The sequence below is a fragment of the Rhodopirellula sp. SH410 genome (genome assembly GCF_055811895.1).
The window spans coordinates 5,417,056-5,532,398 of record NZ_CM147949.1; the positions used below are offsets into that span (position 1 = coordinate 5,417,056).

Genomic DNA, 115,343 nt, shown 5'->3' on the forward strand with positions numbered 1-115,343 from the left:
CCCATCGAGCGATTCAACGCTACCGATCCAGTGCAGGCAGGGGGCACACAGAATCAAACTGATCGCCATCAACCACAACCGTGCCGCCTTGGTACGCAAAAACAGTTTGTCCGCCAAAACGCCGCCACCGAGCAGCCCAATCAACGTGGTGCTCTGCAGATAGGCGGTCGCGGTGAACGCGGCATCGCCAAGATCCAGAGCATACTTTTCATAGAGGAAGTTAGGCAGCCAACTGTACAGCATCCAAAGCCCAAAGACGAATGTCGGAAAGACAACGCAGAGCATTAAGAACGTCGGTATCTTTACTAACTCGTGAATCGACCAGGACCGATCAGTACGCTTGGTTTCAAGCTCCGCGTCCTCGTCGACCGTGCGCAGAAAGAGGGTATACGGCAGACAATACAGCAACCCGACCGCACCGAGAATAAAGAAGGCTTCACGCCAATAACCTTGATGCGCCATCCAACCGCCGAACCAAGCGCCGACGACCGTACCCACGATCTGAGCGGTCGTCAGCGTCGCTACCGCGCGGGAGCGTTTCTCGGGGGGGTGAGCGTTGGAGGTCAAAGCGATTGCCGCGGGCATATACATCGATTCGGAAACGCCCATCGCGGCGCGAAACGCCAGTAGGATAAAAGCGGATGTGGCCAATCCGGTCCCTACGGTCACTAAACTCCAGATCGCGAGACTCAATACAACCAACACGCGTTTGGAATACTTATCGGCGATCTGACCCGCCAACGGGCACCCGATGCCGTATACCCACAGAAAGATGGAACCGGTTAAGCCGAGTTCGCGGTCGGTGAGCCCCAAATCGGACTGCAGAACGGGGAACATCGCGAACACCGCTTGCCGGTCGCAATAGTTCAAGAAGTAGGCAAACCACATGAACGCGACGAGATAGGTCGTTTGGTGTCCGCGCTGCTTGGTCTCGGGAAGTGTCACGCTGAGTGTCATCCCTTGCCGGAACCCGAAAACGTCGCAATCACATCTGCGGGGACATCATGGGCAAGACAGACAGCAATATCGCCTTGCTGCGTCACGGCGGGACCTCGATGGGCAATCACGACTCCCGACGAGGGGGCTTCGATGATCGTGGGCTCACGGTCGGGACGCTCGATAAAGTGAATGGCCCCGAGCGGTTGACCGGCACTGACATCGTCACCCACCTCCACCAGGCTTTCATACAAGCCCGATTCCGCCGCAAAAATGTAATCCCCTGAATCAAGTGCCTGTACCCAACGCGTCGGCGGTAGGTTCAAGCTGCTACGCGTCTGCTCGTGTCCCTCCAGTACACCGACGTGAATCAACACGTTGCGAAGTCCAGCTTGGGAAAGTTGATGGATCGCTCGCGTGGTGACCTCCCCGCCTCCCATTTCGGTCGTCACCACCGTCTTACCCTGGCTCTCCGCTTCGACCGGTAGCAGCCCGGTGCCGGCAATATCGCTATACAGAAAAGCCAAATCGGTGTTGTAGGCCAACGTTGCCCCCGCCATCCGTTGACGTTGGGGCAGGTCTTCAACCAAATGCATATGGGCACAGGGAAAGAAGTAGATACCGCGCCCACCTGTGTGCAGGTCAATCACCACATCGCTCAAGGGAAACAGAACCGTGGTCAAATAGTGGGCGATGATTTGTGAGACCGTGCCTCCCGGGTCACCCGGAAAGCAGCGATTGAGATTCATCCCGTCAACGGGCGACAATCGCGTGGACGCCTTGGCTGCAGGGATGTTCAGCGACGGGATCAGGATCACACGACCGGTGATCTCTTCGACGTTCAGCTCACGTAGCAGTCGCATGATCGCGATCTGGCCCGGATACTCATCGCCATGGTTGCCTGCCATCAGCAAAACGGTTGGGCCTTCACCTCGCGCGATCGTTGCGATCGGAATCTGCAGTTGGGCCCAACCGCTCAGGTTGTAAGAATATGGAACCGTTAGGATTCCCACTTGTCGACCCGGCGCCGAGAAATCGAGTTCCGTTCGAATGGGTGAATTCGTCATCGAGTTACTTGTCTTTCGGCGGGAGTGAGGTGGGTTCGGAGACGGGAGGTGGGGACGCGTTATTCTGACTGGGCGACCACATGTGCGGCCACGAAGTCTTCATTCAGAGTGACGCCCAGCCCCGGTCGATCGGGCACTTCGATCCAGCCATCTTCGGCCTGGATTTTTTCAATCGCTAACTCGTGCCGCATCGGTTCATCCTCGACGCAATCCTCAAATAGAAACGCATCGCGACAGGTACTTAACCAATGCAAACTGGCGGCTTCGGTCAGTGGACTGGTGTAACAGTGGTTGCAGGGGCGTGCCCCAATCTCCTCAATGCGTTGACGCAGATAGGCAGCGTCGGTGAAACCGTTTCGAGCGATATCGATCTGGTAAACATCCAATGCCCGAGCATCAATCAAGGGGCGAAACGCTGTCCGCCCGCACTCTTCTTCGCCCGCTGCGATGGGGATCGGCGAGCGATCGCGAAGCCACCGATAGCCTTCGACGTCATCGGGACGTAGGGGTTCTTCGAGCCATTCCACCTGGAAGGGCTCGAATGCGTGAGCACGCCGCAATGCCGTCCTCGCATCCCACACACATCCGGCATCAACCAATAACGTTGCATCCTTGATCCCTTCGCGGGCCCCGGCGACCAGATCCAAATCGACGCGTTCGGATTCCCCCATGGGCTCCCAGCCAAACTTGACCGCCGAATAGCCATTTTCGATCCAGCGTCGTCCGATCTCAGCGGTCTCGGCACCATCTTTGCCAAACAAGATCGATGCATACGCCCGGAATCGATCGTGCTGTTTGCCACCGAGTAGGCGGTGGATCGGTTCACCGAAATATTTGCCTTTCAAATCCCACAGCGCCATGTCGATGGCGCTCATTGCCGAAAGCGTCACGCTCGAACGACCGAAATACATCGTTTGGCGATACATCTTTTGCCACAGTCGATCCGTTTCGAGCGGATTCTCGCCAATTAAAATCTCACGCAGCCCGCAAGCGATGTTGTGTGAAAACGGGGCATCGATGATCGCTTTGACCACCTCGGGGGATGAGTCTGCCTCGCCGATTCCTTCGAGCCCATCGTCCGTCCGCACTCGCACGAGCACTAAATCCTGGCAACTGGCGGTCTTGCTGACAACGGATTTGGAACGCAACACTTGACAAATAATTTGATCAATTTTCATTCGGCTTTGCTTTGTTGTTGATCCAGATGGTGGAAATGAAGTTGAACTGGGTTGCGCCGTCGCAAGGTTTGGGAGCGATGCACCCGCGTCCTCATCATCGAGCAATCAATCGTTGCGACTGCGTGCCTACCGGCCCGCCATCGTAACCGAGCAATCGCGGGAGGATGGCCTACGCGATGAAAGGAAAACGTCCGCGTGCGTGCCTAGCTGAGCATGGCATGGGCAACATTTCCGTGCACGTCGGTCAAACGGAAATCACGCCCGGCGTATCGATAGGTTAATTTCTCATGATCCAATCCCATCAAATGCAACATGGTCGCGTGCAGATCGTGAACATGAACCCGGTCCTCGATCGCCGCGAATCCGAGTTCATCGGTCGCGCCGTGGACGTGCCCGCCTTTGACACCTCCACCGGCCATCCACATGCTGTATCCCCAATGGTTGTGGTCGCGACCGTCGAGCGATGGCAGTTCGGCAACGGGAGTTCGCCCGAATTCGCCGCCCCACAAGACAAGCGTCGAATCGAGTAGCCCGCGTTGTTTCAAGTCCGCTAGGAATGCAGCCAATGGCTTGTCCCACTGGCCACACAGGGTTCGTAATCCCTTCTCGATTCCCGAGTGGTGATCCCACTCCTGTCCACCGGCGTGCCATACCTGAGTGAAGCGAACGCCGCGTTCGACCAATCGCCGCGTCAACATCAACTGGCGTCCCTGCAACGAGTCACCATACATCTCATGAATGTAGGCTGGCTCCTGGCTCAGATCGAACGCATCGGACGCTTCGAATTGCATTCGATAGGCCAATTCATAGGACTCAATCCGGGCCTCCAACTGTGGATCGACACCCCGGTTGAGGAGATGGCGTTGGTTCATCGACTGCAACAAATCGAGCTGGCGGCGTTGAACGCCGGGGTCCTGTGGATTGTTGATGTTTTCGATCAACTGCGAATAGTCCGCTTTGCCGGTATCCACATGCGTGCCCTGCATGGCGCCGGGCAGGAACCCGGAGTGCCAATTCTGAGAACCGACGACAGGGACCCCGTTGGGACACAAGACCACGAATCCCGGCAGATTGTCGTTTAACGATCCAAGCCCGTAGTTGACCCAAGACCCCATGCTCGGACGCGGCTGATTGTTATCACCACAATTCATCAGCAGCAGTGACGGTTCGTGGTTCGGGATGTCCGAATACATTGATCGAATCACGCACATGTCGTCGATGTGCTGGGCCGTTTGCTGGAATAATTCACTGACTTCGATCCCCGATTCCCCATAACGAGAAAATTTGAATGGGGACGCCAACGCGCCGCCTGTTTTACGTTCAGTCGGCAAGGCGGGGTTCGGCAGCGGTTTGCCATGGTACTTTTCGAGTGCCGGCTTGGGGTCAAATGTATCGACGTGGGACGGGCCACCATTCATGAACAAATGAACGACTTGTTTCGCCTTGGCAGGGTGGTGGAGTCCCGATGATCCTGCGGCTGCCTCATGCGCGGCCACCCCCGCCAGACCGAGCATGCCGATGCCCATCCCAGACTGCAACAACATCTCGCGGCGATTGCAAACCGGGTTGCCAATCGAGACGTTGGACGCGCCGAAGTCGGCCCCATGGGCTTGGTCGAGTTTGGATTTGTTCATGGGGTTCTCAATCGATAAAGTGAAATTCATTCGACATCAACAGCACTTGAGCCACACTCTGCAACGGCGTGATCCGTACCGGTTCGGCGGGACGGAACTGGTCGCTGTAGTTCCAACTCGGCTGCGCTGCGGGGGCGGCGTTGGATGTCGACGACTGGGACACAAGCTCGACGATGGTGGGTGACCAGGCAAACGAATCGTGACCGAGCGCCCCATGAACATCGACGACAAAGTCGAGTGTTTCGCCCCTCGCCAGCGAGACCGACTCAACGGGGGTCGCAGTCGAGTCTTGATGCAGGATGAAGGGGCCAGCGATCCGCTGCCCGGCTGCAAAGATTTGACCGCGTATGCCATCACCGGGTTCCCTTTCATGAGACAACGTACCGGCGACCGAGACTGTCATCGCCGTGGGAGCGGTCCAACGAATCACCGCAGCGCGTTGCGGCGTGTTGCCGGGATGTCCTCCCGTGGCATTCAGGAACACCCAGCCGAGTTTGGCATCGGGCAATTTGGGGCCACCTTGAAATTGCGTGCCGTCGAAAAATGGCAGTGCCGCAAACTTGCCCAAGGTGTTAGGATCCGTCGCAACGTCGCCGTAGCCGTATGACCAGTACGAAGGGGGCAGCACGGGTTCCGCTTCGCCAACGCTGGCGTGCTGCAGGAACGCAAGGGTCTCTGCCCGTTCCTGAGCCGTGGGGAGGCGATGAAGGATTTCTCGAAACAATCGCTCGACACGCTCCACGGGGGTGGACGCCTCGGCGGCGCGCTTGGAGACCTCCTCCGCGGTCGACAACATCAAGGGATGATTCATGAGGAACAAGGCTTGTCCCGGCACAGAGGTCTTGTCGCGACGACCGTTGCTAATATCGGGCGACGGAAAATCGAACAATCGCATCGTCCCCGAAACGTCCAAACGGTCGTTGTGAGCATACAGCGAACGACGGTGGTTGGAGAGTTCCAGCGGATCTCCCACCGAAGGGCCCCCGACCGTCAGATCCAAATCGCCTCGAATGGACAATAGCGTGTCACGCATCGTTTCAAAGTCGAGACGCCGACGGTTCATCCGACTGCACCACTGGTTGTCAGGATCGACCGTGTGGGCCTGGGCATCAAGATGACTTTGCTGCTGATAGGTCGCCGACTGCATGATCAGACGCCGGAGCGACTTGATGGACCAGCCATGTTCGATGAACCAATTCGCTAGATAATCGAGTAATTCGGGATGCGACGGTGGCGGACTCTGCATGCCGAAGTTACTCGGTGTGACCACCAAACCACGACCGAAATGCTGAGACCAAATTCGATTGACGATCACTCGCGCCGTCAACGGGTTCTGGGGAGAGGCGATCGCGTTGGCCAACTCCAATCGACCGCTGCCATGCTCAAATGGTTGATCGCTGACCGATGCGAAGAAGCTCGGGAACCGGCGTGGTACCACATGCATGGGACTCGACGAATTGCCTCGCCGGAATACACGTGCATCCATCAACGGATCTGCGTCCTCGAGTACCAACATTTGTGCCAAGTCGACCGAGGCTTTGGCACGTGCTGAATCCAACGCGTTATTAAGTGTCTTGATCGGGCCTTGGGAGGGGCGGTCGGGAAACAATCGCAAGATTCGGAAGGCATGGAAAGGCGTTTGCAGCGGTGAGTTACCGCCCAGAAGAGTGTCTCGCAGTGCCTGCCAAGCTTGGTCGGACCCTGCCGTTTTGAGGGTCTCGGACTCGGCTTCGTCTAACAACTGGGTGTAGATTTTGGCGACATCTGATAGCGATTGGGGAGCGTCGGTCAACAACCGCTTGACGATGATCGGGTTCGCCATGGGGTCCTGATTCGCCATGGGGTCCTGATTCGCCACGGGGTCCTGGTTCGCCACGGGTTCGGAGCCCGCTGTGGTCAACGACCTCAGTACGTTGGAGGCTTCCGCCGTAAAGGACTCCGGCGTTAAGCCGGCCAACCGGTGCCAGGGTAGAAAGACCGGGTCGTTGCTCAGTTCGGTATCATCGAGAAACTGTTTCCAGATCAGCATGAGTTCCGGGTTCAGGTCGTCGCCATCGGTGACGGTATCGAAGGCTGCGGTGTTGACGCCACCACGCTGCGATTGGGCGGCCAACAAATACTCGGCCAAACGCTGACGGCTACCCGCCATCACCTTCTCGTATTGCGCGTGATAGTGTTCCTCAAGTTCTGTGGCTGCCTGGCGGATCGCGCGAGCTTGAGGATCCTGCAAAGCCTTCGCGTCACCGCTGCGAAATGGCAACGAGAGCGGCTCGAGCGAATTTCGAAACACGCCGTAGAGCGAGTAGTAGTCATCGATCGTGATCGGATCAAACTTGTGGTCATGGCAGCGAGCGCACGCGATAGTGATCCCCATCAGTCCCCGTGAGACAACGTCGATGCGATCAGCAATGATTTCATGTTCGTCGTTCTTAAACCGCGGCCCCACCACGATAAAGCCGAGTGCGGCCAGCGATTCATGGGCCACATCGGTCATGAGATCCGCAGCCAATTGCTCACGAATGAATTGATCAAAGGGCTTGTCCGCGTTGAAGCTGTCGATGACGTAGTCACGATAGGTGTAGGCGGCACGAAATTCATTTTTCTCAAAAAACACATACCCCTTGGTATCCGAGTACCGCGCCACATCCAACCAATGACGAGCCGTGCGTTCGCCGTAGTGAGGCGAAGCGAGCCATCGATCGGTCCACCCCGCAATGGCAGTGGCAGCATCGGTTTGTTCGAGCTCGGCGAGCTCCTGGAACGTTGTCGGTAATCCGACGAGATCCCATTTGATTCGTCGCGCCAAGTCTGACTGCGTCGCGGGTTGGGATGGGGCCAGCCCCTGCTGTTCGAGTCGATTGAGAATGAAAACATCGATTTCGTTGTGGGCCCACGCTGGGTTGCCGACCGGGGGCAACTCGGGACGTTGAATGGGTTGGAAGGCCCAGTGATTGGCAAAGTCGGGGGTGCTGCGATCGGGCGTCAACTCGCCCGGCCAAGGGGCCCCCATTTCTACCCAACGCGTGAGAATTTCGACCTGGTCGTCGTCGAGAGACTCCTCCGGTGGCATTTCAAACGATTCACGTTTGACAGCCTCGATCAACAGGCTTTCGTCGGGTTTCTCCGGTACGAAGCTGGGCCCACTGTCGCCGCCCGTCAGCATCGCGTGGCGTGAATCGAGTCGCAATCCCGCATGCTGTTTCTTCGCCCCATGGCACGAGATGCACTTCTCAACCAACAGGGGACGAACCTTCTGCTCGAAAAAGGCTTCGGTCTCGAACTGCTGCTCGGCAGAGACCGCCTCGTCGGCACGCAGCGCAGGGCAGTGAAGAGAGGCGACGATCGCGGTAATGATCAACGCATGGAGCGAAGCAAAACGACTCGATCGCATTGGCAGAGCGGGTTGTGGGATCATTGAATGTGCTCCTCCAGGGCTAAAACGGTGCCCTCCAAGTCGCCATCTTTTAACCGCTGGAGGATCGGTAAGTGCTCGCGGTAGATATCCATCGGGTCGGTGTACGATTGATGGCTTTCCAGAAAGTGACGCCGCACACGGGCTACCATCACCGACCAAATGGCAAGTAAATCGGGCGAGTTGGATCGCTGGACCCAATAGCGATGAAAGGCGACGTCCTGTTCCGAGACGACGGTGAGATCACCGCTCGCACAGGCGTGCTTCATCCGCTCCAAGATGGCTTCCCATTGGGTGAAATCGGCATCCTGCAACGTGCCAAAGAACAGCCGCAGTGCGTGCGTTTCAACCGTTCGCCGCAATGGGATGATCAACGTCTGGATCTCGTCAGGGGCCGAGCGTGCCACCTGCGAACCGCGATTGCGGTCGGTCTCCACGACCCCTTCCCATGTCAGTTGCTTCAGTGCGTCACGGACTGGGCTGCGACTGACCTCGAAGCGCGTCGCCAACTCGGTCTCACGCAATCGCTCCCCTTCGCCGACTCGCCCCGAGAAGATGTCGTTGCGCAGTCGATCGACAATCTGCTCTCCCAGACCTCTGACCAGTGGTGGATTCATGCGGATTTCCAATGGATTGGGTGAATTGCGGACGCGGCGGCACTTTGTGTATTGTATACAATCACCACGGGTTGCCAAGCGGATACGAATGACAGGGCGGTTGTCACCGTATTCTTACGTGACAACCGCCCGCGTCCGCTGGACTTGTCGCGTCCGCTGGACTTATCGGGGAGTGGGGTGCTCGGGGCTGGCCGTGAGGGTGGACAGGTATTCGATCAAATCACGGATCTCTCGCTTCGTTAGCACCTCAGACATTTCAGGCATGGTGGATCGCGTCGCCGACTGAGCTTCGATCAGGTCACGATCGATGCGAATGGTTTCATGATTCGCGGTCACCAGGGTGAGTGTATTTTCAGCTGTGTCTTGGCCCTCGCTCTGAATCGTTCCGGCAACGACCTGGCCGTCGTCGAGGAGCACCGTGACGGTGCCAAATCCGCTGGCGACCTGTGCGTTGGGATTGATGATGGATTCGAGCAGGTAGCGGCGGCTGAGCTTGCGAGCTGGATGGGCGATCGACGACAAATCTGGCCCCGCCGTTCCGCCTTGACCGCTGACGCGATGGCAGCGGATGCACTGCGCGGCGGTGTTACTGACAAAAATTTCGCGTCCGCTCTCCGCGTCACCTCCGAACATCGCAACACGGTAAACATCCAGGGGGTCGGCTGCATTGCCAGCGTTCTCGAAGTCGCGGATCGCCTGCTGGTGCGATTCGCTCGATGTGCTGCCCAACGCCTCGACCAAGTCGAGTTGCAATGCGGCGGGAACGGCTTGTTCGCGAAGCCGATTGGCCCACACGTCGAGCGTTTGCATGGCGCGGGCCGACTTCATTCTCGCCAGCGCGGCGAGGGCTCGCTGGCGCTCCGACACAGCGGCGTGTTCCTCATCAAGTAGTTGCGAAAAGAGCTCTAACGCACGGACTTCGTCGATGGTCGCCCACTGGTCACGAGCTTCGCTGCGCAGTTTGACATCATCCGCCCCGAGCAATGTTTCCAACAGTTCCGGCAGGCCACTGAATTTCCGGCTATGCAACAGACGAAGCGCGGCGACACGAACTTCCGTTGCCCGGTTTGCGTCGACGACCCAACGGGCAAACTCGTCATCATCGGTGTCAACCTTTAGGGTCGTCAGCAGTGAGGTTACGTCCGCTTGAAGTTCAGCGGGTGCCGAGGCAAGCAACTTCGCGGCGACAGCTTGGACAGCCTCACGGGCGGTGGTTCCCTCACGAACGTCGATCGGCCGCCAGACCCCTGTCACGCGGTCGAGTTGGGTTCCGCCTTGCCAAGCAGCCAACGCGGCGATGGCTTCACGGCGGACAACCAGCGGTTGCGCCGGGCTGGTCGCAATCCCAATGACGGCGTCGACATTTGCACGCTGTCCGATTTGCAGGTTGGCACTGATGATCCGTCGCATCAGCGGCACCACGGCGTCGCCGGAGGCATGCCGGTAACGCAGGGCCAAATGGGCGAGTGCATCATGCTGAGCGGGCATTGGTATATCATGGATCGCCCGCGCCGCTTCGCTGACAATTTTCAGTTCCGCATCGTCGAGGAACTGTGCGATTTCAGGGCTGGCCCAGCGACGCTGCACCAGCAGCATGGCCATCCTGACGGCGGCCGACGAGTCCTGAGCATGCTGTTGAACGATTTCGCGATCACCGATTCGTTCGAGTGCGACGACGCCGGCATGCCTGAGTTGCCGATCCTGGCCATCGTTTTCACGGAGCATCGTGATGATCGCAGGAGCTGCCTGCGGAAACGGTAGTTCGCCGAGCGCTAACGCGGCGAAGAACCGCACGCGTGGCGAGGCGGAGGCGAGCAAAGACACGATCGCGGGTCCGGCGGGCGCGTAGTGCGCCTCGCCAAAGACGCGGGTGGCCTGGGCGCGGACTTCGCTGTCACCATCACTGAGTAGGCCGACGAGTGACGCGAGACACTGCGGATCGCGACGTGCGATTTGCCCGAGTCCCCAGATTGCGTGCAAGCGTGCCAAGGGGTTGTCGAGGTTGTGGGCCCGTTCCACCAATGCATCGACGGACTCACTACCGCGGGCCGCTAATGCAAATTGGGCTCTGAGTCGAACTCGCATGTCATCATGAACTAGCAACGACAATAGTTCTTGGGAGGAGCGCTGTTGAAATCCTTCACGAAATAATTTCGCTGTGTTTTGCACCAACGGTTGTTCGATCAATGACTTGTCAAAGACGGTAAATACGCGACCACCGGACGTATTTCGGTCAAAGGGATTGGTGGGGTAATCGGACAGGTACATTTTTCCGTCGTACCCAAAGTCGACATCGCTGGCCATCACGGGTTTGCAGAAATCGCGTTGGTCGACGATCTCAAAACCAGCGCCTTGAGGCTGAACCGCGAAGGACTCGACACCACCGTTGCCGCTGAAGTTGCAATAGAAGAAATGGTTTCGGTAGCGTGGTGGTAAGCTGCTGCCCGAAGAAAACACAAAACCGGATGGCCCCGCCCCGAGCTTGCCGACAGGCGGGACAATGTGCGCGGGTTGCAAATCGTGGTCGAGATGCCAGATTCCTTCAGCATGCCAGGGGCCGGTCAGGTAGGGCGAGGCAATATGTTGGTAGGCCATGTTCCAGCCACTATCGCCGCCGGGAACGATGTAGACCAGACGCGAGTGATCGCCCTTGTCACAATTATTGTCATCGGCGAACACATTGCCATGCTGGTCGATGGCCAGTTCCTGAGGGTTTCGCAAACCGTGGTGCACCCGTTCCAATTCGGTGCCATCGGGGTAGCAACGGAACACCGCACCGTTGCGTGGATTGGAAATGGTGGTGCCTTCTTTGGTTTCCACATGGGCGCCGCGGTCGCCGACGGAGAAGTACAATTTGCCATCGACGCCCCACACCAATCCATGAAGGTCGTGCCCGTAAAATGCCGCGTTGACTCCGAATCCGGTCAGTAGCGGCGTTTTCTGCTCGGCGGTGCCGTCGTCGTCGGCATCTTCGAGCAACCAAAGATTCGGGATGCAGGTGAACCAAACCTTTCCCTCGCGAGCGATCAAACCGGCGCCCAAGCCGTCGAGCGGCCCATCAAATCCGTTGGCGAAAACAGTCGACAGGTCGGCTTGGCCGTCACCGTTACTGTCCTCAAGACGACGTACGATATCAGAGGTCTGAGTGAACCAGTCGCTACCGTTCTCAAAGTGCTGTGCCCATTTCGCCTGCATGGCCCGGCGTTCGTCGAGCGTGTTGATCTGCAGATCGTCTTCCAGCAAGAAACTGTGCGAACGATTTTCGGGCGTGCCTTCCAGAAATCGGTGGTCCTCGGCGATGTAAACACGCCCGACATCGTCCAGGCACAATGCGATCGGGTTTCGTAGCATCGGCTCGGCCGCGTACAGTTCCACCGTCAGGCCGTCTGGAACACCGAAGGTTGCCATTGCCGCCCTGGCAGCGTGAGCTCCCTCGGGCGTGGGTTCCTCGGGCGTGGGTTCCTCGCAATGCGCCAGCGTGGTTAAGGTGAAAATCAAAACAAGCAAGCTAAAAAATCGCATCGATGGAATCAATCGTTTGGGAGTGGAAGCGTACTGGGTGGGCCAGGGGGACAAATCGCAGGCATCCAATGAGGTTAAAAATAACTGGCCGCTCAGGGATAGAGTGGCCGTTTTGATCGCGTTGAATAATGTTACTATCGCGAGTCGACTCGAACCTTGCTCCGGGAGGCCGGTCGTTCCGGTTGAACGATCGAAACAGCAAAATCAACCGTAGCGAAATCGTAGCAAGTCGTTCGCTGACATTGGGCGACCGTCGCGTTCAAACCACTTTTCTAAGCACCCTCGCCGCAGAGGTTGCTTCCGTTTCTCCCGGCGTTGTGAGCCTACCACAATCACATCAGTGTGACATAATCCCCCAACGCCACCGCAATGTTGGGCCCATCCCCGCACAGTGAGCTCACCACCTTGAAACCCACGACACAACCGGATGGATCATTCGTCTCAGGTGGGTCCCCTCTTTCCACGTCCAGAGGAACTTGCCCCCAGCCCCATTCCATGGCCCATTCTCGGCGCTAGCAAAACGGACTGACGCCTTCTCCCACTGCTTCCCCGCGAACCCCAGTAGAAGAGGCAACCTCCGATCAATCATTTTCGATTCGTCAAACGGCCCCTGGAAGCCGTTTTTCTGACGGTCGCTAGCCTGCCACCCCTGCGGCGGAGACGGCGGATGTCGTAGTTTACGGCGACTTCCCCCAGATGATCACCGCAGCGATCGAACTGGCGGAAACCGGGGCGGATGTGTTGCTGGCTTCCCCGGTGGAGCACTTCGGCGGGATCATCGTCGATGAAGAGGATGCGCAGAGGCGACGAACTGGTCTCGATTTATCCCCCTATCAGGATGCCCGCACCGATGTCAGAAACATCGAGCAATGTACTTGCTCCAGACAATCAACCGTTTCGTTTTTTGAGACAATTCAACGCCGCCGAATTCTCGAAAAAGGCATCCTGCCGAGATCGACTTCGCCAATCCGATACGCGTTGGTTTCCCGGCGACTATCTGTCGTCCGTATTCGCTCGGGAATTATGCGAACGTCGCGCGTTGCCGTTCAAAGAGGTCTTGGAGAGTTTCGAGTTTTTCGCTTGCGTTCGAGACCAGGTGCGGTGCCGATCCGTCGCCGACCTGTGTTGTGGCCATGGGTTGGTCGGGATTCTGTTTGCCATGTTCGAGCGTAACATTGAACACGTTTGCCTGCTCGACAAAGTTCGTCCCAAGAGCTTCGATCTCGTTCTCAAAGCGGCCCAGACAGTGGCTCCCTGGACTGCCGCAAAGATCACCTACGTCGAAGCTCCATTGCACCAGACCCTCCAACATGTCGAACCCGGAGTGGCAATCCTAGGAGTTCATGCCTGCGGCGACCGGACGGACAAGTGCATCGAGCATGCAATCTCACTTCGCAGCACGGTCGCACTCTTACCATGCTGCCGACGACATCGGCTGCACCCGTCTCCCGAGTGCTTGAAGAAATTTCTGGGCGCGGACATCGCCATCGACGTCGACCGCACGTACCGCTTACACGCGGCAGGGTATCGCGTTCGCTGGGATCAGATATCGCCATCGATTACCGAGATGAATCGAGTCCTGGTCGGTCGGCCTCTCTCCCCGGTCGATGACACGCCCAACGCGTCCGTCGCCGCCGGGGGCAAAAGCGGACATCCCCTGCTATCGAAGAGTGAGTCCGGTTTCCACGGACCCAAACACGCTGGTTAGGGCCCATTGGAATCGTCACGACGGGAATTCAGCTAGTGATTTTGACAACAGCGTCTTTCAACAGCTCCTTAAGCCGCTCCGGGTCCGTCACGGTGACTTTTGCGACAAAGCCACGTTTGTGTGCAAACCGAACATCGTCGTGGGATTCAATTTGCGAGAAATCCAGTCGCTGGCTGTCGTTGTAACGCGTCAATCCGTACCCGTCGCCCCGCCGGTCAGGGCATACCAATGCCTGAATCTCATCGGCTTTTCCTTCGCTGTCGATGAACGCGTAGACCCCAAAGGAAGGGTCTTCCGAAATCGTGTCACATTTCTCCAAGAACAGAGCTTGGATCGGCTCCCCGTCTGTTTCAATCGACCAGTACTGGACATGGTCCTTCAGGTAGTCCAGTCGTTCGCGCAACGACGTCAAGTAGTTCACAATATCTTCACCTACCATGCTCATGACGTGGTAGATCGGATGTTCAGGATTCAGCTCTGTCCGGTTCGCGAATCGGTTGAGCAAAGTAATGTCGAGCGGAGAATTGAGTTCCCCCAAGGCCGTGCGCGGAATTCCCATCAACTTTGCGGCTTCATTCGGACCTAACGTATCGAGCCATTCCGCGGGCCGAAGCCAGGCACAGAACGACAGCGCGTCTTCGTAGAGCCCCATGCTTTGAAGCACAAGCGATAAGGCGCAAAGTGGCGGGGCATCGCGAGGGAACTGGTGATGGTCGAAGTTGTTTCGTCCGGGATCGTGCACCCCACCAACGTCGACGACGCAGATCGATGGATTGGCCAAGTCGTCGTCCGTTGGCTCGCGTCGCTGGATCGGAACACCATGCAAATGCGCGAGCAGACTGCAGGCCAGGAAATCGTCTTTGTGGGCGCCGCCCGGATGGGTCACTATCAGCTGCATGGTCATGAAGTGGCGATATTCAGAGTGAGGAGCAAGTTGGAAATCAACGAGCACAGAACATACCGACCGAGCCGATCGACGGAAGCCTGAAGGGAGAGCACACGACTGAGGAACACAGAGCACGACTGAGGGACAGCACGACTGAGGGACACCAGCACGACTGAGGGACGACTGAGGGACACAGCATTTCTTCGAGGGTTTCGGGTCCCCCCGCCGAAGCGAATAAGCTGACGGCAATGCTCGCTGGAATGTGCTTGTGAAGGTGCTCTGTCCCTCTGATCTCTGTCCCCCTGATCTCGATGCCAACGAAAAACGGACGACCGTGGTGGTCGCCCGTATTGATTGACTGCTGGTTACGTCGGAACTAGGCCGTGGCCTTCGGGGCCTTTACACGACGATGGCGACGAGCAGCTCCCACGCCAGCGACACAGGCTCCGATGCAGAGTAGGGCAAGCGAGGAAGGTTCCGGTACGGATGAGGTGGTGATTGTCAGCGAAGCCTCGTAGAAGCTCAAACCATCGGCCCCTACGTCATCTTCGATGAACAGTGTCCAAGTTCCGAGGGCAAGCTCCCCATTGAAAATATCCAGACTGTTCAGCGTGGCATCATCTGGCCGGAACGTGCCTGCAGATATGACATTGGGATTGGCGTTTACGGCAGTTGGCGCCGACTGATCAAACAAGATCGTTCCCTTGAAACCGTTGGAACCGGAATTGAACGACGAAAAATTGTCGGCGGGAACAAGCTCAATGCCGTTGGGATTGGAGATCAGGGTGTAGACCGTTCCCGAGGGACTCGTTAAGGCAAATTCGATCTCACCGAAGTACCCTGTTCCCGGGGTAATGGGCGACCCTTCGGGCACTTCGCTATTGTCGTTGCTTTTGGCAAAGTAAATCGACAGATTGACATCGGTAACGACTGTTGACTCACCTCCGAAATCACCAATGACGAAGTCGAAATCACGAGTGCCACTCGTGTTATCAAAGAAACCAACGCTCGAGTTTATCTCTGTGACGATCGCTGCCTGCAGTTGACCGGCCATCGCAACCGCCACCGCCACGCACGCTATCGCTATTTGAATTCTTCGCACCACTCTTTGACTTTCGTTTAGGCAATCAACCCGCTCGCTAATGGGCGACCGGGACCTACGCAACACGTCTAGCTTAACCCTAGTGAAGAGGCATGCAAGCGATTAGCGGAAAACTCGACAGAAAACACCCAATATTCCCAAACCCCCATTCTGCTCAATAAGGCAAGGAAAGCGGGACAGGACACACCCAATGAGCTAGCGACCTACCCCAGGCAGAGGTAGCTCCAGGGCTAGGTGAGTTTGCCGGTTCTGTTCACTTCAGAAGTGGCGACATGGAGCGATGAACGCGTCTTTGTTCTGGTGAGCTTTCAAGCAGGCCTAGTCCTGGACCGCTAAATCTTTGGGGTTGACGGTATTATCCTGCCTTGCATTTTTATTGCAAGCGAAGCAAGAACGTCCCAGTCTCCCCTCTGCGCTTCGGGGGAGACGGGAGGCTGGACAATTGGGTCTGGTCTTCAGGAGGCGGAGATGCAGAAGAAAACTTGCGCAATGCAAAAGCACTGCAACCCCAAAGGTTTAGCGGTCCAGCCTAGTCCACAGTCTCGAGTTCCACGATGAAGTGAAGGTTCGAGTGAGCAGGGATCGAGCCTGGGGACCCGCGTTCGCCGTAACCGAGTTTAGAAGGCACCCATAGTTCGATCATTCCGCCTTCACCCACGAGCTGCATTCCTTCGGTCCAACCGGCGATGACATTTTTCAAGGGAAACGTTGTCGGCTCACCACGTTCATAGGAGCTGTCGAACACTTTTCCACTGTTGAGCCAGCCCCGATAGTTGACGGTCACCGTGCTGGCGGCCGTCGGCTTCTCGCCTTCGGAGTTCCGCAGAACCCGATACTTCAGTCCTGAATCGGTCGTCAAGAACTCGGGGACTTCACCCGCGTCCATCGCCCCCGTTCCGACTTGAAGTTCAGGCTTGTCAACAAATGTGAGCGGTTTCCATGTCGCTGCGGTAGCATCTGAGGCTGCCAGCTCTGACAAAATGTCTGGACGGGATTTCGTGGCGCTGCGACACGCCGGAACCGTGAATACGACGCTCAGCAGGCACCATGGCAACCAATGATTCATTTCCGTTCCAACGCTCCAGTCTCGCATCCGGGGTCAATCCAATACCGCCATCGGAAGCCAACCGTGCCTCCATTGCTTGGGGAGGGTAGCGAGTACACGCATTTTTTGAAAGTCCATCATTGCGTTTCGCATTTCTGCGGTTTGTTGACATCAGCGATGTCGCGTCTGCGGATTCTGCTCTGCCACTCGGACGTGGGCGATTCTGACCAACCCGTGGTTCCTCGCGTCGTGACGGGTAAGTTGGTGGTGGGGCTCGCTGCGTCGGGTTCTAGCGGACACCTGCTAGGCTATGATGCAATGGCGAGGTGCCGCCCACACCGTTCTATTGGATCGGAGACACAGGCAGATCGATGCACTGCCTGTCTGAATTTCGGCCAGCGTGAGAGTTTTGCAATCATCATCATTCCTTTGGAAAAGCAACATGGATTATGTGCTACTTTTCACCTATCTCTTCATTGCGATTGGATTCTCCTTTCTCTGTTCGATCGCCGAAGCGGTCCTGCTTTCGATCACGCCGAGTTACATTGTCGAACGTCGGAAAGACCCGACGAAATCCGCAGCGCGAATCATTGCGCTGAAGGAGAACATTGATCGGCCGCTCGCTGCGATCCTGAGTCTGAACACGATCGCACACACCGTCGGGGCGGCGGGGGTGGGGGCGCAAGCGGCATACATGTTCGGCGATAAGTATGTCGGGGTGATCAGTGCCATTTTGACACTACTGATTTTGGTACTCAGCGAAATCATTCCCAAAACGATGGGTGCTTTGCATTGGCGGCAGCTCGCCGGCGTCGTGTCGGTATTCGTTCGCGGCCTGATTGTTTTGATGTTCCCATTGGTTTGGCTCTCTGAGATTCTGACACGGTGGCTGGCCGGTAGTAAAAAACAAAAATTAGTGACGCGTGCCGAAATCGAGGCCGTCGCTGAACTGGGGACGAACGAGGGTCTGCTGAAGACGAGTGAGTCTCGAATCTTGCGAAACTTGCTCAGGCTGGAGTCGATCACAGTCGAGGACGTCATGACCCCGGCAACGGTCGTGATTTCAATGGAGCGATCGCGACGGGTCTCCGAAGTGGTTGAAGAGGTTACTGCACTGCCGGTCTCGCGCATCCCGATTTATGAGGAACGTCGCGATGCCGTGACGGGATTTGTGCTCCGTAGCGATCTGTTAACAGCGATCGCGGCCGGTGATCTCGATCGGACTCTGGAATCATTCTCCCGCAATATTTTGTCCGTGCACGAAGACGATAGTCTGACGAGCGTTTTCGACACACTTTTGGACGACCGCGCCCACATCGCGATCGTGATGGATCGATATGGTGGCGTCGAGGGGATTGTCACATTGGAAGACGTGCTCGAGACGTTGTTGGGTTTGGAGATCGTCGACGAGCATGATGAAACCATCGACATGCAGAAACTCGCCCGCGATCGTTGGAAAGATCGTATGGAGAAGCAGGGAATCAAGAAGGCGGCTGCCGTCGATTCTTGAGGAACCAAGGTCCCAGGGCTCGGATTCCGATTGGAGCCCGAGCGTCGAGCCGTTTTAAACGCACAAGAGCCCAAAGAAGGGGCATCGTTTGTTTTGCCGGATACAAGAACGAGAGCGATGGGAGCGGCAGAAGAATGGAAGGCCTGCGTCACCCAGGAGGACTCGTCCACTACGTCCCGAGCACACGGACCGTCAACGACCCGTCATCGTTTTGGGTCGGGTGAATCTGGATGTCCAAGAAACGCTGCAGCACGTCGATGTGTGTCAGGCTGTGCTGTGACAACGGCCCCGTACGAAATTCGCTCGCGTGTCCGTTCGCCGCAGCCAGTCCCATCGGCAACAGCAATTGGTCGGCCAGATATTCCCCGACGGGAACGTCGAGGGCTAAGTAGGCGCGAGCTTCCCGCAAGACGCAGCGGGCAACGTGCTCGGCTTTGACACCGACCTTGCCGAACCCAGTGAAGAGTTCGGTCACGTTATCGAAGCCGCACTGGATCATCACCACATTGCCCGGCCCTCCCGATCGCTCAATCACGCGAGTCTCAAACGAGCCGTGACTCCAGTTGGTCTTTCGCTCAATGACGTCGCACTCGCGATTCCCAATCGATACGGGAACGTTGGCAACCAATGACTGCACCCGCGGCTTTAGCTCTCCCTCGCGATGGATCAACGAAATACCTCGCAGTCCCGATGTAGGCTCGACGTGCATCACGATGCGGCCTCCGCCTGCCGGGTAAAACCCGTGTGACTCGATCGACACGCTCACACTGACATTCATTCGCGAGAGCAGAGGCAGATAACAGCGTTCGAAATAGTCAAACGGCGGTGCCCAGGACGCATGCGTGCCACCATCGATCGTTACCGTCGACGCTTCGGGAGCATACAAAAGAGCTGGCAAAATTGTTTGAGCCACCAAGATCGCACTGCCCGCCGATCCGACTTCGAGTTTGAATGGACCACCGCGCAGGGCGTTTGGCGTGAGCGTGAGTGTGTGTGAGCCCAGTTCGGCTCCGTCGACGACGGCGCCGCTGACCTGGGCGATCGCTTTGACGCCCGCGAGATGCTGGCGCAACAAGCCCGGCTTCTTCCGCCGGCCGCGTATGTTCGTGATTCGCACCGGGATGCCCGTGACGGCCGCGAGCGCGAGCGAGCTCCGGACCACTTGTCCGCCTCCCTCGCCCTCGCTGCCATCGATTTGAATCGCCGTCACGTCAGTCATCCGCTTTACTCGCGTCCTTGATTACAAACCGGGCCTTCAGTCGTGCCACTTCGCTGGCCAATCCTGCTGTCTTCACGCTTCGCAACACTTCGTTAAAATCCTTGTATGCGGCCGGAGCCTCGTCGATCGGATAGCGACGACAATTACTCAGGATATCTCCCGCATCGAACTCGCTGTCCACGGTCGCTTGGTCGAGCACCCGTGCCGCGTGCCGACGTCCGAGCGCTCGGCCCGCACCGTGGTTGACGCTGTAGCACGACGCAGCAGCCCCCTCGTCGGCTACCATCACCGCCGAACCATCGCGTGGATTCCCTGGTAACAAGATCGGATGCCCCGTTTTCGCAAACGGGGTTCCAGCGAGTGCAAAATGTCCGCCCGGTACCGCGCGCGTGGCACCTTTGCGATGTACCCACGTGGGACGGTTATCGACAATCTCTTTACGAGCAATGTTGTGGCTGATGAAGTACACAAGGTTCCCCTTCGTTCCAGGAATGATCTCTTGGAACGCTTCCAATATGAGTGCGTTGATCAACAGATGGTTCACGGTCGCAAAATTCGCTCCGAGCGCCATGTCGTCCAAGTAGTCATTCGCTTCGTCGGTTCCGAGCGGTGCGTAAACGAGCTGCCGATCGCCCGCAGGCAGAGGGATCCCCCATTGATTGAACTTCGATTGCAGGTGTTTGAATTGCCCCGATGCCAGGTTATGGCCAAAACCACGTGAACCACAGTGTGATAGGAACGCGACCTTGCCGTCATGCAAACCGAAGCTCTCCGCGACTGCCCGTGCGCGATCATCGCCGCCCACCTCCACGACTTCGCATTCACCGAAATGGTTTCCGCCGCCATAGGACCCAAGCTGCTTCATCTTTTCGCTGAAATTGTTCATGTCGTGACGCTCCAGCTGAATCGCCAGCCTCGCGTCGAGCGAATCACGGGTGTCGTCGTGCCCGTGATGGAACGAATCCTCACAGCGGTACGTCCACGACGTCGGAATCCCCAGCGATTGACAAACGTCTTCGCTGGCGCCTTCGACGACCAACTGGCGGCCGAGTGACCGGTTGACGTGCCGTGACTTCGCGGCATGACGCTGCCCCTTGCCGGCACCGGTCGGCGTGCGTTGACAGATGGCGGAAATCAATTGGCGACGCACGCGACGATCCTCGATCGCTTCGGCGGGTAGGTCCAACTGCAGCAAGCTCATCGAACACTTGATATCCACGCCGACCGGACCAGGGTAAATGTGCGTTGGCGAAACCATCACGCATCCCACCGGGGCTCCATAGCCACAGTGGGCGTCCGGGTTGAGGATCAAATCGGTCACGCCAGGAGCCAAGCGAGAATTCACGGCTTGCTGCATGCATAAATCGTCAAACGTGTCACGGATCGCCTCGGTTCCAAACACCTTGATCGGCGATGTCGTTCCCGTCGGCAGAATCGCGGTTGCCTCGCCCGTCGCAATCATCCCGGGGCCAGTGTAAGCGCGGCGGTCGGCTTGGTTGCGTCGGGTGGCCAAGGTTTTCGTCGTCATGGGAGCCTCGAGTTAGCAAAGGTTTCGGTGAAATCGTAACGGTTTCTCTAAGCAGAGATCGTGCCAAACCTGAGGAACTAACGTTAAGTCATTCCTGACAAAGGATTTGCAGAGAAATTGCGATCCAGGACTTTCCTGGATGATTCGCGAAAGGCTATCCTGTCGGATGCTCGTTTATATCACAGGATAGCAAATGAAAACGATTGTCATCGGCCTGTTAGGTGTTCAGCTCGACCAGCCACGGAAATCGCGTGATCGATGGGCGGCTTGGCGGCCGACGGTCGCGATCTGCCAGCAAGATGATTTGATCGTGGATCGGTTCGAGCTCTTAGTAGAGCGTCGTTACCAAAAGCTCGCCTCTCAGGTTGTCTCGGACATTGAAACGGTCTCACCGGAAACGACGGTCCGCACGCATTCAATCAGCCTGCAGGATCCGTGGGATTTCGAAGAGGTTTATGCGGCCCTGCATCAATTCTGCCGTGACTATTCCTTCGATCTGGATCGCGAAAAATATCTGGTTCATATCACCACGGGAACGCACGTCGAGCAGATTTGCTTGTTTCTCCTGACCGAATCCCGGCACCTGCCGGGGCGGTTGCTGCAGACCACACCGCCAGCGGGACGAGGACGGTCACACGTTCTGGAAGCGGAAGCGGTTCAGGGTAGCTACCAAATTGTTGACCTCGATCTGTCTCGCTACGATCAACTCGCCACCCGGTTCAGCCAGGAGCACGATGAAGCGACGTCGATTCTCAAATTCGGGATTGAAACCAAGGACGCCGCGTTCAATAAACTGATCGATCGGATAGAGCGGGTTTCGCTCGCCACGACTGCCCCGATCCTCATGACCGGGCCGACTGGAGCGGGCAAGACACAGCTCGCCAAAAGGATCTATGAACTCAAGCGGAGTCGGCGACAGATCGACGGACCGCTTGTGGAAGTCAACTGCGCAACAATCCGGGGCGAGCAAGCGATGTCTGCTCTGTTTGGGCATACGAAAGGAGCCTTCACCGGAGCCAGTGGGGTGCGTTCTGGGCTGCTCAAGTCCGCTGATGGTGGCGTGCTGTTTCTCGATGAGATTGGCGAGCTCGGCTTGGACGAGCAAGCGATGTTGCTCCGTGCGATTGAAGAAAAACACTTCATGGCAGTCGGGTCGGATGAGGCAACGCAGAGTGACTTTCAATTGATCGCAGGTACCAATCGCGACTTGGTCACCGAAGTCGAGTCAGGGCAATTTCGAGACGACTTGCTGGCCCGGATCAATCTCTGGACCTTCGCTCTGCCGGGCTTGTCCCAGCGGCGCGCCGACATTGACCCCAACATCGATTTTGAACTTCAGCAGTACACACGAGCCACGGGCGACAAGATCACCATCAACCAAGAGGCACGCAAGAGATTTTTGCAATTCGCAATCGACCCCAGCACACCGTGGAAAGCCAACTTCCGCGACCTCAACGCGGCCATCGTACGAATGGCAACGCTCGCCGAAGGTGGACGGATTACCGCCGCGCTCGTCGATGAAGAGATTCAACGGTTGAGGGCAAACTGGAGCAATCCCTCGGTCCGTTGCAGTGATGAAGCCCTGTTAGTCGAGTACCTCGGAGCCGAGGCCGTCGCGGCGATCGATCTCTTTGACCGCACCCAAGTTGCCGAGGTGATCCGCGTGTGTCGCCAGAGTCAATCGTTGTCTGCGGCGGGGCGAAGTCTCTTCCAGGCATCCCGGCTAGCGAAAGCCCGCCCCAACGACGCCGATCGTCTCCGTAAATATCTGCAACGATTCGGACTGTCCTGGGACGACCTTGTTTGACCGTCCATTGTCAACGTCGACACGTTGCGTCAGAAATGACGATTGCTCGGAGATCGCGACAGGGACGAACACATGCCACGGCTGTGATTCCTCGTTTAGCGGCGGGGCGATTTTTAAGCTGGGGCGCGTGAGCGGTCGGGTGGCTCGCGTTACCCGATGCCTGCCAGCATTCGGTTCACGATTGCCGCTCGAGTTCCGCCTAAATCAGCAACCTGTTTGCGGACGGTTGATCCGTGGTGGGGTCACGTTACGATCGGGTGATCGCGGACGTTTGCTAGGTTATGATGGCGTAGCCTCGTCCGCCAGGGCGATTTCATCAATCTACTCCATTCACAGACATTGACATGACGGACATTTACACTGCGATCGCCGTCATGTCAGTCGTCTGTTTGATCGCGGGAGTGATTGCGGGCGCTTACCTTTATTCGCCCAAGGGCCAACGGGTGATGCTGTGCTTGGCGTGCAGTACTGTCGCCGCCGTCTATTTTCTCTTTTATGCGTCTGGCCAGTTGTACTGGGCAAAGTGGGTGCCGCTATCGGCTTGCATTGTCTATACAAACTTCGCCGCGATTTTGGCAGCACTGGCCGCAGGCTGGTCCTGGAGGTTACCCAACACACCGCGATGGCGTCGGGCCGTCATGGTTTGTCTTCTCGGAACAATGTCATTTGTCGCAATCGTGTGGAGTCTTCTGTCGATTGCTGTGCGGCCTGCACCAACGGGCGGGGATACGTGGGAGAATGGCGTCGCGATGCAGACCTCATGGGCAACGTGCAGCCCCGCGGCCGCCGCAACACTGCTGAAGGCCGCAGGCATCGACGTCAGCGAGGCGGAACTGATACCCCTGTGTTTGACGGATTCGAGCGGCACACCGACTCTCGGTTTGTACCGGGGCATCAAGTTAGTCGCCGAAAGAAACGATCGCGATGTGGAAGTGCTCGATGAAACGCTGACTCAGTTGCTGGAGCGAAATGATTGGCCGGTTTTGCTCGCAGTGGAATTGCCATACGGCGTGGAAGATCGACGCTACGCCGACCAGTGGGGCTGGATTCCTGGAATGGGCCATTCGGTCGTCGCGTTGGGGCGAGCCGACGACGGTCGAATCATCGTCGGGGACCCTTCCACCGGGCTGGAGCGATGGTCCGAAGCGGACTTGAAAACTCTCTGGCATGGGAACGCGATTCGTTTGCGATGATCCACCTTCACGGCAGTCATTTCTGAAGTGAAGCGTTGGATGATTCGCGGCCAAAGCTGTTTTGAAGTGCAGGCGTCCGATGCATAACATCCAATCCAAACAGACATTCTAAACCGGCCGTTCCTTCCAGCAGATACCCGTCCTCGATGGCGGTGTTGCCTGTGATGCGGCACTTGTTCGCCGTGACCTGTCCTTCATGGGAACCGTCGCCGGGAATGCCTGCGTCATCTGAGGGCGTGTTGATTTCATGAGCCGAGTCGTGTGAGCGGCTAGGGTGCCCGCGTTACCCGATGCCTTACGGCATTCGGCTCACGAATACCGGTCGAGCCTCGACTCAATCAACAGCCTGCTGACCGCTGGGACCCAAAAGAAGAGTGCATCCTGCCCTCGGCAGGGGATCCTTTCCTGCAGGGAATCTCAATGGCGTCGTCATCACGACAGAGATTCACGGAATCGACATAGGCGTGCCACACGTTCCTCACATTGGGTTTGTACCATTCCGCTGTCGTTCGAACCTTCATGGCTACAACCATTCACGGGCCCCATTAATGAAACCCCTCGCTGCGTTGCTGATCCTAACATCATCCCTGCTCGTCGCCGGCTGCGATTCGGAACCTTCCCTCCATCAGATTGGCGGCCAGATAACACTTGGCGGCAAGCCCTATGAGCGTCTGATCGTCTACTTTCGCCCACTCGACGGGAAGGTAACGAAGTACAACCTCGGCGTTGGCGAAACCGATGCCAGCGGAAAACTGTTCCTTCGCTCGACCGCCGGCGAAGGTCTGGCAACGGGGAAGTATCGAGTCAGTTTCACCTGCATTGTCAGTGGTAAAGGTCAAACGGTCGGATCCAGCGACAAAAAAATGGATGACGACCGGCGTCTCGTTACCAAAGAACTTGTCCCTCCTGCCTACGGCGACGGAGGTGAATCGACCCTCGAATTCGAGGTCGTCTCCGGGCCCGACAATCGCTTGGAATTCGATATCCCCGCGAAACAATCCTAAATCGCTTTTCCTCCTCTCCTACACGTTCTTCCACCTACGAGACCGAACTGATGAAACATGGATTCCGAAGCGACCGACATGGCTTCACTCTTGTAGAACTGCTGGTGGTTATTGCAATCATCGGCGTTCTTGTCGGCTTACTACTCCCTGCAGTCCAAGCGGCCCGAGAGGCCGCGCGACGGATGCAGTGCAGCAACAATCTCAAACAACTCGGCTTGGCGACGCACGGCTTTGCCGCCGCGTACACCGGAGACCTGCCAATGCTGGGCGAAGCTCAGGAAGGTGGGCACTGGAGTGCGTTCGTGATGCCCTACTGTGAACAGACCAGCCTCTACGAATCGCTTTCGTTTGGGTCGATGGACTGGGCGGCAGGCACCGCGCTTAGCGACGCCGACATCTCGTCTGCCAATCCGCGAGATCGACAAGTGGCTGCATGTGAAATGCCGGTCAGCGTCATGCGATGCCCCTCCTCAATTGCTCACCAACCCATTTTTGATGCCTCGGTCTACTCGCCGCCATGGTTTGTCGCGGCCCGTGCTCCAGCCAACTACTTAGCCGTCGTCACCGGTATCCAGCCAAACGACTGGAAACCTTCTTGGGGGTGGGGACGTCCCAATCAACCGACCTGGGGCGACGGGCAAACGACAAAACACCACTCTGAATTGGACGGCATGATCCAAACACGTGATCCCGAGCATGCCCGAATTAGCCAAGGTGGCATGGGAGGGGCCACGGCGTTCCGAGACGTACTCGATGGACTCTCCAATACCCTCATGTTTGGCGAAGCCGTACCGGATCCCGAATTGCCCTCGATCGCGTCGACTGCCGAAGAAGCCAATTCCGGCCGGAAAGACCACTGGGCGATTGGTGGCGACGACTTCGACAACTGGGAAGGGACTGACTGGTCTGAAATGGGTGGATCGACCGCGGTCCAAATCAACTACCCCAAACCCATCGCAATCCCCCCTGCGGACGACTCGCCTGAATGGGGCGCGTATGAAGTCAGCTTCGGCAGCGAACATCCCGGTGGCGCTCAGTTCTGCTACGGGGATGGATCGGTTCGGTTCATTACGGAATCGATCGACATGAACATCTTTTCCGCTCTGGGTACCCGAAATGGCGGGGAAGTGGTGCAGCAACCGTAATCGAATGACTACCCTATGACTTCTGTGATTCCGACTTCCTTCTTTGAGATTCCCAGTGCATTTCATCCAACGATCGTTCCTCCGACCTGTCCTCTGTTTCCTTCTCGTCGCCACGACATGGTCGACAACCCTCGGACACGATGGTCCGGACCCTCGGGCGCATTGGGTTTTCGGAGCTCCGTTCTTTCAAGAAGGGAATTTGGAAAGCCAACTGGGTCCCAGCCTCACGGGGCATGGATCTCCTGCGTTGGAAGACTCCGACGGGTTGAATGCCATCCGCTTCGAGGGGACTCGTTCGTTTTTTGTTGCGGACCAACCTTGGCCTGAACTGCAAGGCAAGCTTCCTCAAGAAGCGATCACGATTGCAGCTTGGGTCTCTCTTGACGAACTGACTCGCTATGGCGGCATTGTCTCTGCCCTTCAAGACAATGGCGACGCCGAACAAGGATGGGTTCTCGGCTACAACAACAAGACGTTTTCGTTTGGACTTTCCAGCGAGGAAGCTGATGACGGGGACGGAATGATGACGTATCTGGAAGGGACCACCGAAGTGATACCGGGAAAGTGGTATCACGTTGCCGGTGTGTACGATGGTGAAACCATGCAGCTATGGGTTAACGGGAGACTGGATGCGGAAAGTGATGCCCAAGGAGGACCGATCCTATATCCGGAGAAAGCCGCCCTGGCAGTGGGTGCCTATCTGGACCAAAACGAGACGATTCCCATGAGTGGACGACTCGCTAAGATTGCCGTCTACGATTTAGCAGCCAAACCGGCATGGATTGAACATGACTTTGAGCATCAAAAAGCATGGGCAGAACTTCCTCCGACCCCGAAGGCGAAAGAACCCTTGGCCTTTCTGGTCGCCCCGTTCCTTCAATATGCGACTACCGACAGCATCCGAGTCGTTTGCGAGACCAACGCCGACTGCGAAGTCTCAGTACGGTTTGGGGAAACTGCTGACTTTGATCGCGAAGCCATCGCCGCGACCGATGACCAAAAGATCCACTCGACATTGCTCGATGGACTCAAGCCTGAAACCGGACACTACTATCAAGTCACGGCCACTGACCTGGAAACAAAAGCCTCGGTGCGAAGTGAGGTCCTCTCCTTCCAGACCGCTTCACAACCTGAAACACCGTATGCGTTTGCGGTCATCTCCGATACGCAGGGAAATCCCGCCGTCAGTGGCAAAGTGGGCGAATTGGCTTGGGGGCTGCGGCCAAACTTTTTGGTTGTTCCCGGCGACCTGGTCAGCACCGGAACCGAAAAAAATCAATGGGTCTATCAATTCTTCTCGAGTATGAATCCACTGATCTCACGGGTTCCGTTCTACCCTGTCCTGGGGAATCACGAGCGAAATGCGGATCACTATTACCGATACATGGACCTTCCTGATCCAGAATATTACTACTCGTTTCGATATGGGAACGCAGCGTTCTTCATGCTCGATTCCAACAAGGAAATGGGCCCTGATAGCGAACAATATCAATGGTTAGAAAAGCAGCTCGCTGCACTGGAAACCGAGAAAGAAGAAGGCCAAGTCGTATGGACGTTTGTCAGTTTTCATCACCCAGCGTATTCATCCGATGAAAACGATTATGGGAACCTATGGAAAGGCAAAAGCAGTTGGGGGGACCTAAGAATCCGCCCAATGACCCAATTGTTCGATCGATTCGGTGTGGACATCGTCTGGAATGGTCATATCCACTCCTACGAACGAACGTGGAAAATGCACAATGAAAAGCCTCAGAATGATCGAGGAACGATCTACATGATCACTGGCGGTGGTGGTGGAGGGCTGGAGCAAGCGGGCCCCATTCGGCCTCCGTTCCAGCAAACCGTTCGTCGCGGCCACCACTTTGTTTACGTCGCGGTAAATGGCAGGGAACTGCAACTCAAATCGTACGACTTGGATGGCCAACTGTTTGATACGGTGTCGATTACCAAATCGTCCAACGCATCGAAAAAGTAGCGACCGGGAATGAATAGACCGAGTAACGACGTTCGCCAGAACATGGATCCCACGCCCTGGCGAGCGTGGCGACCTTAAATTCGACGCGTTCTACTGCCTCGCCTGTCGCTTCGCAGGCTGTTGATTTAGGAACGAGCGGGAAATGACTGTCTGAAATTGTGGTCGAACGCGCCGCGGTCGATTATTCCGACCGCGGAGCGTTCGGCCACTTATTTTCCGCTCGTTGCTTAGCCGAGGCTCGACCGGCAATCGTCAGCCGAATGCCGTAAGGCATCCGGTAGCGTGAGTCACCCGGTCGCTCACGCGACTCCGCTTATCCATTCGCGATGTTTAGCACGTCCGGGATTACCTGTCCGTGGACATTGGTTAGCCGCCGTTCGATACCATTGTGGTAGTAGGTGAGTTGCTCGTGATTGAGCCCCATCAGGTGGAGGAGCGTTGCGTTGAAATCGTAGACGCTCGTTTCGTTCACTGTCGCTTTGAATCCGAATTCATCACTTTCGCCGTAGCTGAACCCCTTCTTCACGCCAGCACCTGCCAGGAAACAAGTGAACGCGCTGGGGTTGTGGTCGCGGCCTGTCCCATTGGCTTGCAAAAACGGCATGCGTCCAAATTCGGTACACCATACGACCAGTGTGTGCTCAAGCATCCCACGTTGTTTCAGGTCGGCGATCAGTGCCGCGGTCGGCTGGTCCATGATTTCCGCCTGCATCGCATGTGTTTTCAGAATGTCGCTATGCGAATCCCAGTTCGTGATGCCGTTTCCGCCCGATGGGTCGCTGCCGTTGAAGAGTTGTACGACGCGAACTCCTTTTTCAAGCAGTCTCCGTGCGAGAATACAGTTGTTCGCGTAGGCTTGCTTCAATTCCGTCCCGGTATCCGTGCCGTAGGCTTTGTGGACGTGGCCCGGTTCACCAGCAATGTTCATTACATCGGGAACCGACGATTGCATTCGCCCTGCCAGTTCGTAGCTGGCAATTCGAGCTGCCAAGTCCGCGTCACCGGGGAAACGTTCCATGTGTCCGGCGTTGAGTCGCTGTAAGAATGACACGCTGGCTCGATCGGCCTGTCGACTGAAGGCACCCGGCCGAACCAGGTTTGCCGGTGGATTCGCGGCGGTGAAATCGGTTCCCTGAAAAGCGGCGGGCAGGAATCCGCTACCAAAATTGTTCTTGCCGCTGCGAGCAAGACCACGTGGGTCATTGATGGCAACGAAGGCGGGCAGTTCTTCCGTTTCACAACCCAACGCATACGTCACCCACGCGCCGAAAGAAGGGAATCCTTCCATCGTGAATCCAGTGTTCATGAAGTTCTCGCCTTGCGGATGAGCACTGGTTTGAGTTGTCAAGGAATGAATGAAACAAAAGTCATCGACCAACTCAGCGAGATTCGGCAGCAGATCGGAAACCATTTTGCCCGATTGGCCGCGCGGTTTGAAATCCCAAAACGGTTTGGCGATATTGCCCGTCGGCCCCTCAAAGGTGACCGCAGGCATTCCTGGTGGCTTTCGACCGTCCATCTTATACAGATCAGGTTTATAGTCGAATGTGTCAATATGACTGACGGCACCAGGACAATAGATAACCAACACCTGCTTGGCTGGCGTTTCGAAATGCGGCGGACGGGGAGCGTAAGGTTTCTCGTCGTTGATGTTTGGCCGGATGGGGCCGCCCGAATCCGACGCCAGCAGATGATCACGGGCGAGCATTTGGGAGAGCGCAATCGCGCCCATGGACATTCCCGACTGACCCAGGAAGCCGCGACGATCTAGCAGTGATCGACCGATCGGTGAGATATTTTCGGAGCTCATACGATGAAACCTTAGGGCAAGAAGACGAATTCGTTGGTATTGATCAGGGTTCGGCAAAGTAGCGTGAGGCTTTGACTTTCGACAAACTCGACTGCCGCGACAAGTTCGCCATCGCTCGGCGCGCGTTGGAGCAGTAGCTCAAAACACCGCGTCACGCGGTCGGACAATCGATCGTCCGTTTCCTCACGTGCGCGCTCGGCGATCAATTGTGATTGTTCGACGACGAACTCACTGTTCAACAGATTCAACGCTTGCAGTGGCGTGGTTGAAATGGGGCGTTTAGCACGGATTTGCCCACAATCAGGAAAATCAAACGCCGTAAAGATTCGATCATCGACACGCCGCATCCGTTCTTGATAGAGCATTCTTCGCCAGGTCTGTTTGCCGTGGTTGTCGACGACTTCCCACTGCGCATAACGCTGTTTGACGTTGTGAATCCGATAGCTCGGACCACCGATGGAATGGTCCAGTCGCCCGGATGCTTGCAAGACGTCGTCGCGAATGACCTCGGCTTCGACACGCCGCGGTGGGAATCGCCACAGCAATTGCGCCGCTGCGTCGATTTCCAGACCGTCTTCACGCGGTTGACTCGCTTGCCGAAACGCTTGCGACAATACAATCATGCGCACGATGCTTTTGAGCGACCACTGGGAGTCAACCACTTCGGAGGCCAACCAGTCGAGTAATTCGGGATGAGACGGCGGCGCCCCTGCGCGACCAAAGTCGCTCGGGGTTGTCACGATGCCGACGCCGAAAATTTGATGCCACATGCGATTGGCCGCGACGCGGGCGGTCAACGGATTGCTGGGATCGGTCAACCAATCCGCGAACGCGGCTCGCCGTTTCGGCCCTGGGCTTCCCGGTGGGAGCTGTAATTGACCATCGAGCATTTTCGGCGCGGCGGCGGCGACTTCGTCACGCGGACTCTCGGGGCTCCCCCGAGCGAGCACGAAGGTGGGGGCGGGCTCAACGAATTCCGCAAGGAACGCGGGCTGTGGGCCTTGGATCAGAAGTTCTTCGATCACCGTTTGGATCTGATCCTGCAATGCCTGTTGATCTTCAACGTTCTTGGATCGCTGCCGCATCGAGGCTGTCGATGCAAACGCTTTCCATTGACCATCCTGATCACGCAGTTGAATCCGGAAGTCGCCATAGGTCCGCTTGTTCATGCCCTCCAGGTAATCAGTCTGCAAAAAGTCTTCGCGATTGGAACTGATTCGGATCGTGCCAATGGCAGCACTCTCGGGAAACTTGAATTGCAGCCAGGGATTCTCATGGTTCCCTTTCGGACTGACACCTCTCCATCCCTTGGTGCCAAAGACGCCATCGTTCAAACGATCCGTTGGCTGAGCTTTGTCATGGGTGACGGGGTTGTCGGTCACGACGGTGCCAACGCTCGCCGCCAACAGGTTTCTCTGCGGTGGTGTGGTTTCCAAAAGCTCCAGTTCATCGATCTGTACCCAACGCTTATCAAATTCGATGCGAAGTTCATCGGTTTGCTTCGGCGGGAAATGAATTTCTTCGTATCCGGTCCAGTCCTCGACCCAAGCCCATCCCTTGGAACGCATCTCACTTCGCAGTCGTTGCAAAGTCTCGCGAAGTTCACGGTCGCGCACGACACGCGGATGATCACCGTTCAACTCCGGATAGCGGCTGCCGAATTCGACATCTTGGAATACCGCCGACATCGAATAGTAGTCTTGAATGGAAATTGGGTCGAATTTGTGGTTGTGACAGCGGGCGCAACCAATGGTCATGCCCATCACGGAAGCCCCGACCGTTTGCAGGATCTCGTCCATCCGGTCGGCTCGCGCCTGGCGGATCGCACTCGGTTCCTGACCCACGGTCGCCGCCGGCACATGGGGCCCAGCCACCAGGAATCCAGTGGCATCACCCTGGCCGAGTAGGTCACCGGCGATTTGCTCGCGAACGAATTCGTCATAGGGTTTGTCTTCGTTGAACGCTCGGACGACATAGTCGCGATACATCCATGCGTTCTTGCGATACATATTGCTTTCGCTGCCGTTGGTTTCCGCCCAGCGGATGACGTCCAACCAATGCTGCGCCCAGCGTTCTCCGTAATGGGGTGAGGCGAGTAGCTCGTCGACGAGCGTCTCGTAGGCAAGTTCTGAATCCTGTTGGAAGGCCTGTACGAATTGCTCCGTGCGTTCGGGGGAGGGTGCCAGCCCCGTCAATACAATGGAGACGCGTCGAGCTAGCGACCGAGGATCCGCTGGATCCGAATAATCGAGGCCGCTGTCGGCCAAGCGTGATTTTAGAAATCCATCGATCGAATCATGATCGAACTGTGAACGAACGGGTTGGAATGCCCAGTGGTCGCTCTCTTCCTCAACGATGTCATCCATCTGCCCTGGCCAGAGAGCGCCCTGCTCAATCCATCGTGTGAGCATCTCGATATCGTCTGCTGACAGCTTGTCTTCATCGGGAGGCATCGCCATCTCGGGATCAACATGGTTGATGGCATCCAAGAGATAGCTCTTGTCACTCTTTCCGGGCACGATTGCTGGCAGTCCAGAATCCCCCCCTTTGAGCATGCCGACACGACGGTCAAGTCTCAAGCCCGACTCCTGCTCGTCTTCACCGTGGCAGAAGATGCAATTGTCTTCGAGTATCGGCAGAATCTCATTCTCAAAGTCGATCTCCGCCGCCCAAAGTGGATTGCTAACCGCGATCCACATTGCCGCCATCAAGAGACACAATCGGGCGAGTACTTTCGATAGTTTCATAGCGCTGCCTCCCATCCGGCATTCCACTGGTCGATCAATTTCTCTGTCAATTCAGGGTCCTTCGATGCAATGTTCTCTGTTTCGTTCGGATCCAACTGATGGTCATACAACTCGACGAACAACGGATCTGCATCTGGAACACGATGGTCCTTCCACAGGACGAGGCGATAGCGATCGGTTCTCATCGTGTAGCCCATCAAATACTGTTCGAACAGTTCGCGGTCCCAAAGCGGTCCTTGCTGCTTTTCAATCCGTTCTTCGACCTGTTGAATCAGCGGTCCGAACCAGGTCTCACGCATTGCTGGGGATAGCGGGTTGGCGGCCCATTCTCGGAGTGCCGGATTGGGATACTGACTGAAGGCTGCCCGCTTCCATGATGCATGTGGCGTGTCGAGCAACGGGGCAAAACTGTGCCCCTCCAAATGGTCGGGTAGGGAGATTCCCGCCAGGTCGCATAGCGTTGGATAGATATCGACCAATTCAACCAAGGCCTCGGACTTTTCCCCGCGAGTCTTCATGTCTGGAGTCCAGATCAACAGGGGGACACGGGTCGCGATCTCATAGTTGGTCGCTTTGCCCCAAACGCCCATGTCACCAAGGTGCCAACCATGGTCGCCCCAGACCACAATGATTGTGTTTTCGCGAACCCCGGCCTCGTCCAAGGCAGCGATCATCTTACCGACTTGTGCGTCGACGTAGCTAACACAGGCTAGATAGGCGTGTTTGAGTGTGCGAGAGAGTTCCGGTCCCAACGGTCCGGCCTTGGGAATCCCCGCACGCGTTCGCAGTTCAAATGAGGCGTGTAACCCCATCGCCGCCCCATTGTGCGGCGCATGGGTGTTGCCTGCCATCGGAATCTGTTCCGGATCGTAGAGATCCCAATACTTCTTCGGTGCGATCCAGTTCAGGTGCGGTTTGGTAAATCCTAACGCCAGAAAGAACGGCTTGTCATCCTGTGCAACCATCTCACGCATGGTCTCGATCGCAAGGAGTGTGTTGTAACCATCGAGGTAGGCATGGTCGGGCACGTCAGCACTCTCGTATGCAGGGCCGCTGGCCAACCCACGTCGCGCCGCTTCGCCGTACTTGGCTATCATTCGCTGAGAGTCCGCCTTCTGATCCTTGATGTTCTGTGGCAACGCGAATTGGCCTTTCGGTTTGTCGACACCCTTGATCCTTCTGACCGGCGTGCGACTCCAAGAGTTGGCTTCGTCCTCATCTCCATGGTGAAAGATTTTGCCGCAGTACGCTGTCTCGTAGCCGTTGGCGATGAAATGCTGTGGCAGCGTAATGATTTCGGGTTGAAGTTCACGAAGCGAGACGTAGTTGTGGAACAGTCCGGTGGTTTCGGGGCGCCCCCCCGTCATCAAGCTGGCGCGGGATGGTCGGCAAATTGCTTGCTGGCAGTAGGCGCGGTTGAATAGCAGGCCGGTCTTGGCAAGCTCGTCCAGGTGTGGCGACACGGCGATTTCAGAACCATAGCACCCCAGTTCCGGACGCAAGTCGTCAATCGCAATGAACACAATATTCATAGGCTCAGCGGCCTGGACGGAACCGATGCATAGCAAAAGGAGCAGCGGGTACAGCGAAAGTCGTTTCATGTTGTCTTGTTTGATTTAGGATGCCATGAACAATAAGTGACGGGTTTACCGTAGTGGATCTTGTTAAAGATCCTGTTCTGGATGGATCTTTAACAAGATCCACTACGCCAGTTATTGATCCCGCGTTCCTTAGCGGGGCGAATAATACGGGACGTCGATCGAAAACGTGTGAAGGTTGTTCTCGAGACCTACGCGCTCGAGGGGGTTGTCAAAAGGCTAAGGTGCAAGATGAAACCACGCGGCCATCAATGCTCTAACTCGCCACGTCCTTTGTTCTTCAATATCCAAGCGGTTTGCCTCGTTCAAAAAGGTTCCGGATTTCGTCCGCGTCAAGGGCGGCGTTGAAGATGCCTATCTCGTCAAGGGTTCCATTCAGGTTGCGGACCGCGAACCAAGGAGAATCGCGAAAGGGTTGCCCCCAATTTCCAATCTCTGCGGGTCCGATTCGCAACTCGGAAACGTAGTACTCGTCTACAATTTCTTCGCTACTAACCTGCTCACCGTTGACATACTGCTCGACGCGTCGGTGCACTGGGTCGTAGACCGCCGCCAGTTGCAGCCACTGCCCACTTTGGGAGACATCCCAGATCGGCTGGGTCTGGTAAACCCGATGGTGTCCCGCATCGCGGACGATCTTCTGGTCGAAACGATTAGCGACTCGAACATCCTGCTTGTCGTCGACCATTACCGAGAACATCAGTCGTCCGTCATTGCGGATCTGCCAATGGGGTTCACCATTCTCATAGCCATCGGCCATGAACAGCGAGTTATAGATATGATCGAGACTATTGATCTTGACCCATGTGAAAAACGTGAATGCCTGGAAGGTCCCGTCGATGCGAGTCCGAACGCGAGAGCCAGGTCGATCGAAATCCAGCCCGGTCGATTGGGGGCCGAACCGACCGGCAACGTGTTCAACGGGCCCTACCAGGTGGCCATTGCGACTAGCGCTCGTGGGTGCCGTATTGCGAATGATTCGCTGGGGCGCTGACCCTGCGACCGGATAATACGCGATCAGTCGCTCGTCACTGCTGATTTGCTCAGAAAAACTTTTCCACTCGGTGAAACGTTTGGTTTCGGCCTGCTGCAATCGCCTTTGCAAGTCGCCCCCGGTGCTCATGCCCGTCAACGCGATCGTTTCAGCCCCCGATCCCTTCAGCCATTCGCCCTGTCCGGTCACCAGATGATCGCCATCATGTGCACCTCCACGCAGTTCGATTTCTCCATCGAGAACTTCAACCCGGGCACGATCATCCCCCACTTCGAGGGCAAACTCAGTCCCCAGATCAATGATTTCGGAATCGGCGGCGTGCACCACGAAGCCACGTGCGACGGGCGGGACATTGGCTCGCAGACGCCCGTTGACCAGGCTGACTTCCCAATCGGACTCGAACCGCAGGGCTGCCGGGCCCTCGACAATCAGGGATGCGCCGCAGAACACGTCGATTTCCATGATGCCACTTTCGAACTGCAGCATTCCACTCGGCAGGACGTCGCCTTCATGGAATGAGAGGGCATCGTCGGACCATTGGACATCGACCGATCGCCGGAGCGTCGCATGCCCGGCAATCAGCGATTCTGTTGTCCGCCTTTTTGTGAAATCATATGCTGCAACTTGCTCTGATTTCCCTGTCACGCTTGTTCGTCCAACCCAGATCGCCAGACCGCTGATGATCGCGATGACTGATGCGGCGATCGCAACGTGTGCCCATGAGATCCCTGACACGCTATCAGCCCGGCGAATCGACTGGGCCGTTTCGGCATCGCCCCTGTCCAAGGGACTGGCAATTTTCGCCGGCGAGGAAACGACCGCGTCCATTTCGCTGGTAGCCATTTCCTCGAGTGATTCACGCAGATGTACCGCTCGCAGATAGGCTTGGCGGACTTCGGGACTGCGTTCGATCGCATCTTGCAGTCGGTCCAGTTCGTCTGCGGTGATCGTCTGATCGGTCGCCTGAAAAATCAGCCTCTGAGTCTCGTTATCCATGTTCTGAACCTCCAGCCAGACGCCCTTGAATGCAGTCAAGGATCTGTCGGCGTAGTAAATTGACTTTGCGATACAATCGTCGCTGTTGCTCACCGGTTTCTGCGGCAATGCGTGCGACGGATTGCCCCGGAGTGTGGACGCTCAACAGAAGTCGCCGTTCCGCATCTCGCAGTTTTTGCAAACAGAGTAGAAAGGCATGGTGTTCGGATTCCTGCTGGTCGAGCTGTTCCATCGCTGTGTCGGCCAGACATTCGATGACGCTTTCGCGAAAGACCAAACGGTCGCGAGCTCGATCTCGTTGCCAGCTGAGGGTTTTGTAGCGTGCGACCACGCAGGCCCAGCGAATGAATTCATGGGAGGCGTCCGACGCCTCCTTGGGCCTGAACTCAGAGTACTTTTTCCAACACTCTAGCGCCGTCTCTTGCACGACATCATCCACGCCCTCGGGTGATGGCAGGAGCGACCGGACGAATCGCCGGATCGCTTGGTCATGCCGCGAAAGCAAGATGACAAATTCGTTGTATTGGGTGTCTCGGTCCGACATAGGAAGCGATGCTGATTCGTTCGCGCTGAAGCAATTGCCAAAATGCACCTTCATCCCTGTGCACAATATGCCCTGTGTACCAAGATATTCCACGGCGCGGCGGATTTACCGCCGGCGAAGAAAAATAGATGCAAAGTGCCTGGGTTTGGTCTTCATTTGCCGCGAATTCGCAGGCTTGACCGCGGAAAATGTTTCAGGAATTCGGTGATGTGAGCCATTCCAATCGATTCCGATTTGAGATTTTCGCCAAGGCCGATGAGGGGGCCGGCGGCAGACGCCCCCCCCTTTCGAGCGTTTGCCGCCACGAACGCTAGCGTTTATGATGGGGATGATTGCCCGATCCTCGAAATCGACTTTTCGAGCCCCCCTCCACGTCATGATGTGTCGTCGTATCGACGGTCCATCAGCTCCCGCCTGCCAAGCAGTATTCATGTCGAGTCTGATTCTCCGAATTGTTGCTGTTGCATGTCTCTCGGCATTCCCAGCGGTCATACGAGCAGCGGAGAGCTCCGGAACGATCGACTTTGCCCACGAAGTCGTGCCGATCCTGCAGCGCAATTGCGTTCACTGTCATGGAGGCCGCGAAGCCGAGGGTGACTTTTCGCTCAACACACGCGCCGACGTGCTGGACTCGGGATTCGTTGAATCCGGTGATCCCGATACCTCCCATCTCCTCGCATTGGTCGCGTCGACGGATCCCGACGCCCAGATGCCGCCTGCCGACCGGCCGCGAATGAGTGCGGATGAAATCGCGGTGCTGCGACGTTGGATTGAGAGTGATTTGCCCTGGGATGCTGATTTCACGTTTGAGATCCAGACCTACGAACCACCCCTGCGCCCGCGATCGCCGCAGCTCCCGGCGGCGGAGGATGGACGGGACCATCCCATCGACTGCATTTTGGATGCTTACTTGGCCGAGCAGAATCTGACGCGACCGCAACGGGTTGATGATCGCACCTTTCTACGCCGCCTTTCGTTGGACTTGATCGGGTTGTTGCCCACCGGCGAACAGCTCGACGCTTTTGTCAATGACAACGATCCGAACAAACGCCAGCGGATGATCGATGAACTGTTGAGCGACCGCATCGGTTACGCCGATCATTGGCTCACATTTTTCAATGATCTGTTGCGAAACGACTACAGCGGTACGGGATTCATCACCGGCGGCCGCAAACAGATTAGCAGTTGGTTGTACCAATCGCTGTTGGAGAACAAACCCTTCGACCAGTTGGCCAGGGAGCTGATCGCGCCACCGACGTCGGAAAGCCAGGGCTACATTGATGGGATCAAGTGGCGTGGGGAGGTGAGTGCGGGGCAAACGCTGCCGATTCAATTTTCGCAAAGCATTTCCCAGTCGTTCCTCGGCATCAACATGAAGTGCGCGTCATGTCACGACAGCTTTGTTGATCACTGGACATTGAAAGATGCATACGGTTTAGCAGCGATCTACGCTGACGAGACGCTGGAACTGCACCGCTGTGACAAACCCACCGGCGAGACCGCGGAGGCGGCATGGCTGTTTCCCGAGCTCGGGCAAGTGGACATCAACGCACCGCGAACGGAGCGACTGCAACAGCTCGCCGCACTGATGACGCATCCGGAAAACGGGCGTTTCGCGAGGACGATTGTCAATCGCTTGTGGTACTGCTTGATGGGACGCGGCATTGTCCATCCGCTCGATTCGATGAAGAACGAACCTTGGAGCGAGGACCTGCTGGATTACCTGGCGACGGATCTCATCGAGAATGGCTATGACCTCAAGGCAACCCTCCGCCGGATCGCGACGAGCGAGGCCTATCAGTCGCGGTCCGAAATCGTCCACGGACAACCATCGAGTGAGGACTACATCTATCGCGGGCCGCGGGCGCGGAGGATGACCGCCGAGCAGTTTCTCGACAGTATTTGGCAGCTGACTGGAGATGCTCCAAATCAGTTCGATGCCCCGATTGTTCGCCGCCACGACGATCCCGACGCGGTGCAACGGTTGGAGCTTCAGGGCGAGTGGATCTGGGGGCCGCTTACCAATGGAACGGTGCCAGGGAATCAAACCTTGATCCTGCGGAAGCAGATCGACCTGCCTGAGTCTGTCATCGCGGGCGGTGCCTTGATTACCTGTGATAACCGATACCAATTTTTCATCAATCAAGAGCTGGTGAGCAGGAGCGATGACTGGACGAAACCACAATCGATTCGCTTGGCAAAGTATCTCGTGAAAGGGAACAATGACTTCGAGGTCATCGTAACGAATGATACCGCTGCGCCGAATCCGGCGGGATTTTTCTTGGATGCTCGACTGGAGTTGGCGGACGAGAGGCGGGTAACGATCGTGTCCGATGCGAGTTGGGAATATAGTCGTGAGGTTCCCGTGCCTCAGGATGACACGCTCGACACAGCGAGCATTGATCGCGAGCAATGGCAAAGCGTCACGGTGGTTCCCGCTGTGGCACCATGGACAAAAGTGATCGAAGATCAAGGTCCCTCACTGCTCGCTGCTGCGATCGGTAGCAGCGAGATGCCGATGGTCCGCACCTCATTGTTGAAGAACACCGCGCTGATGAAGTCACTGGGTCGTCCGATGCGTGAGCAAATTGTCTCGATGCGTCCGGATACGGTCACGACGCTCGAGGCCATCGACCTGGCGAACGAACCGACGCTGGCTGCGTCATTTGCGATCGGTGCCAAGCGTTTGCTCGCCGACAGCGATGGCGATGCCAATCGAATGATTGAGAACCTGTTTAACGCGGCACTGTCGCGTGCGCCGACCGCTCAAGAAAGAGATTTGTTGCTGGCCGCCCTCGGTGAGCATCCCGACGCGGCCACCGTTCAGGATGCGATGTGGGCGATCTGCATGTTGCCCGAATTTTTGACCGTTCATTAGGGACCGCCACGTAGGACAGGCTCCCAGCCTTTGGCCCCCACCACTTTCATCGAACAACCTGCCTCGCGACATTCCATGAATATTGAAAACGACCCCGCGGCTCCCGACTCGATCGTGCGTCGGGATTTCCTGCGCCGACTGTCGGCCGCAGGTGCTGCCGCACTCGCGTCGGGCACACCGCAGTTGCTCGCCAACAGCACGATCGGCGACATCGAGCACCCACGTCCTACTGCCGACGCTTGCATCCTGTTGTGGATGGGCGGCGGTATGGCGGCGCCCGATACATTCGACCCCAAGCGATACAGGCCGTTTGAAACGGGGTTGGCATATAAGGACATGCTCAGCACATTCCCAGCAATCGACACCGCCGTCGACCAGATCAAGATTTGCGAAGGACTCGAAAATATCGCGGCAGTGATGGATCGTGGCACGCTGATTCGATCGCACGTGCAACCGGACCTGGGCAGTATCCTGCACTCACGCCATCAGTATCACTGGCACACTGGCTATGTCCCGCCCCAGACGGTTGCGACGCCGCACCTGGGGGCGTGGATGGCGCGTGTGTTGGGAGCACCGAACCCGGTCATGCCGGCATTCATTAACATCGGCCAACGCCTCGAAGGTGTCGGCGAGAGCGAAGAGCTCAAGGCGTTCACAACGGGCGGTTTCTTCGGTAGTGAATTTGGGCCCATGAATTTGCCCTATCCCGATCAGGCCGCCGTGTCCGTGCGGCCGCCCAAGGGCATGCAATCACAGCGTTTTGCCAACCGAAACCGTTTATTCCAACGATTGGTCGACGCCAGTCCGGATCGGGATCGAATGAGCGACTATCACCAAGAGTCGATGTTGCAGTCGATGGATGCGGCGTATCGTCTGCTCAGCAGTAAAGATCGAAAAGCATTCGATATCACGCTGGAACCACGCGAGAGTTATGAGAAATACGATACAGGTCGATTCGGTCAAGGCTGCCTGCTTGCACGCCGGTTGGTCGAGTCGGGAGCACGCTTTGTCGAGGTGACGACCGAGTACGTGCCGTTCCTGAACTGGGACACGCACAACGACGGACACACGACGATGGAGCGTATGCACCGCGAGATCGATCAACCGATCGCTCAACTGATTTTGGATTTGGAATCTCGCAAACTGCTGGATCGAACACTGGTCATCGTCGCTTCGGAATTCAGTCGGGATGCGCTAACCGAAGGACAGCCGGGGTCCAATGCCAACGATCAAGCAAGTTTCAAAGGAGATCAGATGACCGAGTTGAAACATTATGGATTGCATCGGCACTTCACCGCCGGGTCCAGCGTGCTGATGTTTGGCGGCGGCATCCAACGCGGGCATCTGCACGGGGCAACCTCGCCCGAGCGACCGCTCGTGGCGATTGAAGACCCCGTCAGCATCGAGGATCTGCATGCTACGATCATGACGGCCATGGGCGTTAGCCCACGGACCGGTTTCGAGATTGAGGGACGTCCGTTCTACGTCACTCGCGACGGCAAGGGCCAGAGCGTCGAAAGGCTGTTCGCTTAGGCGGAAGACATCCATGGCAAAATATTTCCAACCGCACCAGAAACATGTGCCGACGCCCCCCCGAGCGTGGTTTTCCCGCCGTCTGGCGACGGCAGCTAAGATTCTCTCAGGGGTTCCCGAGGGACTCTTACCGTCTCTTCTTCTGGCCTTCGCCGCTGTTCCTGCAGCGACCGCGGCGCCGCCGACGCTGAATTTCAACCGTGATATCCGGCCTATCTTGTCGGACAAGTGTTTTGCCTGCCATGGGCCCGATTCACAGAACCGCGACGCGGGTTATCGGCTCGATACCGCCGAAGGTGCGTTCGCGGATCTCGGTGGGTACGCGGGGATTGTCCCGGGTGATCCCGATGCGAGCGAATTGGTGCTGCGCATTACTGAGGATGATGTGGACGAGCGGATGCCACCCCAAAAGCAAAAAAATCCGCTCACCGAGGACGAAATCGAGCTTCTCAGGCGGTGGATCGACGAAGGTGCGGAGTTTACGGGGCACTGGGCATTCGAACCCGTAAACCAGCCCGAGCCACCAACAACTCGGACCAACACCGAGGGCGAGATTGACCGGTTCATCGGTGCGCAACTGGAAGCGAGAGGCTTGGAGTTCTCGCCTGAGGCATCGCCCGAGACGCTCGTCCGTCGCTTGCATTTGGACCTGACCGGGTTGCCGCCGACACTCGCGGAGGTGGATGCGTTTGTCGAGAATCCTGAAGTGGCATTCGAGGCGACGATCGATCGGCTGATGAACAGCCCGCAGTTTGCCGAGCGGTTGGCCATCGACTGGCTCGACGTTGCCCGGTTCGCCGACACGAATGGTTATTCGATCGATGACCACCGCGATATGTGGGCGTGGCGAGATTGGGTGATCCAGGCCTTCCAAACCAACATGCCGTATGACGAATTCATCCGTCAACAACTCGCCGGCGACCTGTTGGACAACCCGACTGAGCAACAACGGATTGCCACTGGGTTCCTGCGCAACGGCATGAACACGCATGAGGGCGGAACCATTCCCGAGGAATACCGGGTGGCCGCGATTATCGACAAAGTCGACACTGTCTCGACGGCGTTCATGGGCCTGACGATGCGCTGTGCACAGTGTCACGATCATAAGTACGACCCGATCTCGCAGCGTGATTACTATCGGTTCTTTGCGTTCTTCAATACCTCCAACGAACCGGGCAAAGGCGGAGTCAACGGTAACACGAACCCCATGATTTCGGTTGCCCCGATCCTCCCGGATGAGACCGCGTTTCGGGAGTCGCTGGAGTCCCGCATCGCGGCCCTGCAAATGGCGAAAGCATATCCCGAGAATTTGCTCGGTGACGCGCGACTGGAATGGGAACGCGAGACACTTGCCAAGGCAGATGCGACCCTCGTCGCCCGCGCAAATACAGAGCCAGAAGCTTCCCCGTTTCCGATACCCGCCGCCGGCGAAGCGGAAGGGCTGTCATGGATTTGGTCCACCCCAACCGGAGCAGGTGAGTTTGCATGGTTCCGTAAGTCGTTTGAGCTAACCAGCATCCCAGAGCATGCTCAGTTGCTGGTCAGTTGCGATAACGAAGCCGAGGTCTGGGTCAACGGCAAGATCCTCGGGACGAATCCGGATTGGCGAACGCCGACGGTCTTTGATCTTCGCCCACTGCTCGTCGCAGGCGACAATTTGATTGCAGTCGCGGCCAAGGATTGGGAGAAGGGCGGGTCGAAAGCCGCACTCATCGCTCTCGCCGCATTTTCCGATGGCCATTATCTCCCCACCGATGGCAGCTGGACGGTGGCTTCGATCGCTCCTGCAGGTTGGAACCTGCCGGGCCATGACAACGGTTTTTCGCCGGCGGCGGTGGTGCTTCCGCATGGTGCGGCGCCGTATGGTGACGTGTTCGCCAAGCTAGGCGATGCCGGCGAAACCCGTCAACAACTCGCCCTCATCGCGGCGTTGCGAAAGCCCGATGAGGATCGCAGCCTGGAAGAACAGAATTTGGTAGCGGCCGAGTTCGGAAAGGCCAATCCCGACATGGGCAAACTGGTCGCGAATATTGATGGTGAGATCGGCGTGCTGCGGAAATCACTCGCCTCCGGCAAAACATCGGTGATGGTGATGAATGAAGCTGCGGCGGATCGCAAGACGCCGATACTGCTGCGAGGTCAGTACGACCAGCACGGCGAGTTTGTCGAGCCAGGGATTCCGGAGGTCCTCGGGGGCCTTCCCCCATCAACGCGCCCGAACCGTCTGGCACTGGCAAATTGGCTGATTGATCCCGCGCACCCGCTCACCGCCCGGGTCACCGTCAATCGCTACTGGCAAATGCTGTTCGGAACAGGGATCGTCAAGACGAGCGAGGATTTTGGGTCGCAGGGCGAATGGCCTTCGCATCCGGAGTTGATCGATTGGTTGGCTGCCGAGTTTGTCGAGTCAGGCTGGGATGTTCGCGGCCTGTTAAAGCAGATGCTGATGTCGCGAACCTATCGCCAGGCCTCTGATGTCAACGAGCACCTGATTGAGCTCGATCCCTACAACCGACTGTACGCTCGAGCACCCCGATTTCGCTTATCCGCTGAGGCGGTTCGCGACAGTGAACTGGCGATCGCGGGACTACTCAACGGCAGCGTCGGTGGCCCAAGTGTGTACCCACCCCAGCCACTCGGGCTGTGGAAAGAGGTCAGCCACTTTGGGTATGGAGGATTTTTCTCGGCGCAACATTATTTCGCCGACCGTGACGAGGATGTGTATCGCCGCAGTCTATACCTGTTTTGGAAGCGGACTTCACCGCCTCCGGTGATGACGACCTTTGATGCGCCCAGTCGCGAGACGTGTACCGTTCGTCGGTCGCTGACCAATACGCCGCTGCAGGCTCTCGTGCTGATGAATGCGCCGCAGTTTATCGAAGCCTCACGGGGGCTGGCGATGCGGATGTTGAAGGCGGACGAGTCCACCGGTGAACAAATTCGCCACGGCTTTCGACTCGCCACCGCGCGAAATCCGTCCCCCGAAGAGATGCAAATTTTGAATCACGCCTACGAGCGTCAATTGGCTTACTTCCATGCGTCGCCCGACCGGGCCGCGAGTTACCTGGGGCGTCAAAACGCAGGAACCATGCAGGTCGCGGATCGCTCCGCGACCCATCGTCCTGCTCGCTTTGATCGCGGAGCGATCAGCGACAATGCAAAGATCGCAGCGATGGCGTCGGTCGCATCGTTGATCCTGAATCTTGATGAAACGATTACCCGCGAATGATTACGAAGATGAACCAAGCTGCTTTAGCGTCTCGCCGTACATTCGTCAGCCGAGCTTTCGGAGGCGTCGGTGCACTCGCCCTCGGATCGATGCTCGACCCCAATGCCATGGCGAGTGCCAATGCCGCTCGTGCGGATCTGCCACATTTTCCGCCGACGGCGAAACGCGTCATCTATCTATTCATGTCTGGTGGCCCGTCCCATATCGACTTGTTCGACTACAAACCGGTGCTCGAACAGCAACACGGCGTAGAACTCCCGCCGAGCGTGCGTGGTGACCAGCGGCTGACGGGGATGACGTCGGGACAAAAGGGGTTCCCCGTATGTGGGCCGATCGGAAAGTTTGCGAAGCATGGCCAGTGCGGTACGTGGATCAGCGATCTGTTGCCGCACACGTCGAAGATTGCAGATGATATCGCGATCGTCCGCTCGATGAATACCGAGGCGATCAATCACGACCCGGGCATCACGTTCATCAACACCGGCTCCCAAATTCCTGGCCAGCCCAGTGCGGGGGCCTGGGCCAGCTATGGTCTCGGCAGTGAAAATCAGAACATGCCGGCCTACGTTGTGCTGCTGTCGCAGGGCAACGGCAAGAACCCGGGCCAACCGATCTTTTCGCGACTGTGGGGCAGCGGCTATTTACCCTCGAGCCATCAAGGCGTGATGCTCCGCAGCAGTGGCGATCCAGTCCTGTACTTGAACGACCCCAACGGCATCACCCGTGAGAACCGTCGTGAACAGCTCGATGACCTGGCCGCACTCAATCGATTGAAATTCCAAACCAGTGGTGATCCGGAAATCGAGACTCGCATTTCCCAGTACGAGATGGCCTTTCGGATGCAGGCTGCTGCTCCTGAAATTGCTGACCTGTCAAATGAACCCGAGAGCACGTTTGAAATGTATGGCGAGGACGCACGTCAGCCGGGGACGTATGCGTTCAACTGCCTAATGGCCCGCCGCATGGCGGAGCGAGACGTGCGGTTTATCCAGCTGTTTCATCGCGGTTGGGATCAGCACAATAGCCTCCAGCCCCATCTACGTGCCCAGTGCCTCGATACGGACCAAGCCTCGGCGGCGCTTGTCACCGATTTGAAAAATCGCGGGCTATTGGATGACACACTTGTGATCTGGGGCGGCGAATTTGGTCGCACCGCTTACAGTCAAGGCGCATTGGGCAGCGGGCGCGATCACCACGGACGCTGCTTCACCGCGTGGATGGCCGGCGGCGGCGTTCAGGGCGGAGTGTCTCATGGACAGACCGATGAGTTTGCCTACAACATCGCCGAAAACGGAGTCCACATCCGCGATCTTAACGCCACGATGCTGCATTGCCTGGGCATCGATCACGAACGTTTCACCTACCGATTCCAGGGCCTCGACCAAAAACTGACTGGCGTGGAACATGCCCACGTCGTGAAAGAGATCTTGATCTAAACGCGGTACGATCGTTGCGTCCAAATCTTTCGAGGTCAATGCCGCGGCAACATCCCAATCCCTCCCGCCGTGGCCGCATCGATGCAAAATGAGCAGGTGAATCCAAGTCCAACGCAGCAAATCCCTAGGGTCTGGTCCTGGCGAGAACGCCAGTCGAGGAACCAGAAGCATCCATAGAAAGGTATGAACGCGCCCCCGGCGTCGGCCACCGGAACAGTGTGCGTTGGTTAGCCCACACCTCCGTGAACTGGAAATATTACCCCCGTCCCATTTTCGCTCCCGTCCCGCTCCCTTTTCGCTCCGGCGCGTCCCATTTTCGCTCCGGAATCGAGGTCGATGAACGATACGCTTGGGATTGATATTGCAGATGGTCGGGCCGTTGGCCCTGCGACGATGCTTGGTGTCCACGAATCCAGGCTGTTGGCCTGGGCTAGGTAAACTGCTTGGGCTTTGCCCCCAAAGCGGTTTTGTTCTAAAAATGCCCCCTGTCACATTTGTTTTCGCCGTCACATTTGTTTTCGCTATTCCAGTGAATTTATGTCGATCGCAATGCGTGTGGCCAGACGATCCGCGTCGTGAATCAATTGTGTGAGCAGTGGCTCGATGGTCACGGGGTCGACGTCTGGTGTCTGATTCTCGAGTGCCTGTGCGGAGGCGACCACAGCCGTGGCATTCAAGCACAAGGCCGCTCCTTTCAAGGTGTGGGCGGCGCGAGAGAGTGCGACAGCATCGCCGGCATCCACTGCCGCGAGCATTCGATTGATCAGCGTCTTCGACTCTTCCAAGTAGGCATTCGCCAGCACGCGGGCCATCTCCTCGCTTCCGCCTGCCTGCTTGACCGTCACCGACCAATCGTAGAGTGAGTCCGCGTCTGCTGACACACCCGCCGGGGTGATTGGGTCTGATTTAGACCGCTCAGGTGCGGCAGGTTCGTGCGGTTGCGAGGTATTCTGGTCGGTGATGTTCTCGTCTTTGATGGTTTGTGAGTGGACAATGGCGGACGCTTGATTGACGACTCGTTGCAAGTCGATTGGATCGAAGGGTTTGGCGATGTAGTCGTCCATCCCTGCGGCGAGAAATCGCTCCCGGTCTCCTTTCATCGCATTGGCAGTCATGGCAACAATCCGTTGACGACGCCCATTTTCAGACTCCAGCTCACGGATGGCTGCGGTGGCTTCGAGTCCATTCATATCGGGCATTTGAATGTCCATGAGAATGAGATCAAAGACGTCGCGTTGGGCAGCTTCCACCGCTTCCCGGCCGGTGCACGCCAAGACGACGTCATGGCCCCATTTTTTGAGGAATCCCATTGCAACTCGCTGATTGATCACCCCATCCTCGGCTAGCAATACTTTGCGAGTTGGCCCGGTCGCTGCTGGCTCGTTAACAAGCCCTGTCCCGTCGTCCGCCTCGGTGATGCCCATCACTTCGAGTACGATGTCCAGTAATTCGGACGCAATGACAGGCTTTGTCATGAATCTCGCGATGCCCAGTCGCTGAAGTTTCGCTGACGCGAGACCGCTGGACGTCGACGAAAGCATGACTATTTTGGCATTCGATTGCTCGGAGAGTTTCGCTAGCTGGCCGGCAAACTGAAGCCCATCTACATTGGGCATGTGGTAATCCAGCAACACCAGCCTAAATGGATCATTCTGTTGCTCGGCACTGCAAAGTGCGTGCAGTGCCTGCTGACCATCACAGGCCAAGTCGGCTCTCAATTTCCACTGCATCAGCATCTCTTTGAGGATTCGCCGGTTCGTGGAGTTGTCATCGACGACAAGCACTCGCATGTCCTTAAGCCGCGACAACTCCGCTGGTCGCCGTGGCGTTTGATCGGTCGCGATGGAGAGATGTACGACGAAATGGAATGTGGTGCCCACGCCGGCTTCGCTTTCGAGCCAGACGCGGCCACCCATCATTTCGATTAAACGCGTCGAGATGGTCAGTCCTAGCCCGGTGCCGCCAAAACGTCGGGTCGTCGACGTATCGGCCTGCGAGAAGGCCTCGAAAACTTTCTGCTGCTCTTCTTTCGCAATACCGATCCCAGTATCGCGGATGGAGAAGTGTAGACCACCGGAGGGCGTCGTACCCTGTTCGGGATTGACGTCGACAAAAATCTCACCCTGCTCGGTGAACTTAATCGCATTGCCGACAAAGTTGACGATGATTTGGCGTAGCCGACCGGGGTCGCCGACGTGCCGCAGTGGGATCGATGGATCGATGCGTGCCGCCAGTTCTAATCCCTTGTCATCCGCTTTAATCATGAACAACTTCATCGCCTTGCCTACGCACTCACGCAAGTCAAAGTCGATATGCTCTAACTCCAAGTGGCCCGCTTCTATCTTGGAAAAGTCGAGGATGTCATTGAGTAGTCGCAGTAACGAGTCAGAGGATTGCTGCACGAGTCCCAAGAATTCTCGTTGTTCATCCTGGAGCGGTGTGTCGGCAAGCAGTCCCGTCATGCCGATGATGCCGTTCATGGGGGTGCGAATTTCATGACTCATGTTTGCTAGAAATTCACTCTTGGAACGATTCGACGCTTCGGCCTCAATTAAAGCGTTTTGTAGGGCAACATCGGTGCGATTCAGTGAAGCAGCACTCCAACAGATTAGCGCGCCGAATACAACGACGTTGGTAAGTACGAACAGAGACAGGCCCATCACGGGGTTGAACCAGCCTTGCAGCTGTGCCCACCATCGCAGCCAACCAATGATCACGGGAAGCAAGATCGCTGCAGGCAACAGCCTTCGTGCCATCACGCCACCCGCTCCACGATAGCTGATGATGGCCATCAATCCGGATGCGGGTCGCACACAGAGTATACCGATACACAGGATCGCAAACGTTACCGCCGTGTTCAACGCCATCGGGATGTAGCTCTTGACGCCAATCAGGCTCAACGAACTGTATGCATAGCCAATGATTGCGAGTAATGAAACGAGTGCAGCGGCAAGCGTCAGAATTTCCGCAGTGCGTACCCGTCTCGGCCATCGTCGATCCAAGAGAGCGATCGCCGATCCGCACAGCAAAAAATTCAGCGCCGTGTTGGGAGCCATACGGTTGGGGATTGGATAAGCCGCAAGTTTCGCTGGAAACAACCATCGATCAGGTCCAACGTCGAATCCCCACTTGTAATCCAGAAACCGGAAGACCGAAAACAAGATTACCGGGATGACCAATGCGACGGCCCACTTTCGCCGACTCGAGGTTGCGGTCGAGGTTGCGGTCGAGGTGCGTCCAGAGAGCCACAAGGCGGCCCCACAGAGCAAGAAGCCGATGGCGGTACCACCGGGGTTCATCGCGACACGGCCGGGTAGAACGGTTTTGAGCGGTTCAATATCGAATGTCCAGCCGATTAGGACGACGATACTCATCGCGACCACGCCCGCACTCGCGGCACGCGACACCGCGAGAAACCTCGCGTCTAAATGTGGTGTATCGAATTCAACCATCGACGAACCCCCTGACTGAGCTGTACCCTATTCAGAATAACAGATGTCCTCACTAAATAGTTGCAATATCGCGACTCGAGCTGCCTTCGAATTTGGCAGAGGTCTCCCGCACGCTACTCAGCCCTTTGCTCTGAAAAAACCGCGGTTTGTTTGATGAAACTCGGTGCAAACGAAGTCATCGCGCCGAGAGGGTTGTGCATGAAACCAAGTTGTTCCTGCACGCGATCGCACCGGGCAGGAGACCACCAAGACACTGAAAACGCTCGTTTTCGGCCACCGAAGCATGTCGCGTCTGTTAGCTGACCACCACCGTGACGTCGAAATATTACCTCCGTCACATTTTTCGTTCACCACATTTTTCGTTCACCACATTTTTCGTTCAACACATTTTTCGTTCAACACATTTTTCGTTCAACACATTTTTCGTTCAACACATTTTTCGTTCAACACATTTTTCGTTCAGGAGGTCGACGAACGATCTGTTTGGGATTGATGTTGCCAATGGTCGGGCCGTTGGCCCTGCGACGATGATTGCTGTCCCCGAATCCAGGCCGTTGGCCTGGGCTAGGTAAACTGCGGGGGCTTCGCCCCGAAGCGGTTATGTTCTGCGAATGCCCCCCGTCGCATTTGTTTTCCCGTCGCATTTATTTTCTTGCGTCCCCGATTGATTGGGCATCTCGGGGGACGGCATCAACGAGACGCGAAAAGCGTTTCTCCAGAAACACGTCGTTGCGCCCTCGTTAAACGCTGTGCGATGGATCGCGTTCGTTGGCAGAGGTCATGTTGTCGCCTCGTAATCACCGTTCACATACCATTGTCGGTTCGACGCGGTCGCGGCAGTTCACTGCTTCGGGGTGATGCTGCCGAGCCACTCGGGTACTTTCCAAGCATCTGACTGAAAGGCAGCCCGCTCAGTGCGCGGTGAATTTCAATCCGATGATGGACACCATCAATAGGATGAGAAAGAAGATGCGTCCGGCGCTCACGGGCTCGCCCAGAAACGTCATGCCTAAGACAATTGTGCCGAAGGTGCCGATACCAACCCAGACGGCATAGGCTGTCCCGATTGGAAGAGTTCGAGCAGCAAGGGCGAGCAGATACATGCTCGCGATGATCCCAACGATGGTTAGCACGCTAGGAACGAGCTTCGTGAAGCCCTGGGTGTACTTTAGGCCAATCGCCCAGCCAGCTTCCAAGAGACCTGCAACAACGAGAAAAACCCATGACATGATAACGCTCCTTGGAGGGACGCGTCGTCTTATCTTAACCGGGTACGTCGCACATCGTCCGGGCCTGAGTGGCAATCACGATGATAAGTTGTGGGCCGAATCGATCGCTTTGTCAAGGTCGACGCTTGGGATTTAGACGCGCCTCGCGTTACAGTGTTTCACCCCATGCGTTCGGCTCATCGAGCATCTGATCCCCAACGACGTGCATCGCTGCCCAACGACGCTGCCGAGACTCTCAGGTGTCCGCCCCTCGTCCTCTACTTCTCGATTCGCCAGCAGCGGTGGATGCGGCGATTGCGAAACTCGTCGGGGACGGTCTGTTTTGAGATCTCGTGAATCGCGGTCGCCGTGATCGCCTCGGTATCGAACTTGAAGCGGCGGAAGTTTGTGGAGAAGAAGATCGCGCCGCCTGGCCGAACGAGTTTCAGGACGTTATTGAGCAGCGGGACGGCATCGGTTTGCACGTTCCAGTCCTCGTCAGTCCGTTTGCTGTTGGAGAAAGTGGGCGGGTCGCAGATGACGAGGTCATACTTTTCGCCGGCCCGGTGGCGGCGGATGAACTCGCCGACATCCATGGCGGTGAACCGATGCTGGGGACCACTCAGGCCGTTCGCAGCGAGATTTGCTTGGGCCCAATCGAGATAGGTTTGCGATAGGTCGACGCTCGTCGTCGACGCGGCGCCGCCGGCCGCCGCATAGGTCGTGAACGAGCCCGTGTAGGCAAACAGATTGAGGACGTTTTTTCCAGCAGCTTGCTCGCGAACCATACCGCGTGTCACGCGGTGGTCTAAGAACAAACCGGTATCGATATAGTCCGCGAGATTGACAAGGAACGTCAGGCCCCCTTCCTGGACGGGGATTTTCTGATCGGTTTGGGAGACTTTCTCGTGCTGAGTGCTTCCCCGTTGCCGCGAGCGTCGTTTCAGAAACACATTTTGTTTCGGCACATCGAGTGCTTCGCCTGCGGTGGCGGCCATCAGGTCCAACCACGCGGCGTGCTGGGCGATGTCGCGATCATGTGGTCGTTCGAATTCGCTCAGGTGCAGGTAGTTTTCATAGCGATCCACGACGAGCGGGATCTCAGGAACGTCGCGTTCATAGAGACGAAAACAGGTAATGTTTCGCCGCGCCATGACTTTCCGAAAATGCTTCGCACGTTTCCGCAACCGCGTGGCAAACAAATCGGCTTGGTGCTTCGCGTTGTCGGGCAAGGCACCAAAGGCCGCGTCGCCCACGGCATGGACGTAGGGCCGCGCGGGCTTTTCCGATTTCGGATCAGGAACCACCCGCTCAGGGGCAGTCTGTTCAGTCGTCGTGGTCTCGAGGGTATCTTGCGAAACCGGTTGCTCGCTCGATGACTCCGGTGCAGTGTCTGGTGTTCCCGCGTCCGCGACGGGCTTGGGGCCTTGGAACTGGAAGTACGTGCACTCGATGCGCCCGTTGTAGAGTTTACGCCGCCGATCGGCACTGCGGCCGAGCACCTTTTCGAACGCCGAAAAGGAGGTGAGGAAGTAGAAGGACCATGTCGGTAGATGTCGCAGCACGTTGGGCAGGGATGCGTATAGTTCTTCGATTTCCCAGTCACGACCGAGTCGCATCCCGTAAGGCGGGTTCGTGATCAGACATCCAAACCGCCGGCTGCTGCGGAGATCGCGAACGTCCGCGGTCTCGAAATGAACGTCCGCGGTCACTCCGGCCGCCTCGGCATTCTCGCGAGCGAATCGGAGCACTCGGAAGTCGCTGTCGCTGCCGAGCAAACGTTGCGGCAGTGGGTCGAGCACACCTTGCAATGCTTCGGTGCGGAGTTGCAGGATCGCTTCACAGGGGGCGTCCTGCCACTGTTCGAAGCGAAATTCGCGAGATTGGCCCGGTGCCATGTTGCGCCCGATCATCGCGGCCTCAATCAGGATCGTACCGCTGCCGCAGAACGGGTCGATGAGCGGGCGGTCACGTTTCCAGTAGCTCAGCATCACCATGGCCGCGGCGAGCGTCTCCTTCAGCGGTGCTGCGGTGACGGCGGAGCGGTACCCACGACGGTGCAGACTGCGACCAGTCGTGTCGATCGTGATCGTCGCGGTATCCTTCAACAGTGCGATATCGACCGGGTAGGAGGCCCCCGTTTCCGGTAGCGTCTCGGTACCATGATCCCTCCGCATCGCGTCGACGATGGCTCGCTTGACGGCGCGCTGGCAAGCCGGAACACTCGTCAGTGTTGATTTAACGCTACGCCCGGTAACCGTGAATTCGCCATCGACGGGGATCCAATCGCCCCAGCATATCGCTTTGGTCGTATCAAAGAGCGCATCGAAGTCGGCCGCGGGAAACTCGGCGACACGGATCAATACCCGATCGGCACATCGCAACCATAGGTTGGCCCGGGCGACCGTTTCGAGGTTACCACGAAAATGCACCCGCCCCGACTCGCCGATCGTGGCGTCGATGCCCAGTGCGGTGAGTTCACGCCGTACGATCGCTTCGAGCCCAAAGGCACAGGCGGCGATCAGATCAAATTCTTGTTGTTGAGAGTGCATGAGGATCTCTTTGTCCAAAGCAGGGAGTGGGTGCGAATTGCGGTTGTGGACGTGGTGACACGTGCCGGTTGCGAGATTGTTGGCAAGGATGTGGCAGCAGGGATCCATCGCCGAAGCAAGGCAATCCTAAGCGTTGAATCCAACGTGCCAAGTGTCGCCAGAGGGTGGGGGCCACGTTCGGGCGAACGTTGTTACGCGGGTTGTTCACTTGCAGGTGTTGCCTGGCCATAAAAAAACGGCTCCAGTGAAACCTGGAGCCGTTGCATAAATTTTCACGGTGCGAGTAACAGTGTACTCAGTTCACTGAAACGCGTTTGAATTCGATGATCTCGGCCTCAGGGCTGAGCGTCTTGACGGCCACTTCAACAGTCTTGCTGTCGTCGAGGGCGAAGAACTGGCTCAGCAGGCAGCGTTCTTGATCCAAAGCAGTGTTGTCGGCGATGAACCGTTCGATCTTCCCAGGAACGATCTTGTCCCAGATTTTTTCAGGCTTGCCTTCGGCTTTGAGTTCGGCCTTGATCGCTTCTTCGGTCGCTGCCAGGACGGCGGGCGTCAGTTGGCGACGACTGGCGTACTGGGGCACATTCTTGACCGGCTTGCCCAGGTTTTCCTTCTCGTTGAGTTCGTTCTCAGCGATGATTTGCGCCTTGAGCGATTCGGTTTCCTTCTCAACGAATTCCGGATCGAATTCGTCGGGGTGCAGGATGGAAGGCTTCATCGCTGCGATGTGCATCGCAACGCCCCGGAAGAATTGGGGAGCTTCGTCTTTGCCGCCGTCTTTGTAGGAGACCAACACGCCGATTTTGCTGCCGGCGTGAATGTAGGAAGCGATGTTTTCGCCTTCGACAACTTGAACGTCCGAGACTTCGATCTTTTCGCCGGTTCGACCGGTTTCAGTCACGAGGTGTTCCTTGACGGTCGTGCCTTCGATTTCCAAAGCGTTGACGTCGTCGACGCTCTGAGCACCGTTATCCATCGCCAGGCGAGCGATACGCTCGGTCAGGGCGATGAAGTTTTCGTTCTTGGCGACAAAGTCCGTTTCGCAGCTCAGGGCGAGCAGCATTCCCTTGTTGCCTTCGGCGATCACCACGACGACGCCTTCGTTGGCATCGCGATCGGCACGTTTTTCAGCGACCTTTTTCCCTTTTTTACGCAGGTAGTCCAGGGCACCTTCGATGTCTCCACCCGATTCTTCGAGTGCTTTCTTGCAATCCATCATGCCAGCGCCCGTTGACTTTCTCAACTCGCTTACGTCTTTGGCAGAAACGCTCATCTTTACTTCCTAAATATCAAGAGTCAAATATCTATTTTGTTTGGTTGTGTTTAGCTCGGGCACCGATGGGGTGCCGTTGATCTGGAGAGCCCGAAATGGGGTAGCGGCGGGGCACGTAGCGATGCCACGTGCAGATGCCGGTTGGGCTCGGTGGGGCATTCCACGGCCAGCGAAGGTGATCCCGGAAAAATTCGGGACCACTGAAAATACTGGCCGCAGGCACCACTGCAGTTAAGCTTGCCGAACCGTGCCACCCATTGCAAGTGGCACGATTGAACAGACGTCTAACCACATAGAGAGGTATTACTCGCTGGCGGGTTCGCTGGCAGCGGCTTCGGCAACAACAGGCTCGGGAGCCGCTGCGGGCGCTTCGCTGGCCCCGGGAGCTTCGCTCTGAGCGGGCGGTGCACCGGCGTCGCTCGCTTGAGTTTGCGTTTCACCCTTACCTGCGATGACCGCGTCGGCGAGTTCACGCATGATCATCTCAACGCTGCGGATACCGTCATCGTTGCCGGGGATCGGCAAATCGATATCGCTCGGATCGCTGTCGGTATCGATCAGGGCAACGGTGGTGATGCCCAACCGTTTGGCTTCGCGGACCGCGTTGCGTTCTTTGCCGGGGTCGACGATGAACATGACTTCGGGCAAGCGGTTCATCGAACGCAAGCCGTTGAGGTTGCGGTACATCTTGCGATATTCGCGGTTGAGCGACGACTGCATCTTCTTGCTGTAGGCGTTGATCTTGTCGCCGCTGCGAAGGTCTTCGAGCTCTTCCAGACGTCCCAGACGACTACGAATGGTGCGGAAGTTCGTTAGTGTTCCACCGAGCCAACGTTCGCTGACGAATGGCATGCCGCAACGCAGCGACTGTTCTTCGACGGCTTCGCCGGCTTGCCGCTTGGTACCGACGAACAGGATCAAACTGCCGCCTGCAGCGACTTGCGAAAGATACTTCTTGGCTCGCAGCAGTCCGCGGAGTGTTTCGCGAATGTCGAGAATGTGAATTTGGTTTTTCTTGCCGAAGATGTACGGTGCCATCTTCGGGTTCCAGAGACTAGTACGGTGCCCAAAGTGGACGCCGGATTCGATCATCTCTTTAACAATTGGGTTTGCCATCAGCTTGATTTGGCCGCAGCGACGCGGCGCATTCTCCAGGTTGGTTTCTTTCACATCGGGTTCGAGAATGGACGCAAACGGAGGCAACCGTCAGCGAGATTCCAGAGCCTTGCGGCCCTTCGCCCCACCAAATGGACATGAAAGACGAGTGTGAGTTGGCCGGAATCCACGCGGTCCCGGCTCAGACGAACGCGAAATGCTAGGAAATGATTCGTGTTTCCACAACCCCAGCGTTTGAGAAACCGACGCGGTCTCAGAGACCTAATTGATCGGAGAGTTGCCGCTCGAATTCGGTGCGGTGATACATCGCGTGAATCAGATCGATATCCTCCTGCCGCTGCTTGGTCTTGCGACGGGCAAACATGCGTGCCTGAGTGCTCACCATCACTTCGGGGGGGAGCAGTGAAGTCTGCCCAAACAGCCTCGCGTAATTGACGTAACTTGGCACGTTCCCGGTGACGAAACCGTACATCATGCTGCACACGCCGATCACTTTGCCGGTAAAGATTCCGGTGTTGATAGCGCTTTTGGAATAATCGCCCATGATGCAACCGAGGAACTGCATCCCAGTGGCGATCTTTTCTTCGCCGTACTGGATGTTAATCTTCCCATAAGTATTTTTGAGGTCGCTGTTACATGTCCCCGCCCCGAGGTTGATCCAGCTGCCGAGATAGCTGTGTCCAAGGAACCCATGGTGCTGTTTATTGGTAAAGGGTTCGATCACCGAGGCTTCGACCTCGCCACCGATCTTCGTGGTGTGCCCGAGCGAGACACCGTCTTTGATCGAGGAGTGCTCAATCACTCGGGTATTGGCCCCTGCGTACAGGGGACCTTCGAGAAAGCAGAAGGGGCCAACCTGGACGTTGTCGTCGAGCACGATCGCCCCGCCCCCCGTATGGATCGAATTATATTCTCCGATAGATACGCCCGCACCGACGAACACACCGTCCTGGAGTTGGTTGTAGCTGCCTGCGGCAATTCGATATTCGATCGATCCGTTGATGCACTTCATCTGTGCGGAAACGACGTCGTGGGGCCATCGGAATTCGTGCAACTTCCGTGGCGAGCGAGCGGCGGTGGTGGCCGCGTGTCGGCAGAGGGCCGCGTAGGGGGGCGTGGGGGCGGCGTCGACAGATGTTTTTCGCCGCGCAGCGGTAGACTTGCCGGCCTCGTCGGCATGCTCCGCAGCGGCCTGGGCGGCGGCGTGGCGGAGTGCTTTGGCGACCTCCGCAGCCGGCAACCACGCGGCGAGCACGGCTCCGGCGGCTGCCGGTTCGGCATCCCCGTCTGGCTCCATGTCCGTTTCGCCCCGCTGACCGGAGGACATGACGACGGCAAATCGTTGCTCGCCCATGAGCTCTCGCAGGCTCTGCAAATTGCCCACCGAGGGCACTAAACGAGCGTTGACCAACAAAATGTCCGAAACCTCAGCGGCCGCCGGGTCGGGGGCGGCAATCGATTGCGGCACGAGATCGAGTCCGTAATCGGCGACCTGAATCGCCTGCAGGTAACTGCGGACATCACCGACGAGCGTGGCGTCGCTGGTCTGGCGCCGCAAGTCGTCGAGCCAGTCAACGAGGCGATAGCCGGCACACGTGATCGCGTACGCGGGGCGGGCGTGAATGATCGGGGCAAGCTTCTCGACGCGTTCGTCTTCAAAACAATAAATCAGCATCGGGCCATTCCTGATAGAGCGGACGGGAAACGGGGCGATCGAGTGAGCTCCGATGCGTAAGGGGGCGGGGCGTGAGGGCCAGCCGGTACCCTGCCGCGGCGCGGCTCACCGCGGCGCCATGAAAAGTCACGGAAATCAACTGACTGCGGGCGTGCACGATGCGACCGCCGGGCAGCCTAACGCCGCGGGCGAAATTCGTCTTGACCGCTCTCAAACTTATCACGAACTCCTTTCGCAACCTGCACGCTGCGATAGCCATAGTTCGATCGCTTTGCGGTTAGACGGGAATGCCATGTTGCCGAGTATTTCTTCGTCGGGGATGCACCAGCGATACTCACATAGTTCACTGAGGGCTAGTTTGACGGGGTGCGTCGATTCGGCTCGGCACAGGAAGAACATGTCCAGCACATCGGCGGTGGTGCCCGTGTGCGTGTAACAATTCGGGCCGGTCGTCAGCAGCTCGGATTGCGACAGCGTGAGCTCGGTTTCTTCGAGCACCTCGCGATAGAGTGCTTGTTCAGCGGTCTCGCCCTGGTCGACGAAACCACCTGGCAATCCCCACTGATGCAGCCCCGGCTCACAGGCGCGGCGAACGAGCAACAAGCGACCTTCGTCGTCTAAAATCAATGCCCCCACGGCCGCCACGGGGCCGAAGTAGATCGCCAAGCCGCAGTCGCCACAGCGAAACGGGATCGATCCCGGGTTTGCGTTGGGTGTCGCACAACGTGGGCAGTAGGCAAACGCGTCTTCAATTCGCTGGGCCGACAGACAGGCAGCAGGTGGCAGGGTCATCAGGGTTCCTCGGGCGTGGCTTCCGATCGAGCGACCGAACTGGCTTGGAATTGGGCGGCGCGGAGCATGCCGGCGGCTTGGCAGGTTTGGCCGAGCCGATGCAGCTCCTCGACTGAGCTGATGATACCGATGCCGAGCGATTCGACGTCACCCTCGTCGAGTTCGCTATGCAAAAACACTCGATTGCTTTCAATCAGCTCGGCCAGTTTCCTCGCCCAGGCACGTTCGGTGCTCCAGTCCGCGAAATCGTTCGCGGTAGCGGGGTCATGCACGGCGATCTCATCACCGGGCTCGTCGGGGGAATCCTTGTCGGAATCGGTGCCGAAACCGTTGCCCTCGCGTTCGCCTGAATCATGGCGTCCATCCCGATCGCTGAGTTCTTGCTGCCACATGGGACTGGGGCGTTCTCGCAGTTGGGACCACACCACGATTGCCGCGTCGCCTTCGGTGTGCCGACTCGCCGCGACCGCGGCGCGGGCGACGTTGGACCAGGTCTGGGCGTTGGCATCTCCATCGAGAGCGGCCACGACCATTTCGGCATGCGGACGGGTTTCATTCTCACCGCTGTCGTCCCGGTCGTCGGCGTGCAGCGTCTCGAGTTCGCTACGAATCGCGTCGGGCGTGCCCGTCAAAATGCGTGCAACACTGCCGGCGGCATCCGATGACACCATCATCAGCAACTGCACCCCGAGCAACCAACTGACCTCCTCGGCCATCTTTTCCGAATCGGCAACCGAGACGGTAGTTTGATATCGCTGCATCGTCGATGCATCGGCGAACATCGGGAACACGGCGGCCTTGTCCGTACGGTCGGCCGCATCCGTGGCGCGTGCGGCGACAATCGGGATCGTGAACTCGGCATCGACCAGATCTCTCGCCAAATAGATGGCTTCCGCGTCCGCGTCGGCGGCAACGTATCTCATTTCGCGTCGGTCGCGGGGGCGATGCCGCATCACGGTAATCGGCGTGGGCACGTCGGTCGCATCGTCGGATTCGGTCTCGTCCGGTGCAGCCGTTTGGAATCTCTGGGTCAACGATTCGTAGCAGTCATCCGAGGCCTCTGCCCACAGCACAATGCTAACCCGCCCCGCTTCGCAGGATTTCAACACGTCTAGCACGCCTGCGATGACTTCGGCGACCCGTGGGACGTTGGGGTCAACCGCTAGGGCGACGTGATCGCCCTCCAGGATCGCGTCACTGACAGCGGGATAATCCAGTGGCGTCTGCAGCGATATTTCGGCCAGACGCCGGGTCGCTGCAAACGAGTCATCTCGGGGTGAGCTGCGATATTGGATCGGGCCGGTAATCGCGACCGGGCACAGTTCCCAGGGCTCGCCAGCGACGGCGTGACGATAATCCTCAGCCGCGACGACGGGCAGGGAGATCTTTGGCGATGATGAACTCATTTCTTGCCCTTGGGTTGTTCCTTGCTGGCAATCTTGGCCCACGTATCACGCAAGCCCACGATGCGGTTGAAAACCAGCGCACCGGCGCGAGAATCGGTGTCGACAACGTAGTACCCAAGCCGTTCAAACTGCACTCGCTCACCGACGGCAGCCGCAGCGAGTGCGGGCTCGACCATCGCGGTGGTCGTCGACAGGGAATCGGGATTGAGATAATCCAAGAACGTCTTGCCGTCGGCGGTACTGTCTGGGTTTTCAGCTGTAAATAATCGATCGTAGTTCCGCACGGTCACTTCGGACGCGTGGTCGCAGCTGACCCAGTGGATCGTGCCTTTAACTTTGCGTCCCGAGCTGTCTTGGCCACTCTTGGTTTGCGGGTCGTACGTGCACAGGATTTCAGTGATCGTGCCATCGGCGTCTTTGACAACGTCGTGACAGTCGACGATATAGCCCGCCCGCAACCGGACGGCACCGCCCTTCTTCAGTCGGAAGAATTTGCGGGGCGCTTCCTCTTGGAAATCCTCTCGCTCAATCCATAGACTGCCTGAGAACGGGACCTCACGACTGCCCGCGGATTCATCGCCGGGATTGTTGACGGCGGACATCATCTCCACCGCAGCGTCATGCTCATCCCAATTCGTGATCGTGAGCTTGACGGGATCGAGCACCGCCATCCGCCGCGGGGCGACTTCGTTGAGGTGTTCCCGCACCGCGTTTTCGAGCCTGACCACGTCGATCGTGCTGTTGAATTTTGCCACGCCGATGTCGGCACAAAATGCCCGGATGGACTCGGGGGTATAGCCTCGCCGGCGCAGTCCGACCAACGTCGGCATCCGCGGATCGTCCCATCCCGAGACATGCTTCTCTTGCACGAGTTGCAGCAACTTGCGTTTGCTCATCACGGTGTAGGTGATATTCAATCGGGCGAATTCAATCTGCCGCGGATGATGAATCTCGAGTTTGTCGCAGTACCAATCGTACAGCGGTCGGTGATGTTCGAACTCGAGCGTGCAGATGGAGAAAGTAATCTTTTCGATCGAATCGCTCTGGCCGTGTGCCCAGTCGTAGATGGGGTAGATGCACCATGCGTCGCCGGTGCGGTGGTGGCGGACGTTTGCGATCCGGTACATGACGGGGTCACGCAAATTAATATTGGGCGCCGACATATCGATTTTGGCGCGCAGCGTTTTCTCGCCGTCCTTGAATTCACCGGCCTTCATCCGCCGCAGTAAATCGAGGTTTTCCTCGGGCGTGTTGCTGCGTCCGGGGCTGTCTCGCCCCGGTTCGGTCAGCGTGCCGCGGTACTCACGCGTTTGCTCCGCGGTTAGATCGCAGACGTAGGCGTTGCCCTCGCGGACGAGTTTTTCCGCCCAAGCGTAGAGTTGGTCAAAATAATCGCTGGCGAAGTGCAGGTTGTCCCACTGAAACCCCAACCACCGGACGTCGTCTTGGATCGAGTCGACGTATTCGGTGTCCTCTTTGATGGGGTTGGTGTCGTCAAAGCGAAGGTTGCAGGTGCCGCCAAATTCTTTGGCTAAACCAAAGTTCAGGCAGATGCTTTTGGCGTGCCCAATGTGCAGGTATCCGTTCGGTTCGGGCGGGAATCGCGTGCAAACGGACTCAAACCGCCCGGCCGCGAGGTCCGCGTCGATCGCCTGGCGGATGAAATGCCGCCGCGCGGTGCTGGGGTTGTTATTGGATTCATCACCACCGTTGTCATCGGCAGGGTTTACGTCGTCGGTGTGGGAAGTTGCGGTCACAGCGTGGATCAGCAGGTGAATCGGGAACAAGGCGAATGAAGTGCCCGAGATTGTGACCGTTTTGAGCCGATTCGGATAGGTTCCTAGAAGTCAGAACCGATGACTTCTCGCGAGGCACGTGTCCCCAGGGCTCCCCACACTCCGTAGGGACTCGCCGAGCCGGCAATCGTCGGGCTGTTGGCGCCGCCACTGAGCAGATCGCAGTACACGCAGGGCACGCTCGGATCGCCCGCGTCGATTGACTCGGTGATGAACCTGACCGCACCATCAGCCATCAACACATGCACGCCGCCGGGATGACGACTGCTCGGCGGTGCGACACCGTAGGTATCCGAACTACCGACCAAGCAGAGGTGGGAATTCGGTCCTCGGATCGTATTGAACTGGGACTGCAGGGTATGAAACGCAGCCCAGCGAAAACCTCGCTGCGAAACAGGGGCGTAGGTGGTCACGACGGACAGGTCCCAGAAACCGGGGCGGTGGGGCGCAACGAAACCGAGGTCGCGGCATTGGTTGGGGTTATCGGCCACCGACTGGGCCGCACTTTTGCCACCACTGGCTTTCGACGGGGCGCTCGTCCCAATCGTCCGATTACTCCCATCGCTCAGCCCCGTCATGATTTCCCCGAGGGCGATCGTGTTGGAGAGCCCGTCCATGCAATCGCGAAACCGGCTCGAGTACCGGGGCACGAACACGCCCCGCATCCCGCAGCGGACACGATTCATCGCGTGCCGATCGGAGACGTACAGCCAGCGGCCTCCCGATGAGGGCCCCGTCCACACCGTGGCACCATTCTCGGCGTCGTAAAAGCTGTCCCCCGTGCAGGCGGCGTAGTTCGTCCGGCCCAACGCCGGCAGTCCCACGCCGGGATCACTGGGGCAGCGAAGTGTTGGGATTTCGGTCAGCCACGGCGGATATCTCACAACCAAAGGGCGTGGGCCGAACGCGGGCCAGCGATCGCCATCGGTTTCGATCATCGGATTGCTGATCTGTTCCCATAAGGATTGCTGTTCGAAGAACGGCAACAGGCCGACGAGATACGACAGTTCCAATCGCGTGAAGCCGGTCCCATCATGATTGTCGGCCGCCGCCGTCAATCGCGATCGCTCATTGGTCGGTCCGGTGCCATGCATCGGCAACTGGCGGTAGGCGGCGTGATAATTGTGCAGCGCCAAGCCGAGCTGTTTGACTTGGTTGCTGCAGCTCATCCGCCGGGCGGCTTCGCGAGCCGATTGGACGGCCGGCAGGAGCAATCCAACCAAGATCCCGATGATCGCGATCACCACTAATAGTTCGACAAGTGTGAAGGCGGCTGGCCGATGGCGTGCGGTGCTCATCGCTCGCGTTCCTGACGCTCGGCCTCGGACGCCTCGTCTTCGGCGCGGATCTGCGCGGCGACATCCTCGTAACTGTATTCGTCCGTCTCACCGACAACACCGCCACGGTGCCCACAGCCCGAACTGGCGGAAAAGAACGACGCGACGACGACCAGCGACGCGATCACCAACAAAATGCGATCGGTTGACAACTTGTTCACTTTTCAAGCCCAAAAGTGAGGATGCGATCCTCTCTTTGTAGGGGACGCAAATCCCCCAATCAAGAAAATTCTGGGAGAATCATTGAAAAAACGGGGTTTTCTCGGAATTGAGTGGCTGTCCTCGAGACGGCGGGATTTTTTAGGCAGCCCGCCCACGCCCAAGCGGTTGACCGACCCAAACACTCTCCCAGGCCTGCCTCGCAATACTCGCCTTTGATCGTCGTGTCCTGTTTGAAATCGGTGCTGTTGCGCTCAATCGGACACAATCCAGCCCGATATTTATTGAACGCTGGATTCGATTTGCTCAAGACTGCGACGAAAAGTTTTTGCTAGGGAGCCCGTTTCCGGTTCGCTATCGATCAGGAGAGTGGCGATGGGTTGTCCTCGCTGCACCGGAGTTCCATCGGCAGGGATGTCGGCGATCTGACGTCGGGGTGATGCGACGCCAGCGCGGGATTGTTCCATCTCGCGTTGCCAGGTTTGAGCTAGCGTCGATAGATCGATTCGCCCGTGCCGACGACTGTAAACAATTCGTTTGATATGGGTGGAGGACAATTGAGGTGGGGGGGACCTGCTCGCGTGCCCATTCGGCGGTGTGGTGCTGCTCTGGGGCAGCACGGCGGTGAGGTGCCAATGCATCAGCGAAGCGGGCCCGGCGAAATGTGTATTCTGCCGCATCGCCCGCTCGAGCACTTCGCAGGAGGCGCTCGGTCGCTCGTTGATCTCCAGCAACCACCATTGGTTTTGCCGGTCTTGGATCCAATCGAGATTGAACAGCCCGCGAAGCCCGCGATTGGCCACGATTCGCTCGCACAGTGATTGCATTGCCGGCCACGGTACGTCGCGGGCGTGCGGGGACGTTCGCGAGCCCGCATAGGCGAAGGGCAGGTGTCCGCAGCGTTGGAACATCGAACGCGTCATGCCGAGCAGCGACACGCCGCGATCGTCGGCAAGTGCCACCAACCCCATCGGCCGACCGGGGATCCAACGCTGCACGAGGGAATCTTCGGGAATCGTCCGATTTGACACTGGGTGTTGGAACTGGATCCCTAATCCACCGGTCGACGCGGACTCTTTGACGAGCCAGCGGGCATGGGTCGGTCGACGGAAATCTTTCGCAGGGACGGTTTCAGGAAAATGAAAGCCCGCGTGTCTGGCCAGGTCGGCGAGTTCGCCGTGGGTGAGACCAACCCGCTCGTTGGAAACCGTCGCCAAGAGACCGCCTGAAATGGTGGCCGAATGCTCCGCAGTCGCCAGTCCGGGCCCCAGTTCGGGCCCCGGGGTGTTCGGCCAGTGATTTTCCGCGTGCATGTGAGCGGGAGCCGCCTGCAGACCGCCGACCCAGACGGTGGTGGCCCGTTCCTGAATCGCGAACTGGGCGATGGATGCGGCGAGTTTTCGAGGGGCGTCGTGCTCGGCGGGAGTGATCTGTTGGAATCGGGTACAGGCCGCGCGAGTGTCGAGATCGCCAAACAGGTCCATGCCCAGGACGCGATAGCCGGCCGCGGCGGCGGACTGGGCGGCCCAACGGACCGAGGCTCCGACTAGCAAAACGCCGGGGAAATCGTGGTTTTCGAGGGGCCGCGGCGTGACCTGGTTGGCGAGGCCTGTCGGGTTTGTTACCGTTTCGCTCTGCAAGACCCACCCACCGTTCGATTGGGATTCCACGTGTGGGGCAAGGACCTCGGGTTCCCCACCGGTCGTTTCCCAAAAAACTCTTTTAATTTGAGGCATCCTGTCATGCATTTTCACATCGGTGAAGCCCTGGTCGGCGACGGCAACGAAGTCGCTCACATCGACCTAATGATCGGTAGCAAGAACGGTCCTGTCGGAAACGCCTTTGCGAACGCATTGGCCAACCAGAGTGAAGGTCACTCGAATCTGTTGGCCGTGCTCGAGCCCAACATGGCTGTCAAGCCAGCGACCGTCATGATCACCAAGGTGACGATCAAGGGCATGAAGCAAGCCGTGCAGATGTTCGGCCCTGCCCAAGCCGCCGTCGCTCAAGCAGTCGCTGACGCCGTCAGCCAAGGCGTGATTCCTAAGGACGCTGCCGAAGAACTCGTATGCGTTTGCGGCGTGTTCATTCACCCCGCCGCTGAAGACGACGAAAAGATCTACAAGTACAACTACGAAGCCACGCTGGAATCGCTCAAGAACGCGATGGGCGGCAAGCCAAGTGTCGACGACATGTTGGCCAAGAAAGACACTGCCAAGCACCCCTTCCGCGGTTTCTAGTACGTAGCTGCGGTCGCTAGACGGCGGATTTCACGCTCTGCGAGCGTGGCTACATCTTCTGAGATTTCAACCTCCCTCGATAATCTCGAGGGAGGTTTTTTCATACAGGCAGACTCGTTATGTCGCGAAAAATCCTTCTGCAGTTCGATGTCGATACCCATCCGAGCTCGTTTGACTCGGTCGTCGCAGTCGATGCGGGCGTGGACCATTTGTTCCGCTACGCCAACGTCGAGGCGTCGGGCGTCGAGTCATTGGTTCACGGTGCGATGTTCACCCGGGGCGGCGACGATTTAGCCAATACGGCCATCTTCATCGGTGGCAATGATGTTCGTGCGGCGGAGGGTTTATTCACTGCCGTGCAGAGTGCGTTTTTCGGTCCCGTTCGTGTTTCGGTGATGCTCGATGCGTCGGGTTGCAATACCACTGCGGCGGCTGCGGTCGCGTCGCTGACCAAACACGTGTCTCTAGCGGGTTCCACCAGCGTTGTGCTGGGAGGTACCGGGCCGGTAGGACGCCGGGTGGCCCACATGCTCGCGCGCCAAGGTGCCCAGGTCATCCTAACCAGTCGCTCGCTCGGTCGGGCGGAAACGGCGTGCCAGGAGATCGCATTGGGGCTCGCTCGCTCGGCGACTGGGAAGCCGATCCTAGAGGCGGCCGCCCCGGAAACGGCAGACGCCCGAATGCAGATACTCAGCCGCGCCGATACGATCGTCGCCTGCGGTGCAGCCGGCATCGAGTTGTTGGCCAACGATGAGCTCCACGCTCTCGAAAAACTCCGGGTCGCGATCGATCTCAATGCCGTTCCACCAGCCGGCATTGGCGGTGTCGAAGCATTCGACAAAGCCAAGCGGTTGCGCAGCGACGACGAAGACTCACCCCTGGTGTACGGTCCGATCGGCGTGGGCGGTTTGAAGATGCGGACGCACAAAGCGGCGATCGCACAACTTTTCCAAACCAACGATGCGATTCTCGACGCCGACGAGATTTACGATCTAACGATCCAACAACTGGGTTAGGCTGGGCCCCTGGCTAGCGATCACATCGTTGCCCCGGCTCGCCAGCACTGCTCGGCGTCACGGTGAATTTCCCGAGTTGACTTGCCCGTGAGATCGGCCAGACGTCGAGCGTCGGCGTCCTCGAGCGAGAACCGCCGGGTACCGTCGGGGAGCGTGGCAATCTTCCCCCACGCCAGCCCATGGCTTGTTTGGAGCTCAACCGCTTGCCGGGCGAGCTTCGTGCGATCGAGAACTTGTCGGCGGATGCCGATCGTGGATGTGTGCTGGAACAGCAGGTTTTGCATCACAGCGACATCCGCTTCCCGGCACAGGGTGGAGATAATACTGGCCAAGCGGCCTTTCTTCATCACGCAGGGTGTTTGCCACGCGTCGAGAGCGCCGGCGTTGAGCAGGCGTTCGGTCACGTCGGCCAGCTGTTCTGCGGTCCCGTCGTCGATATTCGTTTCCAACAGGACAACGCGATCCATTTCGACGTGCTCGAGCACAGCGTCGCGGGGCTGCAGCTGGCCACTTGTCACGCGCAGCACGTTGGCTTGGCCGGGCAGATCGCGAGTCCCGGCGCCATACCCCACACGCAGCGGTATCATCGCCGGGGGCGGGCCGTAGGAACTGGCGAGAGTCTTGATGATGGCTGCCCCGGTGGGGGTGGTCAGTTCGGACTCAATGTCGCAGAACGCCAACGGCACGCCCGTCAGTATCTCCGCCGTCGCCGGTGCTGGGATTGCGACACGGCCGTGGTCGATGACGATCGAGCCGGTGCCGGTGGGGATCGGGGATGATGTGATCTGATGGACATTGAGCGAGTCGATCGCGATTGAAGCACCAACGATATCAGCAATGGAGTCGACTGCACCAACCTCGTGGAAGTGCACTTTTTCGAGATCGCAACCATGCACCTTGGCTTCGGCCTCACCGATGCAGCGAAAAATTCGCAGCGCGAGCGTTTTGGCCGAATCCGTAATCGCACCGGCCGCGGCGATCATATCCTCGATATGATGCAAATGACGGTGAGCGTGTTGTTCGGGATGTTCGATGCGGATGTAGGTAGCCCGAAATCCGCATTTGCGGACGTTATCGACGTGCAGTCTCAAATCCGCCACATTAAGCGATGTCAGACCGTCGCGGATAAGTTCCGGCGAAACCCCGAGGTCGATCAACGCCGCCAGCGTCATATCACCACTGATGCCACTGAGGCAATCAAAATGTAAATTGGTTTTCATGAGAGAGAGTACACCAAATCGGCGGCCGCATAGGAATGCCGAGGCCCCATGAAACTCGCCCCAAAGGAAACGAGACGCATTCAGTCAATTCACATTCGAATCGCTGTCAGAACGGCTCCGCTGATGTTCGGCATGGCCGTCGCATTCTTAGTCTGCCAAGCGATTTTGATCGTGATGTGGGTGGATGTGCCCGCGCTGCGCGAACGATCGATGGCAGCAGCATCGCAAACCAACGACGCATTGTCGACCGACGACGCCGCCGACCGCGAGGACCCGCTGTCTGGCAGCGCAGGCGGGCCGAGCCGCCCGGCCGCAACGCCGACCGAGGAGTCTGATTCAGCCGCGATCGAGTCGCTGCAACAAGCCATGCTCGGTCCGGTCTCGCCTTCACAAATCATGCTGGAGCGAGCGGCAGTCGGGTTGATGTGTTTGATTTGGCCGCTGGTCATTGCCGAATCCGTCTACCACATGATCATCCGGCCGAAAACCTGGGCGTTTGCGAAGGTGCATGCATCGTCGCTGCTATTTTGCCTCGGGCCGTCGCTACGGATGTGTGCGCGGAGTGCGGAAATGGGCGGTCGATTGTGGCTGCCCGGGTGGTCATGGCAGCGGCCTGACCGGCGCTTGCGGCGACGGCTCGAACAGTCGTTCAGCGTCCCCATGATCGGGATCGCACTCTTGATCGTGCCGGTTTTGATTGTTGAGTTTTTACTGAAGGATCAAGTCGCTCGGTACGCCTGGCTGCGGGTTTCCCTGCACATTGGGACGGGGGTGATCTGGTTTGCGTTTGCGGCGGAATTCATTCTCATGATTTCAATTGCTGAGAAGAAATTCGACTATCTCCGCCGTCACTGGGTGGATCTGGCGATCATTGTGCTGCCGTTTTTCTCGTTTCTGCGATCTTTGCAAGCCATGCGTGGCACGCGTCTAGCGAAGTTGGCGAGATTGCCGCAACTGACCAAACTCGCTCGCGCCTATCGGCTGCGTGGAACCGTCCTGCGCGCGTTTCGCGCGCTCGTGCTCCTCGATGTGTCGGCCCGTTTGTTTCAGGCGACTCCTGAAAAGCGGCTGCATCATCTCCGCAAACAATTGGTCGCCACTCAACGTGAGTCACGCATGATTCGCTTGATGATCGTGCGGATTGAACGCCAGCTCACCATTTCACCTGTGCCTGAAGAGCAACCAACTGACGACGAACGCCCCGGCGAGGAGCGGCTTGGGGATACACCCCCAAGCGAGGAGGCATGACGATTGTCAAGAAAATGGACGATCGAGCAAAATTCATGAAACCATGTAACGGTTATCCGGGTAATGGTTACTGGAGCGGTGTGGTTCGGTCGGAAGCACGCGTCCCATGATTCGATTTTCAGGTCGGCGATCCGATTTGAAGGCGACTCGTCTCGTGGCGTGACAATTGCACGACCCCCTACGCTCAACCTCTCTTTTGGTCAGTACAACACAGATAAGGATGTATTCGTGAGTCGACTTTTCACTCCCTCCCGTTTTGCTCGCTCCGCTGCGGTCGTGGCATTATCCGCCATCGCGGTGACGCTTTCGCCACTGCGGAATCTATCGGCCCAAGACGGCCAGCCCGCTGCTCAGGTGGCCCCGGCAGTCCCCGCCGCGACCGAGCCCGTCGTGGTGGTGACGATTGGTAGCCTGAACCAATTGACCCAGGACCTGAATTACCTTAGCGGTGCGATGGGTCAGCCCCAGTTTGGCGGCATGTTTGCGATGTTGGCGGGCAGTTTCTCTCAGGGCATCGATACGACCCAGCCAGTGGGCTTGCTCGTGCCACTGATCGACGGATCGCCTGAACCGATCGCGATGATTCCGACCTCGGACGTGAAGGCGTTGCTCAAGCGACACCAAGACAAGACCGGTCCTGCCGACGAACTCGATGATGGCACCCTGGTGTTAGCGATCGGAGCCAACACGGTCTTCATTCGTCAAGTTGGGAACTGGGCCATCCTGGCTCGCAACCGCAACGTGCTCGACCGAGCCCCCGCCGACCCCTCCGCTGCCCTGGGGCAGATGGGATCGGACTACGATCTCGGCGTGCGATTGGACATGCAGCAGCTTCCTGAGTCGGTTCGCGACAGCTTGATTGCTCAACTGCGTCAAGGCTTTGACCAAGCGATGAGCCGCCAAGGCGGTGAAGACGCTCAATCGTCACGCGAATACGCACAGCAGTCGATGGATCAGCTCGAGCAGATGATCAAGCAGACTGACGAACTCATGTTCGGCATTGATATTGATTCCAAAGGCAAACGTTTGGTGGTGGATGTTTCGTTCACAGCCCTTGCCGGCACCAAGCTCGCTAACATGTACGCTGGCCAAGAACCGATCCCATCGGCGTACTCGATGGTCGTTCGTGACGACGCTGCAGGATACTACCACGCCGCTACGTCGATCAGCCCCGAAACGGTTGAGAATGCACGTGCGGGCGTCGACAGCATGCTGAAAATGTTCAGTCAGGCCGTTCAGAAGTCGGACAAGTTGGATAAAACTGCCGCAGCGGATGCGACCGAAGTGGTCAACCGCATCGCTGATTTGATTCTCGCTTCCTACACCGAAGGTAAAATCGACGCGGGAGCTCTGTTGCTCACCGATGCCGGTTCGATGAAATTTGTGATGGGCGGTTTCGTTGCAGACGGCAATGAAGCGGCAGCAATTCTCAAAGACATCGCCAGCAAGGTCAAAGGTCACGGCGACGCACCCCAGTTCGAGTTCGACCGGGACACCTATCACGGTGTGAAGATGCACTTGGTTTCCGCGAAAGTTCCTGCCAAGGACGATGAGGTACGCAAGATTTTTGGTGACGCCGTTCGCGTCCATATTGGCACCGCAGACAAAGCTGTCTACGTCGCGTTGGGTGACCAGAGCATGCCGCTGCTCAAAGAGATGATCGACGCAGCAGCAACTCCCGCGGCATCGGCCGACGCTGACTTGGCTCGCTTCGAAGTGAACCTGATGCCGATCCTCCAGTACGCTCAGTCGGTGGAAGCCAACGATGACATCGCTGCCATGATCGACGCACTCAGCCGCGCCGATGATCTGGGCACGCTGCGAGCTGTCAGCAAACCCATCGCCCACGGCCAAACCACTCGCGTCGTCGTCGGTGATGGACTGCTGCGAGCGATTGGCGGAGCCGTTCGCCAAGCACAAGCGAAGGCGATGCAGCAGGGCAACGGCCAGTTCTAAACGGCCCGAGTTCAGCTTGAAATTTCTCTGATGCTGATACCCTGCGGAGGTTTCCGCGGGGGATCAGCATCCAGAGGTAGTGGACGGACCCCCGCTGCGAGATCGGTTACAGATTGATACACGACCTCATTGAGGTCGATTGGCGTCCTTTTGCAGGTGAACTAGAGCGGCTAATCAGGTATAATAACGATCCCTCCCTGATGCACCGCCTCAGCCCGCCCCGCCTGCTTTCCCTCCCAACCCGACATGTGCGTCCCTCCTAGGTGTCCGCGACTCCGTTTTGCGATCTTCGCTGTTGCGATTAGCCTCGCTTCGTGCGTCCCTTTGAACGCTGAATCCAGCACAGAGGGCAAATCCATGACCCCTGCTGTCGCGGTCGATTTCTTCCAGTCCTACTGCGTTGATTGCCACGATGGTGAGGCTGGCGAAGCAGGTCTCGATCTCAGTTCGTTCGAGTCCGCGGAACAGATTCCAGCGTCGATCGAAACGTGGAACCGGATCGCCGATCGAATTGCCGATCAGCAAATGCCGCCGATCGATAGCGACATGCCTCCGATGGACCTACGCAATGACGTCGTGCACTGGATTCGCGGGACGATCCATGCCGCGGTGTGTGACGATGGCATCGCTCCCGGGGGGCCGATGCTGCGGCGGCTTAATCGTACCGAGTACGCCAATACGATTCGCGATCTGCTGGGCATCCAGTTTGACGCCGGGCACGGGCTACCCGCTGACGGTGCCGGCGGTGAAGGGTTTGACAACGCGGCCGAAACCCTGTTCGTCTCACCGATTCATGCCGAGAAATATCTGGACGCAGCCCGAGCGGCGCTGACGCATGCGATGAGCGACCCCAGTGACCGAAAGGCCATCCTGGTGTCGCATCCCTCCCAAGACACGTCGCCTCGCGAGGCTGCCGAGAGAGTGTTGTCGAAGTTCTTGCCGCGAGCCTTTCGACGACCGGCAACGCCCGCAGAAGTGCAACAATATGTCCATCTCTTTGAGCAGGTTTACGAGGAAGACCAGTCTTACGAATTAGCCATCCAATTTGCGATTGAAGCCGCGCTCGTATCGCCCAAGTTTTTGTTCCTTTGGGAGCAGCCACATGCTGGCGACGAACCGATTCTCATTTCCCAATATGAGATGGCGTCGCGACTCTCCTATTTCCTGTGGGCATCGATGCCTGACGAGGAGCTGATCCGTGCGGCCCGCGAAGGCAAGCTACATGATGATGCGGTGTTGGAAGAGCAGGTCAAGCGGATGGTCAAGAGCAGCATTGACGATCGTGGTCATCGCCGAAATGCCAAAGTACGCGAGTTTGCGCAGAGTTTTGTTGAGCAGTGGTTGGGGACGCGAGCACTCGGTCGTGAGTTTCAGCCCAACGAAGCGGTGGTGGGGAAACTGGATTCAGAACTGATCGGAGGCATGAAATACGAGCCCGTGTTTTTCATGGAAGACCTCTTGGCTGACAACCGCTCGCTCCTGAATTGGATCGACTCGGACTTCACCTACGCCAGTAGCCGGCTGGCGCAGCACTATGGAATCAAAGGCACATTTCGCGAGCAGCCCAAGCGTTTCGATTTGCCGGAGGATAGTCACCGCGGCGGCGTATTGGGAATGAGCGCGGTGTTGGCGGTGTCATCCTATTCGCATCGGACCAGCCCGGTGTTGCGAGGCAAATGGATCATGGAAACCTTATTGGGCACGGCCCCCCCTCCTCCACCGCCCAACGTTCCTGACCTGGACGAAGTGGTCGTCGAGGACGGTGAAAAACTGTCGTTGCGGCAACGCCTCGAGCGTCATCGCGAAGATCCGACGTGCGCGTCATGCCATGCCGTCATGGACCCACTGGGCTTCGGACTGGAAAATTATGATGTTTTGGGACGCTGGCGAACCGAAGCCGAGGGGATTGAAATCGACAGCACCGGCACGCTGCCCGATGGGACTTCCTTTGCGGGCGCGGCGGGCTTGAAAGATCAGTTGATGCAACGAAAAGACCAATTCATTCGGCATCTGACCCGCAAAATGCTAGGCTATGCGTTAGGTCGGCAGTTGACCAATGAGGACCAATGTGTGGTCGAATCGATCAGTCAGAAAGTCGCTGAAGACGATTATCGAGCGCAAACGATGGTGTTAGAAATCGTCAAGAGCATTCCGTTTCAGTACAAAAGCGGACAGTCACCTCCTTCCAATCTGGAACAAAACGATGGCAAATAAAGTACGCATGACGTTCCTCGACCGGCAAAATCTTCGCAACGCGTCACTGTCGCGACGAACATTGTTGCGGGGCACCGGTGCGGCCCTGGCACTGCCATGGCTGGAAGCGATGACGCCACGGCAATCACTGGCATCGGAATCCGCTGCGCAGAGCAACGACCAAGCCCCCGTTCGTATGGCCGCACTTTTCGTCCCCAACGGTGTCCGCCAAGACAAATGGACGCCCGAGGGAACCGGCAGTGACTTTGAGCTCTCTTCGACACTCGAGCCTCTCGCCGATGTGCGGGACCAACTATTGGTTCTGACAAATCTCTGGAATCAGGCCAGCAATGTAGGCGATGGGCACTACGTCAAAACCTCCGGTTTTTTGACCTGCACAACGATCAACAAATCGCTTGGTATCGATTTGAATTGCAACGGGAAATCGATGGACCAAGTCGCTGCGTCGCATACCGAACAGATGACGCCGCTGCCGTCCCTCGAACTCGGCATCGATCCCGTGACGACCGGTGTGGATACCAATGTGGGATACACCCGAGTGTACGGATCGCATATTGCCTGGAAGGGGCCAACGACACCGCTGGCCCGGGAGTTGAATCCACACCTCGTTTACGAACGTTTACTTCGATCAGCAAAACCACATGGTAAATCGAGCCAGCGTGATGCGTTGCTGCTGGACCAAGTGGTCGATGATGCCAAGCAACTCTCCCGAAGTCTCGGGGCAGACGACCGGCGGCGGATGGACGAATACTTGCAATCCGTCCGCAGTATCGAAAAGCGGCTGTCCCGTCAGGAAAAACCGGGGGCGTTGGCGTGGGAACCTCGCGTGCCGCTGGATTCACTACAGGCGCCGCCCACGGATGTCCCTGACCAATTCCCAGAGCACGTGCGACTGATGCTGGACATGATGGCGCTCGCATTCCAAACCGACACGACGCGGGTGTGTACCTTCATGTTCGGTAACGCCGTGAGCGGCCGCAATTTTGCGTTCCTCGACGGTGTCTCAGGCGGACACCATGATACGTCGCACCACCAAAACTCCGCTGAGAAGCTTGCACAATACGAAATCATCACTCGCTGGCACGTCGCACAGTACGCCTATCTACTCAACAAGCTGCAGAGCATGAAAGAGGGCGAGAAAACGGTCCTAGACAACTCGATGATCCTGTTCGGTTCGGGGCTGCGGGACGGTAACAGCCACAGCCCACACAACCTGCCGATTCTCTTAGGCGGCAGCGGTGGAGGGCGCATTGCCACCGGCCAGCACCTCTCGTTCGGCACCGATACGCCGCTAGCGAATTTGTACCTCTCGATGCTCAACGCCTTCGGACACTCAACGAAGCAATTCGCCGACAGCACAGGCGTCCTCCCCGGCGTGCTGGCGTCGTGAATGAGCGACTGATCGCTTACTTCATTCGGGAACTCGTGTGAAAAAGTAGCCCCACGCTACGCGGTCGGAATGATCGACCGCGAAGCGAATGATCCACCGCGAAGCGAGGGATCGACCGCGGAGCGTTCGACCACAAATTTAGACAGCATGTTTTCGCTCGTTGCTGACGCAGGTCGACAATCGATCGGCTATTCGTTTTCGTTATCGAGAGTTTGAGGGCGTACCGTTTCGAGAAAGCGGTATTTTGGCGCCTCGAACCAGTTCCGCGTCTTCGGCAGTAACGCCCAAACCAGCACGAAGGCTAGCATGAGCAGGGTGACCGATGCGACGATGAGATTGATAATCATGGATGGCTTTTTGGGGTGAGATGAACGGGGGCGGTCTACGGCTGGGAAACGTGGAACAGTGTTCGAACGTAGCGGGCGAGTAGGTGCTGTTCCTCGCTGCTTAACTTGCCTTCCCACCGTGGCATTGCGGTTCCCGGGACCCCGTTGGCGATGGCGTTCTGCGAGTATGCGAGCGTTGCCATTTCTGCTTCAAAATTGGCGGGTCGGGGTGCCAATGCCGCCGCGGATACGCCATCGCCGCGGCCCTCCGCCCCGTGACACAAGACACAGTTCTGCTTGTATAACTCTTGGGCTTGCACGAGCTCGTCACCCTCGAGCTGTGGCTCGGGTTCGTAGAGCGTCTCGGACAGCCGGGTCGTGAACGCGGCGATCGCCCGCAAATCCGATAGCGGCAGATCGTTCCAAGCGGGCATGGCGGATCCTTCGACACCATTCCAAAGAACATCGCTCAATCGAGCTGGTGATAAGCGAACCGTCGTTAACTCGCGTGGTTTCGGTAACAACCCTTCTGCCGCTGGCCCGTCGCCGCATCCGCAATCCAGATGGCATCCGGAGCAATTGTCTTTGAACAGAAGATGCCCTTGATTGGCGATCGAATTGGGAACGTCTTTGCCTTGGGGATCAAACAGTAGCGGCGGCGGACCTTTGCCAAGGGAGATCAAGGATTCATCGAAGCCACCAAAATGTGCCTCGCCGGCATCCGAGGTTTCGCCCGATGAACGGGCTTCGCCGGACGTCTCTGTCGGTGTTGGATTTCCCAGGCCTGCCAATTCACCGTTGCGGCCGAGTGATTTCAGATAGGCCACCAAGTCGATGCCCTCTTGGGTCGGTCGGCTGGCGGCTCCATCAAACAACCATGGATATGCGGGCATGATCGACATCGGGACGACATGTCGGGGGTTAAACAGATGGACTTGCTGCCAATCGTTTGGCCGCCTGCTGCCCTCGCGGGCTAAGTCGGGGCCAATTCGCCGCGTCCCCCACAACTGCGGATACTCATCGTCGGTTTCCCACGCCCGGCTGACGGGGCCGAAACGTCGCACGTCATATTCGGTTGAACGAACCAGCTGGGTATGGCAGTACGCACATCCCTCACGCGCATAGATGGCGCGGCCCCGCAGTTCGCTATCGGTCAGGGCGACGACCGTGGCAGGCTTGGTCGCCGAGATCGTTGCGGCGAGCTCCTGATTCGGCCAAATCGCCAATACCAAGAACGACACGGCGAAGAATCCAATGCCTGCAATGCCCGTTAGCGAATAGGCACTCCGCAACCAGCCAAACCGACTCTCCTCGTGCGCCGCGGTCAATGCGAGACCCGACTCCGGATTGGAGGTTGCAGCTTTCGGGTTCACGGTGACTTCCGAGCCGACTCGTGTCCCCGTCAACATGCTCAAACAGAGACATCCAAACGCCATCAGCACGGGGATCCCCGTGATCGATCGCGTCCCCCAATACAACCTTGACGCTTGCACGGATTCCATCCACGGCGCCGACGACTCCCACAACTGACCTTGCACCAACCCCGCAATGGTCAAATCAAAGAACATCAGCAGCAAGCCAATCGTCAACAACCAGAACGACCAGTTTGCCGCACGCGTGCTAAGCACGTCGGGTGAATTTATTCGGCATAATTAAAAAGCGTAGGCATATACGACACTTCTCCAAACTCATTGAGTGTTTTCGTAAGTGTGTTTAGCAGTGTACTGAAGCGCTCCCAGGCGCCAGCGGGGAGCAGTTGGTACTTGAGTTTTTTCCAAAGCATTTCAATTGCATTCAGCTCTGGACTGTATGGCGGCAGATGGTAGATGTAGAGTCCTTTCTCTGCCCAGTCTTCCATGCGAGTTTGAAATGCTCCGCTCGTGTGGACTGAGGCATTGTCAAGGACCACAACAGTTGGACCGTCGATTGTTTGGCAATAATCATCGAAAATTGCAATCACCATTTCGCTGTTCACGTAGCCTTTGTGGAGATAGGTGTGGGTTTCACCGTCTTGACCCTGAAACCCAATCGCTTGAACGTTGCTGCCGTGTGCCCCGGTTACGGGTATTTCGTAGCGTCGACCGATCGGTTGCCATCCGTAGGGAACAACTCCTTTGAGCGAGAAACCCGCCTCGTCAAAGTAAACAACGTTCAAATCCGGTTCTTCGAGAAACTCGGCTAGCTCTTCCTTGGCCAATTGAAATTTCTTTTCATCCCGTTTTTGCCGCAAACTTCGACGATAACGTTTCCAACTCAGCCGAAACCGCCTCGCGTATTCTCGCAGAGTGGGTCGCTTGATTTCCTTGCCGGTTTTTTCTTTCAGCTCTTTCAGCACCTTGGCTGGTCGATTCGGGTATTTTCGAAGTAGTCGCCGGAGAGTTTGCTGCTCTGAGGCGTTGAGTATCGGCGGCGCACCGGGATGCTCGGAGTCTTCAAGTGCGTCGGGGCCGCCTTCTGAAAATCTGTCAATCCAACTGGATACCGAATCTCGATCCACGCCAAAGATATCGACAAGGGAACTTATTTCGTACTGTTGGTCGCTGAGTAAGATTGCGTGCGCACGAACTCGCGTATAGTGGCAATGATGACTTTTCCACATTTCCGTCAGTTGCTGTTTTTGCTCGACTGAGCCAATTTGTGCGAATTTTGTAGAGGGGCGTGCCATTTGAATCTCCCGGTTCGTGAAACAGGGAGAAACATGATGCTTCGCATAATCTCGACCATCGAGCATTTGCTAGCAAATCAGAAAGGATTCCCAACTCAACATGGGTGCAAAAAGCTTGCCAGTTATACCGAAATACTTACCCAGATGTGCTTATATCGAGCCCCGGGCGTATGCTGCCACACGTGAAGCAGTCCACCGATTGCCGCGAAACTGGCAAACCCTAGCAACGCCAGGTGCGAGTGGGCGATCACCCAATCGGAAAAGTGAACCAGGCGATTGACCGGCATCAGAGATTGCATCGCGCCCTGTAAACTCACGATCAGATACAGCACGACACCTGCCCACGTGAACCGCAGCGGCACGTCGGCAGCAACCTTTGCGGTGCTGCCTCGTAACGAGAGCAATTGATTTGTGACGACTAAGATCACGTCAGCTCCCAAGTACACCGACGCCACGATCGCGCCCACCTGAGCCTCCATCGGGATCGACGAAAAGATATAGTGATGCGTTCCATTGAGCGGATAGACAAAGAACAGCAACCAAAATCCAATCATCGAGAGGAAGTGACTGTAGATCGGTTTTCCCGTCGCTGCCGGGATGACAAAGTACGCGATTCCAACCGCGATCGGGGTCACCCATAACCCAATCGCATCATGAATCCACAGACCGCTGAACGTCGCCCCGCGAGCACCGGGTACAAATTCTGGAACGAAATTGCCGACGGGATAGGCTAATGCTGTAAACGTGATTCCCCCCAAGATATACCAACCCGTGACATACAGGTCGCTTAACCTCGCTCGCAAAAACGGTAGAACGAATTGAAGGATCAGCATGCCGAAACACAGCATGACAACGAGATCAATTCCGGGCGGGAACTCGGCCCATTCGAGCGATTGGCTGTACCCTGCCATCATCAAGGCGAAGCCCGGGATCACCATCGCAAAGTTCCAGGCCACAAATAGCAACCAGCCGACGGCGCGATTGGGAAGGACACCGAACACCTTGTTCTCGCCGGCGCCGTCATGTCGGCCACCACAAACCAGACGCGGTACCGCGTAGTACAGGAAAGCAATGAACGCGTTACCGATCCAGCCGAAGAAAATGCCCTGGGTGTGAACGTACCGCAGTCGCCCCCACGTCAGGGGCGCGGACTCACCGAGGAAACCGGGCCAATTGAATTTTGTCGCGACAATGATGCCAGCCGATGCGGAAATTAGCACCATGAGCAGAGCCATCAGTCCGTGAGCACGGATCAAGGCATTTTCGGTTTTGATGGTTTGCATGATGTGTCTTTCCTTGAGTTTGCCCAACGATCTATCCGAACGGTCCAACGGCTATTGATCCCGTCTCGCGTCCCCACGGATCGAGACGAGATAGTCAACAGCCCGGGCCTTGTCTTCATCGGCGATCACGGCACCGAACACATCGATCATCTTTTGCACGGTCGCTTCCCACTTCTCGCGTGGAAAGTAGGTTTGGTTGGTGACCAATCGTGGCGAGTGGCAAATCACGCAGTTGGCCATGAAGACATCGCGGTTTTTGCCCGGCGGCATGATCGGTTCGAAATGCGGCAGCGTGATCGGCGCGACCGAGATCGTGGCGAGTTCCGCCGCATCGGCATCCACGACTCGCGGCGACGAGGCGGGCAAATCCCCGGAGAACGGCGCCTCGTCCAACGTAGCGCCGCGCCGCACGCCGTACCAGGACACGACACCGGCGAGGACAACCAATCCAACGGTCAACAGCACGGGCATTCGAGAGTGTTGGTTCATACGACACGCACCTTGACTGCTTCGACCACGTTACGCATGTATCCACCGCCATTCCACTTTGGCACCATCGGTTGGGTCTCTCCTTCTCGGTTGGTCGCCCGCACCATCAATACGATGTCGCCCGTCTGTGTCGGCCTCCAGTTCAATCGCCAGCGGCGAAATGAGAAATTGCCCAGGTCATTGCCGAGTTCCGCATTCATCCATGTGTTCCCTTGATCACTGGAAACCTCCACTGACTTGATTCCCGCACCGCCGTCCATCGCAATGCCCTCGAGCGGCACGATGGTGCCAGTTCGCAGTACTGGGGCCGCACCATCGGGGCTGGGGTGCACCCAAAACGATCGTACATTCATACGATTGATCGCAACTTTCTCAGTCGCCGGTTTGTTCGGCAACTCCGAGGCATCGTCATTGGCGGGGATCTGATAGGCCTTGGCCATCCAAAAACCATCAAACGGTTCGTTGAGCACGCGGATGTGATCGACGGCTTTCACCCAATAGGTTGCATACCAGCCCGGCACGATGACTCGCAGCGGAAACCCATTGAGCATCGGTAGCGGACGACCGTTCATTTCGTAGGCCAGGAACACGTCGGGGTCGATAGCATGATCGATTTTGAGTGTTTTGATAAAGTCGGGTGAAGCCGGCATGGGGCCGACGTCCATCCCATTGAAAGCCACCTCGGACGCGTTGGATTTAATACCCGCGCGATCCAATAATGCTTTGATGCTGACACCTTTCCAACGCGCGTTGCTCATCGCACCGTTGGCCCACTGCCCGCCCATCAGCCGGGGCTCAAAAAATCGACGAGAGTTGCCTGAGCACTGGCACACGGCGACCAACTCGGTCGCCGGCATCGCCCGCAATTCCTGCATTGAGAGTTCGAGCGACTGGTTCACGTGACCGTCGACTTTCAGCCGCCACGTTCGCAGATCGACTTCTGTCGGAATCGCTTGGTAGTGCCAACGCACAAAAAAAGCTTCGTTGGGGGTGATGTCATCGGCAAAATAACGCCACGGGGTTTCCAGTTGCGGCGAGCGATCATTGACCAGCCCCATCGCCACCTTCTCGGGGAACTTCGCGACATCTTGATCGAACGGCGGATTCAACGATGCCGCCGGGTCAGGCAGCGGCCGATCATGGCAGCCGGCGAGTAGCCCGCTCAGTCCCATCACGCTGACGTGACGCAGCCACTCACGACGTGACGATCCGTATGGCAGAACGATTCGAGGCCGCGGTTGATCAGGCACCCACTCTCGAAAGTCATCATTCTTCATAGCGGCTCAATACGTACGACCAGGGCGATGCAGATCACGTCGAATATCCAATTCTAGCAGTCCGCAGCGGTAGGCTGGGTATTCGTTTGATCGCCGTTTCCAATTTCTCGGCTCGGCTCATTTCAAATCCGGCTAGGGGCTGGCCAGATCCTACGTCTTGGCGGCATGGATTGCAGGGCACCTCAGGCAACCACCCTCGGCCCCACGGAGAGGACGCTCCCGATCCAAAGCGATCGACGTCCTCTCTCTCACCGCCCTGGTGGGCACCACTGTTGATTACCGCGGTGCCAGCGACGATGATACGGATTCCTGTTTGGGGAAACGTCGACTCTCCCCATGATCCTACTCGTGTTTTCGGTTCGTCTGCTATGAAGTTCTTGGTTGCAATCGCTCTCGTTTTGCATTTCGGTCTGGCTGGTCACGGTGTCACCGCGGCGGAGTCTGACGCTGACGATCGCCAAGTCCACACGGATGTGCCGCAGGGTACGATTTCGTCGGGGGTGTTTGACCAGAGCGACATTTTTCCGGGCACGACACGTGATTACCGGGTGTACGTGCCTGCTCAATACGATCCCGAGAAGCCCGCGAGTTTGATGGTGTTCATGGATGGGCTGAACTACGCCAAACCCGATGGCGCGTTTCGCGTTCCCATCGTGTTTGACAATTTGATTGCCCAGGGAGCGATGCCCGTTACGGTCGCGGTGTTCGTCAATCCAGGCACGATCAAAGCCACCAAGCCGGGTGCCCGTAATCGCAGCAATCGCTCTTTTGAATACGACTCGCTAACGGATCGCTACGCGAACTTTTTGGTCGACGAGTTCCTGCCGGTGGCACTGCAGGGCATCGAGGTCTCGGACGATCCGCAGCAGCGAGCCGTGTGCGGAATTTCGTCGAGCGGAATCTGTGCTTGGACGGTCGCGTGGGAGAAGCCCGATCAGTTTGGCAAGGTGCTCAGCAACATCGGCAGCTTCACCAATATTCGTGGCGGTTGGGCCTACCCCGGTTTGATTCGCAAAACGAAGGACAACCCCAAACCGATCAAGGTCTATTTGCAAGACGGCAAGGACGATCTGAATAATCTGTTCGGGAACTGGCCGTTGGCGAATCATGACATGGCGGCGGCGTTGCGTTTCGCGGGTTATCAGAGCAAGCTCGTCTTTACCGAGGGTGGCCACTCCGCCAAGTATGGGGGCGTCGAGCTGCCGGCAGCCTTGCGTTGGCTGTGGGACGAGAATGCGCAAGGGGACGCACCGGAGAATCTGCAAACGAAACCAGCCTGGCAACCTGCCTCCGATGCGGTTCGCCATGACGATGTACCGCGTGGCGAACTGATCAAGATGCCGGTTTGGGAATCGAAGATTTTCGAAAACACGATTCGAGACTGGTGGGTTTATGTGCCCGCGCAGTATCGTGCCGAGGAGCCCGCGGCGCTGATGGTGTTCCAAGACGGCGAGCGACTGGGCGACGAAAAGGGACGCTGGCGCGTGCCAATCGTGTTCGACAACTTGATCGCACGGGGCGAGATGCCGCCGACGATCGCTGTGCTGATCAACCCGGGACACGACAAAAATCGCCAGCGTCTCAAGAACAAATCGTCCAACCGCAGCTTCGAGTACGACAGTCTGGGCGATCGTTACTCGCGTTTCTTGCTTGAAGAAATCTTGCCGGAGGTGGAACGGAAGTACAACATTTCCAACGACCCAGCGATGCGGGCGATCGGCGGATCGAGCTCGGGAGCGATCTGTGCCTTCACGGCCGCATGGGAACGCCCGGACAGTTTCTCGAAGGTCTACTCGAGTGTCGGCAGCTTCACGAATCTGCGGGGCGGAAATGTCTACCCGGCATTGGTACGCAAGACCGAACCGAAACCGATCCGCGTCTACATGGCTGATACGAGTGGAGATGTCGACAATGCGTTTGGCAGTTGGCCTTGGGCGAACCAACGGATGGCCTCGAGTTTGCAGTACATGGGATATGACTCTCGTTTCGATTGGGCCGAAGGTTACGCCCACAATGCGGACTACGGCAGTGCTCGGTTCCCCGACGCGATGCGGTGGTTGTGGCGAGATCAAGTTCACGTCCCTTCGATCGACACGCAGGATGACCTTCGTGGTGACCTGACACTGCTAAACCTGTTGATCCCGGGCGAGTCATGGGAGATCGTCGCCGACAAGGTTGGGTTTGCCGATGCGACCTGCACGGACGCCGATGGGAATTTCTACTATTCGGACATGCGGGCTCCAGCGATCTACCGCGTGCCGGCAGACAATGTCGGGGAACATCAAACGATCGCCCCTGTCGCCGTCAGCGGACTCGAGTTCGGACCCGACGGGACGTTGTACGGATGTCAGGGATCCGAAAAACGTGTGATCGCCATCAACACAGAGTCCGGCGAAATTCGTAGTGTGGCAGACGGGGTAGCTCCCAACGACCTCGCCGTGACGGGCGACGGGACCATCTTGATTACCGAAACGAAAGCGCAACAGGTAACTCGTATCGATCCGGCCACCGGCGAAAAGACCGCCGTCGACACTGGCATCACGCGTCCCAACGGGATTGTCCTGTCGCGGGATGGCGGAACACTGGTCGTTTCTGATTACGGCGGCGAGTTCACGTGGACATTCCGAGTGGCGGCGGATGCGTCTCTCGATGCCAAGGCGCCGACCATGACGATGCGTTTGCCGATCGATCCCGATGGGAAATTCGATTTTAACGAGCCGCCGCCCTACAAGAAGGCGTCGCTCGGGGACGGCTCTGCAGTCGACAAATCCAACCGTTACTACGTCACCAGCGCCGTGGGGATCACCATCTTCGATCCGACCGGACGGTTGTGTGGGGTGCTGCCCAGCCCGAACCCATCGAAGCCAGTGACCAGTTGCGTGTTGGCGGGACCGGGCCATGAGTATCTTTACGTCACCAATGGCGATGCCGTGTATCGTCGCCATCTCCAGGTTGCTCCTGAGACGCGTGATTGACCTTAACGATTGTATGGAATCGTGCGATCGCAATCACGATGGTTAGCGGTAATGCGCCGCGTTATTGACTGAATCCCTTCAATCCCGTCGGGATTCCGTCGATAGCACCTCATGTCGACCCTCTCCGGCGCGACAGCGCCTGCGGACTAGCACGACATCGACTTCCGGCTCAAGTGAAAACGAGCGGATCATATCGCGGGCAGCGAAATGATGAACGAGCTTGCTAATGGACGGCGAGATTCGTACATCCAAGACACGCCTCCCTGGAAGGATGCAGATCCATGACCGTTGCTTTGTACCGCTGCCGCAGCCTGGTTTTTGCGGCGTTTCCCGCGATCGCAATCGCTGGATTCCCCCTGACCCCAGTGAGTGCGCAGGGGATCAGCGAAACGGGTTTGCAAACTGTGCTTGTGCAGCCCCCCACACGGGAAACGGAGAGCGTTGCCGCTGCGTCCAATCCCAACTCTTCCGCTGACCCGCCCGAACTGCGCGAGCCCTCGGTAGACGATGGGATTGATCCAACGGGCCCGCAAGGAACGCAGTTCGACCAAACGAGGCCGACGCAGGAAGCCGAAATATCGGATCCCGCATGCCCGTCTGCTGAAACGGTCAAGAAAAAGCAAGCCGCGGCGATGGCGGCAATGAAGAATGCCTATGCCGGCGTGTTCTATGCGAATAACTTCTCTTACCTAGAAGATCCGTATTACAACGGTCCGAGGTATTTCTCGGACAACTTTAAGAACATGCACACCCGGTATGGCACCCTGAGTCTTGGGGGCGAGTCTCGATACCGTTACCACAACGAACACAATATGCGCGGCGTCGGCATTACGGGACGGGACGACACGTTCTGGCTCACTCGCAACCGCTTGTACGCGGACTGGCACATCAACGACACGTTTCGCCTCTACGCTGAAACACTCGATGCGAATTCCGGGGGCGAAACGTTTGGCCCACGGCCCATCGAAGAGAATGACTTCGACATCCAAAACCTGTTTGTCGATGTCAAACTTCTCGACGGACCCGACGGCACGTTGACGGCTCGGATCGGTCGCCAGGAATTGCTCTACGGGGCCCAACGCACCGTCTCGCCACTGGACTGGGCGAACACGCGGCGAACATTCCAAGGCGTCCGCGGCCTGTATCAGAAAGGCGACACGTCGATTGACGCATTCTGGACGGAGCTAGTGCGTGTCGATCCCAAGGGATCTGACGACGTCAGCTCGCAGGTTCAGTTCTACGGCACCTATTTGACGAAGCAGGATACGGCGGTCGGAACGTTGGAGTCTTACTACCTCGGGTCTGACAACCATATCATCGGGTTTAGCGAGCAAACGATCGGCAGCCGTGCCAGTGGAGCAACCGACAATGGCACGTTGTATGACTTTGAAGGTGCCTATCAGTTTGGTTCGGACGCAACCCCGGATCGACACTCTGCTGGATTCTTTACCGCCGGATTAGGGCGTACCGTTGAGACGAATTTCTTCAGTCCCACGATTTGGTGTCGCTGGGATCACGCCTCCGGTGAAAAGGACTTCAACGAAGTCGGAACGGGCGATGGAGGTTATGACCACCTCTATCCACTGGCTCACAAGTACCTGGGCTTCATGGACTTGTTCGGTCGCCGCAACCTGGACGATTTCAATGTGTTCGCACAGACTCCCGTGACCGAGAAGATCTCATTGATCCTGTGGTATCACTACTTCCAATTGGTGGAAGAGACCACTCCATACAGCGTCGTGATGACACCTTACAACACGACGACGCAGGCTCAATCGAAGGACCTGGGGCAAGAGATTGACGTGTTGGTTAACTATAATATCAACCCCCGCAACAACGTTCTCTTGGGGTATTCGTACTTCAATGCAGGCGACTATTATGACACGCCAGGGATCGGCCCCGCCGATGGCGAGAACAATGCGGACTTCTTCTACTTCCAGTACACGACCCGCTATTGATCGCGGAGCCCATCACGCCAAACCAAGTAGCCACGCTCGCCAGATCGTGGACTCCGCCGTCGCCGGACGGTAACTGCGATGGATGCGACGGAGTTGGATGCGACGGACTTGATCGTCTTACCGCCCCAGCACATTCGTTGAACGCGCATCGTGCCGCACCAGTTTGCGTACCGCGGTCCGCTGAGACCCCGGTTCAACGAGTGGTTTCGACCTGATGTGCTCAGTACTCTCCATTCGTCCCAAACATCTCCTGCTTCGAAGGTCGGGGTCGCTTGCGGACGGTATGGTCAGGTTCGCCGGTGACACGGTCGAATTCATCGGGGGTTCTCTTGCTAGGAAGATAGTCGCCGGTTTGTTTCGTCCACGCCGCCAGCGCGGATTGAAGTCGGGATTTGACCGAAGCGTAAGCGGGGTCGTCGATGACATTATTTTGTTCGCCAGGATCTCGCGGCAAGTCATAGAGTTCCCACTTGGGGCGGGGGGCGAGAAAGCAGGCTTGCTGTTGGGGAGTGAGTTTCCCTGCGGTTTGTAATTTCAACATGCCCTGCCATGACAAACCGCGGCCAGCGTCCGCCGACGGCGTCGCGGGCAGGTCGTCGTAGTCGTTTCGAATTAGCTTGAAACGCTCATCGACAACGCAGCGCGCATGATCTTCATAATCGTGCCAGTGGTCTTCTGCGAATGCGTATTGACGATAGGAGGTGGTGGGGTCATCGAGTACGGCGGCAAAACTCTTGCCATCGGTCTGTTTCGCAGCGGACTCCAGACCCGCGAGTTCCATCATCGTGGAGGCGATGTCCACCGAACTGACCAAGGCGTTGGTCACCTTGCCTGCCTCGACCTTGTCGGGCCAGCGAACGATCCATGGGGTGCGGATGCCGCCATCGTAAAGCGTCGTTTTGTCGCGTGGGAACGGGCGGCCATTGTCACTGATGAACAGCACCAGGGTGTTATCCGAAACGCCCTGCGACTCCAGTTCGCTCATCACCCGACCAACATAGCCGTCGAGTCTACCAATTTCATCATAATACAACCGCAGGTCCTCGCGGACGTCAGGCGTATCAGGCAAATGGTCCGGCACGATGACATCAGAGGCTTCGTGAGGCGGATCGAGAGCTCCAGCGTGATATTCACGGTGGGGGTCCAGCGACGCCAACCACAGGAAGAATGGTTTGGATCGGTCGCGTTGCTGCAGTGCGCGTTCCCAGTCCTCGCAACCGCTGGGTTGGTCGGCGATCATCTTCGCGGGCTCACCGTTCTTGCCCGATGGCAAGACGAAACCTGCGGTGGACGCTTCGTAGACTTTGTCAAACTGGTCACGGATGGCATCTCCCATGTGCCACTTGCCCGCCGCCGCGGTGTAGTAGCCGGACGCCTGCAGTTTGCCCACAAATGTTTCGGTGCCCGCCGGAATGGGCCAGTGCAGCTGTTCAGCACCGGTGTTGTGGGGATATTTGCCTGTAATCATGCTCGCTCGCGATGGGCTGCATGAGTTGGTTGTTAAATAGGCGTGCTCAAACCGCAAACCCTGGCTGGCGAGTTTGTCGATCTCGGGGGTGCGAATGGCGGGATGCCCATAGGCTCCGCAATCATTCCAGTTCATGTCATCGGCAATCATCAGAACCAGGTTAGGACGCGTCTGTTCAGCAGTCTCCTCGGCGACTGCACGGCCGTTTGGTACCCAAACCGCGAACAACGCCAGCAAGGCCATTTTCCAGCCCACGCGGCCTGCGGACGGGCTCGCACTGGATGACCCCGGGCAACGTTTTGACGGTCGTCGCACTGACGGTGCGCGAAGGATTTCGGGCAGGATGCCAACGGCATCCACGCTGCCGACGGGGGGGCGAGGTGACATCGAGTTCATCGGGGTGTTCATGGGATCAATGCGAATACGCAGGTCAGGCTAGGTTCATGGTCTCCCCACGCGGGGAACGCCCCCAGCTTACTCGGGAAACCGCGTGCCGATCGGGCCGCGATCTCAGCGGTGGACGCGCGGGGCGATGCCCACGCGATCAAACGAAAATATCCGCGTGGGTGTTTACCCGGCAACAGCCCCGAGGATAGCGACTTTTTGCTCCTCAAACGGGTTTGGAGCGTTGGAATCTGTGGGGGTTCGTCTCGAGGGTGCATGACAGGGTTTGTTAGGTAACTTTGGTTTTGGTCTTGCGATGGCGGAAGCCGTCGTTTCGCTGGCCTCGACGATGCCAGAAGGCGTCTCGGTCGTGCGTTTCGCTCAGGTCGTCCGCTTTGAGCTGCAGTAGTGGCTCAAGCGAATCGTCTCGCCAAAACTTTTCCGTCCCTTTGATCCGCTCGTTGATTTGCTTCTGAGCCGATTCCACGGGCGAGGTGGTCACTGGAAGTCCCGCACGCCGATAACGAGCATACTGCATCCGCGACGCGTTGTTGCTCAGGTAGGTGATGGCCCGACGCAGGTCTTCGGGAACATCTTCGTGACCGGCAGCTTGCTGTTGCATCGCCGTGATGACTCGATCGACATCACCGCTCCACGTCCACTCGAGCCACTGGATATACAACTGCCAGCCATCTTCGATCCGCCCGCAGGATGCGATCGCACCGCCGTAGACGTAAGCCAAGGCGTGCATGATGTCGACGATCGGCGTGTAGTGCGAGAAGTGACTCGACCACAGCGACCAGTTCACTTTCAAGCCGTCGCCCATGAAGGCTTTGATTTTGGCTTTGTTAAAACCACGCCGATACGCCTCGGCCGCCAACGCCAACCCGAGATGATCATATCCCAGTCGGGTCGCAACGATCGTTTGTACCAACGGATCACCGCCGCTCCAACGCTTGTGATCCTTGCGTGACGACTTGCTGTTTTGGCTGGCTGGTTCTGCCGAAGCTGATTGCTTTGATGACGGCTGGCTGTCACGCGATGGCTCACTCTCAGGTTCGCCTGAATCACTTGATGAACCGCTGCTGCGATGGATTTCATTCACTTTGGGAATAATCCACAGCGGATCTTTCAAACATTCTGGGACCTCGGGGTGAGGGTCCACGTCCGATGGCCTGGACTGATACGTTTGCAGCACGCCGGCCTGAGTCTCTCGCCACCAACGGTGCTTTTTGTCGCTCGGTTTGTCCTGCCCCCAAAGCGAATCGCGAATCTGAGCACGACCGCCGTCACCCTGTATCACTGCGGCACGTCCGCTCCAATCATTTGCTGGTGCATCGTGGCTTTGGCCGTGCTGTTGCTCGGGGATGCTCGCGGCGGTGTAGCGATCAATGCTTTGTTGCTGTTCGCCGAGTCGTTCGTTGCCGATGCGAATGGCGATCCGCTGACATTGCTTGGAAGAGATGGTCAGTTCAGCGAGGTCTCGCAGGTTGCGACTGGCCACCGCATAGGAACGGTCTCTCGCTGCGGCGATGGTAACTTTCTGTAGGACTGCGGGCGTTTGCTCGATGTCGATGTCACACTGCAATGTTCTCATCTGAGGGAAAAAAATCGAGGCGGCAAGCCTCGCAATGAGATACGTCGGTTTTGAATTTCACTTGGCCTCGTCTACTTTGCAGCGAGCGATGCTGAGCCTTTTTCGGTGTCATTTCCATACCGCATTTGGGACAGGCGGTCACCGGATCGGCCTCTCGAGACTGCTTGGCGAGCAGTTCGCTCATGACGATTTGCGTGACCCGGTCGACTTCCTCGATGGTCCGTTGCTCGATCGTCATCAAGTTGGCGTTGGCGAGATCGGGAATCCCGCCACCATCGATGAGCCGCTGCATGACGAGGTCAGCGATTTGTTGGGCGGTGGGTGTGGCTGATGCCGATTCCATGGCGATTCCCTCGAAAAGTGTTCTCTAAAGCTCCCAGCCTTCCCGGCTGCACGCCGCAAAGTGTAATTCATATCCAAATTCAAGCCGACCCCAATCCCAGCCGCAAACCCTGTCATGCACCCCGTCTCGATCAATTGCAATACTGGGGTGGCGGACCAAGCACGAAAATGCGTAACAGGGGGGCAATCGTTCTCCACTGCTCTTTGCCGCATCGCCGCATTGCCGCTTTTGACTGTTTGCCGTATGAAATCGACGTCTTTCCACCTGCTAGCACTGTTGTTCCTGACCAGCAGTGTTCTGCTGACTCAGACTGGCTGCCTTGGCTTGCTCAGCAATCTGATGCACGCCGTCGGGGCCGACCGCATCCCACCTGAATATGATGGGTTCAAAGAGTCCAAAGTCGCGATCGTCACGATGACCGACCAGAGTCAATACAGTGACGATGTGGCCGCTCGTTTGCTGACTCGCAAAGTCAGCGACATCCTGTCGATGGAGGTCAAGGAAATCAAGTTGGTGCATGACGAAGCCATCCAACAGTGGCGAGATACGCACGGTTGGGAGACGATCGACTATCTGGAAATGGGCAAAGACATCAAAGCGGACAGATTGCTGGCCATTGAGATGACGGATATGCGTTTGCGTGACGGGGCGACACTGTATCGCGGACGCGCCGCAATCATGTTGACGGTTTACGACATCGAAGCGGAAAAGGTCGTCTTTCGCAAGGAAATCGACGAGTTTACGTACCCCGTTCAGGCTGGGCAGTACACGAGCGAAACCACCGAGACCAAATTTCGCAAGCTCTTTCTCACGATGCTGGCCAGGCAGATCGGCCGCACGTTCCACTCCTACGACTTTGCCGATACCGTGGCCCTCGACGCGTCCCTGGCGAGTCAGTAAACACCTCGCTTAGAAACGAGCGGAAAATTACTGTCTGAAACTGTGGTCGAACGCTCCGCGGTCGATCATTCCGACCGCGGAGCGGCCGACTATTCCGACCGCGGAGCGTTCGGCCACTCATTTTCCGCTCGTTCCTTTGCGGGAGCACTTCCGCGATCCGCGTCAGAAAACCAGTCGTGTAGTCGACAACGCACGAGCGATTGGGAACAATAAGCGGATCCATTTCCTAGCTTCCTTTCCCAGAATTTTCTCGCATGACAAATACGGCTCGCCACGAACTCGTCGTCTTGGGCGGCGGTCCCGCCGGTTATGTCGCCGCCATCCGCGCTGCTCAGCTCGGCATCGACGTCGCCTGTATTGATGAAAACTCACGATTTGGTGGCACCTGCGTGCGTGTGGGCTGTATTCCCAGCAAAGCGCTGCTCGAGTCGAGCCACCTCTACGAGGAGGCCCAACACCGATTGAGCGATCACGGCGTCAAAGTCAAAGGCGTTGAGCTCGAACTCGACGTGATGATGGCCCGCAAAGAAAAAATCGTCGACACGCTGACCGGTGGCATCGACATGCTGTTCAAAAAGCGTGGGGTCACTGCCTACCTTGGACGTGGAAAGCTGCAATCCGCCGAAACGATCGAGTTGATCCCTTCGGCAGGGGCTGATCCAAACCAGCCCAAGGTGATCGAAGCCGACCAGATTTTGCTCTGCCCAGGCAGCATTCCAGCGCGTTTACCCTCGATCGAAGAAGACGGCGAGCGGATCGGCAACAGCACGACGGCGCTGTCGTTCCCCGAGGTCCCTGAAGTCCTCGTCGTGATTGGCGGCGGATACATCGGCCTGGAATTGGGCAGCGTTTGGAATCGATTGGGCAGCCGCGTGATCGTCCTCGAGGCGCTCGACCACGTGCTCCCCGGACTCGACAGCGAGATGGCGAACCTCGCCCATCGCGCTTTCAAGAAACAGGGAATCGAGTTCCGCACCAGCACCTTGGTGGCGTCGGCCCGCGTCGATACCTCCCAGTCCAAACCCTGCACGGTCGAAATTCAGGGTGGCGAGCCGATTTACTGCGATCGCGTGCTATTGGCCACCGGACGCTGGCCAGCCACCGATGACCTGGGCTTAGCGGCCACGGGCGTTAAAACGGATCGCCGCGGATTTATCGAAGTCAATGAGGACTTTCAAACGAACGTCCCGGGCGTCTATGCCATCGGCGACTGCATCGGTGGTGCGATGCTCGCTCACAAGGCCATGGAGGAAGGCATCGTATGCGTCGAACGCATGGCGGGCATCGCGGCTGAGATGAATTACGACGTGATTCCTGCGGTGGTATACACGCATCCCGAAATCGCCATGGTGGGACAAACCGAACAACAGCTCAAAGAGGCTGGCATCGCCTACAAGAAAGGCGTCTGCCCACTTGGGGCCAACGGTCGCGCCCGCACTCTCGGCGATACCGATGGACGCGTGAAAATCCTGGCGGACGAGGAAACCGATCGCGTGCTCGGCGTGCATATTATCGGCCCCCGAGCAGGCGACTTGATCGCCGAAGCCGCCGCGGCGATGGAGTTTGGCGCCAGTAGCGAGGACATCGCTCGGACCTGTCACGCCCACCCCACACTTTCGGAGGCCGTGCACGAAGCTGCCCTCGACGTCGACGACCGAGCGATCCATACCGCCTAGAGAGAGCGATTCGTTTCTGGCTCTCCCCCCCCGTCTCCCCACGCTCCCCCTCCACTCCCCATGCCTTCCTGCAGCGACGATCCCGGCGTGCCCAGCGACGAACCGATGTTCATCATCGGATGGCGGGAATGGGTGGGGTTGCCGGAACTCGGAGTGGGACGTGTGAAAGCGAAGATCGATACGGGCGCTCGTTCCAGCTCCATCCATGCCTTTGACGTCGAAACCTACGTCGACAACGAAATCGAACGCGTGCGATTCTCGATTCATCCGGTGCAAAATCGAGATGATGTCTTTATCAATGCAGACGTGCCCATCCTCGAGCGGCGGCACGTTCGCAGCAGCAATGGCGACGCGGCCGAGCGAATCGTTATTCGCACGCCCCTGGCTATCTTGCAGCGGCGCGTGATGGTCGATTTGACGCTCGCGAATCGAGATGCGATGGGGTTTCGCATGTTGGTGGGACGTGAGGCGATTCGCAAACGTTTTCTCGTCGATGCCGCTGCATCCTTCTTGGCCGGACGCCGGCCACGCCGAAAGAAATCATAGTTGATCGCAAAGCATGAATGGAACAATCGTTCCATTCATATTTGTTTTGCTCGTTGCAGGGGCCCCGATGGAGCCTCACGCCAGGACGCTGGCAGTCGCCCACGGCTAAACGCTCTGATCGCTTTCGTGATTCCCGCCGTTGGTCCCCGGCGATCCCTATTTCCGTTTCGGTTGTGACGAGGATGCCCGTGACGGCGGCGTGTGCACCTTGAGCACCGGAACGTCTTCGGAGGCCACCAGTGAGCCTGTTCCTTCCGTGGTGACGTCCGAGACACCGCTCTCGGCAACATCGGTTTGCCAGGCGGTGACGGGGTCTCCGTTAACGCTCACGCGAAGACCGTCTTGGGATGGTTCCGCCGTGAAGCCAACACGGGGCTTGAAGAATTTGCCCAATGGACTGACCAGTAGTGCCGGCAGCAGGATCAGGTCGCCGATCAACGCCGCCGCCAGCATGACCAACATCAGCGTTCCGAAACGCTGGGTGGGTGTGAACGTGGACAAGGCGAACACAAACAGTCCGAGTCCACCGACGATCGTGGTCTGGGTCATCGCCGGGCCGACTTTGCGGTAGGTCTCGATCACGGCGTCGTAACGGGACTTGCCTTCCTCGAGGAACTGCCGATACCAACTTAGAAAGTGAATCGTATCGTCGACGGCCACACCCATGGCTACTGATGCGGTCATCATCGTGCCGATGTCGACCGCGATCCCGCAGAGTCCCATCAGCCCGAAGATCAGGACAACCGGAAACAGGTTGGGGACCATCGAAATCATGCCCGCCACAATCCCGTCGAATAGGTTTCGTGCCTCGAGCCACTGCGATGGGAAACTGCCTGGATTGAGCAGCACGACCATGACCAGTCCGATCAAGACGAACGCCATCATGATGGATTCAACCAGGCTGCCGAGCAATGTCCGCTGAGCCTTGTAGACCACCGGCACCACCCCGGTGAAGACGACTTGAGGCGAGACCGCCTCTTGAACGTCAAAAACCGGGACCTGGCGATCGCCTTGCGTGAAGCGGACAGCGTTCGGGTTGACGTGGTCCAGGGGCGTTGCGGGGACCGCGACAATGCTTTTGCCAATCGGTTGGGCCGCGATTTCGTCCGCGTGAATGACGGTCTTGGCAGACGCCAGCCACTCCGACGACTCAGACGCGGGGCCTAGATGCAGAGGTTTGTTTCCATCACGTAGGCTTGCTAGGGATGACTCAATCCCACCGACCCAGACCACGGCATCGAAGCCGCTGACGTAGCGTTCCCATTTCGGATCGCCCGGCTTCATGTTTCTTTCCGGGTCCCGGGGATCACCCCATACCGGATTCTTGATGCTTTCGTTGCCGAGCAGTTCGTGGAGCGTGCTGAGGAAGATGGCAGATTCGTTCACCGTGCCATCCTCATTAAGGAGGTTGGCGTCGGCCAGGTTTTTCACCGGGTTACTGCCCACGACGAGCACACGCTGTTTTCCGGTCAGCCCCCCCTCGGATTCGCTCAACGCGGTCAGCAAGACCGCGCGTGTCCGATAGGCTTCGAGCACCGGTGCGACAACGTCGCGAAGATCGTTGATAAACAATCCGTAGTCATTGTCCGACAGAGCGCTGACACGCAGGCTCAGACGCCACATCTCGCTGCCCTTGAGCGGCCCATAGTCTTCAATCTTGACGTAGTCGCTGGCCAACAGTTCGTCCTTGGCCGCGGTCAGTCGCCGATTCATTTGGCTGCGGACGACGCTGTACCCATTGTCTACGCCCGGCAGCGGTGGCAGGAACGTGTCCATGCTCGATGCTTGACCGACCTCCCCACTTCCCTCCTCTCCCAACGTGCGAGTGACGGCGACGCGAATGCGACTGACCGCCTCGATGCGTTCCAGCAGAGTGAGCGCAATCGGGTCCGCGGGGGTGGAGCGATCGTCGTCACCCGTTTCGTCGGCAGCGGTGCGTTCGAGGTTCCCGTCCGGTCCGCTGGTTGACGGCTTTCCTTCGAGCTGCAACTCAGCCGGCATCCGGACGACGATTTCCATGGGCACGAGTTTGCCAAAATTATCTTCCAACCAGGCGTAGTCGCGTAGAATTCTCGCGTCCGCATCGAATAATTTCAGCAATTGCACGGAGGTGCGGATGTTCAGTAGACCGAACGATGCGACGACCATCACACCGATACAGGTCAGCGCCACCAGGCGGTAATGGCCGACGATGAAGCGGCCAAAGGCGGCCCACCATGCTGCCAATTCGAGCTGGGTGGTGACAGGAAAAGCAGCGTCCGCTTCGGACGCCGTGGCTGCGGGCGCCAGTGCCTCTGATTTGCCTTTCTTGCGTTTCTTTTCGTCGGAGAATTGGGGCGCGAAAACCTCGAGCGCCGCCGGCAAGTAGGTGAATAGAATCCCGAGCGTCGCAACCACACCGACTGCAGAATACAAGCCAAAGTTGCTGATCGGTTTCAGGTTGCTGGTATACAACGATCCGAGACCGATGGCGGTCGTGACGGCCGCGAGCGTGCACGGCAGCAACGCGTGTCGCAGAGCGCGATCGGCCGCGCCCCGTTGCCCACCCACGCGAACCTCGTCGCGGTAGTAGTTGATCACGTGAATCGCGCCAGAGAGACCGAGCACATATACGAGCGCCGGCATGCTCAGCAGAATGGCATCAACGTGTCCGCCCGTCCAACCCACCATCGCTAAGGCCAACATCGCTGCGGAACCACCGACAACGAACAGCATCACGGTGACTTTGATACTGCGGAAACAAAAATACGAGAGTGCCACGCCGATCAGGATGCAGTACCCGATCAACCGTACCAACGTCACGGTGCCCTCTTCATCGATCGCAATATTATCGATGGGCGGCCCCCCCATTCGTAGCGGCGGCATCCCGTCGACGCTCACGGGAGGCTCACGGTTGAATGGCGGCGGCGCCGTCGAGGGCGGCGATGGCGGATGGACTCCGCTCTGCTCGGCCAACGTCAACAGCCGCCCCTGCGGGCTGCCCAGCGTGCCACGTCCGATCGCGTACGCCAAATTGTCCTTGGCGAGACTCGTCAGCGTGACGAGCAAGCACGTCAGTCGTGGTGGCGGCTCGAGCTCCATGGCATCGAATACGGCATACCACGCCTCGGTCTGGATGGGCGTGATCGATGTCGCAATGCGGTCGACGTCGCCCTCGAATCGCTCGTCGGCGAATTCTTGCAAGGCACGCGGCACGATCTCCTCGTAACCGACGGGTAACTGATCTCGCCGTTCGACGGGCAGCGCTGCAGCGAAACTCTCGGCCGTCCAGTCAAATTGAGGCGGCACGGCGGGGGCAAATAGGCTGCCGGTGAGACGCTCCATGGCGCGGCGCCGGGCCACGCGTGCCCTCAACTCCGGCGCCGTGGTATCGACCGGCCACAACGCACCACCTTCGGCGGACAACTCACCCACAATCGTGGCACCGGTTTGCACGGTTTCAAATAGTGGTGCACACAGCAGCGCAGGATCGTTGTAGAACGCGTTGATCTTGTTGGGCGTCGACGGCTCTCCAAACGCCGTGACCAATTGCCCCTTCAGCTCGTACAACCCCAGAGATTTCTTGATCGAGCGGAACAATCCCGCAGGGCCATTGCTGGCTTCCTCCCAGCGATAAAGTCGTCCATCGGGGGTGATGAAGAACCACGTCCCGTCCGCGGAGGCGACCCATTTCTCATCCTGACCGCCCCAATTATCGAGACTCTTGCCGGGCGGCAGTAACTTCAGTTCTTCACCGAGTTCGCGGGCACGCACCCGAGCACGACGCTCGGCGAGCGACAATCCGGTGGCTTCGCCAGCGTTTGCGTCTAGCATCTTGGAGCGAAAATCGGCCGATTCGTACAGCAATTTGCTCTCGAGCAAATGCAGACGTTGGTCGCCGACGGTACAGCCCGGCCAAGTCGCTAAAACGAAGCTTTCGCCAGCAAAGTGCTCCGCGAACCAATCCAGTTCGGCGGTTTCAGGGAAATCGCTCGGCAACCAGTCTTTGATGTCGTTTTCTTTGTTTTGCAGCCCCATGCGGGCAGCCCGAAACGCGGACGGCAAAATGAAGAAAAATGCCATCAGCACCAACAACGCGACGCTGGTGCCCCAAGGGCCGGGGCGTTCTAAAATGGAACGCGAGGAAGAATTCGAGTTCATACGCGGCAGTGCAGCGGTAAGATGGAATTGCGGAGCAACCGACTCATGGATCGACAAACAGCACAAGCTACCGCGAATCCGCTCGCAAAACCATTGCCATATCTCCCAACGTTGCTGAAATCAGCGAAGCGATCAGTCGGTCAGGCCGATCGGGAAAAACAGCCAGGTCAGGCAAAATACGCAGATCAGGAAAACTGGTTGGTTGCCGCTGTCGTCGTCCGACGGTGCCACCCGCTCAACCTACGGGTTTTCTCCAGGGAATACCGGGCCAGCGGCGTGCCCCGGCGGGGTGATGTGTCAGTCAAATCTCGGCCAGCATTGGCGAGCCGGATGCAGGTCCGGCATCAAAAAACGTACACCCGCCGGGTCACTGACGCGTCTTGCCTTACCGGTTGGTCTCTCCCACGCCCTGCCCCTGGCCCTGGCCTGGCCCACGCCCACGCCCCGCTACGAAAACATGCGAAGCATATTTCAGCGTGATTTTTTTCTGGGGAGGGGCGGTCATTATGTTCGCCAGAGCGAGGGCGGTGGCGTTCCTTGCGAGGTTCCACGCTCGAGCGAGGGCAGCTCCCCAGGCGTGTCACGGTGTTCGGCGCTGCGGCATCCGACGCACGTACCGCGACAACAATCTCGCCACGGATCCGAATGTACGCACCGACGCTCGCGTCCGCGGCTGCGTGATGACGTCGCGCATGATGGCCCAGGCAGCGGCCATCGGAGAACGATCAAAATCATCGAGCACTTCGATCAGGTGCTCGTTCCAGGGCTCACGCCGTCGCCCTAACTGCGAAGCCGCAGCGAGACGTGGCGACAGAGTGCCTTCGAGCTTCTCCCGGATACGTTCGTTCTCCTGCTGGAACCGATTCTCAGCGGCGTTCGCTTTCGAGGTTTCCACCATCGTTTTGGATTGGTCGTGCAAGCGAAACATCGCGCCGATACGGGGCGAGTACTGCACCCGGGGATGTTCGCTGAGGTATCGCACGATCAAATCCCAATCGAATCCATAGTTCAACGTGCGGTCGATACCGCCGCAACGACGTAGGGTTTCCATGCGAAACCATAATCCCGGTTGGCTGAACGAATATCGATCACATCGCAGCATCGCGATCGCAGATAGATTTCGGTTCACCATCGTGGTATCGCTATCCGTCGGCGGGCGCCCTTGGGCGTCTTCCACGGCGACGTTGAAGGCGTACAAATCATCCGCTCGATCGAACTGGCGGGCCAACTCCCGAAGTGTTCCCGGAGCGAGTCGATCGTCGGAATTGATCCAGTTGAACAACTCACCCGTCGCCCGATCGAGCCCCTTGCAAATTGCATCGGACTGCCCGTCATCGGGTTCACGGATGAGGTGCGTGATGTGGTCGGCATAGTGATCGAGGACCTCGCCGCTGCAATCGGTACTGCCGCCATCGACAACGATGTATTCCAAATTCGGATAGTCCTGCAGCAACACCGAGCGAATCGTTTCCTCCAGAAACACGCCTTGATTGTAGCTGGGGGTCACCACTGTAATGCGCGGCCACGTCGGGGTGAGAGTCTCGACGGCGCGAGTTTCGATGGAGGGGGGGCCCTCAGTATCCCATGGCCACCCGTGGGCATCATGCAGCGGCGTGGGGAGTTCAGACTTCACGGTGCACCTCCCAGAAAGGACAGCAAAGACTCGAAATGCTTTTCGAATTCAAATTGATCATGGTAGGTTTTCATGGCTCGCGAGCGGTACTTCGCATGATCGGCCAAGATCGTTTGCACGGCGTCGGCGACGTCTTCGACTCGATCGACGCCGATGCCGCATTGATGTTCCTTGAGCACGCGGGCGATGCTCGGATTGTCGACACTGATGACTGGCACGCCACACCGCAGGTAATGTGAAAGTTTACCCGAGGCACCGGCCAGCAACTGAAAGTTGGGTCCGAGCGTGCTGTCGTAAATCACGACGCCCACGTCGGCGGACGCCATCAAGTCATCGAGTTCGTCGTAGGGCACCGGCGTTGTCGAGATCAAGACTCGCCCCTCGCCGCTGGCCACAATGTCTCGGTAAAAATGCGTTTGCAGATCGATCGGCGTATGACTGTGAAAGATCAACGTGCTATCGGCGGGCCAGCCTGCTGCCGCTGCGGCAAGATCGCTCGAACGCATCCCTTCGCAGATGGAACCGGCATGCAAGATCACTCGCACCGATTGGTCCAAATCAAATTGCCGATGAAAACGATCTCGGGATAAATCCTGTGAGACCTGCCCACGCGGCGAGTTCGGAATCAGGAGGGTCGGTACGTCCCAGGCTCGGTTTTCGTCGCACAACGCCTGTTGCCGTTCGGAGTCTTGGATGACGAGCACGCTCGCCGCTCGGTGATCGGCTCGCTCGCCCCGTTTGGTCCGACGCCAGGCCGGTGACCAGAAATCCCGCAGGAACATGATCTCCAGTGACCAGTACACCAGCGGCACTCGCTGTTGGGCTGCGAGTGGTCGAGCAGCGGCCAAGCCCAGCATGTCGACGCCGATCACCGCGTCGTAACGTCGACCTTGGGTTGCGCGTGCCACCCCCTCTACGAAACGCCGGCGGGCCATCCATGCGGAGGGATGCAACTCGGCGCTGATTGCTTGGGTTCGATCTCGCACCGCCTCCAGAAACAACGCGAGCGGCTCGGGCAGGGCATGTCGAACTCGAGACTTCCACGTCACGGTGTCGCAGGCGGGCGGCGCCTCCGACGGCATGGACTCACTGCGGTCTTGACGTGAACCGATGCCGCTAGCCGCGGGGGCTGCAGGGGAAAAAACGCGCGCGGAACTTCCCGCTGGCGCCGTCGGCTCATGCGATCCTTCCCCCAAACCAATCCGCAGCAATGACACATGCTTGCCAAGTTGCGGTGGCTGGGCGAAATCGGCGTCCGTATCCCGCATCACGATATCCACATCCCAACCCTGCTCATCGAGCAGCCGCGCAGCGTTGATCAAGCTCGGCGCGCAGCCGAGGTATGTTTCATAAAAGACAATCGCAATCCGTCGGCGAGTTTCGGGCGGTGGCACTGTATTGAAATCCATTCGAGCCAGTATAAGCAGGTGGGCGGCTATCGATCCGATTCATATCAGATTCAATCGAAGTGAAAAACGTCTGTGATTATTGAAATCGTCACTCACTGCTCGATCGACCTGGCTATCCTGAGGCTGCGGTCGAGTGGGTCTGGAAGCCCATTCGATAATTATCACTTTGTTCAACGGATCTGATGCGATGGTTGAGAAGAAGATGGGGATGCTTCAAAAACACGCTCTGCGACTGGGCCTGCACATGGTTGTGATTGCCGTGTTGATCGATGCCGGTTCAGCATCGGCGGCGGTTTTCGCCGATTTTTCAGCGGCGCGGAATGATCGGTTTGTGGTGGGCGATCCGGCCGACCCCGACCCTCTCAATCCAACTTTCTTTCTCGACGAGACTCTGATCACGGGCGTCGGATTGACGCAGGCGGTGTTGATCACGCCACAGCATTTCCTCACCGCCACGCATGTCGGGATGCCCAACCCGACGTTCGTGGCCGCCGATGGAACCCGTCACTCCTACGTGGCCGAATCGCGAACGATTTTGCAGACGACGCTGACCTCGGACTTTTTATTGGATAACGGCACCGTCTTGCTCGCCGGGACCGTGCATGCGAGCGACTTGGCGCTGGTCCGGCTGGCCAGCCCGATATCGCCTGCCGACGGAATCGATCCATTGCCGCTTTTTGGAGGTGACCCTGCCTCGTTGGTGGGGCGCAATGTCAATTTGTTCGTACAAAACAATCAAGCAGGCGCTGATACCGCGGATGTCGTACTGCCGATTGAACTCAATACGGGAGCCATCACCGAGGCGGTCGCGTATCGCTACGACAATCCCGGGGGACTGCCCGCTTCGAATGAGTTGTATTTTACGGGCGGTGATTCAGGCCGCGCGTCAGTGACGGAAATCAATGGCCAGATGGTCGTCGTCGGCACGCACATGGGTGTTGGGACGGACGGCCTCACCGGTGACTACTACAGCATCGACAGTTTTGCGTTGCCGTATCTGGACCAAATCCAAGCCGTCGTCGCCCTTGACGGTTTCCGGGTGGGCGTCGTTGCGGTTCCCGAACCAGGAGTGACGTGGCTGATGGGGTTGGTCGCTTTGTTTTTTGCGTACCGGGTGAAGAAGCAAGCCGCTGCCGACTCGCGAAAACCTGTCCGCACAGCAGGCTGAGCCGGGACGAAGAATCTCTTCGATCGAACTCCGGCGAAGTCATCAGCCAACGCGTTCAATTGGCTGAAAAAGAGATCGTCAACGATGACTGGCGGTACCGTGGATTGTGCGGGCTGCCCTGGGGTCGCTAAACTCTCCCCCATGACCCTCACCAGCCATGCGATCGTGCTGTTGGCAAAGCTATTTAGCGGATTCACCGTCCGCTGGATCGATTGCCAACCAGACACCTGCCAGCGAATTTACTTCGCCAATCACACCAGCCATCTCGATGCCGTGGTGCTGTGGTCGGCGTTGCCGCGCGAGATCCGGGCGCTGACGCGCCCCGTCGCGGCGAAGGATTACTGGAGTGGTGGTTGGTTGAAACCCCACATCGCACAGAGCTTCAACGCCCTCCTGATCGATCGCCAGGAGATCAAGGTCCACAAAAGCCCGATCGACAGCATGATCCGCCAAATGGGCGATATCTACTCATTGATCCTGTTCCCCGAAGGCGGTCGCAGCGGGGGTGAGGAGATGAGCAGCTTCAAAAGTGGGCTGTACTATCTCAGTAAAAAACGCCCCGATCTCGAGCTCGTGCCGGTCTACATGGAGAACCTCAACCGCATCTTGCCGCGGGGAGAAGTCTTGCCGGTTCCGCTGCTGTCCTGCATCACAATCGGGCCGCCGATCTTCCTGGAGGCTGGCGAGCCGAAAATGGACTTCCTGCGCCGCGCCCGTCAATCGGTTTTACAGCTCAAAGATCGCTAGGCTGAGGCAAATAATCGACCCGACTGCCTGGCCGTGGGTGGCTGAGCGGGCTGCGGATCGCGAAACTCGCCAGCCGGCTCACGCTCGATCTCGCGAAGCGTTCGCTGGAACGCCTCACGGGCTTCGGCGGAACAGTTCGCGATCAGCTCCTGGACTTCGTCGGGGTGAGTGACCTCTGTGAGCGGTGTGATCCCGCTCGCCGTTTGACTGAGCACGAGGATCCGGCGGCCGCATTTGACGAGCAGTATTTTGGTCCGCGGGTCCAGCATCACGTGTCCAAGCGGAGTCAGCGCTGCGGCGGGCAGCGGTTTCGATCCACTCGCCCGACCACCGAATTTCCGACCCGCCCAGACAAGGGCGCTGAACAGGGCCAGCACGATGGCGAGACTCGAGGTGACCGTCACCAGCGGCGCCATCATTTTGGAACGCGACGATTCGGGCGTCGCCTGCAACGCCAAGTCGTCGGCGGCACCAGCCTCGACGGACGCTTCGGGAGGGAACCCGACATTATCTACCCGTCCCTCGGATGGGTCGAGAACGCGGTAAGTCGGTTGCTCAGTGGTGCCTGCCTGAGGACGCCCGTGTGCGGCCTGCGAACGCGGCGCGAGCGAAGGAAAGCCACCGCTGCGAGCGACGACAGACGCTCCGCTACCGCGGACTGCAGAATCGTTCGCGGAAACCGATTGCCCCATCGCCGATGACGCCCCCAGCAAAGTGGATAATGCGAATGCTGGGACGGCAACAAGCGACCATTTCAGTGACGCTTCGATCGATGATGTGCTCACTCGGCGGACCCTAGCAATTCAGTAATGCGGACGCAAAATTGATCATTCATGACGAGCACCTCGCCCCGCGCGATCAGCCGCTCGTTGGCAAAAATATCCACGGGATCGCCCGCGAGTTTATCGAGCATCACCACGCTGCCGCGGCGCAGCCGCAAAACATCTTCCAGTCGCATCTGGGTGCGTCCCAGTTCGACGCGTAGATCCAACTCGACCTCATCGAGCATCTCCATCGAATTCTCGACCGGATCGACATCCGATGGCGAGAGATCGCCGAGAGCAAACGGTCTCGCCACATCGGCTGGCTCGCCCATGTCGTCACCTGTCGCGGCCGAGAGCGATTGCGAAGCCTCATCGAGCAAGGCCTCGAGATCGTCCATGTTGAGCTGGTCTTGCGTGTCGTTAACGCTATCCGTCGTGCTCACGGCGCGGCCCCTGGGGTTTAATAACTCAATCAATGCGGTGTTTTGACGTACTTGCATATCGCCAAAATCGGCCAAGAATGCAAGCCCAATCTGCCAATCGATTGGTTCCGGGGTGCATGACAGGGTTTGCGGCTGGGATTGGGGTCGGCTTGAATTTGGATATGAATTACACTTTGCGGCGTGCAGCCGGGAAGGCTGGGAGCTTTAGAGAACACTTTTCGAGGGAATCGCCATGGAATCGGCATCAGCCACACCCACCGCCCAACAAATCGCTGACCTCGTCATGCAGCGGCTCATCGATGGTGGCGGGATTCCCGATCTCGCCAACGCCAACTTGATGACGATCGAGCAACGGACCATCGAGGAAGTCGACCGGGTCACGCAAATCGTCATGAGCGAACTGCTCGCCAAGCAGTCTCGAGAGGCCGATCCGGTGACCGCCTGTCCCAAATGCGGTATGGAAATGACACCGAAAAAGGCTCAGCATCGCTCGCTGCAAAGTAGACGAGGCCAAGTGAAATTCAAAACCGACGTATCTCATTGCGAGGCTTGCCGCCTCGATTTTTTTCCCTCAGATGAGAACATTGCAGTGTGACATCGACATCGAGCAAACGCCCGCAGTCCTACAGAAAGTTACCATCGCCGCAGCGAGAGACCGTTCCTATGCGGTGGCCAGTCGCAACCTGCGAGACCTCGCTGAACTGACCATCTCTTCCAAGCAATGTCAGCGGATCGCCATTCGCATCGGCAACGAACGACTCGGCGAACAGCAACAAAGCATTGATCGCTACACCGCCGCGAGCATCCCCGAGCAACAGCACGGCCAAAGCCACGATGCACCAGCAAATGATTGGAGCGGACGTGCCGCAGTGATACAGGGTGACGGCGGTCGTGCTCAGATTCGCGATTCGCTTTGGGGGCAGGACAAACCGAGCGACAAAAAGCACCGTTGGTGGCGAGAGACTCAGGCCGGCGTGCTGCAAACGTATCAGTCCAGGCCATCGGACGTGGACCCTCACCCCGAGGTCCCAGAATGTTTGAAAGATCCGCTGTGGATTATTCCCAAAGTGAATGAAATCCATCGCAGCAGCGGTTCATCAAGTGATTCAGGCGAACCTGAGAGTGAGCCATCGCGTGACAGCCAGCCGTCATCAAAGCAATCAGCTTCGGCAGAACCAGCCAGCCAAAACAGCAAGTCGTCACGCAAGGATCACAAGCGTTGGAGCGGCGGTGATCCGTTGGTACAAACGATCGTTGCGACCCGACTGGGATATGATCATCTCGGGTTGGCGTTGGCGGCCGAGGCGTATCGGCGTGGTTTTAACAAAGCCAAAATCAAAGCCTTCATGGGCGACGGCTTGAAAGTGAACTGGTCGCTGTGGTCGAGTCACTTCTCGCACTACACGCCGATCGTCGACATCATGCACGCCTTGGCTTACGTCTACGGCGGTGCGATCGCATCCTGCGGGCGGATCGAAGATGGCTGGCAGTTGTATATCCAGTGGCTCGAGTGGACGTGGAGCGGTGATGTCGATCGAGTCATCACGGCGATGCAACAGCAAGCTGCCGGTCACGAAGATGTTCCCGAAGACCTGCGTCGGGCCATCACCTACCTGAGCAACAACGCGTCGCGGATGCAGTATGCTCGTTATCGGCGTGCGGGACTTCCAGTGACCACCTCGCCCGTGGAATCGGCTCAGAAGCAAATCAACGAGCGGATCAAAGGGACGGAAAAGTTTTGGCGAGACGATTCGCTTGAGCCACTACTGCAGCTCAAAGCGGACGACCTGAGCGAAACGCACGACCGAGACGCCTTCTGGCATCGTCGAGGCCAGCGAAACGACGGCTTCCGCCATCGCAAGACCAAAACCAAAGTTACCTAACAAACCCTGTCATGCACCCTTGGTTCCGGGTGCATGACAGGGTTTGCGGCTGGGATTGGGGTCGGCTTGAATTTGGATATGAATTACACTTTGCGGCGTGCAGCCGGGAAGGCTGGGAGCTTTAGAGAACACTTTTCGAGGGAATCGCCATGGAATCGGCATCAGCCACACCCACCGCCCAACAAATCGCTGACCTCGTCATGCAGCGGCTCATCGATGGTGGCGGGATTCCCGATCTCGCCAACGCCAACTTGATGACGATCGAGCAACGGACCATCGAGGAAGTCGACCGGGTCACGCAAATCGTCATGAGCGAACTGCTCGCCAAGCAGTCTCGAGAGGCCGATCCGGTGACCGCCTGTCCCAAATGCGGTATGGAAATGACACCGAAAAAGGCTCAGCATCGCTCGCTGCAAAGTAGACGAGGCCAAGTGAAATTCAAAACCGACGTATCTCATTGCGAGGCTTGCCGCCTCGATTTTTTTCCCTCAGATGAGAACATTGCAGTGTGACATCGACATCGAGCAAACGCCCGCAGTCCTACAGAAAGTTACCATCGCCGCAGCGAGAGACCGTTCCTATGCGGTGGCCAGTCGCAACCTGCGAGACCTCGCTGAACTGACCATCTCTTCCAAGCAATGTCAGCGGATCGCCATTCGCATCGGCAACGAACGACTCGGCGAACAGCAACAAAGCATTGATCGCTACACCGCCGCGAGCATCCCCGAGCAACAGCACGGCCAAAGCCACGATGCACCAGCAAATGATTGGAGCGGACGTGCCGCAGTGATACAGGGTGACGGCGGTCGTGCTCAGATTCGCGATTCGCTTTGGGGGCAGGACAAACCGAGCGACAAAAAGCACCGTTGGTGGCGAGAGACTCAGGCCGGCGTGCTGCAAACGTATCAGTCCAGGCCATCGGACGTGGACCCTCACCCCGAGGTCCCAGAATGTTTGAAAGATCCGCTGTGGATTATTCCCAAAGTGAATGAAATCCATCGCAGCAGCGGTTCATCAAGTGATTCAGGCGAACCTGAGAGTGAGCCATCGCGTGACAGCCAGCCGTCATCAAAGCAATCAGCTTCGGCAGAACCAGCCAGCCAAAACAGCAAGTCGTCACGCAAGGATCACAAGCGTTGGAGCGGCGGTGATCCGTTGGTACAAACGATCGTTGCGACCCGACTGGGATATGATCATCTCGGGTTGGCGTTGGCGGCCGAGGCGTATCGGCGTGGTTTTAACAAAGCCAAAATCAAAGCCTTCATGGGCGACGGCTTGAAAGTGAACTGGTCGCTGTGGTCGAGTCACTTCTCGCACTACACGCCGATCGTCGACATCATGCACGCCTTGGCTTACGTCTACGGCGGTGCGATCGCATCCTGCGGGCGGATCGAAGATGGCTGGCAGTTGTATATCCAGTGGCTCGAGTGGACGTGGAGCGGTGATGTCGATCGAGTCATCACGGCGATGCAACAGCAAGCTGCCGGTCACGAAGATGTTCCCGAAGACCTGCGTCGGGCCATCACCTACCTGAGCAACAACGCGTCGCGGATGCAGTATGCTCGTTATCGGCGTGCGGGACTTCCAGTGACCACCTCGCCCGTGGAATCGGCTCAGAAGCAAATCAACGAGCGGATCAAAGGGACGGAAAAGTTTTGGCGAGACGATTCGCTTGAGCCACTACTGCAGCTCAAAGCGGACGACCTGAGCGAAACGCACGACCGAGACGCCTTCTGGCATCGTCGAGGCCAGCGAAACGACGGCTTCCGCCATCGCAAGACCAAAACCAAAGTTACCTAACAAACCCTGTCATGCACCCTTGGTTCCTGCGGCGCATGTCTGCTTTTGAGGTGGGGATGGCACCGAAAGGCGATGTCGCTACGCGACCGTGACGACTCTCGAGGGCATGAGCGGGATTCGAGGCCACCAAATGGTCCGGCCTACTAGAAAATCCGAAAAGATCGTGGTGGACGTCGAAGAGTTCATCACGAAACGGTGGCGGATGTCGCCAACACCTTCGGACCGCAGCCCGGGGAGGCTATCAACGAGGCTCGAAAACCCTTGGCGAGTTCCGCGATGGCGAGCTCGTCAAAGCCCAACGCGATGCTCATCCGCCAGCCCACATCGCTGGCAGCGGCATCTAAATCCCAAGGACTATTTTACTGTGACTGCGACTATTTTGCTGCGATGGATCGCAGTTCGTCCAGTTCGACGGTTAGTCGGTGACGCAGCGGGCTCTCGTCACGCAGTTCAGCTTCCAGAAGATCTTCGGCTTTGTCGAATGTTTCTTCGGTCGGATTGGGTGCCGAAACGAGTTCCCGAAACATGCTTTCAACGGTGGATTCAGTTAACACGATAGAACTTTCTGACACAAGGACACAGGAAAGGGATATGAGGATTTGGCAGCCCTGCGGAATTAATCCGCAGGGCAACGCCGACCTTTCCATCATAGGGCGAGATTCGGTGGCGACAAGTCCTTGGTGAGTGCGAACGGGTAAGGTTGCTCAGTCCCACCACCATTGGCCGGGCTGTAGGTTTTTCGGCCCAGCAACGTTCTTCACCTCATCATTCTCGCCGTCTGTATCGACTTCAACATGCTCGCTGTTGAGCGCCACTCCCGGCTGCACACTGACGCCACCGCCCAAAGGGGTCATCAACGTATTGCCACGCCAAATTGCGTTGACGGCCGTTTCGACTTGTTCCGGTGCCGTGTAGGTCTCGACGGGCAGCTTGGATTCATCACCCAGGACAGGCATTGTCCAATCGGCCTGGGCATAAAAGTCCTGTTCTTGGATGTAGGCCGCCGCAATGGCTAAGTCGATGAGCTGTTGCAGCTCTGCGTAGACTCGCACGCGACTGGCGATGAGCGGGTATTTCTCGGTGAACTCCTTGGTGAACGCTTGGCTGGCCCGATTGGTGCGGCCTGCACTCACTCGTTTTCCATTTCCCATCACGCGTTCGGCTTCGCCGACCAACTGCACACCACGTTCATTGATTCGCATTGCCAAGCCATCTTCGCTGACCGAGACGCCATCGTAATTCGGTTGGAAATACCAACGTTCCATGGAGTTGGCGGCAACCGTTTGGGGGCTGGTCCGGGAGACATAACTGCGGACGGGAACTGGCAGCTGTTCGAGCCCAATACCAATCAATTTCATGCGATAATCAGCTTCGACGAGCACGCGGGCGAAGTGTGTCGCAGCAGGGATGCCTTCGATCGTAACCGTCTGCAAGCCAAGGTTTTGTTTGAGTCCCTGCACCAATCGCATCGTATCACCTCGGTTGGCTTGGCCGCCCATCGCACGCAGGAATTTCTGCATCCGGGCGAGCCCCTCGGGGGTCGGGTCGATGGACACTGAGATCACGCGGGTTGGGGGCGACGCGGGCGCATAAGCGCGAAGTACGGTCGCGAGGTCTTCGAGCAACACGGTTGGTCGTCCCGAGTGAATCCCGACGAATCGGTCCGTTGGATCGGCCACGAAACCCTCGGCGGGCCCAGCGACGACGATGTCTTTGGTCTCGGGATAATAGAAGACGTATTCAATGGTGTTCAAACCGGCGACCGCGAGAATGTCATCACTCAGTGGGCGGTCGGCCTGAATCTGCTCGTCGATCGCCTGTTCAAGGCGATTCAGTGACACTTTACGCAATTCGCTGCGTTTCATCACGTCGTCGACTTGAGCGGCGCGAAGGACCTGCATCAGTCTTTGGCGGGCCAATCGGGGATCGACCATACGCATCTTCAACACCCCATTGGCATCCACATCGACGCCAGCAATCGGCTGACCAATGGTAATGTCGGTATTGTCGTCGTTGTTGTTATTGGCTGTCGCAGAGGCCGTGTAGACCAGGGTCAACGCCAGAGAGAGAACCAAGGGCATCGAAATGCGAAGTCGAGATTGGTCACGAAGGAATCGCATCAGGGGACTCTTTACAGAAAAGTGAAAGGCATTGTATGGGAGGAGAAGGCGCGGGTTTGTCCAGCAACCCCGTGCTATGTTAGTTAGTATTGGCGGCAAACTCAACGGAATTTCTGAGGCCGCAATCATTTCCCCGTACGTTGCAATGGCCGTGACTCGAAGCCGAAACAATCGAAAACGACGCTCACCTGCGATCGGGAGGAAATCCCCGGTTGGGAGTTCCCCACGTGCGGTCCGAGATCGTCATTTTGCCAGTCCCCAGCGGAACCGTCAAAATTCATCGGGTGCTGAGAAACAAGAAAACTCAGGAAAAAAATCAGGGCCGCGCAACGCATCGATGGATACGCTGCGTGGCTTGGCAATTGTCATGATGGTCGTCGACCATATGGTCGATTTGCTGCTAGGTCAATACGTCAGTGATTCGTCAGTGCGGATTGCGATGCGGTTGGCAATGCCACTGTTCTGCGTCTTGATGGGGTATTTCCTGCCGACGACGCGAACCTGGCGAGCCCGCCGTTTTGTGGAGATTGCGGCCACCGCAGTGCTGGTGAACTTGATTTTCTACCCCACCTATGGGTGCCTCGATATTCTCTGCAGTCTGTTGATCGCCGCCGCCATCGGCGTTGCCTGTGGTCGGTTTTTCCCTTTTTTGGTGATCGCCGCGTTGCTCTATCCGGTCGATCCCACGGACGGTTGGCCCAGCGGTGGACCGATGGATTTCCCGCTGTCGATCGTGCTCGGCTTCGTTGCCCTGGGCAGCTTGCATGCCCGCTATGGTGGCAAAATGGCCTGTTGGGTCGCCGCTGCGATGGCGGTTTTCTATTTTCCGGCGGCAGCATTAACGCCTGGCAGCGTCTCCCCACTGCTGTTTTTGTTCATCCTCCCCGCCACGCTCTTGCTGTGGTTGGCCGAGCGATATCCGGATATTTCCGTCCCAGGGCTACAGTGGCTCGGACAGAATCCCTTGAAATCGTATGCCGCTCAGTACTACCTGATTTTCGGCGCGTCGGTGGCAATCTCGAGGCTAACTGGCTGAACGAGGCCTGACTCAGACAGTTTTCCCACACCGCACGGCTTTCCCGGCCCGTGCGATTGGCACCTGTAGTGGTTAAGAATCGATGAAATGGGCGTAGGAATCTTCACGGATCCTACCCTGAGACGGTAGCGTATGTGACTCTGAGATGGAGCCAATTTCCCCCCGCAAGTAGAAGCCGATGACACCTGAAGATATTGACGCCTCCGCCCCTGAACTATCCCATCCTCGATTCGACGCCTCGGATGTCTACGAGGATGTCCCGGATGAGATGAATATCACATCGGAGCAGTGCGAGGAGGACCTGGAGTCGCCGAGCATGGCAGAGGACTGCGCCGCAGACGACTCCGACACCGAGGAGTCGCCCGCATCAATGGAGGTCGAGTCCGCGCCCGCCGACCTGTCGGCAGCATCTCGGTTCCAACCCGTGGGCAGCGATGAGGAACTCGTCGACTTGCAACAACCCTTCGTGGGACGTTGGAATTCGTTGATCAGCACCACGAACTGGGAAAAAGGACGGATCATCAGCCAGTGGCGAGCCGCGTTAATTGAGGCTGGCGCACCGGTTACCGATTACTCCGATGAAGCCTGGGCCTCGCGTGTTGGCGGCGTGACGTCCCCCCACGTTGGTCGGCTGCGTCGAGTCCATGATCGCTTCAGCGAGCAAGCTGAGACGTATCCGAAGCTGTACTGGAGTCATTTCCTGGCGGCGCTCGACTGGGAAGATGCAGCGCTGTGGTTGCAAGGTGCCGTCGAAGAGAAATGGTCGGTATCGGCGATGCGTGAGCAACGCTGGAAAGCGAACGGCGCGATCGAATCGGATCGCCCCGGCAGCAGCCAAATCGTCGAGGTCGATATCGATGAGGACACGCCCGATCTGGGCACCGCACCGGCGCAAGGTGGCAGTTCAACCCGAGACTACGATGGGGACACCGATGGGGTGGCCTCAGGCCCTGCCTACGAAGCACCCGATTTTGGTGACGAAGCGGAACTCGCTGCCCTGCCCGAAGGCAACCACATGAACGATGCCAACGGTGCCGATGGCGGTGGTGGGATGGCGGTCGCCGACAAAGACGCCCCCTCGCCGCTGCAACCGTTTGCCGGCTTGCCAGCACTCCCCGATGATTTAGCCGATGTGATCGAATCGCTGAAACTATCGATCCTACGTCACAAAACGACAGGATTCGAGGACGTCAGCGCCGACGTGATCCGACGCTACCTCGACGCTGTCGCGTTGCTGCTCGAATCATAAACCCATGATCCGTCGGTAGACGGATCCATGGCCGGCTAAGCGACCGTGAATGAGTCGTCGCGTACCTACGTTCGCGAGAACGTCGATTCCAAAGTTAACATCAATCGTTTAGCCGCCTTTTAGCGACCTTGAATTCGACATGTTCGATGATCTCGCTGTCGCTAACGGCTCCGCCCGTCAGGAGAATTCCACGCTGAATCGGACCGACGGACTGGTCCGTTCAGAGAAACGCGTGCACCGTCGATCTCGCGGTCCGATGGCTCTGTCTCAGTCCTCGGCGCTGTGGAAGAAGTAGGACGTGGTGATCGTTGAACCGGGGGAATAGTTTGTGAAGGGAGGCGCACGCCAAATCTCTTCATCCTTCATGGACATCCAAATCTCGCGAGTGGTCAATCGAGCGGCTTGCCAGGTGAATGTGAGTTGTTCATCAACCCTGCATGCTTCGATCAGTAGCAGAGCCTCCGGGTCGGTTCCCGCTGACGAGACAAACGCAAACAGGGCGCCGTCGATCACCGTGGTCGCATCGTTCGTTTCGCGCGCCAAGGGTTGAGGGAGGAGCCGCAGAGACGATTCCTTGCTTTCGTCGGTAACCTGCATGCCCACCGAGAACCATTTGGCCAGCATGCGGAGCTGGAGCAGTCGCCGGCCGGCGGAAGATGATGGTACGGGAGCTCCGGGGATGGGAAGAGCTGAATTCGCGTCGACAGGGACTTTCCATGCCACCGATCGATCCAGCCGGACATCGTCCATAGGGGAGCTCGCGAACGAATGGAACTCCAGAAACACATTCCGGTAGGCGTCGGTTTCCTGAGATCCAACACAACCGACCATTTGAATTCGCCCATTGCCGGCCCAGACAAACACATCTCCCGACCACCCGCCCAGCGATGCCCAGGTCAACGCGGGAGCATCGCCCAGCCGCAGCGGCTTGAGCGACCCGCCAGACGGAACAAATTTCAAACCGCTGGCAATCGAGCGATACAAATCGTGTCGGCTTTGTTGACGCTCCTCACTGAACTCCGACCCCGCCGCCCTCCCGCCCGCGCCGCTCTGGGCAGCTTGACCGAAACACAGCGGATGACACCACAACGAAAGGGCGAGGAACGAAATCGCACTCACCGCATGGACGATGTTGAGAGGATGCATTGTAGACATACTGTCTATGGTAGTGCGTCCCGAGTGCCTGTGTTGGTCAACGCAGTGGATTTTTTCCCCAGCAGAACCCCCGAATCAAAAATTACGGTGCCCTCAACCAGACTGCAGACCGGATTAACGAGGCACATCGAGTCAACGTCGCAAACTCGGGTGGGCAGGTAATGGCGCACCCTGATTCACTTCGCCCCCGCAGACGGCAAGATTCCGACCATCGTTAAAACAGGCTCGCCGTTGACAGAGTCGTCTTCGCTTTTGGCGAAGGAAATGATCCTGAGGTCTTGGTGCCCATCGAAGCCTTGGGTGAGCACACCGGGATGCATTGGGAGTATGCTCTCGTCCGAACGTCCTCTGGTTCGTTGACAGGATCTTACCAGGGCGCCACGTGGCGCCACGAGAAACTCCCGCCTGACAACAATCCGCGCGGCTTCCACTTCACGGTCCGCCAAGCCATTGGAAAATGAACATCATCGCAACACCGATTTTCTTTGTATTCGCGTTTCCGGACGAACGGGGAATCCGCGGTAGCGCACTGGTGCTGAGACGGGTTGGCGGTGTTCCCTGGTGCCTTTCTGCACTCGACTCATTTTGGTTTCGCCGAGGGCGAAGAAGTCAGTGGGACGGCGTGATACTCGAACGGATAAGCTGCCCCGCATGACGCATCTTCTACTACCGCTGCTAGCAAGCCTGCTGTTTGTCGGTGGCATGATCTTCACCAAACGCGCCAGTCTGGCGGGGATTGGGCCGCTGACATTTGTATTCTTGTCCAACATCAGTGCGTCCGCCGTATTCTCGTTCCTGTGGTTGCTGGGCGGCGACACGCCGCCCGTCAGCACATGGTGGCAGCCTGTGCTGATCGCGGGTCTTTATATGATGGGGCTGTCGTTCACCTTTTTGGCAATTCAAAAGGGAGATGTCTCCGTCGCGACACCGGTGTTTGGGCTCAAGGTTATCGTCGTGGCGCTGCTGTTGACCATTGTGGAGGCGACACCTCTGCGATTTTCGATTTGGATTGCAGCATGTTTAGCGACGCTGGGTATCGGATTGATTCAGTGGACCGGTGAGGGCAAACGGCATCACCTATGGCTGACACTCGCATTTGCATTTTCGGCAGCCTGTTGTTTTGCGACCTTTGACGTTTTGGTGCAGCGTTGGTCGCCCGAGTGGGGGGCCGGTCGATTGCTGCCAGCGATCTACTGGGCCGTCGGCGGCGTCTCGTTGCTGCTAGTGCCTTGGGTCCAATGGTCGGATTTAAACAGTGTCAAAATCCAGAAACTCGCGTTGCCAGGTGCCGTCCTAGTGTCGTTACAAGCGCTCTGCATCGTGTTGGCGGTGGGCATGTTCGGTGACGCCGCGCGTGTGAACGTCGTGTATGCGCTACGCGGTTTGTGGGGCGTGGGGCTCGCCTGGATGGCCGCTCGGATCTGGGGGGGAAGCGAGGCGAACTTGAGTCGCTCAACCCTGCTCACCCGGTTTCTCGGAGCGGCCGTCCTGACTGCCGCGGTCGTCGTCGTGATTGCTGCGGGCGACTAATGGAGCAGGCTCCCCAGCAGAACAGATCGATTTACCCACGATAAGCAGGTTCGGATTAATTATTCCGCATAACCCTATTAGCCGTTGGAGCGTTAGCCTGGAACGCTAAACCTTTTGGGGCTGCAATGCTTTTGCATTGCGCAAGTTTCCTTCTGCATCTCCGCCTCCTGAAGACCAGATCAAATTGCAAAACGTTGTTTCTGCCAGACAAGCTGGCAGGGGAGCGAAAGGGGGCGACATGCCGGTGGCTGATAGGGGCGTTCGCCTAGGGCGTTAAAACGCTGAGGGTGTGAGGCTTTGGTACTTCTGCTCATGTTCCGTGGGAATTCCGATTGAGCAGCGACTTCGTTTATTTCGGCGAGTACGTCCTAACCGACGCATCGAGGACGGATGGCCGACGCAAGTAAAACCAACAGGAAAGCGTGCACCGCGTGTGCAGTGTTGATAGGATGTCCTGTAGACGCGGTGTCTATAATGGTAGGCCTCGTGCGTCAGAACTCGTCAACGCAGACAAGTTTTCAGTTCATCGAATAGTCAAATATGGAGGTTGCTGGTTCAAGCTGGCAGAGATAATGAGAATAAAATGTGGACTTTTGGTCGCGATTTTCCTGGGGCATTTCGTTGATGCTGGGCCAGTACCTGGCCAGACACGCGAAAGTGCGATCAGTGCTCAGATCGTTGCGTCGCGAAGCTCTTTCGATGCTCGTAGGGTGGACGCGGTGAAGGGCGCGAGCCCGATTCGAGTTGACACCGTACTCTCGTTTCTCAACGCCGAACGTGTCGGTAAAAATGCTCCAGTGGTCGATGGTTTATTGGCGTTGTGCATTGACGAAGGGCGGCCCGTTGCTGCCGTGAGTATCTATCCGTGGGACGGGAATATTTGTCATGAACTCGATGTGCTGTCACATCAACCGAATTTCAAACTGAACTACGACTTTGGGGTTCAGTGGCAGCCAGCGGACTCCGCTGCCGTCTTTCAGGAAATCAAAGGTGTTGATCCCCCGTCTTCCAACCCCGCGCGTCGCCTGCGTCAGATCAAGCATCTCGCGAGCTTATTTTCGGCCACACTGGTGGGTTTCAACAGCGACGATTCAGATCGACAGGAACTGCGGCGCATGCCCACACCTCTCTATCGATACCAAGTGCCATCAACCGAGCGGGCTGGAGGCGCCATTGATGGAGCCGTATTCGCATTTGTCCAAGGAAATGATCCGGAGGTTCTGCTGTTAATTGAGGCCACGCGTGATAACGAAGAAGTGCACTGGGAATATGCTTTTGTTCGCGCTTCGTCTGGTTCTTTGACTGGGTCATACCAAGGAACTATCGCGTGGCGGGCCGAGAAGTTCCCACCCGACAGCAATCCGAGCGGTTCCCACTTCACTGTCCGCCAACCCATTGGTAAATGAGAATCATGTGGAATCGATTCTTCCCGGTGATTCTCACGCACTCTCGCTTCCAACCGACACCTGATCGTCCAAATTGGAATCCGACGACCAGCAGTACAGCAATTAAGAGAGATGTCTATTTAGGATACCATGAACAATAAGTGACGGGTTTACCGTAGTGGATCTTGTTAAAGATCCTGTTCTGGATGGTGCATTCCCATTCTACGGACATGTTTGCTAGCAAATCGAATTGGTCTTTGCCCCGTTTTCGCCTGACTTCCCGAGGTTAGAATTGATTGCTTTGATGGATCAATTCTAACTCGTGGCAAGGATGCTGGTGACCTAATGGAGGGAATGACCGTGGATGGATCGCATGGCAAATTGATCGAATCAAATCAAGAAATGATTCTTCGCTTTACTTCTCAGATCAGTGTCGACGCAGTTCAATGGACACAGCAACTGATCAACTGCCCAGGCGACCTGGAATCCATCGAACGCAGGGTGCATCGGGCGTACGCTCACGGAGCCGACTTGCTGGTTGCTGGTTTGATGGCGGCGACTATCAAAGAAGGCAAGGTTTTGGAGGCGGCTGAACAAACCAGGAGAGAGTTTTCTCGTCCGCTTCAGAAGGGTCGCGAGCGCTCCGTCGCCGTTCAACTGCTCGGGGGCATGATCGTTTGGGCGGTCACCT

The 115,343-nt window shown here is 57.6% G+C and carries 81 protein-coding genes and 1 riboswitch (2 of these 82 only partly in view); of the genes, 33 read left to right on the top strand and 48 right to left on the bottom strand.

Going from position 1 to position 115,343, the window contains the following annotated elements:
* The 7 genes from SH410x_RS19735 to SH410x_RS19765 form a co-directional block, all read right to left on the bottom strand.
* A protein-coding gene (locus SH410x_RS19735; protein ID WP_473670158.1) for an MFS transporter crosses the window boundary here: on the bottom strand, nucleotides 1-945 show its 5' portion. The gene continues 300 nt to the left of window position 1, outside the view; 945 of the gene's 1,245 nt are visible here — the first part of the coding sequence; the start codon lies at nucleotides 943-945; its stop codon lies off the left edge, out of view.
* 8 nt (nucleotides 946-953) lie between these two features.
* Nucleotides 954-2,003 carry a succinylglutamate desuccinylase/aspartoacylase family protein gene (locus SH410x_RS19740; RefSeq protein WP_473670160.1) on the bottom strand — a complete coding sequence of 350 codons (1,050 nt, stop codon included), beginning with the start codon at nucleotides 2,001-2,003 and terminating at the stop codon, nucleotides 954-956.
* A gap of 59 nt (nucleotides 2,004-2,062) precedes the next feature.
* Entirely contained in the window at nucleotides 2,063-3,181 is a 1,119-nt protein-coding gene (locus SH410x_RS19745; protein ID WP_473670162.1) for a mandelate racemase/muconate lactonizing enzyme family protein, read from the bottom strand.
* A gap of 203 nt (nucleotides 3,182-3,384) precedes the next feature.
* The gene (locus SH410x_RS19750) at nucleotides 3,385-4,707 is read right to left on the bottom strand and encodes a DUF1501 domain-containing protein (RefSeq protein ID WP_473677358.1); all 1,323 of its coding nucleotides are present in this window, start codon (nucleotides 4,705-4,707) and stop codon (nucleotides 3,385-3,387) included.
* A gap of 115 nt (nucleotides 4,708-4,822) precedes the next feature.
* Nucleotides 4,823-8,230: a DUF1553 domain-containing protein gene (locus SH410x_RS19755; RefSeq protein WP_473670164.1), complete on the bottom strand. Its 3,408-nt coding sequence runs from the start codon at nucleotides 8,228-8,230 to the stop codon at nucleotides 4,823-4,825.
* Nucleotides 8,227-8,844: a GntR family transcriptional regulator gene (locus SH410x_RS19760; RefSeq protein ID WP_473670166.1), complete on the bottom strand. Its 618-nt coding sequence runs from the start codon at nucleotides 8,842-8,844 to the stop codon at nucleotides 8,227-8,229. Before SH410x_RS19760 ends, SH410x_RS19755 begins: the two co-directional genes overlap by 4 nt.
* A gap of 162 nt (nucleotides 8,845-9,006) precedes the next feature.
* A complete protein-coding gene (locus SH410x_RS19765) occupies nucleotides 9,007-12,366 on the bottom strand; it encodes a PVC-type heme-binding CxxCH protein (RefSeq protein WP_473670168.1) in 3,360 nt (1,119 codons plus the stop codon).
* An 850-nt stretch (nucleotides 12,367-13,216) separates the two neighbouring features.
* Here SH410x_RS19765 and SH410x_RS19770 point away from each other — a divergent pair.
* A complete protein-coding gene (locus SH410x_RS19770; protein ID WP_473670170.1) occupies nucleotides 13,217-14,074 on the top strand; it encodes a methyltransferase in 858 nt (285 codons plus the stop codon).
* Between the two features lie 28 nt (nucleotides 14,075-14,102).
* Here the strand turns inward: SH410x_RS19770 and SH410x_RS19775 are convergent, their stop codons facing one another.
* From SH410x_RS19775 to SH410x_RS19785, 3 genes are all read right to left on the bottom strand, one after another.
* Nucleotides 14,103-14,972 carry an MYG1 family protein gene (locus SH410x_RS19775; protein WP_473670172.1) on the bottom strand — a complete coding sequence of 290 codons (870 nt, stop codon included), beginning with the start codon at nucleotides 14,970-14,972 and terminating at the stop codon, nucleotides 14,103-14,105.
* A gap of 364 nt (nucleotides 14,973-15,336) precedes the next feature.
* Nucleotides 15,337-16,062, bottom strand: coding sequence for a PEP-CTERM sorting domain-containing protein (locus SH410x_RS19780; RefSeq protein ID WP_473670174.1), 726 nt, complete (start codon nucleotides 16,060-16,062; stop codon nucleotides 15,337-15,339).
* Between the two features lie 529 nt (nucleotides 16,063-16,591).
* A complete protein-coding gene (locus SH410x_RS19785) occupies nucleotides 16,592-17,128 on the bottom strand; it encodes an FKBP-type peptidyl-prolyl cis-trans isomerase (protein WP_473670176.1) in 537 nt (178 codons plus the stop codon).
* Nucleotides 17,129-17,549: 421 nt separating this feature from the next.
* On the opposite strand from SH410x_RS19785, the gene SH410x_RS19790 reads away from it, so the two are divergent.
* Nucleotides 17,550-18,617 (top strand): CNNM domain-containing protein, encoded by a 1,068-nt coding sequence (locus SH410x_RS19790; protein WP_473670178.1) that lies wholly within the window; start codon nucleotides 17,550-17,552, stop codon nucleotides 18,615-18,617.
* Nucleotides 18,618-18,786: 169 nt separating this feature from the next.
* Here SH410x_RS19790 and rtcA read toward each other — a convergent pair whose 3' ends face one another.
* A complete protein-coding gene (gene rtcA / locus SH410x_RS19795; RefSeq protein ID WP_473670180.1) occupies nucleotides 18,787-19,836 on the bottom strand; it encodes an RNA 3'-terminal phosphate cyclase in 1,050 nt (349 codons plus the stop codon).
* Nucleotides 19,829-21,364, bottom strand: coding sequence for an RtcB family protein (locus SH410x_RS19800; RefSeq protein ID WP_473670182.1), 1,536 nt, complete (start codon nucleotides 21,362-21,364; stop codon nucleotides 19,829-19,831). The genes rtcA and SH410x_RS19800 overlap by 8 nt, the downstream gene beginning before the upstream one ends.
* Nucleotides 21,365-21,557: 193 nt before the next feature.
* Between SH410x_RS19800 and rtcR the strand changes: the two genes are divergently transcribed.
* From rtcR to SH410x_RS19825, 5 genes are all read left to right on the top strand, one after another.
* Entirely contained in the window at nucleotides 21,558-23,171 is a 1,614-nt protein-coding gene (gene rtcR / locus SH410x_RS19805; RefSeq protein ID WP_473670184.1) for an RNA repair transcriptional activator RtcR, read from the top strand.
* A 344-nt stretch (nucleotides 23,172-23,515) separates the two neighbouring features.
* Complete coding sequence (locus SH410x_RS19810; protein WP_473670186.1) at nucleotides 23,516-24,364, top strand: cysteine peptidase family C39 domain-containing protein; 849 nt, start codon at nucleotides 23,516-23,518, stop codon at nucleotides 24,362-24,364.
* Nucleotides 24,365-24,912: 548 nt separating this feature from the next.
* Nucleotides 24,913-25,368 (top strand): hypothetical protein, encoded by a 456-nt coding sequence (locus SH410x_RS19815; protein WP_473670188.1) that lies wholly within the window; start codon nucleotides 24,913-24,915, stop codon nucleotides 25,366-25,368.
* Nucleotides 25,369-25,418: 50 nt separating this feature from the next.
* Complete coding sequence (locus tag SH410x_RS19820; protein ID WP_473670190.1) at nucleotides 25,419-26,513, top strand: DUF1559 family PulG-like putative transporter; 1,095 nt, start codon at nucleotides 25,419-25,421, stop codon at nucleotides 26,511-26,513.
* A 199-nt stretch (nucleotides 26,514-26,712) separates the two neighbouring features.
* On the top strand, nucleotides 26,713-28,488 hold the full coding sequence (locus SH410x_RS19825) for a LamG-like jellyroll fold domain-containing protein (RefSeq protein ID WP_473670192.1): 1,776 nt from the start codon (nucleotides 26,713-26,715) through the stop codon (nucleotides 28,486-28,488).
* Nucleotides 28,489-28,801: 313 nt separating this feature from the next.
* Here the strand turns inward: SH410x_RS19825 and SH410x_RS19830 are convergent, their stop codons facing one another.
* From SH410x_RS19830 to SH410x_RS19850, 5 genes are all read right to left on the bottom strand, one after another.
* Nucleotides 28,802-30,298 carry a DUF1501 domain-containing protein gene (locus SH410x_RS19830; protein WP_473670194.1) on the bottom strand — a complete coding sequence of 499 codons (1,497 nt, stop codon included), beginning with the start codon at nucleotides 30,296-30,298 and terminating at the stop codon, nucleotides 28,802-28,804.
* Between the two features lie 11 nt (nucleotides 30,299-30,309).
* On the bottom strand, nucleotides 30,310-33,045 hold the full coding sequence (locus SH410x_RS19835) for a PSD1 and planctomycete cytochrome C domain-containing protein (protein WP_473670196.1): 2,736 nt from the start codon (nucleotides 33,043-33,045) through the stop codon (nucleotides 30,310-30,312).
* Nucleotides 33,042-34,646 (bottom strand): sulfatase, encoded by a 1,605-nt coding sequence (locus tag SH410x_RS19840; protein ID WP_473670198.1) that lies wholly within the window; start codon nucleotides 34,644-34,646, stop codon nucleotides 33,042-33,044. Before SH410x_RS19840 ends, SH410x_RS19835 begins: the two co-directional genes overlap by 4 nt.
* Before the next feature lie 277 nt (nucleotides 34,647-34,923).
* The gene (locus tag SH410x_RS19845; protein WP_473670200.1) at nucleotides 34,924-36,633 is read right to left on the bottom strand and encodes a LamG-like jellyroll fold domain-containing protein; all 1,710 of its coding nucleotides are present in this window, start codon (nucleotides 36,631-36,633) and stop codon (nucleotides 34,924-34,926) included.
* Complete coding sequence (locus tag SH410x_RS19850) at nucleotides 36,626-37,177, bottom strand: sigma-70 family RNA polymerase sigma factor (RefSeq protein ID WP_473670202.1); 552 nt, start codon at nucleotides 37,175-37,177, stop codon at nucleotides 36,626-36,628. Before SH410x_RS19850 ends, SH410x_RS19845 begins: the two co-directional genes overlap by 8 nt.
* A 430-nt stretch (nucleotides 37,178-37,607) precedes the next feature.
* Between SH410x_RS19850 and SH410x_RS19855 the strand changes: the two genes are divergently transcribed.
* From SH410x_RS19855 to SH410x_RS19870, 4 genes are all read left to right on the top strand, one after another.
* Nucleotides 37,608-40,055 carry a DUF1549 domain-containing protein gene (locus tag SH410x_RS19855; protein WP_473670204.1) on the top strand — a complete coding sequence of 816 codons (2,448 nt, stop codon included), beginning with the start codon at nucleotides 37,608-37,610 and terminating at the stop codon, nucleotides 40,053-40,055.
* 75 nt (nucleotides 40,056-40,130) lie between these two features.
* The gene (locus SH410x_RS19860; protein ID WP_473670206.1) at nucleotides 40,131-41,588 is read left to right on the top strand and encodes a DUF1501 domain-containing protein; all 1,458 of its coding nucleotides are present in this window, start codon (nucleotides 40,131-40,133) and stop codon (nucleotides 41,586-41,588) included.
* A gap of 13 nt (nucleotides 41,589-41,601) precedes the next feature.
* Nucleotides 41,602-44,817 carry a PSD1 and planctomycete cytochrome C domain-containing protein gene (locus tag SH410x_RS19865; RefSeq protein ID WP_473670208.1) on the top strand — a complete coding sequence of 1,072 codons (3,216 nt, stop codon included), beginning with the start codon at nucleotides 41,602-41,604 and terminating at the stop codon, nucleotides 44,815-44,817.
* 8 nt (nucleotides 44,818-44,825) lie between these two features.
* Nucleotides 44,826-46,253 (top strand): DUF1501 domain-containing protein, encoded by a 1,428-nt coding sequence (locus SH410x_RS19870; protein ID WP_473670210.1) that lies wholly within the window; start codon nucleotides 44,826-44,828, stop codon nucleotides 46,251-46,253.
* A 521-nt stretch (nucleotides 46,254-46,774) separates the two neighbouring features.
* Here the strand turns inward: SH410x_RS19870 and SH410x_RS19875 are convergent.
* From SH410x_RS19875 to SH410x_RS19930, 12 genes are all read right to left on the bottom strand, one after another.
* Nucleotides 46,775-49,705, bottom strand: coding sequence for a hybrid sensor histidine kinase/response regulator (locus SH410x_RS19875; protein ID WP_473670212.1), 2,931 nt, complete (start codon nucleotides 49,703-49,705; stop codon nucleotides 46,775-46,777).
* Nucleotides 49,706-50,616: 911 nt separating this feature from the next.
* Complete coding sequence (locus SH410x_RS19880; protein WP_473670214.1) at nucleotides 50,617-50,934, bottom strand: DMT family transporter; 318 nt, start codon at nucleotides 50,932-50,934, stop codon at nucleotides 50,617-50,619.
* A gap of 18 nt (nucleotides 50,935-50,952) precedes the next feature.
* A riboswitch (guanidine-III (ykkC-III) riboswitch) is annotated at nucleotides 50,953-51,012 on the bottom strand.
* 179 nt (nucleotides 51,013-51,191) lie between these two features.
* A complete protein-coding gene (gene rlmKL, locus SH410x_RS19885; RefSeq protein ID WP_473670216.1) occupies nucleotides 51,192-53,465 on the bottom strand; it encodes a bifunctional 23S rRNA (guanine(2069)-N(7))-methyltransferase RlmK/23S rRNA (guanine(2445)-N(2))-methyltransferase RlmL in 2,274 nt (757 codons plus the stop codon).
* 295 nt (nucleotides 53,466-53,760) lie between these two features.
* On the bottom strand, nucleotides 53,761-54,738 hold the full coding sequence (gene tsf, locus SH410x_RS19890) for a translation elongation factor Ts (protein WP_473670218.1): 978 nt from the start codon (nucleotides 54,736-54,738) through the stop codon (nucleotides 53,761-53,763).
* Nucleotides 54,739-55,041: 303 nt separating this feature from the next.
* On the bottom strand, nucleotides 55,042-55,854 hold the full coding sequence (gene rpsB, locus SH410x_RS19895) for a 30S ribosomal protein S2 (RefSeq protein WP_473677359.1): 813 nt from the start codon (nucleotides 55,852-55,854) through the stop codon (nucleotides 55,042-55,044).
* A gap of 253 nt (nucleotides 55,855-56,107) precedes the next feature.
* Nucleotides 56,108-57,529 (bottom strand): putative sugar nucleotidyl transferase, encoded by a 1,422-nt coding sequence (locus SH410x_RS19900; protein ID WP_473670220.1) that lies wholly within the window; start codon nucleotides 57,527-57,529, stop codon nucleotides 56,108-56,110.
* A gap of 219 nt (nucleotides 57,530-57,748) precedes the next feature.
* Nucleotides 57,749-58,321 (bottom strand): NUDIX hydrolase, encoded by a 573-nt coding sequence (locus SH410x_RS19905; RefSeq protein ID WP_473670222.1) that lies wholly within the window; start codon nucleotides 58,319-58,321, stop codon nucleotides 57,749-57,751.
* Entirely contained in the window at nucleotides 58,321-59,727 is a 1,407-nt protein-coding gene (locus SH410x_RS19910) for a transcriptional regulator (RefSeq protein WP_473670224.1), read from the bottom strand. The genes SH410x_RS19905 and SH410x_RS19910 overlap by 1 nt, the downstream gene beginning before the upstream one ends.
* Nucleotides 59,724-61,484: a glutamine--tRNA ligase/YqeY domain fusion protein gene (locus SH410x_RS19915; protein ID WP_473670226.1), complete on the bottom strand. Its 1,761-nt coding sequence runs from the start codon at nucleotides 61,482-61,484 to the stop codon at nucleotides 59,724-59,726. Before SH410x_RS19915 ends, SH410x_RS19910 begins: the two co-directional genes overlap by 4 nt.
* Nucleotides 61,485-61,567: 83 nt before the next feature.
* On the bottom strand, nucleotides 61,568-62,821 hold the full coding sequence (locus tag SH410x_RS19920; protein ID WP_473670228.1) for a DUF1559 family PulG-like putative transporter: 1,254 nt from the start codon (nucleotides 62,819-62,821) through the stop codon (nucleotides 61,568-61,570).
* Nucleotides 62,818-63,021 carry a hypothetical protein gene (locus SH410x_RS19925; RefSeq protein WP_473670230.1) on the bottom strand — a complete coding sequence of 68 codons (204 nt, stop codon included), beginning with the start codon at nucleotides 63,019-63,021 and terminating at the stop codon, nucleotides 62,818-62,820. The genes SH410x_RS19920 and SH410x_RS19925 overlap by 4 nt, the downstream gene beginning before the upstream one ends.
* 279 nt (nucleotides 63,022-63,300) lie before the next feature.
* Complete coding sequence (locus tag SH410x_RS19930; RefSeq protein WP_473670232.1) at nucleotides 63,301-64,755, bottom strand: ATP-grasp domain-containing protein; 1,455 nt, start codon at nucleotides 64,753-64,755, stop codon at nucleotides 63,301-63,303.
* Between the two features lie 6 nt (nucleotides 64,756-64,761).
* Between SH410x_RS19930 and fae the strand changes: the two genes are divergently transcribed.
* A complete protein-coding gene (gene fae, locus SH410x_RS19935) occupies nucleotides 64,762-65,259 on the top strand; it encodes a formaldehyde-activating enzyme (RefSeq protein WP_473670234.1) in 498 nt (165 codons plus the stop codon).
* Nucleotides 65,260-65,378: 119 nt separating this feature from the next.
* Nucleotides 65,379-66,275: an NADP-dependent methylenetetrahydromethanopterin/methylenetetrahydrofolate dehydrogenase gene (locus SH410x_RS19940; protein WP_473670236.1), complete on the top strand. Its 897-nt coding sequence runs from the start codon at nucleotides 65,379-65,381 to the stop codon at nucleotides 66,273-66,275.
* 20 nt (nucleotides 66,276-66,295) lie between these two features.
* On the opposite strand, the gene larC is transcribed toward SH410x_RS19940, so the two are convergent.
* Complete coding sequence (gene larC / locus SH410x_RS19945; RefSeq protein ID WP_473670238.1) at nucleotides 66,296-67,495, bottom strand: nickel pincer cofactor biosynthesis protein LarC; 1,200 nt, start codon at nucleotides 67,493-67,495, stop codon at nucleotides 66,296-66,298.
* Nucleotides 67,496-67,543: 48 nt separating this feature from the next.
* Here larC and SH410x_RS19950 point away from each other — a divergent pair, with 48 nt between their 5' ends.
* From SH410x_RS19950 to SH410x_RS19965, 4 genes are all read left to right on the top strand, one after another.
* A complete protein-coding gene (locus SH410x_RS19950; RefSeq protein ID WP_473670240.1) occupies nucleotides 67,544-68,743 on the top strand; it encodes a potassium channel protein in 1,200 nt (399 codons plus the stop codon).
* A gap of 228 nt (nucleotides 68,744-68,971) precedes the next feature.
* Nucleotides 68,972-70,699 (top strand): hypothetical protein, encoded by a 1,728-nt coding sequence (locus SH410x_RS19955; RefSeq protein WP_473670242.1) that lies wholly within the window; start codon nucleotides 68,972-68,974, stop codon nucleotides 70,697-70,699.
* A 357-nt stretch (nucleotides 70,700-71,056) separates the two neighbouring features.
* Nucleotides 71,057-72,913 (top strand): DUF1588 domain-containing protein, encoded by a 1,857-nt coding sequence (locus SH410x_RS19960; protein WP_473670244.1) that lies wholly within the window; start codon nucleotides 71,057-71,059, stop codon nucleotides 72,911-72,913.
* Nucleotides 72,903-74,303: a DUF1552 domain-containing protein gene (locus tag SH410x_RS19965; protein ID WP_473670246.1), complete on the top strand. Its 1,401-nt coding sequence runs from the start codon at nucleotides 72,903-72,905 to the stop codon at nucleotides 74,301-74,303. The genes SH410x_RS19960 and SH410x_RS19965 overlap by 11 nt, the downstream gene beginning before the upstream one ends.
* A 188-nt stretch (nucleotides 74,304-74,491) precedes the next feature.
* On the opposite strand, the gene SH410x_RS19970 is transcribed toward SH410x_RS19965, so the two are convergent.
* Genes SH410x_RS19970 through SH410x_RS19995 form a run of 6 tightly spaced genes read right to left on the bottom strand, consistent with a single transcriptional unit; the run spans nucleotide 74,492 to nucleotide 80,343 of the window.
* Nucleotides 74,492-74,650: a hypothetical protein gene (locus SH410x_RS19970; protein WP_473670248.1), complete on the bottom strand. Its 159-nt coding sequence runs from the start codon at nucleotides 74,648-74,650 to the stop codon at nucleotides 74,492-74,494.
* Between the two features lie 35 nt (nucleotides 74,651-74,685).
* A complete protein-coding gene (locus SH410x_RS19975) occupies nucleotides 74,686-76,257 on the bottom strand; it encodes a cbb3-type cytochrome c oxidase subunit II (RefSeq protein ID WP_473670250.1) in 1,572 nt (523 codons plus the stop codon).
* A gap of 11 nt (nucleotides 76,258-76,268) precedes the next feature.
* Nucleotides 76,269-77,360 carry an IS630 family transposase gene (locus SH410x_RS19980; protein ID WP_473668492.1) on the bottom strand — a complete coding sequence of 364 codons (1,092 nt, stop codon included), beginning with the start codon at nucleotides 77,358-77,360 and terminating at the stop codon, nucleotides 76,269-76,271.
* A gap of 56 nt (nucleotides 77,361-77,416) precedes the next feature.
* Nucleotides 77,417-78,577 (bottom strand): cbb3-type cytochrome c oxidase subunit I, encoded by a 1,161-nt coding sequence (locus SH410x_RS19985; protein ID WP_473670253.1) that lies wholly within the window; start codon nucleotides 78,575-78,577, stop codon nucleotides 77,417-77,419.
* A 51-nt stretch (nucleotides 78,578-78,628) separates the two neighbouring features.
* Nucleotides 78,629-79,066, bottom strand: coding sequence for a c-type cytochrome (locus tag SH410x_RS19990; RefSeq protein ID WP_473670255.1), 438 nt, complete (start codon nucleotides 79,064-79,066; stop codon nucleotides 78,629-78,631).
* A complete protein-coding gene (locus SH410x_RS19995) occupies nucleotides 79,063-80,343 on the bottom strand; it encodes a molybdopterin-dependent oxidoreductase (protein WP_473670257.1) in 1,281 nt (426 codons plus the stop codon). Before SH410x_RS19995 ends, SH410x_RS19990 begins: the two co-directional genes overlap by 4 nt.
* A 368-nt stretch (nucleotides 80,344-80,711) precedes the next feature.
* On the opposite strand from SH410x_RS19995, the gene SH410x_RS20000 reads away from it, so the two are divergent.
* The gene (locus tag SH410x_RS20000; RefSeq protein ID WP_473670259.1) at nucleotides 80,712-83,318 is read left to right on the top strand and encodes an alpha/beta hydrolase-fold protein; all 2,607 of its coding nucleotides are present in this window, start codon (nucleotides 80,712-80,714) and stop codon (nucleotides 83,316-83,318) included.
* Nucleotides 83,319-83,599: 281 nt separating this feature from the next.
* Nucleotides 83,600-85,276, top strand: a complete 1,677-nt coding sequence (locus SH410x_RS20005) for an alginate export family protein (protein ID WP_473670261.1) — start codon at nucleotides 83,600-83,602, stop codon at nucleotides 85,274-85,276.
* Here SH410x_RS20005 and SH410x_RS20010 read toward each other — a convergent pair.
* The 4 genes from SH410x_RS20010 to SH410x_RS20025 form a co-directional block, all read right to left on the bottom strand.
* Nucleotides 85,270-85,425 (bottom strand): hypothetical protein, encoded by a 156-nt coding sequence (locus SH410x_RS20010; RefSeq protein WP_473670262.1) that lies wholly within the window; start codon nucleotides 85,423-85,425, stop codon nucleotides 85,270-85,272. The two genes, SH410x_RS20005 and SH410x_RS20010, sit on opposite strands and share 7 nt — an antisense overlap.
* Nucleotides 85,426-85,496: 71 nt before the next feature.
* Nucleotides 85,497-87,131 carry a sulfatase family protein gene (locus SH410x_RS20015; RefSeq protein WP_473670263.1) on the bottom strand — a complete coding sequence of 545 codons (1,635 nt, stop codon included), beginning with the start codon at nucleotides 87,129-87,131 and terminating at the stop codon, nucleotides 85,497-85,499.
* A 286-nt stretch (nucleotides 87,132-87,417) separates the two neighbouring features.
* The gene (locus SH410x_RS20020; protein ID WP_473670264.1) at nucleotides 87,418-88,725 is read right to left on the bottom strand and encodes a hypothetical protein; all 1,308 of its coding nucleotides are present in this window, start codon (nucleotides 88,723-88,725) and stop codon (nucleotides 87,418-87,420) included.
* Nucleotides 88,706-89,068: a hypothetical protein gene (locus SH410x_RS20025; RefSeq protein ID WP_473670265.1), complete on the bottom strand. Its 363-nt coding sequence runs from the start codon at nucleotides 89,066-89,068 to the stop codon at nucleotides 88,706-88,708. The genes SH410x_RS20020 and SH410x_RS20025 overlap by 20 nt, the downstream gene beginning before the upstream one ends.
* A 243-nt stretch (nucleotides 89,069-89,311) precedes the next feature.
* Here SH410x_RS20025 and SH410x_RS20030 point away from each other — a divergent pair, with 243 nt between their 5' ends.
* The 3 genes from SH410x_RS20030 to SH410x_RS20040 all read left to right on the top strand — a co-directional run bounded on the left by SH410x_RS20030 (nucleotide 89,312) and on the right by SH410x_RS20040 (nucleotide 92,190).
* The gene (locus tag SH410x_RS20030) at nucleotides 89,312-89,968 is read left to right on the top strand and encodes a hypothetical protein (protein ID WP_473670266.1); all 657 of its coding nucleotides are present in this window, start codon (nucleotides 89,312-89,314) and stop codon (nucleotides 89,966-89,968) included.
* Nucleotides 89,969-90,222: 254 nt separating this feature from the next.
* Nucleotides 90,223-91,644: a dihydrolipoyl dehydrogenase gene (lpdA, locus tag SH410x_RS20035; RefSeq protein ID WP_473670267.1), complete on the top strand. Its 1,422-nt coding sequence runs from the start codon at nucleotides 90,223-90,225 to the stop codon at nucleotides 91,642-91,644.
* A 60-nt stretch (nucleotides 91,645-91,704) separates the two neighbouring features.
* Nucleotides 91,705-92,190: an ATP-dependent zinc protease family protein gene (locus tag SH410x_RS20040; protein ID WP_473670268.1), complete on the top strand. Its 486-nt coding sequence runs from the start codon at nucleotides 91,705-91,707 to the stop codon at nucleotides 92,188-92,190.
* 156 nt (nucleotides 92,191-92,346) lie between these two features.
* Here the strand turns inward: SH410x_RS20040 and SH410x_RS20045 are convergent, their stop codons facing one another.
* The 3 genes from SH410x_RS20045 to SH410x_RS20055 form a co-directional block, all read right to left on the bottom strand.
* Nucleotides 92,347-96,330, bottom strand: a complete 3,984-nt coding sequence (locus tag SH410x_RS20045) for an efflux RND transporter permease subunit (protein ID WP_473670269.1) — start codon at nucleotides 96,328-96,330, stop codon at nucleotides 92,347-92,349.
* A gap of 580 nt (nucleotides 96,331-96,910) precedes the next feature.
* Nucleotides 96,911-97,963 (bottom strand): glycosyltransferase family 2 protein, encoded by a 1,053-nt coding sequence (locus SH410x_RS20050; protein ID WP_473670270.1) that lies wholly within the window; start codon nucleotides 97,961-97,963, stop codon nucleotides 96,911-96,913.
* On the bottom strand, nucleotides 97,960-99,372 hold the full coding sequence (locus tag SH410x_RS20055) for a glycosyltransferase (RefSeq protein ID WP_473670271.1): 1,413 nt from the start codon (nucleotides 99,370-99,372) through the stop codon (nucleotides 97,960-97,962). Before SH410x_RS20055 ends, SH410x_RS20050 begins: the two co-directional genes overlap by 4 nt.
* A 166-nt stretch (nucleotides 99,373-99,538) precedes the next feature.
* Between SH410x_RS20055 and SH410x_RS20060 the strand changes: the two genes are divergently transcribed.
* Together SH410x_RS20060 and SH410x_RS20065 are read left to right on the top strand one after the other, a co-directional pair.
* Nucleotides 99,539-100,540, top strand: coding sequence for a PEP-CTERM sorting domain-containing protein (locus SH410x_RS20060; protein ID WP_473670272.1), 1,002 nt, complete (start codon nucleotides 99,539-99,541; stop codon nucleotides 100,538-100,540).
* 141 nt (nucleotides 100,541-100,681) lie between these two features.
* Complete coding sequence (locus SH410x_RS20065; protein WP_473670274.1) at nucleotides 100,682-101,287, top strand: lysophospholipid acyltransferase family protein; 606 nt, start codon at nucleotides 100,682-100,684, stop codon at nucleotides 101,285-101,287.
* On the opposite strand, the gene SH410x_RS20070 is transcribed toward SH410x_RS20065, so the two are convergent.
* Both SH410x_RS20070 and fliN read right to left on the bottom strand, forming a co-directional pair.
* Entirely contained in the window at nucleotides 101,284-102,072 is a 789-nt protein-coding gene (locus tag SH410x_RS20070; RefSeq protein WP_473670276.1) for a FliO/MopB family protein, read from the bottom strand. The genes SH410x_RS20065 and SH410x_RS20070 overlap by 4 nt on opposite strands.
* On the bottom strand, nucleotides 102,069-102,494 hold the full coding sequence (gene fliN / locus SH410x_RS20075) for a flagellar motor switch protein FliN (RefSeq protein ID WP_473670278.1): 426 nt from the start codon (nucleotides 102,492-102,494) through the stop codon (nucleotides 102,069-102,071). Before fliN ends, SH410x_RS20070 begins: the two co-directional genes overlap by 4 nt.
* Before the next feature lie 232 nt (nucleotides 102,495-102,726).
* On the opposite strand from fliN, the gene SH410x_RS20080 reads away from it, so the two are divergent.
* The 4 genes from SH410x_RS20080 to SH410x_RS20095 all read left to right on the top strand — a co-directional run bounded on the left by SH410x_RS20080 (nucleotide 102,727) and on the right by SH410x_RS20095 (nucleotide 106,177).
* Complete coding sequence (locus tag SH410x_RS20080; protein ID WP_473670265.1) at nucleotides 102,727-103,089, top strand: hypothetical protein; 363 nt, start codon at nucleotides 102,727-102,729, stop codon at nucleotides 103,087-103,089.
* Entirely contained in the window at nucleotides 103,070-104,377 is a 1,308-nt protein-coding gene (locus SH410x_RS20085) for a hypothetical protein (protein ID WP_473670264.1), read from the top strand. Before SH410x_RS20080 ends, SH410x_RS20085 begins: the two co-directional genes overlap by 20 nt.
* Nucleotides 104,378-104,526: 149 nt before the next feature.
* Nucleotides 104,527-104,889 carry a hypothetical protein gene (locus SH410x_RS20090; protein WP_473670265.1) on the top strand — a complete coding sequence of 121 codons (363 nt, stop codon included), beginning with the start codon at nucleotides 104,527-104,529 and terminating at the stop codon, nucleotides 104,887-104,889.
* The gene (locus SH410x_RS20095; RefSeq protein ID WP_473670264.1) at nucleotides 104,870-106,177 is read left to right on the top strand and encodes a hypothetical protein; all 1,308 of its coding nucleotides are present in this window, start codon (nucleotides 104,870-104,872) and stop codon (nucleotides 106,175-106,177) included. Before SH410x_RS20090 ends, SH410x_RS20095 begins: the two co-directional genes overlap by 20 nt.
* A 374-nt stretch (nucleotides 106,178-106,551) precedes the next feature.
* Here the strand turns inward: SH410x_RS20095 and SH410x_RS20100 are convergent, their stop codons facing one another.
* A complete protein-coding gene (locus tag SH410x_RS20100; RefSeq protein ID WP_473670280.1) occupies nucleotides 106,552-106,731 on the bottom strand; it encodes a hypothetical protein in 180 nt (59 codons plus the stop codon).
* Nucleotides 106,732-106,881: 150 nt separating this feature from the next.
* Nucleotides 106,882-108,297 (bottom strand): DUF1598 domain-containing protein, encoded by a 1,416-nt coding sequence (locus tag SH410x_RS20105; RefSeq protein WP_473670281.1) that lies wholly within the window; start codon nucleotides 108,295-108,297, stop codon nucleotides 106,882-106,884.
* 337 nt (nucleotides 108,298-108,634) lie between these two features.
* Between SH410x_RS20105 and SH410x_RS20110 the strand changes: the two genes are divergently transcribed.
* Both SH410x_RS20110 and SH410x_RS20115 read left to right on the top strand, forming a co-directional pair.
* Nucleotides 108,635-109,333, top strand: coding sequence for a TraX family protein (locus SH410x_RS20110; RefSeq protein WP_473670283.1), 699 nt, complete (start codon nucleotides 108,635-108,637; stop codon nucleotides 109,331-109,333).
* Between the two features lie 178 nt (nucleotides 109,334-109,511).
* Nucleotides 109,512-110,582, top strand: a complete 1,071-nt coding sequence (locus tag SH410x_RS20115) for a hypothetical protein (protein ID WP_473670285.1) — start codon at nucleotides 109,512-109,514, stop codon at nucleotides 110,580-110,582.
* 267 nt (nucleotides 110,583-110,849) lie between these two features.
* Here the strand turns inward: SH410x_RS20115 and SH410x_RS20120 are convergent, their stop codons facing one another.
* Nucleotides 110,850-111,737, bottom strand: a complete 888-nt coding sequence (locus SH410x_RS20120; protein ID WP_473670287.1) for a hypothetical protein — start codon at nucleotides 111,735-111,737, stop codon at nucleotides 110,850-110,852.
* A gap of 651 nt (nucleotides 111,738-112,388) precedes the next feature.
* On the opposite strand from SH410x_RS20120, the gene SH410x_RS20125 reads away from it, so the two are divergent.
* The 3 genes from SH410x_RS20125 to SH410x_RS20135 all read left to right on the top strand — a co-directional run.
* Entirely contained in the window at nucleotides 112,389-113,267 is an 879-nt protein-coding gene (locus tag SH410x_RS20125; protein ID WP_473670289.1) for an EamA family transporter, read from the top strand.
* Between the two features lie 572 nt (nucleotides 113,268-113,839).
* Nucleotides 113,840-114,673 (top strand): hypothetical protein, encoded by an 834-nt coding sequence (locus tag SH410x_RS20130; protein WP_473670291.1) that lies wholly within the window; start codon nucleotides 113,840-113,842, stop codon nucleotides 114,671-114,673.
* Between the two features lie 339 nt (nucleotides 114,674-115,012).
* Nucleotides 115,013-115,343 carry the start of a hypothetical protein gene (locus tag SH410x_RS20135; RefSeq protein WP_473670292.1) on the top strand. The gene runs 1,244 nt beyond the window's last position, so only the first 331 of its 1,575 coding nucleotides appear in the window; the start codon lies at nucleotides 115,013-115,015; its stop codon lies beyond the right edge, outside the window.

What these genes read in the sequence shown, in the direction of transcription:
- SH410x_RS19740 (WP_473670160.1), bottom strand. Translation starts at nt 2,003, where the DNA reads ATGACGAATTCACCCATTCGAACGGAACTCGATTTCTCGGCGCCGGGT.
- SH410x_RS19745 (WP_473670162.1), bottom strand. Translation starts at nt 3,181, where the DNA reads ATGAAAATTGATCAAATTATTTGTCAAGTGTTGCGTTCCAAATCCGTT.
- SH410x_RS19750 (WP_473677358.1), bottom strand. Translation starts at nt 4,707, where the DNA reads ATGGGCATCGGCATGCTCGGTCTGGCGGGGGTGGCCGCGCATGAGGCA.
- SH410x_RS19755 (WP_473670164.1), bottom strand. Translation starts at nt 8,230, where the DNA reads ATGATCCCACAACCCGCTCTGCCAATGCGATCGAGTCGTTTTGCTTCG.
- SH410x_RS19760 (WP_473670166.1), bottom strand. Translation starts at nt 8,844, where the DNA reads ATGAATCCACCACTGGTCAGAGGTCTGGGAGAGCAGATTGTCGATCGA.
- SH410x_RS19765 (WP_473670168.1), bottom strand. Translation starts at nt 12,366, where the DNA reads ATGCGATTTTTTAGCTTGCTTGTTTTGATTTTCACCTTAACCACGCTG.
- SH410x_RS19770 (WP_473670170.1), top strand. Translation starts at nt 13,217, where the DNA reads ATGTCAGAAACATCGAGCAATGTACTTGCTCCAGACAATCAACCGTTT.
- SH410x_RS19775 (WP_473670172.1), bottom strand. Translation starts at nt 14,972, where the DNA reads ATGCAGCTGATAGTGACCCATCCGGGCGGCGCCCACAAAGACGATTTC.
- SH410x_RS19785 (WP_473670176.1), bottom strand. Translation starts at nt 17,128, where the DNA reads ATGAATCATTGGTTGCCATGGTGCCTGCTGAGCGTCGTATTCACGGTT.
- SH410x_RS19790 (WP_473670178.1), top strand. Translation starts at nt 17,550, where the DNA reads ATGGATTATGTGCTACTTTTCACCTATCTCTTCATTGCGATTGGATTC.
- rtcA (WP_473670180.1), bottom strand. Translation starts at nt 19,836, where the DNA reads ATGACTGACGTGACGGCGATTCAAATCGATGGCAGCGAGGGCGAGGGA.
- SH410x_RS19800 (WP_473670182.1), bottom strand. Translation starts at nt 21,364, where the DNA reads ATGACGACGAAAACCTTGGCCACCCGACGCAACCAAGCCGACCGCCGC.
- rtcR (WP_473670184.1), top strand. Translation starts at nt 21,558, where the DNA reads ATGAAAACGATTGTCATCGGCCTGTTAGGTGTTCAGCTCGACCAGCCA.
- SH410x_RS19810 (WP_473670186.1), top strand. Translation starts at nt 23,516, where the DNA reads ATGACGGACATTTACACTGCGATCGCCGTCATGTCAGTCGTCTGTTTG.
- SH410x_RS19815 (WP_473670188.1), top strand. Translation starts at nt 24,913, where the DNA reads ATGAAACCCCTCGCTGCGTTGCTGATCCTAACATCATCCCTGCTCGTC.
- SH410x_RS19820 (WP_473670190.1), top strand. Translation starts at nt 25,419, where the DNA reads ATGAAACATGGATTCCGAAGCGACCGACATGGCTTCACTCTTGTAGAA.
- SH410x_RS19830 (WP_473670194.1), bottom strand. Translation starts at nt 30,298, where the DNA reads ATGAGCTCCGAAAATATCTCACCGATCGGTCGATCACTGCTAGATCGT.
- SH410x_RS19835 (WP_473670196.1), bottom strand. Translation starts at nt 33,045, where the DNA reads ATGAAACTATCGAAAGTACTCGCCCGATTGTGTCTCTTGATGGCGGCA.
- SH410x_RS19840 (WP_473670198.1), bottom strand. Translation starts at nt 34,646, where the DNA reads ATGAAACGACTTTCGCTGTACCCGCTGCTCCTTTTGCTATGCATCGGT.
- SH410x_RS19845 (WP_473670200.1), bottom strand. Translation starts at nt 36,633, where the DNA reads ATGGATAACGAGACTCAGAGGCTGATTTTTCAGGCGACCGATCAGACG.
- SH410x_RS19850 (WP_473670202.1), bottom strand. Translation starts at nt 37,177, where the DNA reads ATGTCGGACCGAGACACCCAATACAACGAATTTGTCATCTTGCTTTCG.
- SH410x_RS19855 (WP_473670204.1), top strand. Translation starts at nt 37,608, where the DNA reads ATGTCGAGTCTGATTCTCCGAATTGTTGCTGTTGCATGTCTCTCGGCA.
- SH410x_RS19860 (WP_473670206.1), top strand. Translation starts at nt 40,131, where the DNA reads ATGAATATTGAAAACGACCCCGCGGCTCCCGACTCGATCGTGCGTCGG.
- SH410x_RS19865 (WP_473670208.1), top strand. Translation starts at nt 41,602, where the DNA reads ATGGCAAAATATTTCCAACCGCACCAGAAACATGTGCCGACGCCCCCC.
- SH410x_RS19870 (WP_473670210.1), top strand. Translation starts at nt 44,826, where the DNA reads ATGAACCAAGCTGCTTTAGCGTCTCGCCGTACATTCGTCAGCCGAGCT.
- SH410x_RS19875 (WP_473670212.1), bottom strand. Translation starts at nt 49,705, where the DNA reads ATGGTTGAATTCGATACACCACATTTAGACGCGAGGTTTCTCGCGGTG.
- SH410x_RS19880 (WP_473670214.1), bottom strand. Translation starts at nt 50,934, where the DNA reads ATGTCATGGGTTTTTCTCGTTGTTGCAGGTCTCTTGGAAGCTGGCTGG.
- rlmKL (WP_473670216.1), bottom strand. Translation starts at nt 53,465, where the DNA reads ATGCACTCTCAACAACAAGAATTTGATCTGATCGCCGCCTGTGCCTTT.
- tsf (WP_473670218.1), bottom strand. Translation starts at nt 54,738, where the DNA reads ATGAGCGTTTCTGCCAAAGACGTAAGCGAGTTGAGAAAGTCAACGGGC.
- rpsB (WP_473677359.1), bottom strand. Translation starts at nt 55,854, where the DNA reads ATGGCAAACCCAATTGTTAAAGAGATGATCGAATCCGGCGTCCACTTT.
- SH410x_RS19900 (WP_473670220.1), bottom strand. Translation starts at nt 57,529, where the DNA reads ATGCTGATTTATTGTTTTGAAGACGAACGCGTCGAGAAGCTTGCCCCG.
- SH410x_RS19905 (WP_473670222.1), bottom strand. Translation starts at nt 58,321, where the DNA reads ATGACCCTGCCACCTGCTGCCTGTCTGTCGGCCCAGCGAATTGAAGAC.
- SH410x_RS19910 (WP_473670224.1), bottom strand. Translation starts at nt 59,727, where the DNA reads ATGAGTTCATCATCGCCAAAGATCTCCCTGCCCGTCGTCGCGGCTGAG.
- SH410x_RS19920 (WP_473670228.1), bottom strand. Translation starts at nt 62,821, where the DNA reads ATGAGCACCGCACGCCATCGGCCAGCCGCCTTCACACTTGTCGAACTA.
- SH410x_RS19930 (WP_473670232.1), bottom strand. Translation starts at nt 64,755, where the DNA reads ATGCCTCAAATTAAAAGAGTTTTTTGGGAAACGACCGGTGGGGAACCC.
- fae (WP_473670234.1), top strand. Translation starts at nt 64,762, where the DNA reads ATGCATTTTCACATCGGTGAAGCCCTGGTCGGCGACGGCAACGAAGTC.
- SH410x_RS19940 (WP_473670236.1), top strand. Translation starts at nt 65,379, where the DNA reads ATGTCGCGAAAAATCCTTCTGCAGTTCGATGTCGATACCCATCCGAGC.
- larC (WP_473670238.1), bottom strand. Translation starts at nt 67,495, where the DNA reads ATGAAAACCAATTTACATTTTGATTGCCTCAGTGGCATCAGTGGTGAT.
- SH410x_RS19950 (WP_473670240.1), top strand. Translation starts at nt 67,544, where the DNA reads ATGAAACTCGCCCCAAAGGAAACGAGACGCATTCAGTCAATTCACATT.
- SH410x_RS19960 (WP_473670244.1), top strand. Translation starts at nt 71,057, where the DNA reads ATGACCCCTGCTGTCGCGGTCGATTTCTTCCAGTCCTACTGCGTTGAT.
- SH410x_RS19965 (WP_473670246.1), top strand. Translation starts at nt 72,903, where the DNA reads ATGGCAAATAAAGTACGCATGACGTTCCTCGACCGGCAAAATCTTCGC.
- SH410x_RS19970 (WP_473670248.1), bottom strand. Translation starts at nt 74,650, where the DNA reads ATGATTATCAATCTCATCGTCGCATCGGTCACCCTGCTCATGCTAGCC.
- SH410x_RS19980 (WP_473668492.1), bottom strand. Translation starts at nt 77,360, where the DNA reads ATGCTCGATGGTCGAGATTATGCGAAGCATCATGTTTCTCCCTGTTTC.
- SH410x_RS19985 (WP_473670253.1), bottom strand. Translation starts at nt 78,577, where the DNA reads ATGCAAACCATCAAAACCGAAAATGCCTTGATCCGTGCTCACGGACTG.
- SH410x_RS19990 (WP_473670255.1), bottom strand. Translation starts at nt 79,066, where the DNA reads ATGAACCAACACTCTCGAATGCCCGTGCTGTTGACCGTTGGATTGGTT.
- SH410x_RS19995 (WP_473670257.1), bottom strand. Translation starts at nt 80,343, where the DNA reads ATGAAGAATGATGACTTTCGAGAGTGGGTGCCTGATCAACCGCGGCCT.
- SH410x_RS20000 (WP_473670259.1), top strand. Translation starts at nt 80,712, where the DNA reads ATGAAGTTCTTGGTTGCAATCGCTCTCGTTTTGCATTTCGGTCTGGCT.
- SH410x_RS20005 (WP_473670261.1), top strand. Translation starts at nt 83,600, where the DNA reads ATGACCGTTGCTTTGTACCGCTGCCGCAGCCTGGTTTTTGCGGCGTTT.
- SH410x_RS20010 (WP_473670262.1), bottom strand. Translation starts at nt 85,425, where the DNA reads ATGCGCGTTCAACGAATGTGCTGGGGCGGTAAGACGATCAAGTCCGTC.
- SH410x_RS20015 (WP_473670263.1), bottom strand. Translation starts at nt 87,131, where the DNA reads ATGTCACCTCGCCCCCCCGTCGGCAGCGTGGATGCCGTTGGCATCCTG.
- SH410x_RS20020 (WP_473670264.1), bottom strand. Translation starts at nt 88,725, where the DNA reads ATGAGAACATTGCAGTGTGACATCGACATCGAGCAAACGCCCGCAGTC.
- SH410x_RS20025 (WP_473670265.1), bottom strand. Translation starts at nt 89,068, where the DNA reads ATGGAATCGGCATCAGCCACACCCACCGCCCAACAAATCGCTGACCTC.
- SH410x_RS20030 (WP_473670266.1), top strand. Translation starts at nt 89,312, where the DNA reads ATGAAATCGACGTCTTTCCACCTGCTAGCACTGTTGTTCCTGACCAGC.
- lpdA (WP_473670267.1), top strand. Translation starts at nt 90,223, where the DNA reads ATGACAAATACGGCTCGCCACGAACTCGTCGTCTTGGGCGGCGGTCCC.
- SH410x_RS20040 (WP_473670268.1), top strand. Translation starts at nt 91,705, where the DNA reads ATGCCTTCCTGCAGCGACGATCCCGGCGTGCCCAGCGACGAACCGATG.
- SH410x_RS20045 (WP_473670269.1), bottom strand. Translation starts at nt 96,330, where the DNA reads ATGAACTCGAATTCTTCCTCGCGTTCCATTTTAGAACGCCCCGGCCCT.
- SH410x_RS20055 (WP_473670271.1), bottom strand. Translation starts at nt 99,372, where the DNA reads ATGGATTTCAATACAGTGCCACCGCCCGAAACTCGCCGACGGATTGCG.
- SH410x_RS20065 (WP_473670274.1), top strand. Translation starts at nt 100,682, where the DNA reads ATGACCCTCACCAGCCATGCGATCGTGCTGTTGGCAAAGCTATTTAGC.
- SH410x_RS20080 (WP_473670265.1), top strand. Translation starts at nt 102,727, where the DNA reads ATGGAATCGGCATCAGCCACACCCACCGCCCAACAAATCGCTGACCTC.
- SH410x_RS20085 (WP_473670264.1), top strand. Translation starts at nt 103,070, where the DNA reads ATGAGAACATTGCAGTGTGACATCGACATCGAGCAAACGCCCGCAGTC.
- SH410x_RS20090 (WP_473670265.1), top strand. Translation starts at nt 104,527, where the DNA reads ATGGAATCGGCATCAGCCACACCCACCGCCCAACAAATCGCTGACCTC.
- SH410x_RS20095 (WP_473670264.1), top strand. Translation starts at nt 104,870, where the DNA reads ATGAGAACATTGCAGTGTGACATCGACATCGAGCAAACGCCCGCAGTC.
- SH410x_RS20105 (WP_473670281.1), bottom strand. Translation starts at nt 108,297, where the DNA reads ATGCGATTCCTTCGTGACCAATCTCGACTTCGCATTTCGATGCCCTTG.
- SH410x_RS20110 (WP_473670283.1), top strand. Translation starts at nt 108,635, where the DNA reads ATGGATACGCTGCGTGGCTTGGCAATTGTCATGATGGTCGTCGACCAT.
- SH410x_RS20115 (WP_473670285.1), top strand. Translation starts at nt 109,512, where the DNA reads ATGACACCTGAAGATATTGACGCCTCCGCCCCTGAACTATCCCATCCT.
- SH410x_RS20120 (WP_473670287.1), bottom strand. Translation starts at nt 111,737, where the DNA reads ATGTCTACAATGCATCCTCTCAACATCGTCCATGCGGTGAGTGCGATT.
- SH410x_RS20125 (WP_473670289.1), top strand. Translation starts at nt 112,389, where the DNA reads ATGACGCATCTTCTACTACCGCTGCTAGCAAGCCTGCTGTTTGTCGGT.
- SH410x_RS20130 (WP_473670291.1), top strand. Translation starts at nt 113,840, where the DNA reads ATGAGAATAAAATGTGGACTTTTGGTCGCGATTTTCCTGGGGCATTTC.